Origin of the sequence: Agrobacterium sp. LMR679 (assembly GCF_027157905.1) — a bacterium.
In the GTDB taxonomy this organism is placed as follows: Bacteria; Pseudomonadota; Alphaproteobacteria; order Rhizobiales; family Rhizobiaceae; genus Agrobacterium; species Agrobacterium leguminum.
In genome coordinates, this window is sequence record NZ_JAPVOJ010000002.1 from 1270344 (window position 1) to 1382093 (window position 111750).

Consider the following 111750-nt stretch of genomic DNA (forward strand, 5'->3'; position numbering starts at 1 on the left):
GAGAGGTCGATCGGTGAATTCGGAAAACCGCGCCGAAAGCACCTCGTGCATGGCGGGCTGCTCGCTCTCGTCGATGCGGCCGGTCAGCGTCATGTGAAAACGGAAATCATCCATGACATGCGGATAACCCCAGAGAGACAGATTTTGCCGCTGGCTCTCCGTCAGCATCTGTGGCCGCCGACGGGCAATATCGGTCTCGGACAGGGGTGCGCGAAACCGGTCGAAATGATCGACGATCTCGGCGGCAAAATCCTGCAGCGGCTGATAGGTGCGGTCTGGGACCAGTGCGAAAAAGGGCCCGAGCGCACCGACGACGACACGTGGAATCTCGAAGGCGGATTGGCTTGCCGCGAAATCTTCGAAGGCTGAGAGCAGCTCCGCCTCGCTGTATTTTTTGGCAAGCTCGAAAGGAGCCTTTAGGGTCGCGTGGAAACCGTAACGGCGTGGCTCCTCCGTCATATCGGCATAGTCGTCGTGGTCGTCATGCAGCGTGCCGGAAAATGCGTTGCGGCCCAGCCAGCGTGACGCAGCCTCAGTCAGCGGGTGATCTTTAGCCGGAGAAAAATAGATGGCATAGCGCACGGCAAGCACTCTTCAGTGTCATGGGAGACCAGGGATGAGAAGCTATTTGGCGTGACTCGCCGGCTTCCCGCAAGGTCAGTAGTGCGAGGTAATTGGTTTCCGTGACAGAATGATGATGCCGAAGGAAAAAAGCGCATTGGAAATGCGGCAAGCTTCCGAATGTGCAGAAGACACAGGCAGAGATGATGACGGGATACGGCCGGCATAAATCGGGACTGCGCGAGTGTCCGGCGGAGATGACGAACATCATGGCGACGTTCGCCATTCCATCCCTTCAGACCTAGCGCTGTGTTTTGCCGATCAGGCGTGAACGCAGCGAATTGGAGATGTGGTCGAACAGGAAAACGACGAAGAGGATGAGCAGGACCATATAGGCGACCTTGTCCCAGTCGGCATTGGTGCCCATCGCTTCCAGTAGTTTCAGACCGATGCCGCCGGCGCCCACCGCCCCGATGATGGTGGCGGAGCGGGTGTTGCTTTCCCAGAAATAGAGTGACTGCGAAATGAAGACCGGCAGGACCTGCGGCAGCACACCGAAACGGTTGACCGCAATCGGAGACGCGCCGACCGATTTGACGCCCTCGCGCTGCTTGTCGTCGACATTTTCCAGCGCCTCGGCATAGACCTTGCCGAGCGCGCCGGTGTCGGTGAAGAAGATCGCGGCAATGCCCGGGATTGGTCCGGGCCCGAAGCTGCGGGTGAAGAACAGCGCCCAGATCAGCATGTCGATGGAGCGCAGGAAGTCGAACAGGCGCTTCATGCCCCAGTTCGCAGCCTTGTTGGCGGTGATGTTGCGCGCCGCGATGAAGGCGAGCGGCAGGGCGACGAGCGTGCCGAACAGCGTGCCTACGAAAGCCATGACCAATGTCTGCATCAGCTTGGAGAGAATATCGGCATGCTGCCAGACGCTGTTGTCGAGGAAATCATCGACCATGTGGCCGATATTGGAGCGCTCGGGATCGAGCCTTTCTCCCCACAGCGCCAGCGCAGCGAGTTCGCCATAGCCCTTGCCCCAGAATTCCGATTTGGTGTCGAACAGGAAATTAGCCCATCCGAGGAACCGGCGCTGCACATAGACCTGACTGGTGCGAATCTCCGCCTGACCGGCAAAGCCGTAATGCACGAGAACTTTCTTGCCATCCTGCTGAATTTCGTCGGGCAAGCCCTGCGGTGCGACCGCCGCATCGTCGTTGATGATGACAGGGTAGTTCTTGCCGTCGACATAAACATCCACCCGGGTCGGGGTCACGTCGAGTCGGTTTTCCATGCTTCCATAAATGACGCTATAGCCGCCACCCGGCAGGGGCTGCAGCCAGTCGATCTTTGCATCGACCGGATATTGGCCGCGGCTCGACCATTGCGGCTCAACCTTGCCGTCTTCGAAGCGCAGGCGCGGCTGGGCACGCCAGGAATACCAGTCCTGAATATAGCTCGAGGCGCGATCCCAACGGCCCTGCATGAAGGCTGGACCGACATTGAAGAAGAAAAAGCAGCCGATGAGATAGACAGTGACGGCGAGAAGGCCGACGAGCAGACCATATCGCTGCATGAAACTGCGGTTGAACACTTGCGGATGTGCGGCCGTCAGCCTCTCGCGGGCGGCGGTGTTGAGAATGAAGCTGGACGACATCAGGCCGCTCCCCGTCCGAATTCGAAGGATTGATGGCCGATCAGCCTGCGGCGCAGCCAGCCGGAAAACTGGTCGACGGCGATGATGGTGATCAGCAGAAGGATGATGATGGCATAGGTCTTCGACGCATGATCGTTACCGATCGACAGCCGGAAGACCTCGCCGATACCGCCGCCGCCCACGGCACCGATGATGGTGGAGGCGCGCACGTTGATTTCGGCGCGCAGCAGCGCGTAAGAGACGAAATTGGGCAGAACCTGCGGCACGATGGCGAAGCGCACCCGTTCCAGCCAGTTGGCGCCGGCGGCGCGCAGGCCTTCATCCGGCTTCATGTCGGCATTTTCCACCACTTCGAAGAACAGCTTGCCCAAAGCACCGATCGTGTGGACAGAAATCGCGATAATCGCGGCGATTGGACCGATGGATAGTATGGCGGTCAACAGCCCGGCGACGACGATTTCCGGGAAGGCGCGCAGCACTTCCATGACCCGGCGCACGACCCAGCGCACGATCCCGGCGCCGACGAGATTGGTGGAGGCAAAAAAGCAGAGCACGAAGGCAAAACTGGTGCCGATGATTGTCGAAACCAGCGCGATGTTGAGCGTGATGATCAGCTGATAGATGAAGTGCGGGATGTAGAAGCTGTCAGTGATGTAAACACGATCCGCGACGTAATTATATTTCAGCGAACCGTCCGCATAGGGTGACGGAAGGTCGAACATCGCCCGGAAAATTTCAAGCGGGCTGTCCGGCACGAAGGTTTTCATGAAGTCGAAGAAATAGGGCAGGCGCTCGAAGAATTTGCCTGAATTGGCCGCGTTGGCAAAATTCAGTGAAGCGGCGAGGATGACGAGGAAGATCACAAGCGAAATAACGGTATAAATCCGTCTTGTCGCAAGCTGCTGTTGATAATGACGCATCACCGTCTGGGACGATGCGCTCAATCCCTTGGGGGCGAGGGTGCCATGATGCAGTGTGGTCGTCATGCCGCTTTTCCTTTATTGGCAAAAGCGGCGGCGCCGCAAGGCACCGCCGCTTCCGGGTATGATCGCAGGATCAGCCGCCGATAACGGACTTACGGGCGTCGATGATCGTCTGGTAGAAGGACGGATTGACCTTGATGTAGGCGGTGTTCTTGCCCTGGGTGAAGCCCTGGAAGCAGGCCAGATCCTTCTTCGGCAGTTCCATGAAGAAGTCTTCGACCTTCTGCTTCATCGCATCGCCGAGCTTGTTGGTGACCATCAGCGGGCCGTTCGGGATCAGCGGCGACTTCCAGACTTCGACGATATCGTCCATGTCGAGGTTGCCCTTCTTGACCATCTGGTAGAGGTTGCCGGCGGTGTAGCCTTCTTCCCACTTGCCGACGCCCGAACCGAAGGTGGTGCCGACGTCGAACTTCTTGTCGAGAACGGCGAGAACGAGGTTCTCATGGCCGCCGCCGAAGCCGGTTTCGGAGAAGTATTCCTTGACCGGAACGCCGGTTTCCTTCGGGATAGCCACGTTCGGGACGAGGAAGCCGGAGGTGGAGTCGGGGTCGGCGAAGCCGATCTTCTTACCCTTGGCGTCAGCCAGCGTCTTGATACCGCTGTCCTTGCGGGCAACCATGATCGTGTAATAACCGGTCGAACCGTCAGCGCCGGCTGTGGTCAGGATCGGATCGACGGCCTTCGGATCGGCAAGAGCGATCTTGGCATAGGAGGAAGCGCCCATGGAAGCGATATCGATGGTGCCGCCGAGCAGACCCTGGATAACGCCGTTATAGTCCGGCGACGGGAAAACCTGAACTTCGGAAACGCCGGTCGCGGCCTTCAGGCCATCGGCAACGCACTTGGTGTTGCGGATCTGGTCGGCTTCGTTTTCGGAACCGTCGAGACCGATGCGCAGAACCTTGACGTCCTGAGCCATGGCGGAACCGGCCAGAACGCCAAGGGCGACTGCCGAAAGAAGGACTTTCTTCAACATGGACTTTCTCCTGTTTCCCGGCGAGCCGGAGTTTGTTGTGAAGTATCGGCCCTTGACGCGGGCGCAAACGATGCTGAGCGGTTCCTCAGAGCCCGGCGAGAGCGAGCGGTTCGGGGCCGGCAGATTGCTGCACCGGACGCGCGGGAAGCTGCGCGCCGGGAATGTTGATGCTGGTCGAGGTCATGGTCTCATCGATGCCCGACCCCTGCGAATCGGTTCCATAAATCTCCGTAACGGCCGCAGCCGTCAGCTCAGTAGGGGTTCCATCGAAAACGACGCGGCCCTGAGACATGCCGATGATGCGTTCGCAATAATTGCGCGCCGTATCCAGCGTATGCAGGTTGGTAATAACGGTAATGCCTTCGCGCTCATTGATGTCACGCAATGCGTCCATGACGATCTTGGCGTTCAGCGGATCGAGGGAGGCGATCGGCTCATCGGCCAGCACCATCTTAGGAGACTGCATCAGCGCGCGGGCAATGGCGACGCGCTGCTGCTGACCGCCGGAAAGCGTGCCGGCAGCCTGCATGGCCACATGTTCGATGCCAAGCCTTTCCAGGGCGGCTATCGCCATCAGGCGCTCGTCATTGGTGAAGATGTTGAACAGGCTGAGCGCCGTTGAACGGTGGTTGAGGCGACCGAGCATCACATTGGTGAGAACATCGAGGCGCGGCACCAGATTGAACTGCTGGAAAATCATGGCGCAGTCGCGCTGCCAGCTGCGAAGCGCAGCACCCTTCAGCGCCGAAACTTCCGTGTCGTTGAAATGGATGGAACCAGAGGACGGATCGACGAGGCGGTTGATCATGCGCAGCAGCGTCGATTTTCCCGCACCCGAGCGTCCGATAACGCCAACCATCTGGCCCTGCGGAATTTCGACATTCACGGAATCGACCGCAGTGTGGTTGCCGAAACGGCGCGTGACTTGCTTCAGGTGAAAGCTCATTTCCCCGTCCAATCTTCTTTTTGACGGGGTTCGGCGTAACAGCGGTGCGTGAAGTGTGGATGTCAGTTTGATGAATAAAATATTACAGATTTCAAGGATCTCGCGTCCGCCTGTTTGCCGACAAAGCTTTCGGGAGCAATCTCGGACCGTTCAAATCCGCGTGTCTTTTTTGATCGCATAAACAAAAATCCCGGGTGTGTCCCGGGATTTGCAGGTGTTCGGCAGAGTGAGATTTCATCCGCCATATTTCGCGACGAAATCCTCGGCGTCCAGGCTGCGGAAATCGTCGAGAGCGACGCGCAATGTCGCGTGGTCCCAGTCCCACCACTTCAGATTATCCATTTGCCGGCCAAGTTCCGCCGGGAAGCGCTCCCGGATCAGCCGGGCGGGCACGCCGCCGACGATGGTATAGGGCGCGACGTCTTTTGAGACGACTGCACCCGCCCCGATCACCGCGCCGTTTCCGACCGTGACGCCGGGCAGGATCGTCGCACCATGGCCGATCCACACATCGTGGCCGATGATCACGCGTTTGGCGCGGCGCGCGGCGAAGAAGTCCGTCTCATCCTCCGCATCGTCCCAATAGCTGTGGGCACGATAGGTGAAGTGATGCAGCGTCGCCCGCTGCATCGGGTGATTGGTGGCGTTGATGCGGACGGAGGCGGCGATGTTGACGAATTTGCCGATGGTGGCGCACCAGATCGCACCATCCTGCATGACATAGGAGTAGTCGCCCATCTCGACTTCCTCGATGCGGCAACGTTCCGAAATTTCGGTATAGCGGCCAATCGAGGAATTGCTGACACGGGCGGTCTCATGGATGACGGGTTCCAGGCCGACCTTGACGCTCATGCCGCTGCCTTTCTGGGAGAAAACTGTGAGACGTCCAGAATGCGGTCGGCGACGGCTTCCCGCACCTCCTCGTCATGGAAAATGCCGAGCAGTGCCGTGCCCTTCTGTTTTTTCTCGACGATCATATCGACGACGACACGCCGGTTAAGGGCGTCCAGCGAGGCTGTCGGCTCGTCCAGAAGCAGGATCGCATGGTCGGTGATGAAACCGCGCGCGATATTCACGCGCTGCTGCTCGCCGCCCGAAAAGGTCGCAGGCGGGAGCGACCATAGTTCCCGTGGCAGGTTGAGCTTCGAAAGCAGCATGGCTGCATGTTCGCGGGCTTCATCGGCGGCAACCTTGCGCGCCAGAAGCGGCTCGGCGACGACATCTATGGCAGCGACACGCGGCACGGTGCGCAGGAACTGGCTGACATAACCGATGGTGCGGTGACGGATATCGAGGATCGTGCGTGGCGAAGCGTTGCCGATATCGACGACCTGGCCCTCATGACGGACGAGAATCTGCCCGCTGTCGATGGCGTAATTGCCATAGAGCATTTTCAGGATCGAGCTTTTGCCGATGCCGGAGGGACCGCCGAGCACGACGCATTCGCCGCCGCAAACGAAGAAATTGACATCGCGGACGACGGGCAATTCGATACCGTCGCGAAGATGCATGGTGAAGCTTTTGAAGACTTCCGAAACGATGAGAGGCGTCGGCATGGCGTCAAACCTGCAGAATAGAGGAAACAAGCAATTGCGTGTAGGGCTCGCGCGGATCGTCCAGCACCCGGTCGGTCAGTCCGTGCTCGATGACGTCACCGCCTTTCATCACCATCATGCGATGGGAAAGCAGCCGCGCCACGGCAAGATCATGGGTGACGACGACGACAGCGAGACCGAGATCGTTGACCAGACCGCGGACCAGATCGAGCAGGCGCGCCTGCACGGAAACATCGAGGCCGCCGGTCGGTTCGTCCATGAAGACGAGGCGCGGCGAGGTGACGAGGTTGCGGGCGATCTGCAGGCGCTGCCGCATGCCGCCGGAAAAGGCGCGCGGCTGGTCGTCGATGCGGTCGGTGCCGATTTCCACCCGTTCCAGCCATTCGCTGGCCGATTGCCTGATATTGCCGTAATGTCGGTTGCCGACGGCCATCAGCCGCTCGCCGACATTGGCGCCGGCCGAAACCGCCATGCGCAGCCCGTCCGCCGGGTTCTGGTGCACGAAACCCCAGTCGGTCCGCATCAGGAAACGTCGTTCGGCCTCGCCCATATGATATAGGTCACGCACCGAGCCGTCGCGCATGCGATATTCCACACTGCCCGCCGTCGGCATCAGCCGGGTGGAAATGCAGTTGAGAAGCGTGGTCTTGCCGGAACCGGATTCGCCGACAATGGCCAGCACCTCGCCCGGATAAAGCTCGAAGGAGACGTTGCGGCAGCCGGCGCGGTCGCCATAATATTTAGAAACGTCCCTGACTTTCAGAAGCGGTGCGTCGCTCATTCTGCGGCCTCCTTCACATCCGCCAGCATATGGCCCTTGTGGCCATGGGCGCGGCGGTCTTCGCAATGGTCGGTATCGGAGCAGACGAACATCCGCCCGCCCTTATCATCAAGCACCACCTCGTCCAGATAGACATTCTCCGCACCGCACAGCGCGCAGGGCTTGTCGAAGCGCTGGATTTCGAAGGGATGGTCCTCGAAATCGAGGCTGACGACGTCGGTATAGGGCGGCACGGCATAGATGCGCTTTTCGCGTCCTGCGCCGAAGAGCTGCAGGGCGTCCGAGAGATGCATTTTCGGATTGTCGAATTTAGGGGTAGGCGATGGATCCATCACGTAACGCCCGGCAACCTTCACCGGATAGGCATAGGTGGTGGAGATGCGTCCGTTGCGGGCGATATCCTCGTAAAGCTTGACGTGCATCAGGCCGTATTCCTCCAGCGCGTGCATGACACGCGTTTCGGTCTCGCGCGGTTCGAGGAAGCGCAAGGGCTCGGGAATGGGAACCTGATAGACGAGGACCTGACCCGAATGCAGTTCCTCTTCGGGAATACGATGCCGCGTCTGGATGATGGTTGCATCCCTGGTGCGGGTGGTGACGGCAACATTCGCCACCTTCTGGAAAAAGGCGCGGATAGAAACCGCATTGGTCGTGTCGTCCGCGCCCTGGTCGATAACCTTCAGCACATCCTCTGGACCGAGAATGGAAGCGGTTACCTGCACACCGCCGGTGCCCCAGCCATAGGGCATGGGCATTTCGCGGGAAGCGAAGGGAACCTGATAACCGGGAATGGCGATGGCTTTCAGGATCGCCCGGCGGATCATCCGCTTGGTCTGTTCGTCCAGATAGGCAAAGTTGTAGGCAGCCAGCCCGTCGTCAAATGAAACTTCTTCAAGCATTGCGCGTTAGCCTTGTGAAAAAAGGAGTACAAGCTCATGGAGATTGGAATTCTTGCAGCCGTGTTCTTTGCTGTCTTTGCAGCATCGACCGTCTTTTGCGCTTACTGGTTTGGCGAGCAGCACAGCCGCTGAGCTATTCGGCCGCATCGCCCATCCACTCCGCGCCATCGGCGTTGATCGCCTCGAAATCGGTGCGCATTTTCCTGACCAGACCGAGTTCGGCCTGGAAATCCACGTAGTGCGGCAGTTTCAGATGTTCGACGAAACCCGTCGCCTGAACGTTGTCGGCGTGTGAAATGACGAATTCCTCGTCCTGCGCGGGGGCCACGACGTCCTCGCCGAATTCGCCCGCCCGCAGCGCCCGGTCGACCAGCGACATGGCCATCGCCTTGCGCTCGCTCTGGCCGAACACCAGACCGTAGCCGCGCGTGAATTGCGGCGGCGCCTTGGCAGACCCCTTGAACTGGTTGACCATCTGGCATTCGGTGACCTGTATGTCGCCCAGCGAGACGGCAAAGCCGAGTTCCGGCACCTCCAGTTCCACCTCGACCTCGCCGATGCGGATTTCACCGACGAACGGATGGGTGCGGCCGTAACCGCGCTGCGTCGAATAAGCGAGCGCCAGAAGGAAACCCTCATCACCGCGCGCCAGCGATTGCAGGCGCAGGTCACGCGGCATTGGAAATTCCATCGGCTCCCGCGTCAGGTCGCCGGCAATATGGTCAGCCGGCATATCGCCGTCAGTTTCAATCAGCCCTTCCTGGGCCAGAATATCGGAAACCCGCATGACATGTTCCGGCTCGCCTTCGCGCTGGGTGGCTGTCTCAACGGCCTCGTCCTGGAGAAGCGAAGGATCGAGCAGGCGGTGTGTGTAATCGAAGGTCGGCCCCAGCAGTTGCCCGCCCGGCAAATCCTTGTAGGTCGCGGAAACACGCCGCTGCACCGTCATGTCAGCGGTATCGACCGGAACCGAATAACCGAAGCGCGGCAGCGTCGTGCGATAGGCGCGCAGCAGGAAGATGGCCTCGATCATGTCGCCGCGGGCCTGCTTGACGGCAAGGGCTGCAAGTGACTGATCGTAAAGAGACGCTTCCGCCATCACCCGGTCGACGGCGAGCGAAAGCTGCGAAACGATCTGCGCGACCGTCATGGCGGGCAGGTCGCGGTCTCCGCGCCGCTTGTCGGCCAGAAGCCGGTGGGCATTGGCAATGGCGGTTTCCCCGCCTTTGACAGCAACATACATCTTATGCCTCCACGGATTGAATGCGCGTCGTGCGCGGCAGGCAGACAAATCTGTCGGCGGATGTCAGGATGACGTCGACGCCGCGCGGGAAGATGGCGTTGTTCTCCGCCCACAGCCGCGGGAATATGTCCGGCAGGCCGGTGGGGCTGATGATGTTGACGTGGCGGATACCGGGGCCGGAGAGCAGCAATTCCCGCCCGCCATCCAGATCAGGCAACTCGATGATGAGCGTGGTGGAGCGGTCGGGATACTCCTGACTTCCCTGCGCGAAGAGACCGAAGGAGGCTATTGCGCTGCCCGCTTCGATGACGGCGAAATGTGCCGCACTTTTTTCCTCGGTCGGGACCGCACCGGTATGAAATCCGATCCAGCCGGGGACGGTGGTTTTCCGCAGGGCGCCGCTCAGCCAGACCGGCGTATCGTGATCGCAGAGCGCCAGCAGGACCGCGCCGGTGGCCGGGGCGAGAGGCGATGGCGGGGCGACTGCGGTTTCGATTGTCTGCGGCGTGCCCGGCCGGGCCATGCCATCCATGAGTTTCTTGAAAATCCGTTGGGAATCGAAGACGGCGTCGGAAAAACCGCCCGTCAATGCTTCGGCCTTGACGCTCATCAATCTTCTCCTCGAACCATGGTGAAGAAATCGACCCGTGTTGCAGCGGTTTCTTTTGCTTTCCTGTCCTTCTCCTCGGCCAGTCGTTTCTCGACCGGTGAAAGAAGCTCGGTCTCGACAAAGCTGCGGGTCGGGCTTTCCTGCCAGAGCGCATCGAAAACGGCGGCGTACCAGGCCTTCTTGCGTCCGGTGCCGAGAACATGGGCGTGACCGACGGTGCCTGAGGCAAGCTTGACGGTTGCCCGGGTCACGGTCGTCTCGCCCAGATTGAAGGGTGCGCCGCCGCCGCCGATACGGCCCTTGACCATGACGAGCCCGGTTTCCGGGCCGCGCACATTTTCCGTCCGGGGGCTCTCATCCTGCCGGCTCCAGACGGCTTCGAGCTCGTGCACGGTGGCGCGGGCAAGAAGCGCCGCCACCCGCTTTCTGTCTGCATGCAAATCCGCAGTTTCGCTAATCATCGCTTGACCTCTAATGTCTATTGATATAGACAACTATACAATATAAGTTACATTTAACGTTGATGAATGACAAGCGTGTGACATGGGCCCTTCGGCAGCGATGAAAAGAAAGAACGGCGTGGCGCTCTGGCGGCAGATCGCCGACAGGATCAGAGGCGAGATCGCGGCGGGCGATCACGATGAAACCGGCATGTTGCCGCCGGAAATGACCCTGGCCGAAAAATTCGGCGTCAACCGCCATACCGTCCGAAGCGCCATTGCGGCGCTGGCCAGCGAAGGTATTCTCGAGCCGATGCAGGGGCGCGGGACCATGATCGCCCGCAAGGAGCGCCTGAGTTTTCCGATTTCACGGCGCACGCGATTTACGGAGGGCATCGGCGATCAGGTTAAGGAAATGGAAGCGCTGCTTCTTTCCCACACGACCGAACCGGCCAATGCCGATCTGGCGGCGCGGCTGCAATTGCCGGCGGGTGCGCCGCTCATACGTCTCGAAACGCTCCGCAAGGCCGATAACCGCCCGGTGTCCCGCTCGACCACATGGTTTCCGGCCGATCGTTTCGCCGGAATAGGGGAGGCCTATCAGAAGAGCGGCTCGATAACCGCTGCCTTCAATATGCTGGGCGTGGCGGACTACGTGCGTATTTCCACCGTCATTTCCGCCAGCCATGCGGATACGCAGGATCTGGCCGATCTCGAATTGTCGCCGGGCGCGATCCTGCTTGTTACTCAAGCATTGAACGCCGATATGGATGGCGTACCGGTACAATATGCCATCAGCCGCTTTTCGGCCGATACGGTCGAATTCACGGTGGAGAATTAAGCCGAAAGCTTACTCCGCCTGCGAAAGCCCCAGCACATCCAACATCGAATAGAAGCCCGGCTTCTTGTCGAAGGCCCAGACGGCTGCAGCAATCGCGCCGCGTGCGAAAATGGAGCGGTCGCCGGCATAATGCGAAAGCTCCACGCGCTCGCCCTCTCCGGCGAAGATCACCGAATGTTCGCCGATCACCGAGCCGCCACGCAGCGTGGCAAAACCGATGGTCCCCGCTTCACGCGCACCCGTATGCCCGTCGCGCACGCGAACGGACGATGTGGTGAGATCGACCTTGCGGCCCGCCGCCGCCGCCTCGCCGAGCAGAAGGGCGGTGCCAGAGGGCGCATCCACCTTGTGCTTGTGGTGCATTTCAAGGATTTCGATATCCCAGTTCTGCGCATCCAGCGCCTGCGCCGCCTGCTGTGTAAGAACACTGAGCAGGTTGACGCCGAGGCTCATATTGCCCGACTTGACGATGCGCGCATGACGCGATGCGGCCTTGAATTTTTCCTCGTCCGCCGGTGAGCAGCCCGTGGTGCCGATCACATGCACGATGCGGGCCTGCGCGGCGAGGCCGGCAAAGGTGACGCTGGTTGCCGGCGAAGTGAAATCGATCACCCCTTCTGCGTGGAGAAATGCCTGCAGCGGATCGCTGGTGATCTCGACGCCGATCGGGCCGAGGCCGGCGATCTCGCCGGCATCGCGGCCGACAAAGGCCGAGCCTTCGCGCGCGACGGCGGCATGCAGCTGGACGCCGGGCATCTGGTGAATGAGGCGGATCAGCGCCTGTCCCATGCGGCCCGCCGCGCCGACCACCACCAGTTTCATGCCGCTGCTGCCCATGCTGTCACTCACTTTTCATCTCGGACGGATCGATATCCGCCGGTATCTGTCGTTTGATGTTTTCTACAGCGACGTTAAAGACCGCCCGCCCGCTTCGCAAGCATCACATAAGAACAGGCCGGGCGATCAAGCCCTCCAGCGTCGTCCGTCCAGCGACAGGCCGAAATCGGACGGCGTTCTCGAATAGGTGGCAAGCCCGGAAAGAGCCGCCTGCGGATGGGTGACCACGAAGGTCGGAATGGTCCGCATCAGCGCGCTGTGCGGCGCCTTGTCTTCGAAGGCGGCCCGGAATTCCGGGCTCTTCAGCGCCGGAATGATCTTCTGCGAAATGCCCCCGGCTAGATAGACACCGCCCTTGGCCATGAAGATCAGCGCGAGGTCACCGGCCACGCGGCCGAGATAGGTGCTGAAAAGGGACAGGGTCTCTTTCGCCTGCCGGTTATCGCCCGAAAGCCCCTGCGAGGTAATGTCGGCCGGATCGGAAAAGACAGGCTCGACGCCATCGGCGGTGCAGACCGCCCGGTAAAGATTGACCAGCCCGCGCCCGCACAGGATCTGCTCCCCGGCGACACGGCCCTCGATGGTTTCGATATGCGGGAAAACCGCATAATCACGCGCGCTTCTCGGGCCGATGTCGATATGGCCGCCTTCGCCGGGCACCGGGAACCACATATGACGGGCGTAAACCAGCCCGGCGACGCCAAGCCCCGTGCCCGGTCCAAGAACGGCGCGCGATGCCAGCACATCCTTGCGGCCGGAGCCGATGGATTCCCGGTTGTCGTCGTCAAGTGCTGCAATCGCCAGAGCCTGCGCCTCGAAGTCGTTGATGACGATGACATCCTTCAGGCCGAGATTGGCCAGCATATCCTTCGGCTTGACGACCCAATGGCAGTTGGTGAGCGGAATCTCGTCACCTTCGATCGGGCCGGCGATCGCCAGAATGGTCGAGACAGGCTGCAGCGAGGTCTTGTCCAGAACCGCCTGCTGGATGGCGTCGTCGATGGTCGGATATTCCGCTGTCTTCACGGTGGTGAGGTGCACCGGTTCGGCAAAGGAATCGATCAGAATGGAAAAGCGGGCATTGGTGCCGCCGATGTCGCCAAGAAGGATCGGAAAGGACAGATATTCGGTATCGGACGTCTTCGGCATTGCCTGTTCCATGTTGGGAGGTTCAGTTGGCGACGTGGAAGTCGATGAGATTTTCTGCGGTGGCGCGGTTGAGCGCCATGGGAATATCGTAAACCGTAGCAAGCCGCGTCAGCGCCTTCACATCCACGTCATGGGGCATGGCTGTCAGCGGATCGGTGAAGAAGATCAGCATGTCCACCTCGCCGGTGGCGATCATCGCGCCGATCTGCTGGTCGCCGCCAAGCGGACCGCTTTTGAGGCGAATGACTTCAAGACCCGGACAGGCTTCCTGTACCCGCCCGCCCGTCGTGCCAGTGGCGACGATCCTGAAGTCGGAAAGCGCTTTCTGGTGATGACGGGCGAAATCCGCCATATCGTCCTTTTTCTCGTCATGAGCGATGAGCGCGATACAGCGTTGTCCTTCCATGGTCCCAGCCCGTTCCATCAAGAATTAAATCGATTTGAAGCCTTCTATAACAGCTTGCCGCCATTTGAAAAGGGAAGCTGTTGAATGCCCCATTTCTGTTTCAGTTCAATGTCGGGCGCTGGGTGGGAAGCGGAATATCCGAAGGCGGCTGCAGGGCGGGGGCTGCCTGAATGACCTGTTCCACGCTTTGCTGGCGCGTTGCCGGAGCAGGCGAATAGGCCTGGGCCGCAAGTCCCTCGGGGTTAGTGGAAGGGGCAGCGGCCACGGCGGCGCAGGCCGAGGGCAGATCGGAAACCATGACCGGGCGAGGTTTCACCGGCTTGGCATTGGGGTCCTTTTTCGGCGGCGCCCATGGTTCCTTGCTGAACCACCAGGCAAGCGATTTGTCGCAGCCGTCGCCTTTGCCCACGGCCGCCTGCGGTTTGCAATTGGGCGCGCCGGGCGGGCATTCGAGACGGATGTGGAAATGCTCGTCATGGCCGTAGATCGGCCTGATCTTGCCCATGAAGGTGCGGTCGCCGGTCCATGTCTGGCAGAGTTTCTGCTTGATGGCCGGGTTGACGAAGACCCGCTCCACCTGCGGATAGCTTGCCGCCATCATCACCAGCCGGGCATTGAGCGGTGACCACTTGCGGTCATCGACCGTCAGGAACTTGCTCTTGTCCAGCATGGAGATGAAAGGCACCGTTTCGCGCTGCTCCACGCTCAGCCGCGGGGTCGGCATCGGCCGCCACCAGATGTCCACATCGAGGCCGATCTGGTGCGAAGCATGGCCTGTCAGCATCGGCCCGCCGCGCGGTTGGGAAATATCGCCCAGCAGCAGGCCCGGCCAGCCGATCTTCTGGGCATCCTGCGAAAATTGCTCGAGGAAGGAAATCATCTGCGGCTGGCCCCAGCGCCGGTTGCGGGAAAGGCGCATGGCCTGCCAGCCGGGACCGTCCGTCGGCATGGCGATGGCGCCGGACTGGCAACCCTTGGCATATGAGCCGATCGGCTGCGAGCCCGTGGCGGAAGGCAGCGCCATGTGGCCGAACACTTCTTTCGCGGGCCTGTCCTCGGCCGATGCGGTTTCCATCTGCAACTGCAGCGCGGAGACGACCGAAATCGCCAGCATGGCCGCCTTGAAAACTCTCGATGATCCCGCCGTCATATAGTCGTGCCCGTCCGATCAGATGATTCTCTTCCCCTTAAGATAAACTGGAACGGGATTTTGTTGAAACCATGTTTCGCCCCGCATCTCGCAAAGCGCGAAGATAAAGGCGTCGATAAAGAGCTTGTGAGCCGGCGCATCTGTTTTTTGCCAATCTTTGTTTTATGCTCTCTTCAACAAACGCGAAAACAGGGACATTCCCCCGATGATATTGGCACCACTGAAATCCCGTCTCCTCATTGCTCTTGCGGCATCCGCCCTGCTGATACCGGCGGCGGCCTCCGCACAATCGGCCGATGTGTGGCGAAAGGGGATTTCGACGGTCGGGGAACTGAAACATCCCGATGGCTTCGATCATTTCGACTATGTGAACACCAAGGCGCCGAAAGGCGGCACCCTTCGCCTGTCGACGGCGGGCACCTTCGATACGCTCAATCCGCTGCTTGCCAAGGGCGAGGCGGCGACCGGCCTTTCGCTCGTTTTCGATACATTGATGAAATCGACGGAAGAGGAGCTGTCGGCTTCCTACGGTCTTCTGGCGGAGGGCGTGAGCTACCCGGACGATATTTCGAAAGCCACCTTCCGGCTGCGCGCGGAGGCGAAATGGGCCGATGGCAAGCCGGTGACGCCGGAAGATGTCGTCTTCAGCTTCGAAAAAGCCAAGGATTTGAGTCCGCAGCTTGCGACCTATTACACCCACGTCACCAAGGCGGAGGTGAGCGGCGAAAGGGACATTACCTTCACTTTCGATGAAAAGAACAATCGCGAATTGCCGCAGATTGTCGGGCAATTGCTGATCGTTCCCAAGCACTGGTGGGAAGCCGCCGGCCCGGATGGCAAGCCGCGCGACATATCGCGCGGCACGCTGGAGCCGGTGATGGGTTCCGGCGCCTACAAGATTGCGGCAGTCTCTCCCGGCTCGACAATCACTTACGAGCGCCGCGACGACTACTGGGGCAAGGACGTCAACGTGAATGTGGGGATGAACAATTTCAAAACCATCGCCTACACCTTCTTTGCCGATCAGGATGTGGAATTCCAGGCCTTCAAGTCCGGCACCGTTGATTTCCGCCAGGAAGCCTCCTCCAGCCGCTGGGTCACGGGTTATGATTTTCCGGCCGTCAAGGAAGGCCGCGTCAAGAAGGAAGAACTGCCGAATATCTATCGCTCCGTCGGTATCATGCAGGCCTTCGTGCCGAACATGCGAAGGGAGAAGTTCCAGAACCCGAAACTGCGCAAGGCGCTCAATTACGCCTTCGATTTCGAGGAGCTGAACCGCACGCTGGCTTACGGCCAGTTCCAGCGCATCAACAGCTTCTTCATGGGCAGCGAACTGGCCTCTTCCGGCCTGCCGACCGGTCGCGAGCTGGAAATTCTTCAGGAACTGAAGGATCAGGTTCCGCCGGAGGTCTTCACCACCGAATATCGCAACCCGGTCGCGGGTGATCCGGCCAAGCAGCGTGACAATCTGCGCGAGGCGGTCAGGCTGATGAAGGAAGCCGGTTACGAGCTGCGCGGCAACCGCATGGTCAATGCGAAAACCGGACAGCCGCTCGATATGGAGTTTCTGATCGATTCCGCCGGCATGGAAAGAACCATCCTGCCTTATGTCCAGAATCTGAAGAAGATCGGCATCAACGCGACGATCCGTACCGTCGACGCGTCGCAATATACCAACCGCACCCGCAGCTTCGATTATGACGTGATCGTCAAGCTCTGGGCGACCTCGGCCAACCCCGGAAACGAACAGGCGGATTTCTGGGGCTCGGCGGCCGCCGACCGGCAGGGTTCCAATAATATTGCCGGTATAAAGAATCCGGCCGTTGATGCTTTGGTCAGAAAAGTCATCTTTGCGCCCGACCGGGATGAGCAGGTGGCGGCGGCACGCGCTCTCGACCGGGTGCTTTTGGCAAACAGCTATGTCATCCCGCAATTCTACCGTGGTGAGATGTTCATCGCCTACTGGAACACGCTTATCCGTCCGGAAAACCTGCCCCAATATGGCGTCGGTTTTCCAGACGCATGGTGGTCCAGCCAGGCCGGAAACTGACGCCGGCCTTGCTTTCGTGGCGAAGGCTTGATTCACATAGGGCGAGACAGATCGCTCAAAGCGCAGGCATGCGCTTTCAGGAAAGGACCGGGTTTGACTGAGACGAAAACCGCTGACGTATCGGCCGGGAGCAGAGGCTGATGGGCGCCTATATCCTCAGACGTCTGGCGCTGATGATCCCGACCATCGTCGGCATTATGGGCATTTCGTTTCTCGTCATCCAGTTCGCGCCGGGCGGGCCGGTGGAACAGGTCGTCGCGCAATTGACGGGGCAGGGCGACAGCGCCTCCGACCGGCTTTCAGGCGGCGGCGATCTCATGGGCCAGTCCGGCGGTTTCGATGACAGCGGTTCGAAATATCGTGGTGCGCAGGGTCTCGATCCGGAACTGATCGCCAAGCTCGAAAAGCAGTTCGGCTTCGACAAACCGCCGCTCACCCGCTTTCTCGAAATGATGTGGAATTACATTCGTTTCGATTTCGGCGACAGCTTCTTCCGCAATTCCTCGGTGATCGATCTTATCATCGACAAGCTGCCGGTATCGGCCTCGCTCGGTTTCTGGATCCTGATCATTTCATACATCATCTCCATTCCGCTCGGCATCAAGAAAGCCGTGTCCGACGGCTCGACCTTCGACGTCTGGACCTCCGGCATCATCATCATCGGTTATGCCGTGCCGAGCTTTCTCTTCGGCATTCTGCTCATCGTCCTCTTCGCCGGCGGATCCTTCTTCGACTGGTTCCCGCTGCGCGGCCTTGTGTCGGACAATTTCGCGCAACTGAACTGGTGGCAGAAGATCATCGACTATTTCTGGCACCTGACCCTGCCGCTCATCGCACTGTCGCTCTCGGCCTTCGCGACGACGACGCTGCTGACCAAGAACTCCTTCATCGACGAGATCAAGAAGCAATATGTCATCACCGCCCGCGCCAAGGGCCTCACCGAGCGCAGGGTTCTTTATGGTCATGTCTTCCGCAACGCGATGCTGATCGTGATCGCCGGTTTTCCGGGCGCCTTCATCTCGGCCTTCTTCACCGGCTCGCTGCTGATCGAGAATATCTTCTCGCTCGATGGCCTCGGTCGCCTCGGTTATCTGTCGGTCGTCAACCGCGATTACCCGATCGTGTTCGGCACGCTCTTCATTTTCTCGCTGATGGGCCTCGTGGTCGGCCTCATTTCCGACCTGATCTATACATGGATCGATCCGCGTATCGATTTCGAGCGGAGGGACGTGTGATGACGCTTGCCCATACCGCCGAAACGGAAACGCTGGTAAAACCGAAGCGCCCGTGGTTTTCGCCCACCACCAAGCGCCGCTGGCAGAATTTCAAGGCAAACCGGCGCGGTTACTGGTCCTTCTGGCTGTTCCTGATCCTGTTTTTCCTGAGCCTGATTGCGGAATTCATCGCCAATGACAAACCCATTCTCGCCTCTTACAAGGGCGAGATTCTGGTGCCGGTGATGGTGGATTATCCCGAGGAGAAATTCGGCGGCTTCCTGGCCCAGACCGACTACAAATCCTCCTTCATTCAGGATGAGATCAACGCCAATGGCTGGATGATCTGGCCGCCGATCCGCTATTCCTATCAGACCGTCAATTCCAATATTCCGCATTCTGCGCCGACCGCGCCCTTCTGGCTGATGGATAAAAAGGATCGCTGCTCGGCTTACCCGCAAGGCGATGCCGATCCCGGCTGCACGCTTGGCAATCTCAACTGGCTCGGAACCGACAATCAGGCGCGCGATGTCACTGCGCGGATGATCTACGGATTCCGCATTTCCGTGCTGTTCGGCCTGACGCTGACCATTGCGTCGGCCCTTGTCGGCGTCACCGCCGGCGCCATTCAGGGTTATTTCGGCGGCTGGACGGATTTGCTGTTGCAGCGTTTCATCGAAATCTGGTCGTCCATGCCGGTGCTTTATATCCTGCTCATCATCGCGGCCATCCTGCCTCCAGGCTTCTTCGTACTGCTTGGCATCATGCTGCTCTTTTCATGGGTCGGTTTCGTCGGCATCGTCCGCGCCGAATTCCTGCGGGCCAGAAACTTCGAATATGTCCGCGCCGCCCGCGCACTCGGCGTCGGCAACTGGACGATCATGTTCCGCCACCTTCTGCCCAACGCCATGGTGGCGACGCTGACCTTCCTGCCCTTCATCCTTTCCGGCTCGATCACGACGCTCACCTCGCTCGATTTCCTCGGCTTCGGCATGCCGCCGGGATCGCCGTCGCTGGGTGAGATGATCGCGCAGGGCAAGAACAATCTTCAGGCCCCCTGGCTTGGCCTCACTGCGTTTTTCACCATGTCCATCATGCTCTCACTGTTGATTTTCGTCGGTGAAGCGGTGCGCGACGCCTTCGACCCACGCAAGACGTTCCGGTGATCGCCATGACGGAAACAAAGACCCAACCGCTTCTCTCCGTCCGTGATCTCTCCGTCGCCTTCCATCAGGGCGGCGCGACCAGCATCGCCGTCGATCATGTCTCTTTCGACCTGATGCCGGGCGAAGTCGTTGCCCTCGTTGGCGAATCCGGCTCCGGCAAATCCGTGACCGCGAACTCCATTCTCAAATTGCTGCCCTATCCGGCGGCAAGCCATCCCTCGGGGAAAATCCTGTTTGACGGCAAGGATATGCTGACTTTGCCGGAACGCGCCCTGCGCGCGGTCCGCGGCAACGATGTCACCATGATTTTTCAGGAGCCGATGACCTCGCTCAACCCGCTCCACACCATCGAGCGGCAGATCGGCGAGATTCTGGAACTGCATCAGGCAATCACCGGGTCCGAGGCGCGGGCGCGCACGCTGGAACTGCTGCTGCAGGTGGGTATCCGCGAACCGGAAAAGCGCCTGAAGGCCTATCCGCACGAATTGTCCGGCGGCCAGCGGCAACGCGTGATGATTGCCATGGCGCTTGCCAACCGGCCGAAACTGCTGATCGCCGACGAGCCGACGACGGCGCTCGACGTGACGGTTCAGGCCCAGATTCTCGAGTTGCTCGGCGATCTGAAAAGGCAGCACGGCATGTCCATGCTGTTCATCACCCACGATCTCGGCATCGTTCGCAAGTTTGCCGATCGCGTCTGCGTCATGACCAAGGGAAAGATCGTCGAGACCGGCACCGTGGAGCAGGTGTTTACCGATCCGCAGCACGCCTATACGCGCCATCTTCTGGCGGCGGAGCCGAAAGGCGAGCCGCCGCATTCCGACGCCAGCAAACCGGTGGTCATGCAGGGTGACGATATCAAGGTCTGGTTCCCCATCAAGGCGGGACTGATGCGCCGGGTGGTCGACCATGTGAAGGCGGTGGACGGCATCGATATCACCCTGCGCGCCGGGCAGACGGTTGGTGTGGTTGGCGAATCCGGCTCCGGCAAGACCACGCTCGGTCTGGCCCTCTCGCGGTTGATTGCGTCTGAAGGGCGTATCAGCTTCATCGGCCAGTCGATCGACCACTATTCCTATGAAATGATGAAGCCGCTCAGAAACCGGCTGCAGGTGGTGTTTCAGGATCCTTATGGGTCGCTCAGCCCACGCATGTCGGTCGGCGAGATCGTCGCCGAGGGCCTGAAGGTGCATGAACGGTCTCTGTCTGCCGATGAGCGTGATACGCGTGTCGCCACCGCGCTGGAAGAGGTCGGTCTCGATCCGGCCACCCGCTGGCGGTATCCGCATGAATTTTCCGGTGGCCAGCGCCAGCGCATCGCTATTGCCCGCGCCATGGTGCTTAAACCCCGCTTCGTCATGCTGGATGAGCCGACATCCGCGCTCGACATGAGCGTGCAGGCGCAGGTGGTCGATCTGCTGCGCGATCTGCAGGCGAAACATGAACTCGCGTACCTCTTCATCAGCCACGATCTGAAGGTGGTGAAGGCGCTCGCCAACGACCTGATCGTCATGCGCCACGGCAAGGTGGTGGAGAGCGGCCCGGCGGCGGAAATCTTCGCCAACCCGCAGCAGGACTATACCAAGGCGCTGCTGGCGGCCGCCTTCAATATCGAAGCGATGAAAACGAAGGCGATAAGCCAGTAGGCCGCATTGCTGTTTCTGTTAAGGTGATGATTTTTCTGTTGCTTTGCGGAAAATGCCGACCCATGTTGAGGGGCATGTGACGCGGAAACGGATTGATTGCCATGGCAGCGGATGTGATCGTTTTGGGTGCGGGGATCATCGGGGTCTCCGTCGCCCTGCAGCTGGCCCGCAGGGGTAAGTCGGTGGTGCTGGTCGACCGGCGCGGGCCGGGCGAGGAGACCTCCTTCGGCAATGCCGGGCTGATCCAGAGAGAAGGCGTCGTGCCTTATGCCTTCCCGCAGGATCTCGCCCTGCTGCTGCGCTATTCCCTGAACAACAGCATCGATGCCCGCTATCACCTCTTTGCCCTGCCGAAGATCGCGCCTTTTCTCGGCCGTTACTGGTACAATTCCGCAGCCACGCGCCACGCGGCAATTGCCCGCGCCTATGCGCCGCTGATCGAGCATTCGGTCTCCGAACACAGCATTTTGATCGACGAGGCGAAGGCCGGCGATCTCATCGTCAAGAACGGCTGGATGGAGGCCTACAGAACCGCCGCAAGGCGGGATGCCGATTTTGCTTTCGCCGAGCGTCTGGCGCGCGACCACGGTATTTCCCATACGAAACTCGACGCCGAGGAACTTGCTGCAGCCGAACCGCATCTGAGCCATGATTTCGTCGGTGGCCTGAAATGGAACGATCCCTGGTCGGTGCGCGATCCGCATGCGCTGACGCTCGCTTATGTCCGGCTGTTTGAGAGCCTCGGCGGAAGCTTCGTCAGGGGCGATGCCTCCACCCTCAGCCAGACGGTGAACGGGTGGACGGTGCGCACCGAAACCGGCGCGGTCGAGGCCGAACATGCCGTCGTGGCGCTTGGCCCCTGGGCGGATACCGTCACGGAACGGCTGGGTTACCGCTTTCCACTTGGCGTGAAACGCGGTTACCACATGCACTATGCGCCGCAGGAGGGCACGAAGCTCAATAACTGGCTGATCGACGCCGAGCGCGGTTATTTCCTCGCGCCGATGCGAAAGGGCATTCGCCTGACGACGGGCGCGGAATTTGCCGAACGCGATGCACCGAAATCTCCCGTGCAGATCGAGCGGGCAGAGCAGGTGGCGCGCACCGTCTTTCCTCTCGGCGGCCGGCTGGACGCGGAACCGTGGATGGGTGCGCGGCCCTGCACGCCGGATATGATGCCGATCATCGGCAAAGCGCCGCGCCATAAAACATTGTGGTTTGCTTTCGGCCACGCCCACCATGGCCTCACACTTGGGCCGATCACCGGCCGAGTGCTGGCGGAAACCATGCTGGGCGAAACGCCGGTTATCGCCATCGACGCCTATCGCCCGGAAAGGTTCAATCCCTGATAGCTAAATCCGCTGGCCTTCCGGGGACAGGCCACGTAACATGGTCGCATGCTGGAGCGGGATGGCGAAAAGTGTAAGCGGTTTTCGCCTGAAATCCCGTTCTAACTATATAATTTAGATCATGCAATGATCTAAAGGGGAAAAGGGGCAAAGCGTCATCATGGTGGCGAGGTTTCTCATCTATCAGCAGCAGGACGACTTTCGTTAGCGCAACTCGCTGCGCATGAAACGAGATGGAAACGGCTTGCTGGTGCATGATGGATGATATTGAAAACGCAAAGAAATTTTTCGCCGATAATCCCGATATCGAAATTCTCGAAGCTTTCGTCATAGATGCGAACGGCGTGCCGCGCGGCAAATGGATTCCGCGCGAACGGGCAATCGACGTTCTTGAAAAGGGAATGGCCATTCCCCGTTCGGTGTATGCGCTGGATATCTGGGGCCGGGATGTGCATGCCGCAGGACTTGCGGAAGGCACGGGCGATCCGGACGGGTTTTGTTTCCCCGTTCCAGGCACACTGTCGCGGGTGACATGGCTTGGCCGCCCGACGGCACAGGTTCTGCTGGCAATGAAAAATCCGGATGGAACCGGCTTTTATGGCGATCCGCGCCATGTTCTGGCGCAGGTTCTGGGCGCTTATAAAAAGGCTGGTCTCACGCCGGTGGTGGCTACCGAACTCGAATTTTACCTGATCGATCCCGTTCGCTCCGCGCTCGATCCCGTTCGTCCGCCGCACAGCCGCGAGGGTCGGTGGCATACGGGCCAGACACAGGTTTTGTCGATTTCCGAACTTCAGGATTTCGAGGACGTCTTCCATGATATTGCCACGGCCTGCCGCGCACAGGGCGTGCTTGCCGACACGACGCTGCGGGAAAACGGTCCCGGCCAATATGAGATCAATCTCAACCATGTGCCGGATGCATTGCAGGCGGCCGATTTCGCCGTCTTCCTGAAACGCATCGTCAAGGGCGTGGCGCGGCGGCATGATCTCGACGCCACCTTCATGGCCAAGCCTTATGGGTTGCAGGCAGGCAATGGCATGCACGTGCATTTTTCCGTTCTCGACAGGGATGGCAGGAACATCTACGCCGGAGAGGACGGTCCATCGGATGCCTTGATGCATTCGGTCGGCGGCCTCTTGGAAAACATGGGTGAAAGCATGGCGATCTTCGCCCCCCATGCCAATTCCTATCGCCGCCTGACACCCAGCGAACACGCACCGACCTACGCCTCCTGGGGCATCGACAACCGCTCCGCAGCTGTGCGTGTCATCGTTGCCAGCAAGGCCGCGACGCGTATCGAACACCGGGTCGCCGGCGCCGATACCAATCCCTATCTCGTTGTCGCGATGATCCTGAGCGCCGCATTGGCAGGCATGAAGGAGAAGCGCCAACCGGGCGGCGCGATTGCCGGCGACAGCCACGCGATCAATCACGAGCCGCTGCCCACCAACTGGGACTATGCGTTGCAGCGCTTCACGCGGTCGAGCTTTGCCTATGCAACGCTTGGCCAGAAGTACCGCACGCTGTTTTCCGCCTGCAAACAGCAGGAGCTTTCCGAATTTTCCCTGCGTGTAACCGACGTCGAATATGACGCCTATATCAGGACGGTGTGAAATGGCTGAGGTAACGAATATTCCCAATCCCGGCCACACATCGTCATGGTATGCGGCCTCCGCCAATGTCAAAACCGTGCGGCCGACGCTCGAAGGCGCGCTGGACGCCGATGTCTGCATCATCGGCGGTGGCTTCACCGGTATTTCCGCAGCACTTGAACTCAGTGAACGCGGCTATTCCGTCATCGTTCTGGAAGGCGTCCGCGTCGGCTTCGGCGCTTCGGGCCGCAATGGCGGCCAGATCGTCAACGGCTATAGCCGCGATCTCGAAACCATTGCCGGCCGTTATGGGCATGACAAGGCGGTGAAACTCGGCGAAATGTCGCTTGAAGGCGGCGCGATCATCCGCAACCGCATCGCCAAATACGCCATCGATTGCGATCTCGTCGATGGCGGTTTCTTCGCCGCCTTCACGCCGAAACAAATCCGCGAGATGGAGGCCCATAAGGCCCATTGGGAGAAACACGGCCATGGTGGTCTCGAAATGGTCTCGAAGGCGGATGTCGGCCAATATGTGAAGACCGATCGATATGCCGGCGGCATGATCGACCGCTTCGGCGGGCATATCCACCCGCTCAATCTGGTGCAGGGCGAAGCGGCGGCGGCCGAAAGCCTCGGTGCTCGCATATTCGAAAATTCGCGGGTCATTGCGGTGGAGCAGGGCGCAAACCCCGTGGTGCGCACGGCAACAGGCAGCGTCAAGACGAAATATGTCCTCGTCTGCGGCAACGCCTATCTCGGCAAACTCTTGCCGGAAATCGGCGACCGGATGATGCCGGTCTCAAGCCAGGTCATGGCGACGGAGCCCCTCGATGCCGATCTGATCGAGGCTCTTCTGCCTGCCGATTATTGCGTCGAGGATGCCAACTACATTCTCGATTATTATCGCCGGACCTCCGACAATCGCCTGCTCTATGGCGGCGGCATCGGTTATGGCGGCAGCGATCCGGCCGATCTGACGGGTGTGATCCGCCCGAACATGCTCAAAACCTTCCCGCAACTGGAAAAAACGAAAATCGACTTTGCCTGGAGCGGAAATTTCGCGCTGACCCTGACGCGCATTCCGCATATGGGCAGGCTGTCGGACAATATCTATTTCTCGCATGGCGACAGCGGCCATGGGGTTACGACAACCCATCTGCTCGGCAAGATACTGGGCGAAGCCGTTGCCGGCCACGCCGAACGTTTCGATATCTGGAGCTCGCTGCCGAACTATCCGTTCCCCGGCGGCAAGACCTTCCGGGTGCCGCTGACCGTGCTTGGCGCGTGGTGGTACGGCCTGCGCGACAGGCTCGGATTTTAGAACGTCACCGTCTTCAAACCGGAAAGTGCGTTATTCGCAATATCCTCCGGTGTGGCATCGATGCTGACGGTCACGACGTCCGGTTCGCCGGTCGGCACTTCCAGCGTGGCAAGCTGGGTCTGCAGCAGCGAAAGCGGCATGAAATGGCCCTTGCGTTCGCCCATGCGCCGGCTGAGAAGCTCCAGGCTGCCATCCAGATAGACGAAAGCCAGCGGGCCGCCGGTGGCCTTGCGAAGGCGGTCGCGATAGATTTTCTTGAGCGCCGAGCAGGAAACGACGACACCGTTGCTTTCGCTGCCCTTGCGCAGTTCCGCGCCGATCAGGTCGAGCCAGGGCCAGCGGTCTTCGTCCGTCAGCGGAATACCCTCGGACATTTTATCGACATTGGATTTCGGGTGAAGCTTGTCGCCCTCTATGAAAGCAACGCCCAGTTTCTCCGCCACTGCTTCCGCGACCGTGGACTTGCCGGAGCCGCTCACTCCCATCACGACAATTGCCTGTGTCACCCGAACCTCGAATGTTTCTGTTTCGACGGTCAGCCCCTACCATGTGCGGCAGGTATCGGGAATATAAAAATGCGGGGCTTGCCTGTGTCAGTGCCCGGTTTTGCGCGCCGCACTCTTCTCCAGAGCGGAAAAGGCAGCGTGAATCAGGATCGCCAGCGCCGCAACGATCAGCCCGCCCTGAAGAATGAAGGCGAGATTGTTGGATTGCAGGCCGGCAATGATCACTTCGCCGAGGGTGCGCGCCGCGACGGTCGAGCCGATGGTCGCGGTCGAAAGGCTGATGACCGCCGAAAGCCGGATGCCGGCGAGAATGGCTGGAAGGGCAAGCGGCAACTCCACTTTGACAAGGCGTTGCCAGCCGGTCATGCCGCTGCCTCTCGCGGCATCCATCACCGTGGCGGGCAGGGTCGTAAGACCCGTCAGCGTATTTTCGAATACTGGCAAAAGCGCATAGAGAAACAGCGCAATGAGCGTTGGTTTTTCGCCAAAGCCGATCATCGGTACGGCAAGCGCCAGCACCGCTACCGGCGGAAAGGTCTGGCCGATATTGACGATGCTGCGCGACAACGGCAGGAAATCTGCCCCGAATGGCCGGGTGACGAGAATCGCGAGCGCTCCCGCCGTGAGCGTGGCGAGCCCCGTGGCAATCGCCACGATGGTTAGATGCGACAGCGTGAGGGAAAACAGATTGGCCTGCGTGTAGATCGCAGGTGCATTGGCCTGCACGAGAGGGCGGAACACCGGTGCGAAGACCTGCGGCACGGAAAGGAAGACGATCAGCGCTAGTACCAGTAGCCCGAGAGCAAAGAAGGATAAGACGTTTTTCATGGGGCTCCGGCGGCACGCTGGAGGAGAACGTCACGCCGCACCCGGCCGGCAGGTTGTCCATTGTCCCTGACGACCGGCAGGACATCGCAGCCCGCCCATAACATTGCCGACAGGGCGTCGCGCTGGCTTGTATGCTCGGTGAGCGGTTCGCCCTCTGCGTTTCCCGGCTCCACGACATCGGCAACGGAGAGAACGGAAAGCAGTTTCAGCGCCCGTTCGTTTTCGCCGATCATGGTGCGCACGAAATCCGTCGCCGGTTTCAGCACCAGTTCGGCCGGCGGGCAGTCCTGCACGATGCGGCCCTTGTCCATCACGGCGATACGGTCCGCCAGATGAAAGGCCTCGTCCATATCGTGCGTGACGAGAACGACGGTCACGCCGAGCTTTTTCTGGATATCGAGAAGATCGTTCTGGGCCTTGGCGCGGATCACCGGGTCCAGCGCGCCGAAGGGTTCGTCCATCAGAAGAATGTTCGGCTCGGCGGCCAGCGCACGCGCCACGCCGACACGCTGCTGCTGACCGCCTGAGAGTTCATGCGGGAAACGGTCGGCATAAAGCGCGGGATCGAGCTGGAAGAGATGCATCAGCGCGTCGATCTTCGCCTCGATCCGCTTGCGATCCCAGCCGATCAGCTGCGGAACGGTCGCGATATTTTCGGCCACCGTCCTATGCGGAAACAGGCCATGGCCCTGAATGGCATAGCCGATCTGGCGGCGCAGCTTGAAACCGGGTATCGCGCTGACATCCTCACCGTCGATACGGATCGTGCCGGAGGTTGGCTCCACCAGCCGGTTTATCATGCGTAGCAGGGTGGTTTTTCCCGATCCGGAGGTGCCGACGATGACGGTGACGGTGCGCGGCGGGACGGTTAGCGAAACCTGATCCACGACGGCTGCCTCGCCATATCGTTTTGTGATGGTGTCGATTTCGATCATGCCTTTTGCCTTCCGCCTGCGCTGAAGAGATTGCTGTCGATGAGGGCGTCGAGTGTTATCGCTGCGGCAAAGCCGAGAAGAACCGTCGGCACGGTGCCGAGCAGCACGAGGTCCATCGCCGTCTGCCCGATGCCCTGAAATACGAAAACGCCAAAGCCGCCGCCGCCGATCAGGGCGGCAATCGTCGCAAGGCCGATATTCTGCACCAGCACGATGCGGATGCCGGTGAGGATGACTGGCATGGCCAGCGGAAATTCCACCCGCAGCAGCCGTTGCATCGGCGTCATGCCAAGCCCGCGCGCCGCTTCCCGCACCGCCTGCGAAACGCCGGAAAGACCGACGACCGTGTTGGAAACCACCGGCAGCAGGGAATAGAGAAACAGCGCCACGAAAGCGGGCGCCATGCCGATGCCGGCGATGCCGATTTTCGCGGCACCCGGCACAGTGGCCGCGATCCACCCGAGCGGGGCGATCAAAAGGCCGAAAAGGGCGATGGAGGGAATGGTCTGGACGATATTGAGGCTGTTCAGTACGCCTGCGCGCAACCGCTCGACCTTGTAACAGAGTATCCCCAGGGGAATGCCCACTACGGTCGCCGCGATCAACGAGCCGATGGCAAGTTCCACGTGCCGCAAAGCCTCGGTCCAGAATATATCGGCCCGGCCGGTATATTCCTTGATGATGGAGAGGTCGTTCCAGAGGCCGCTTGTCAGCACGGCCGCGAGCGCGGCGATGGCCACCAGCAGCAACAAAATCCGGACAGCGGGCTTCGGCTCAAGACGCGCAATGCAATCCGTGGCGAGCAGAGCCAGCCCGGCAAATATCAGCCAAAAACCGCTGCCAGGTGAAACGCGGGCAAAACCGTTACCCTCCGGCGTGAGGAAAGAAGCCGCCTGCCCGACGAAAACCGCCAGTGCCGCAAGACCGACCAGCGCGACGGCGAGTTTCAATCGCGTGGGAAAGCGGAAAAAGGCGATGAAGGCCGAAAGAAGAACGATGGTGGCGAGAACAGTTGCAGCCGAACCCGGAAGAGCTTCGAAGACCGTTCGTATCTCGCCCTGAACGATCCGGTTGGCACGGAATGTCATGAAAGGCGACGCAAAAAGCGCATAAAGAAGCAGGCACGAAATCACCACGCCCACTTTGTCAGGCCATTTCGTCAAATCCTGCTCCCCTGTCTTCTGGCCCGTGTACTCTGATTTGGGACGGGACCACGGGAACGCACCGGTTCCCGCAACCCGCTCCGGCGCCGCGAGCGGTTACTTGACGAAGCCGTTCTTTGTCAGAAAGTCGAGCGCCACGGTCTTGGCCTGTTCGCCGCCGACCTGCACGCGGGCGTTCAAATCCTGCAGTGTTGCCAGATCGAGCTTTTCGAACACGGGTTTCAGCAACTCTTCGATATTCGGGTGCTTTTTCAGAACCTCTTCGCGAATGATCGGCGCTGGCTGATAGACCGGCTGCACATGTTTGTCGTCCTCCAGCACCACGAGACCTGAAGGCGCGATGCCGCCATCCGTGCCATAGACCATGGCGGCATTGGCGTTGTTCGTCTGGTTGGCGGCGGCGGCGATGGTGGCCGCGGTGTCGCCGCCGGAAAGCGTGATCAGCTGGTCAGGCTTCATGGTGAAGCCATAGGTGGTCTGAAATGCAGGGAGCGCGGCGGCGGAGTTGACGAATTCGGAAGAAGCGGCAAGGACGACCTCGCCGCCATCGGCAACATATTTGCCGAAATCGGAAAGCGTCTTCAGATTGTTCTTGTCGGCGACATCCTTGCGCAGCGCAATGGCCCAGGTGTTGTTTGCCGGCGATGGCGTCAGCCAGACGATCTTGTTGGCGTCGAAGTCGAGTGTTTTCGCTTCTTCATAGCCCTTGGCTGCATCTTTCCAGAGCGGATCGTCCGCCTTGGAGAAAAAGAACGCGGCGTTGCCGGTATATTCCGGATAGATGTCGATTTCCCCCGCCGTGATCGCTTTTCGCACAACCGGCGTGGCGCCAAGCTGGATGCGATCCGTCGTTTCGATCTTGTTCTGGTTGAGGACGGCGAGGATGATGTTGCCGAGAACACCGCCTTCCGTGTCGATCTTCGACGACACGACCACCTGCGCCTGCGCGATGGAAACAGAAAGGGCAAGCGCAAGTCCGGCGCCCGTCAACGTCATCAAGCGGTTCATGGATGTTCCTCCGGTGGGTCAGCCTGCCGAACAGGCGAAAGATCGCCGCCGCAATTGCGGCCGAATATAAACGGCCGGGAGGAAAAATGGTTGCATGCCATCTGCGTTTTCGCGCCGATGGCTCCGGCTACACGCCGATGGTCAGGTTTCGCCGTCGCGCTTGCGTGCATCCTTGCCCATGACGAGCGGCATGAGAACCGAAAGAAACAAGAGCCTGATGACGTGGTGGGAGCCGACATAGGCGGTATCGGCATGCATCATCACCGCCATCGCCGCCATGGTCTCCAGGCCGCCCGGCGAATAGGCGATCATGACGGCATTGAGCGGAACGCCGGTCACGCCGGAAATCATCCAGGCAATGCTTCCGGCAATCAGCATCACGGCGATGGTGACGACTAAGCCCGCCAGAAAGCCTTTCCGCACGTCCATCAGTGAGACATTCGAAAAGCGCGTGCCGATGAGGCAGCCGATCAGCACATAGACGGGCAGGCTGAGCCAGGTGGGAACGCCGCCTTCGGTAAGGCCGGTAATGTGGGTGCCGATGGAAATGGCGACGCCGCCAAGCAGCAGCGCGGCCGGAAACTTCCAGCGCAGGAAAAGCCAGCCGGTCAGAAGCGATGCGCCGATGGTCAGCGCCAGCGTGAAAAGGCCCATTGGCGGGTTGGCCACAAGCGGTTCCGTGCTGACGAGATCGAAATATTCGACGATCAGCGGCACGGAGAGCGTCAGCGCCAGCACCCGCACGCTTTGCACGATGCTGACGGTCGCAAGATCGCTTTTCGTCTCGGCGCCGAGGCTGATGATATAGCTGAGATGGCCGGGAGAGGCGCCCAGCATCGCCGTTGCCCGGTCGTAACCAAAGCCGTAATGCAGGATCCAGTAGGCGACATAGAGCATGATAACGACAGCGACGAGCACAACGACGAAGCTCACGGGCCAGGTCTTTGCGGCGTCGATCACGGAGGGCGTTACGCTCGTTCCCATGGAAATGCCGACGACGACGAAACAGGCATTGCGGATGAAGGCGGGAACGCCAAGCCTTACACCGGCCAGCCCCGTGATCGTCACGGCAAGCGCCGGGCCGGACAGAAACGGTGCCGGAATATCGATGAGGCTGGCGAGTAGCGCCCCTATGCTGCCGACGAGCGCGGTGAGCGCAAATGTATGGAATTCAGGCTTGATGATCATTGCGACGCTGATTGGTTGCTTGAAAAAGCTCGCGACCAAATGCGCCGCTTCCATTCGCGACGTCAACACGCAGGATCAAAAATATTACATTTCATGCGTATTCTATAAAAGAAAAGCCCGTGGCCTCAAGGACACGGGCTATGGCAATTGCCGATGCGGCAATGGGATGATCAGGCAGCCGGAAGGGCAGCGATCTTCGGCATTTCCGTATCGAGGCCAAGCAGGAAGTTGATCTGGGGCCGCGCCTTGACGAGATCGTCGATCGAATATTCCGCCAAAACGTCGAAAAAGGCATTGAGCGCCTTGCGAAGCGCCGAGTTGAGGCCGCAGCTATCCACAAGCGGACATTCCACAGCACCGTCCTCGAAGCATTCGGCCATGGCGAAGCTGTCTTCGGTCACCTTCACCACGTCGAACAGGCTGATCTTTTCGGCAGGTTTGCCAAGACGCACGCCGCCGTTGCGGCCACGCACGGTTTCCACCAGGCCTGCCTTGTTGAGCGGCTGCAGGATTTTGAACAGGAACAGCTCCGAAACGCCATAAGCCTTGGCGATCTCAGGAATGCGGCTCAGATGGCCTTCATTGGCGGCGCAATACATCAACATGCGAACGGCATAGTTGGTCTGTTTGGTCAAGCGCATGCTGGTCTCCTAACTCTCAATGTGGAGTTATATAGTCTCTTTTTCAGTTTAGAACAATTCCAGAAACTGAAAAAACTGGCACCCATCCGATATTTCTCGAACAGCCTTGTTGACCGTCCGGATGATTCATGAACAAACAAGTCAAGAATCGGAATGTAATGGAGGCATTCATAATGGCAAGCTTGAAATCATACTTTTCCGCTGCCGTTTTTTCAGGCCTGACGATCCTTGTCGCCGCGCCCGTCGCTCTGGCAGAGGGGGAGGTTAACGTCTATTCCTATCGCCAGCCTGAATTGATCCAGCCGCTGCTCGATGCTTTCACGAAGGAAACCGGGATAGAGGCGAATGTGCTTTTTCTCGACAAGGGGCTGGTGGAACGCATTCAGGCCGAAGGCGTCAATTCGCCGGCCGATGTGCTGCTGACGGTCGATATCGCCCGTCTCGTCGAGGCGAAGGAGGGCAAGGTTACCCAGCCGGTCCTCAACGATCCCGTCATCGAAAAGGATATCCCCGCCAATCTGCGCGATCCCGAGGGCGAATGGTTTGGTCTCACCACGCGCGGCCGGGTGGTCTATGCGTCGAAGGAGCGGGTGACCCAGAAGGACATTACCTATGAGGAGCTTGCCGATCCGAAATGGAAGGGCAAGATCTGCATTCGCGACGGCCAGCATTCCTATAATATCGCGCTGATCGCCTCGATGATCGCCCATCACGGCGTCGATTATACCCGTACATGGCTGACCGGCCTGAAGAACAATCTCGCCCGCAAGCCTGACGGAACCGACCGCAGCCAGGCGAAATCGATCTTTTCCGGTGAATGCGATATCGCGCTCGGCAACACCTATTATGTCGGCCTGATGCTGACCAACGATCGCGAGCCGGAAGAAAAGGAATGGGCAGGATCGGTGCGGGTGATCTTCCCCAATGCGGGCGATCGCGGCACGCACGTGAATATCTCCGGCATGGCGCTGACGAAATACGCCCCCAACAAAGACAATGCGCTGAAGCTGATGGAATTCCTGGCCTCGCGCGAGGCGCAGGAAATCTACGCCAAGCAGGTCTTCGAATATCCGGTGCTGCCCGGCGCGGAGCCATCCGATGTCGTGAAGGGTTTCGGTCCCATCAATCCCGACAAGCTGCCGCTGACGGACATAGCCGCCCATCGCAAGCAGGCGTCCGAACTGGTGGATGAAGTGGGCTTCAACGACGGCCCGACCAACTGAGTTTGCTCTTGATCGAGCTCTGAGAGTTGCGATACCGGCGGGTCAGTTACCCGCCGGTTTGTTGTCCAGGGAAGCGTTGTAATCGAGAATGGCCTTGCGCCTTTCCGGCGTTCCGGGATGGGTGGAGACAATGCTGGTGCCGTCCCTGTCGCCCAGCTTTTCCTCCAGCAGCGCAAAGAACCGTTCGATGGCGGTTGGGTCGAGCCCGGCCTTGCGCATCAGTTCGACGGAGCGCTGGTCCGCCTGCCGCTCGGCATCGCGCGAATGCGATAGCGCCAGAAGACCGCCGCCCTGGGTGAGAATATCTTCCATGGCCGAACCGACATCGCCGGCAATCAGCATGACGAGACCGGCAACCCCGGCGGCGCGGTAAAGCTGCCGCAGGCTGTGCTCAAATTCAACATGGCCGATTTCATGGGCGAGAACCCCGGTGATCATCTGCCTGTCGTCGCCCGCGAGTTCCACCAGCTCGTCTGTCAGTACCAGCGTGCCATCGGGAAGCGCAAAGGCATTGGGGCCGATATAACCGCCCTTGCGGAAATTCAGCTTGTAGTCCTCGGGCGAACCTTCCGCATGGGCGGCGATCCGGGCAAATTCCGCACGGATGGCGTCCTGCTCTTCCTGCGGAAGTTCGCTTGGAGAAAATACCGCCTGGTCGAAGGCCTGCATGGTGCTGGCCGACATGACCTGCGGAACGATGGGCGGCGTTACGGCGACCGCCAGTTCCACCAGCGCCGGAAGCGCCAGCTTGTAGGTGCCGTAAGCCAGAAGAACGGCTGCGGCGGTGATGCCGATCAGTCGTGGGCGGAACTGTTCCAGCCAGTGCACGAAACCGGAACGCCTGGTAATGTGCTGGCCAAGCAGCCGGTCCACGCCGTCATTGTCACGGGTTTCGAACAGCGACCCATCGGGAAAATGCAACTCCCGGGGGATGGTGCCGACCCGATGGCTGATCTCGACCGTTTTTATCTCCGCCTGGGTTCTGACGTGGTTGTCCTTCGCGTCGAGCACGAGAAGGACCGTGCCGCCAAGCTTCAGCCTGGCGGCGCTGGAAAGGTTGGAGCGAGCGGCATGCCACTCGCCCGCAACGGTTTCTCCGGTATCAGAAACCAAATTCGAAACCTTCCATATCCATATATTCGGCGCTGACGGCGGCGCCTGTCGCCTCCATCGAGGACAGAACCTCGCCGACATCGCCATTGAAACGGATTGCCGTGCGTTCAACGGTATAACGCGCCTCGCGCACCGCCGCCCATGGCCGCATCAGGCCAAGCGTGAAGACGGTGACTATGAGGTTGGAGATGACGATCCACAGGTAGCGGCCGCGATGAAGATCGCTGTGCAGGTCGTGCTTTCCGTCCAGCAGCATGGAGGAGATGACGACATTGCGAACGCCGGTGCGATAGACGACACCCGCAAGACCATAGACCAGAAACGCGCCGAAAATTCCGACATAAAGGGAAGCCAGCGCCGTGGTCATGGCTGCCGTCTCGTCTTCGAGCATCGCGCTATTGGCCGCAAAGGCGGCAATGCCGAAAAAGCCGACCACGATGCCGCCGATCACGACCATGATCGCGGGAATGATCCAGACCCGGTAGAGCTTGCCGATTCTGGGATCGGCGCTGAAGGGCCGGTCGCCGTAGCGCAGATTGCTGAAAATATAGCGGTTCGCCCAGCGGCTGGACAGCGGCGCCAGAATGCCGAAGGAAAAGAACGCAACGAGGCTGCCAAGCAGGATGGAGACAAAAGCGCCCCATGCCTTTCCGACAAAATCAAAACGCACATTGCGATAGCTCGTCACCCGCGCATTGAAACGAATGCTGCGCGTGATCAGCCATGGAAAGAAGATCATCAGAAGGATTGCCGGCACGAAAACCAGGAACGGATGGATGAGGCCGACGAGCTGCGAGACGACGATGAAGGCAAAGGCGATCAGCCGGCCCTTGAAGATTTGTCCGCCGGTGGCGTGATAACCGAAGGCGCGACCGGCCAGCACGGTATTGCCATTGAAATAACGCTTGCGGCGCACCTTTGCCCAGGCGGAATAGATGCCGATGGTGATGATCGTCAGCAGAATATTGACGATCCAGATTCCGAAATATTCCTTGGCATTTCCGCTGAACGAGCCGCGTTCAAGCGCGCGCTGATCCGCACTCACTGAGATATCACTCATAATAGTCCCTCATGACATGCCCCTCTCCGGGCAGATTGAGTTTGCAGGCTTCCCCGTTATCGTCGGTTTGGCAGCGTCCCCACGCCGCAATGGCTCTCTTACGCCATAACAGCTTTAAGTGGAAATATTTTGAAGGAAAAACTTGATTTTTAAAGTTATCTTTTAATCGAAAAAGCCCCGCCGTGAAAACAGCGAGGCTCTTTGTAATATAGAGGGCTCTGCCCGCTTACTTCATTGTCGGCATCACGAATTCAGCGCCCGACTTGATGCCCGACGGCCAGCGCGAGGTGATCGTCTTGGTCTTCGTCCAGAACTTGATCGAATCCGTCCCGTGCTGGTTGAGGTCGCCGAAGCTCGAAGCCTTCCAGCCGCCGAAGGAGTGATAGGCAAGCGGAACCGGGATCGGAACGTTAACGCCGATCATGCCGATATTGACGCGGCTTGCGAAGTCGCGGGCGGCGTCGCCGTCTCGGGTATAGATCGCGACGCCGTTGCCATATTCATGCTTCATCGGCAGTTCCAGCGCGTCTTCGTAATTCTTGGCGCGAACGACGGAGAGAACGGGTCCGAAGATTTCCGTCTTGTAGATGTCCATGTCAGGGGTCACGTGGTCGAACAGGCAGCCGCCGACGAAATAGCCGTCTTCATAGCCCTGCAGCTTGAAGTCGCGGCCATCGACCAGAAGCTTCGCACCCTGTGCGACGCCGCTGTCGATCAGGCCCTTGACGCGCGTCTGCGCTTCCTTGGTGACGAGCGGACCCATATCGGCCTTGTCGTCGGTATAGGGTCCGATTCTCAGGCTTTCGATCTGCGGAATGAGCTTTTCGACGAGACGGTTTGCCGTCTCCTCACCAACCGGAACCGCAACGGAAACAGCCATGCAGCGCTCGCCGGCCGAACCGTAACCCGCGCCCATCAACGCGTTTACCGCCTGGTCGAGATCGGCATCCGGCATGATGATCATGTGGTTCTTCGCACCGCCGAAGCACTGCGCGCGCTTGCCGTTCATGGCGGCCGTGCCATAGACGTAACGGGCGATCGGCGTCGAGCCGACGAAGGAGACCGCGCCGATATCGGGATCGGTCAGGATGGCGTCGACGGCGCCCTTGTCACCGTTGACGACGTTCAGGATGCCGGCCGGAAGACCGGCTTCAATCATCAGTTCTGCAAGACGGATCGGCAGCGACGGGTCGCGCTCGGAAGGCTTGAGGATGAAGGCGTTGCCGCAGGCGATTGCCGGCGCGAACATCCACATCGGGATCATGCCGGGGAAGTTGAACGGGGTGATGCCCGCGCCGATGCCAACCGGCTGGCGGATCGAATACATATCGATGGCCGGGCCAGCGCCTTCGGTGAACTCACCCTTCTGCAGATGCGGAATGCCGCAGACGAATTCGCAGACTTCGAGACCGCGGACGATATCGCCCTTGGAATCTTCAACGGTCTTGCCGTGCTCGCTCGAGAGCAGCACCGCCAGCTCGTTCATGTCGCGGTTCAGAAGTTCGACGAACTTGAAGAAAACGCGGGCGCGACGCTGAGGGTTGGTGGCGGCCCATTTCGGCTGCGCAGCCTTGGCGCTCTCCACGGCGGCGCGCAGTTCGGCGTCGCTTGCAAGCGCGACAGTTGCCTGAACTTCACCGGTGGCGGGGTTGTAGACATTCGATGTGCGGCCGCTGGTGCCCGGCACATGCTTGCCGTTAATGAAATGACCGATTTCCTTCATGGGTTTTCCTCCAGAATGTGATGGCGCAGCATTACCTTTCGATTTGCACAAATCAATCGCCTGAAATAAGCATCCATTGTGCAAAAATAGACATAAAGAGGGTGCCATGAACTGGGATGATGTGCGTTTGTTTCTAAGCGTGGCGCGAAGCGGCCAGTTTCTTTCGGCGGCCAGAAAGCTTGGCGTCAACCACGCCACCCTCAGCCGGCGCATTTCCGCACTGGAAGCGGCCATCGGCACGCAGCTCTTCCTGCGGAGCACCAATGGCTGCGAGTTGACCGAAGAGGGGCAGCGCCTTCTTGCCGGGGCCGAGCGCATGGAAACGGAAATGCTGAATGCCCAGGCAAATCTCGGCCGCGTCGATACGGCGGTGGCGGGAACGGTGCGCATCGGCGCGCCGGATGGTCTCGGCGTTTCCTTCCTCGCGCCAAGGCTCGGTCGGCTGACGGCGCGTTATCCCGATCTGAAAATCCAGCTCGTGCCGGTGCCGCGCTCTTTCTCACTGTCGCAGCGTGAGGCCGATATAGCCATCACCATCGAAAGGCCGGAGCAGGGCAGGCTGATGTTTTCGAAGCTCACCGATTATTCGCTCGGCCTTTATGCCTCGGCGGATTATCTGGCCGATCATGGAACGCCTGATGATGTCGAGGCGCTGAAGCGCCACCGGCGGATCGGTTATGTGGAGGACCTGATCTTTTCGCCCTCACTGAACTTTACCGGTGAGATCATGCGCGACTGGGACGCCGCCTTCGAAATCTCCAGCGCCACCGGGCAGACCGAGGCGGTGCGTTCCGATGCGGGTATCGGTATCCTGCATAATTACATCGCCGGGCAATACCCCGAACTGCTGCGTATCATGCCGCAACTCACCATCAGCCGGTCCTACTGGACGGCCTATCACGAATCCGCCCGTCAACTGGTCCGCGTCCGCACGGTGGTCGATTTTCTCCAGGAACTCGTAGCCGAAGAACGGCGAATTTTCATCTGACATCCTGCATGCCGATATTATTAGTACTATTAATTGTTCGAGCCCGGCCGTTCGGGGCTTGACAAAGGATGGCGGACTGGACGACCAATGCAGCCATTGGGAGAGATCGGAACTGACATGTCTATGATACGTAAGCTTTCGCCGACTGGCCTCGGCGTGGCCGTCATGCTGCTTGGAATGCTGCTTTTCGCACTGAACGACGCCATGGGAAAATGGCTCGTGGCCACCTATAGCCAGGGTCAGGTGATCCTCATTCGCAGCGCGGCGGCGCTTATTATTCTCGTTCCGATCGTCTGGCGCGCCGGCCTCTCCGGCCTTGTCAGAATTGAGCGTCCCGGCCTTCAGTTTGCGCGCGTCTTCTTTTCCACCGCAGAGCTTTTCTGTTTCTATTTCGCGGTCGCGGCCCTGCCGCTCGCCGATGTCATGACCTATTGGCTGGCCGCCCCCATCTATGTGGCGGCGCTCTCGCCGTTTCTGCTCGGAGAAAAGGTGGGTTGGCGTCGCTGGACGGCCATCGCCATCGGTTTTGTCGGCGTTCTCATCGCGCTCAAACCCAGTTCGGCAAGCCTCACCTCCGCAGCATTGTTTTCGATCCTCGGCAGCGCCGCCTTCGCTTTCATGATGTTATCCGGCCGCCAGCTGCGCAATACGCCGGATACGGTGCTTGCCTTCTGGCAGATCATCGGTGCGGCGCTTGCGGGCATTGTTGCGGTATTCCTCACGCCATCGGGATGGCTGCCGGTTCAGTCCAGTTTCGATCTCGCCTTCCTCGGCCTGCTCGGCGTCGTCGCCATGACGGCGCATGTGCTGGTCAATCGGGCGCTTAAACTCGCCGATGCCGCAACCGTCGCACCGCTGCAATATACGCTGCTGCTCTGGGCGGTGATTTTCGGCTGGCTGTTCTTCGGCGATGTGCCGCAGACGAGTATCGTCGTCGGCGCGGGCCTGATCGTTCTTTCCGGCCTTTATATCTTCTTCCGCGAAAATACTCTCAAGCGACGCCGCGAAACCGCTGAAGACCTGGCCGCGGAGCAGGTTTGATCTTTCTCACAGCCTTGATCACGATCACGGGACTTGACGAAGGCGTGATCTTCGGGGAGTAAGAAAGAGCCCTGCGATGATTTGTCTCGCAACGGCAGAGGAAACAAAGGTGCCGGGCCCCTCTGGCGAGAGTTTTACGGCGCTCTCGCGATGTCGGTACCGCCTGCAAAAATTGGCCGGCGGATTAAAAACTATGAAAAACCTGAATGTGCTTCGCGCGCGTGCTTTCTGCGTGCGGTCTGACGCCCCGCGTCGGTCCGTGAACGCCCTCTCTATGGGAGGCGACCGGACATGAGCGCTGCCCAGAAAAACACCCTTACCTACTTCAAGTGGGCCTTTATCGTCACCGTGGTCGGTTTGATCCTCGGCGGTTATCTCGGTTGGGAAATGACCGGAACGGTGGGCGGCACGGCGACGATCTTCTTCATCTGCGTCGTGCTGGCGGTGCTGGAAATCTCGCTTTCCTTCGACAACGCCATCGTCAACGCCAACAAGCTCAAGGATATGACGCCGGTCTGGCAGCACCGCTTCCTGACCTGGGGTATCCTGATTGCCGTTTTCGGCATGCGTATCGTCTTCCCGCTGCTCATCGTGGTCGTCGCGGCCAATGTCGGCCCGTGGACGGCAATCGTCATGGCGGCCACGCAGCCGGAACGTTACGCGGAAATCATGCGTGACGCCCATCTGCCGATTGCGGCTTTCGGCGGCACCTTCCTGATGATGGTCGGTCTCAACTTCTTCTTCGACCATGAAAAGGACGTACACTGGGTGCGCTGGATCGAGGAAAAGGCTGCAACCTATTCCTCCGTCAAGGGCATCGAGATTGCCTTCGTGCTGGTCGTCATGCTGATCTTTTCCCGCATCATCGGTGCTAGCGACAATCCGGAACTTGGTCCGGTCGCGGCCAACACCTTCTTCCATTCGGCGATCTGGGGTCTTTTGACCTTCCTGCTGGTGGAAGTCGTCGGCGGCATTCTCGACCGCAGCCAGGAGATGCTGGAAGGCGCGGCGAAAGGCGGCTTCGGTGCGTTTCTTTATCTCGAAGTGCTGGATGCCAGCTTCTCCTTCGATGGCGTTATCGGCGCTTTCGCGCTGACGCAGAACCTCTTCATCATCGCCATCGGCCTCGGCATCGGCGCTATGTACGTGCGTTCGATGACCATCATGCTGGTCGAGAAGGGAACCCTGGCCGAATATCGCTATCTGGAGCACGGCGCCTTTTATGCAATCCTCATCCTGTCCGTCATCATGTACGTGCAGACCATGGTGCATATTCCGGAGGTCATCACGGGCCTTGGCGGCGCGGGCCTGATCGGCATCTCGCTCTGGTCGTCGATCCGCTATAACCGGCGACAGAATGCCGATGCGGTCGATGCCGCGCGCGGCGCGGAGATCTGATCCGCGATTACCCATGCCTTCCGCTGTCGTGGCGGAAGGCAGTTTTTAAGCATTGAATTATTTTTTGCCTGTTTTTGTTGCTGTTTATCCTTTGCGAAAAATTTCACCAAAAGGCGCGCTTTTTGCCTTAAGTCGCTGTTTTTACGAATATTTGTGCGCTGCATCAAAACTGGCACGCTTCCTGCATCTCATTCTGCAAGTCCAGAGGGGACATATGGCTCGAAAACGGGTCGGCAAATACCGCCGCGCCGCGCGATCTTTCCGATCTGCGCCGTGCGGCGGTTCTGTTTGTGCGGGATGGTTCTTGAGTTTTCCGTTCGGTTGAATGAAAACGATAAGACAACGACTGGAAGGGTCACGGTTTGCCTGCACAATTGTCGCCCACGGAGGCCCTGGGTCTCTGGCATCGTGTATCCACGGTGCAGGTCATTGACGATCAGCCGGATTTGACCTTGCGTCAAACCGCCATCCTGCTGCAGATTTATCTCGTGCCGCCGCCGCACACCGTGCGGGGCCTCGCCGCCATGCTGGGTGTGACCAAACCGGTTATTACCCGCGCCCTCGACAGTCTGGGTGCTCTCGGACTGGTCGACCGGGTTCGGGATGAGCGGGACAAGCGCAATGTCGTGATAAAACGCACCGTGGCCGGTGCGCTTTATCTGGAAAAATTCGGCGATCTGATTATTGATCAGGCACGCAAGATCTAACCTCTGGATGTGAAACCCATGATGCTCGACCGCCGCCTGAATGTCTTCCGCTCCGATCTCGCCGATGAAAAGCTGCAGGGCGTGGTGCAGGCAGAACGTTTTGTCAGCGGCTCGCCCGCGCAGATCGCGGTGCCGGTTGTTGGCCTGCGGCCGACGCCGGACCTTGCCGCCGGCATCGATACCGAGCTGTTGTCTGGCGAAACCATCCGTGTTTTCGACAGGGCGAACGGCTGGGCCTGGGTGCAGGCGGATGCGGACGGTTATGCCGGCTATGTGCCGGAAACGGCGATTGGCGATGTCGTTGTCGCCACCCATCGGGTGATTGCACCGCGCACTTTTCTCTATCCAGCCGCTGAATTGCGCAAACCGCCGGTCGCAGCGCTGTCCATGGGTAGCCTTATCCAGATCGTAGGCGAGGCGGAGACACGCGGCACCCGTTACCTGCTGACCGAAAAGGGCGAAGGCATCATCGCCGCCCATTGCCGCGCCGTCGATGCGGTGCTTGAAGATGATTATGTGGCGGTGGCGCTGCGCTTTATCGAAACGCCCTATCTGTGGGGCGGGCGTTCCGGTTTCGGCATCGATTGCTCCGGCCTCGTGCAGCTTTCCATGGCCATGACGGGCCGGCGGGTTCTGCGCGATACCGACATGCAGGTGAAGTCGCTCGGTGTGGAAATAGAGCGGGATGAATTGCGCCGCGGCGATCTCGTCTTCTGGAAGGGCCATGTCGGCCTCATGGAAAACGAGGAAACGCTGCTGCATGCCAATGGCCATACGATGAATGTCGCACGCGAAAATCTCGATGCGGCCATCGAGCGCATCGGCTGGCTTTACGAAAAGCCGACGGCTTTCCGCCGCCTGGAAGACTGAAAAGGCGGCTTTCACGAAATTGTGCCTGCCCGGCCCTTTGTGCCAGAGCCGCCGACAGCCTACATCGGTTGGATGATGGTACGGAACCGGCATCAATGAAGACAAGAACGGCGACACGATTGGCAGCGATCCTCACAGCGGTTTTGCTGAGCGCGTCAGCGCAGGCGCAGACTGTTTTCCAGAATGGTTTTGCTCCCGCGCCGGATGCCTATGCAAACCTGCCCGGCGTCAAGGATCCGCGCACGCTGCAGCCAAAGGTCCGTTACAACTGCCATAGCGCACTTGGCTCGACCGGATATTCGCGCGGCCCCTACCGGAATGTTTTCGGCAGCCGTGGACTTCCGGTTCAGGGTTACCGCTGCACCGATGAAAACGGAATTTCCAGCTTCGGCGGCAGAAATCCGGTTTCCAAGGACTGGTATCCCGGCATAAACCCCGTAGACCCGACCTTCTGAAGCGGCATTGTTCCCGCACCGGATCGAAAACCTCATCGCGCCTTTCGGAAAATCGATGCGCGGGCGGTAGCGGCGGGCATTTGCTCGGCCGGTGCTCTGGACTTGTTGTCGCTTTTTCAGATAAATCTTCCGCATGACAGGTTGATACCTGCCGGGGTGCGGAGTGACATCGGCTATTCTGACCTTTGGCCGATATTGGGGAATGCGAGTATGACGAAGACCGATATAGCCACCCGTGTCCATAATCATACCTGGAAACTCGACCCTATCGTCCGCAGCCTGATCGATACGGATTTCTACAAGCTCTTGATGTTGCAGATGATCTGGAAACTCTATCCGGAAGTCGATGCGACGTTTTCCCTGATCAACCGCACGAAGACGGTGCGGCTGGCGGAAGAGATCGACGAGATGGAGCTGCGCGAACAGCTCGATCATGCACGCACCCTGCGTCTTTCCAAGAAGGAAAACATCTGGCTTGCGGGTAACACGTTTTACGGCCGCTCGCAGATTTTCGAGCCGGAATTCCTCTCCTGGCTTTCAAGCTATCAATTGCCGGAATACGAGCTTTTCAAACGCGACGGGCAATATGAGCTGAATTTTCATGGCCGCTGGATGGATACGACGCTCTGGGAAATCCCGGCGCTCGCCATCATCAACGAGTTGCGCTCGCGCAGCGCCATGCGTTCGCTCGGTTATTTCACGCTCGATGTGCTTTATGCCCGCGCAAAGGCCAAGATGTGGGAGAAGGTCGAGCGGCTGCGGGAACTGCCGGGACTGCGCATTTCCGATTTCGGCACCCGCCGCCGGCACAGCTTCCTTTGGCAACGCTGGTGCGTCGAAGCGCTGAAGGAAGGCATCGGGCCCGCCTTTACCGGTACGAGTAACGTCCTGCTCGCCATGGATTCCGATCTCGAAGCCGTGGGAACGAACGCGCATGAACTGCCCATGGTGGTCGCGGCGCTGGCGCAGACAGATGAGGAACTGGCTGCAGCACCCTATCAGGTTCTGAAGGACTGGAACCGGCTTTATGGCGGCAACCTGCTGATCGTGCTGCCGGACGCCTTCGGCACGGCGGCTTTCCTGCGCAACGCGCCGGAATGGGTGGCAGACTGGACGGGTTTCCGTCCCGACAGTGCGCCGCCGATCGAAGGCGGCGAAAAGATCATCGAGTGGTGGCAGAAGATGGGCCGCGATCCGCGAAAGAAGATGTTGATCTTCTCCGACGGTCTGGATGTCGACGCCATCATCGATACCTACAGGCATTTCGAAGGCCGCGTTCGCATGAGCTTCGGCTGGGGTACCAACCTCACCAATGATTTTGCCGGTTGCGCGCCAAAAACCATCGCCAGCCTCAAGCCGATTTCCATCGTCTGCAAGGTGAGCGACGCCAATGGCCGGCCGGCCGTGAAGCTCTCGGACAATCCGCAAAAGGCCACCGGTGACCCGGCCGAAGTGGAGCGTTACCTGAAGTTCTTCGGCGAAGAAGACCACAAGGAACAGAAGGTTCTGGTTTAAAGCCTTTCCAGTAAAAGTGGAGCCCGGTTTTTCGCCCGGAAATGCTCTAAATTGAGAACGGGCGCTCCGGTTGAGGAAGCGCCCGTGGAAGCCCGAACCTATCAGCAGATTACTTCGCGAACTGGTGTGCGATGTAATGGAAGAGTGCGCGGATACCCTGCGCCTCCCCGCCGATCGATGAATGATGCCTCTCGCTCAGAGACCAGCCGTAAATATCGAAATGCGCCCAGCGCCTGGTATTGGTGACGAAACGCTTCAGGAACAGGGCGGCGGTGATCGATCCGCCCATGCCGCCAGAAGGTGCGTTGGTGATATCGGCTGCGCGTGAGCGGATATCCTTGTCGTAGCCCATATAGAGCGGCATGCGCCACAGCGGATCGTCCGTATCGATGCTGGCTTCCGCGATATCATGCGCCAGATCCTCATCATCGGTGTAGAAGGGCGGCAGATCCGGGCCGAGCGCGACGCGTGCGGCACCCGTCAGCGTCGCCATGTCGATCATCAGGTCCGGCGCATCTTCGTCCGCATAGGCCAGCGCATCCGCCAGAACAAGACGGCCTTCAGCGTCGGTATTGTCGATCTGCACCGTCAGCCCCTTGCGGCTGCGGTAGATATCGCCGGGGCGGAAGGCATTGGAGGAGATGGAGTTTTCGACCGCGGGCACGAGAACGCGAAGATCGACCGGCAGCTTCGCATCCATGATCATCAGCGCAAGGCCGAGCACATTGGCCGCGCCTCCCATATCCTTCTTCATCAGCGCCATGGAAGCGGCGGGTTTGATATCGAGGCCGCCGGTATCGAAGCAGACGCCCTTGCCGACAAGGGTGAGGCGCGGATTGCCCTTCTTGCCCCAGTTCATCTCCAGAAGCCGCGGTGCGCTTTCGCTGGCCCGGCCGACAGCATGGATGAGGGGGAAGTTTTCCTTGAGCAGTTCGTCGCCGGTGGTGACCTTCACCTTTGCCTTGTAATGGGCGGCAAGCGCGCGGAAGGCAATCTCAAGCTCATCCGGTCCCATATCGTTGGCCGGAACATTGATGAGGTCGCGCGCAAGGAAAACGCCGGCCAGAACGCGCTTGATCTCGCCGTCTTCCGCATCCTGCGGAATAAGGAGCTTTGCCCCGTTCGTCTTGGTGGTCTTGTATTTGTCGAAGCGATAGCTGCCGAGACCGAAGCCGAGAGCGAGGCGATTGGCCGTCAGGGGTGCGGTCTCGATGTGCCATTCGCCTTCCGGCAGTTCACGGGCGAGTTTCCCGGTGATGAAGGGGATTTCCGAGGGATTGCCGCCGAGGCCGAGAAGCACGCCGCCCAGCGAACCATCGGCGGAAGGAACGAGGAGGATGGCGCCTGCCTCTGCCTTGAACCCCGCCTTCTTCGCCCAATCTAGAGCGACAGGGTCGATGGCGCCTTGTTCGATATGGGCCGGCGTGACGGCGAAAACCGGCAATGTGCTGCCGGCCTTGGAGCCGAAAGGGGTCGGGCGTTCGATGAACTGATAGGGCGCCATTGTATGCTTCCGTAAATGTCGAGAATCGGTGCGATTAACGCTCTGTTAGGGTTAACAGATTATTGCTTAAGCGAAAGTTGCGTCATGTGAGTCTGTCGTGTGTCGGGCGCAAGATCGATCATTCTTGGGCGGGGGCGCTGCCATGACTGCATTTTCTTTGGGCGAGACAGGCCGGACAGGGTTGCTACGGGGAGCATGTCTTGCCGCATTGGTTCTTGCGGTTTCAGGATGCGCGAGCACTAACAAGCCCGATCGCATGTCCACCGGCTCCATTCCCGCCGCCACCCGCTCCTATGATCACATGAATATGGAGCAGCTTCGGCAGGCGGAAGAGAGCGCCGGCAAAGCCTATGAACGCAGCCCCAAGGATAAATCGGTCGGCATGAATTATGCCAGCGTGCTGATGATGACCGGCAAGAACACACAGGCTCTCGCCGTCATGCAGCAGATCGCCATCGCCAATCCGGCGGACCGCGATGTCCTTGCCGCCTATGGCAAATCGCAGGCCGCCGCCGGCCAGCTGGAGCAGGCGCTTTCGACCATCCAGCGGGCACAGACGCCGGATCGACCCGACTGGCGGCTTTATTCCGCAGAGGGCGCCGTGCTCGATCAGCTTGGACGCTCGAACGAGGCGCGTTCCCGCTACAGGCAGGCGCTTGACCTGAAGCCGAACGACCCGAGCGTATTGTCCAACCTCGGCATGTCCTATGTCCTGTCGAGCGATCCGCGCACTGCCGAAACATATCTGCAATCCGCCATCGCCCAGCCGGGAGCCGATAGCCGCGTTCGCCAGAACCTCGCGCTCGTGGTTGGTCTACAGGGCCGCTTTGCCGAAGCAGAGCGCATCGCGGTTCAGGAGCTCTCCGCGCAGCAGGCGCAGGCTAACCTCACCTATCTGCGTGCCATGCTTTCGCAACAGAACTCCTGGCAGCAACTGGCGAAGAAGGACGGTAAGTCGGCTGGCTGATACGCTTTCGGTTGTATCGGCGCGATCCACGCGACATTATGGCTTCTGTTCTGCTCGACCTGCCTGCGCGTGTCTTCGTCAGAACGTATCCATGACGCGAAGGCCGGCCGGCCCAAGAATGACGGCGATGAGTACCGGCAGGAAAAACAGGATCATCGGCACGGTCAGTTTCGGCGGCAAAGCAGCTGCCTTTTTCTCGGCTTCATTCATTCGCTCGTCCCGGCCTTCCTGCGCGAGAACGCGCAGGGCCTGAGCGAGCGGGGTGCCGTACCGCTCCGCCTGGATAAGGGCCTGCACCACGCTTTTGACGCCTTCCAGCTGAGTGCGCATACCGAAATTCTCAAGGGCCATGCGCCTGTCCTGCAGGAAGGATAGTTCCGCTGTCGTCAGGATCATTTCCTCCGCTAGTTCAGGCGACTGTTCACCCATCTCTTCCGCCACGCGGCGCATGGCTGCTTCCATCGATACGCCGGATTCGATGCAGATCAGCATCAGGTCAAGCGCATCCGGCCATGCCCGCTTGATCGACGCCTGTCGCTTGGTCATGCGGTTCGAAACATAGATATTGGGGGCGTAAAAGCCGACATAGCCGAAAAGAAGCACCGCCATCAGCCGAACGACAAAAGCCTGATCAGCCAGGTTTCCGAGAATGAAAACCCAGGCGAATGCCACGGCCAGGAAAATGAACGGCAAGACGAACCGGGCAGCAAGAAATGTATTGAGCGCATTCTGTGAACGGAAACCGGCGGCGCGCAGCTTGTTCATCGTGTTCTTGTCGGCAAGCGCTTCGCGAAGATTGAATTTTTCAACGATGCGCCGTGCGGATTTGTTGTTATTGCTACGAAGGGAGGTTTTACCCTCTCTGGTCGCGGTCGCCAGACGCTCGCGCTCGCGGCTACGAATGAGTTCCCGTTCCGACGAGACGGCTTTCATCCGCTTGGCAAGATCTTTCCGCTCCAGGAAGGGCATGATCAGCGTATAGAGGGTCGCGAAAACTGCCAGTGTGACGAGGATGGCGATAATCGTCTGCGGGTCTGTCAGACGAGAAAGCAGATTTGCTGTCATGGCCGCCCCTCAAATATCGAAATTGATCATTTGGCGCATGATGAAAATCCCGATGAGCATCCACAGTCCGGATGCTCCCAGAATGATGTGGCCCCGCACGTCGGTGAAAAGCACCGAGAGATAGTCCGGCGACGTGAAGTGCACCAGCACCATAACAATAAAAGGCAATGCGCCGATAATCACGGCAGATGCTTTCGCTTCCATGGACAGGGCATTCACTTTGGCGCGCATTTTTCTTCGGTCGCGTAATACCCTTGAAAGGTTGGACAATGCCTCCGAAAGATTACCACCGGCCTGAGCCTGGATATTGATGACGGTGCTGAAGAAGCTGACTTCAAAAAGGGGCATGGTCAGCATCATGCGCTCGATACCCTGTGGGATTCCGATACCCACCTGCTGCGCATCGACAACCCGCTGAAACTCCGTTTTCACAGGTTCCTGACCGTCCGAGGCGATCAGTCGTACCGCGTCGTTCAGCGGCAAACCCGACTTGATCGAGCGGCACATGACATCAAGCGCATTGGGGAACTCCTCGAGGAATTTTTTTTGCCGGCGCTTGAGGAGAAATGCCAATACCCAGCGCGGCAATCCCAAAGCCGCAACGGCTGCTATGAGGAGTGCGGTCAGCAACGACAGACCATAGATAAGTGCAATAAAAGCGGCGCAAGCCGCCGCGCCGACGCTTAAAAGGTGGAATTGTCGAACGGAAATTGCCAGCCCAGCCTGTACGAGTTTATCGCGCAGGCTAACATTTTTTGCTTTTTTCGCCTTTTCATTTTGTTTTTTTTCCATATCCCGCAGGCTGTCCTGCATGGATTTGCGGCGCTTGCTGAGTTCCTGGACCCGATCGCGTGCAGCTTTGATATTTACGCGATCCGTCTCTGCGGCCTGCACCCGCTTGAAACGGCTTGTGGTCTTTTTTTCGACCTCTATCTGCTGGAAAAGAAAGGCGTAGGCGAGCGCTCCCGCCGAGATGGCGACAAGTACGGCCAGTAACACTATTGTCGGGTCCATGGCAGTCGCTTTCCCTTAGGATGTCTTTTCCATTTCATCGAGCGCGGCCGCCAGGCGTTTCTCTTCGCCGTAATAGCGTGCACGATCCCAGAAATTGGGCTTGCTGATGCCGGTCGATACGTGTCTGCCGATCAGCTTGCCGTTCGCATCTTCGCCTTCGATTTCGTATCGCATCAGATCCTGGGTGACGATGACATCGCCTTCCATGCCGACCACCTCCGTAATCTGCGTTATCCGGCGCGAGCCGTCACGCAGACGCGCTGCCTGAATGACGACATCGATCGAGCCTGATATGATCTCGCGCACGGTCTTGGCCGGCAGGGTGAAGCCGCCCATGGCGATCATCGATTCGATACGGCTGAGGCATTCGCGTGGCGTATTGGCGTGCAGCGTTCCCATCGAACCGTCGTGACCGGTGTTCATGGCCTGGAGAAGGTCGAAAACTTCCGGTCCGCGCACTTCGCCGACGATGATGCGTTCGGGCCGCATGCGAAGGCAGTTCTTGACGAGATCGCGCATGGTGATCTCGCCTTCGCCTTCGATATTCGGCGGACGCGTTTCGAGCCTCACCACATGCGGTTGCTGCAGCTGCAGTTCGGCGGTGTCTTCGCAGGTGATGACGCGTTCATCCCTGTCAATGAAGCTCGTCAGGCAGTTAAGAAGCGTCGTCTTGCCCGAGCCGGTGCCGCCCGATATGACGACATTGCAGCGGACGCGACCGATAATCTTGAGCAATGTCGCGCCTTCGGGCGTGATCGCTCCGAAACGCACGAGCTGATCGAGTGTCAGTTTGTCCTTCTTGAATTTTCGGATCGTCAGCGCCGGGCCGTCGATGGCAAGCGGCGGAGCGATGACGTTGACGCGCGATCCATCCGGCAGGCGTGCGTCGCATATCGGGCTCGACTCATCCACGCGTCGGCCGACCTGGCTGACGATGCGCTGGCAGATGGAAAGCAACTGCGCATTGTCACGAAAGCGGATATCGGATTCGATGGTTTTACCGCCGACTTCGATGAAGGTCTGGCCGGAACCGTTGACCATGATATCGGCAATGTCGTCGCGTGCGAGAAGCGGCTCCAGCGGACCGTAGCCAAGAACGTCGTTGCAGATATCTTCGAGCAGCTCTTCCTGCTCGGCAATCGACATGGCGAAATTCTTGATCGTGATAATGTCGTTGACGATATCGCGAATTTCCTCGCGCGCGCTTTCCGCGTCGAGCTTGGCGAGCTGCGAAAGGTCGATCGTATCGATAAGTGCGGAAAATACCTGGCTCTTGGTATTGTAGTAATCTTCCGTGCGTGCGCGTTTTCTCTGCGCGGGCGATGCGCTTGCTGTTGCCTGACGCATTGCCGGTGATTGGCCGGGTTCAAGAGTGTCAATTGCAGCAGAACGAGGCTCAGGCGCTGTCGTCACCTGCATGGGCGCAGGTGCAACAAGATCCGGCTTCGTGCTTCTGGCTGGGCCTTCGGGCCCGCGTTTTCCGAACATCGGCGTTTCCGTCTAAGGACGCAGGCAAAAGACCTACTTGCGCTTGAGAATATTTTTCAGTTTTTCCAGACCGCCGCGCCTGCTTTTGCGCAGCACGGAGCGACCTGTGATGGTATGCGCGATTTGCGAAAAAGTTTCCGCCGTCTGGGATTTTTCATCCATCTCGCTGATCATGCGTCCGCTATTGGCGGCATTTCCGAACAATTGTGCGTCGAACGGAATGATCGCGATCGGCTCGATTTCCAGCGGCTCAAGGAAATCCGCCGGCGCGATTTCCGGACGTTTGGGCATGCCGACCTGATTGAGAACGAGATGCGGCAACTTGTCGTTGGGTCTCAGCTTGATCAGTGCATCGAAGAGGTTCTTCGTATTGCGCAGGTTTGCGAGATCGGGAACCGCCGTTATGACCACCTCATCGGCTTCCGAAAGGACTGCCCGCGTCCAGTCGCACCATTGGTGGGGAAGATCGAGAACCGCAACCGGGGCACTGCGCTGCAAAACCTCGAGGATCGGCAGAAAGGCCTGACGATCGAGATCATAGGTTCTGTCGAGAAGAGACGGCGCTGCCAAAAGCGACAGATGATCGGAACATTTTGTCAAAAGACGGTCGAGAAATACCTCGTCCAGCCGCTCCGGCGAAAAGACCGCTTCAGCCATGCCCTGGGCAGGGTCCTGATCGAAATCGATATTCGCCGTTCCATAGGCAAGGTCCATATCCGCCAGAATGGTTTCCGTGGAGAAAAGGCTAGAGATGCCGAAGGCGCAATTATGCGCGATGGTGGACGAGCCTACGCCACCCTTGGCGCCAATGAAGGCGATGTTGCGGCCCAGCGGCTCCGCTTCCGGATCGACGAAGATCGCGGCGATCGAAGCCAGGAGATCGGCCATATTGACCGGGGCGACGAGATATTCGGAAATGCCGTTGCGGATGAGATCGCGATAGAGCGTTATATCGTTGTGCCGGCCGACGATGATGACACGGGTGGAAGGATCACAAACCTCCGCCAAAGGCGCGAGATCGTCCAGCAGCGAGGCGGGTGAGCTTGCTGTTTCGAGAACGATGAGATTGGGCGTGGGCGACGTGGAAAACATCGTGGCTGCCGCATTGGTATCGCCCTTCGTTACCCGCAGGGTAACCTTGCTCATGCGCCGGTCGCTGGACAATGCGTCCATGACGCCTTGCATGTTGTCGCTGACGCAGAAAGCGTGAACGGAAATACGGGGCAGGGGCCGCAGGCGATCCATATCCGAAGCGCGCACCGACGGTTCGGCTTCTGCGCCGTCGCTAGGCTTGATATCGTATTCTACAGCGCTCATCGTCTTTCCTGCCGTGACAAATGTTGGATTCGCATCAATCTGTTGCCGCGGTCGAAGTCTTACCGCGATAGGTGTCGATGACGACCGCGCGGCGCTCGGCATCGATCGGGCTCATGCCGCGCGGGCCGACCAGATCCATGGGATTGGCGATCTGCGCCGCGAGATTGCTTTGGGAAGCGCACCCGAAATTGTACCAGTTCTTGTTGGCGAAGGTATTATCCGAGAGATCCTCGGGCCACTGGCCGCACTGGCCAGTCATGGCGGTAACGGCGACATAGCTCAGACGGATGGGGGAGGCGTCGCCATTCGGGGAAGCGGCATAACGCGTCTCCATGATCTTGCCGGGCGCCACACCAGCACCGGAAAGCGTCGAGCGGATCTGTTTCGCCATTCGCGATGCGGCCGCCGCGTTGGCCGATCCCGACGGGGTCTGAATATTGATGATCCCGGTCGACATCGACGCATAATTCTGGGCAAAACCGCGGACATTATCCGCCATTGCTGTGGTCAGCCGGCTGTCGCTGGCCGAGACCGGAATATCCAGCGAATGCTCCGCTTCCGACAGGGTAATCGGGTGGCGTGTGCGATAATCGTCGGGAATGGCGTTGGTGGTCATCGGATCGCGTGCGCAGCCCTGCAACAGGCCGGCGGCAAGCGCGGCAACGACGACGAGGCCGGTCCGTCTTCCGGAAAGGTAGTGGGAAAAGGAGGAATAGGGTTCCTTCATGACGTTTCCTGCCCTGACCGGGCTTGCTGTGAAGAGGGGATTTTGTGTGCGTGTCGTCATTTGTAGATGAACCCCACTGACCCCTGATAGGGCGCGGCCTGAACCTGATCCTTGCGGCCATAGACCTTGTTGACGCGGTTCATGAAATACATGGCGGCGTCGTTTTCCGGATTGAAGTTATCGTCTGGCCGGGCGATCTGATTGCGGGCAACGGGCCGCACCAGATAGGGCGTTGCGATGATGACCAGTTCCGTTTCGTTGCGCAGGAAGTCCTTGCTGCGGAAAAGCGTGCCGAAAATCGGAATTTTCGACATGCCCGGAAGGCCGGACATGGCCTGGCGAACATTGTCCTGAACGAGACCTGCGATCACGATCGATCCCCCGAAGGAAGCTCGACCGTTGTAGAGGTTTCGCGCTTTCTGACCGACATGTAGGTCGAACCTGGGATGCCTCGCCCGTAGTTTCCGGTGACGACATTGCCTTCATAAGTCGGTTCGGACACGTTGGTTTCGATCTTGAGACTTATTCTCCCGGGTGAAAGGACTACAGGCTTGAAGTTCAATGTGATTCCGTAGTCGACCGTTTCAACCTCGCGTTTGACAACCGTGGTATTCGTATCCTTGTCGAGCGAAACGTCCTGTTCCGCAGCAATCCGGAAATCTCCCCCGACGTAAAATTTCGCCTGTTCGCCAGAAATCGCCGTCAGGCTCGGTTCCGCCAAAGTGCGCATGACACCTGCCTGCTCCATGGCATTGAGATAGGAGGCGAACCTGAGTGAGCCGGAGCCTATTGCACCACTGGCGATCCTGGATGCGGTGTCGATTGTATTTCCGAGATTGGAAGGATTTGCGAATTCGAAACCATTGTTGCTTGTTGAACTACTGATGGAGCCGTTGAAGCCGAGTTGCTTCAGCACCTGCCTGCTGACTTCGGCGACGGTGACCTTCAGCGTCACCTGATCTTCACCTTCGATCGTCAGCATGTTGACGATTTGCGATACCTGCCGACGCTCGGCAAAAATCGCCGCATCGCCACCATTGTCGCCGCCCGTCAGTGATATATTGCGGGTGGTGGCCTCGCCGCCTTTTAGAAAGGCGTCGGCAAGTTGAACGGCGCGTGCGGAGTCCTGCGGTGTGCGTACCGATCCCGTAAGAACGATGTTGTCCGAAACGATTTCCACCTTGATATCCGACTCTGGAATGAAACGGCGGATATTGGCTTCAAGCCCGGAGATGTCGCGCTCTACCTCCAGATCGATGCTGACGATTTCCCGGCCACCTTCACCAAAAATGAAGATATTGGTCTGTCCCACCGTTTTGCCGAAGAGATAGATACGTCTTGATGTGCGGGTCACGGCATCGGCAAGGCCCGGATCAGCAACAAGAATGTCGTGGGCATCTTCCGGCAGGTCGATGACGAGCGCCTTGTTCAAGCCGAGATTCAAGCGCTTGCGAATGCCTGCACCGCTTTCCGTGATCCGCACGACGCTCGCGCTTTGCGCCTCTGCTTCGCTGACGCGCAGAAACCCGGGGGAATGCTGGCCGGGAACACCTGAAAAGGTCAGGCAGAATGCGAGCCCACCCGCCATCGATGAACGCAGGCGTTGTTTTAGACGGTTCGTCATGAGCTCCCCGGTCATTGTGATGCTCCTTGACCGCTTTTCACGATCGAGCCGGATTTGATCACCTGAATTTCCGGTTGTCCGGAACCTCCATTCAGAAGATAGCCGGCCGAAAGCGTGTCGTTTTCCTGTGCGTCGGCGACGGAGCGCAAGGCGAGTGTGAGACGATCCGCCATCTGTTGCGCCACTGTAATGATCTTTGCCTGTTCAGGGGTCAGTTCGAGGGTAGCGGTTGCGCCAACCACCGCCGACGTTCCGTCCTCGCCTTCCTTGATCTGCTGATCGATCGCCAGGACACGAACATTGTTCAAAACATTTTCGGTCAAAAAGTTATTGTTGTCGCCCTTGCGGACCATGATCACATCGACCCGGTCGTTCGGCAGCACGAAACCGCCTGCGCCTGTCGAGACGGAAATCTCGGTGGCGACCGCACGTTTTCCGGCCGGCAAAAGGGAAGACATGATGCGGGTGCTGGAATCGACCACTTTTTCCGGCCGGATCGGTTCACCTTCAAAGAGAGGCAGACGCACGACCGCGCCGGTGAGTTCGGTGATGGCGTCGGGCCTTTTCGCTTCCGTTATGAAACTGTCGACCACATTGCCCTGCGGCCAGGGTGTCCAGCGTACTGAGCTATCGTTCAAGCGGCTGCCGACAGGCAGATTGACCGAGGAAACGAGAACGTTGACCGTCGGCTCTTTCTGGATGATCGTTTCTGCTTTTTCGATGACCTGTTTTGCGCCGGAAATTTGCATGGCGACAACGCCTGCAAGACCAGCGGCCACCAGAGCAACGGACAGAATGACGATACGCGACGGTTTCATGCTCGATCCTTGAGGGAATCAGATTCTTCTCCCGTCAGGATGGCGCGCGATTGGTATAATTATGGTTAATATTATGCTTGGATTTGTAGTTAACCGATGCTTAACGCTCAAGGTTACTCAAGAAAGGCTTGCAATGGCGGCCTTGACGAGCGGTGTTTCCCCATAGGTTAGAAGACCGGCTATCGCTATGCCGATACCGTAAGGGATTTTTTTGCCACCAGCAGGGAATCGGGCACGGGAATGCCGGCCGCCATGATTTCTCTTGAGCGTGTTCGCAAAAGAAGGATGCCGACCGTCAAAGCACCGCCGATAAAGGTCACCGCAAGTAGAAACTCGATGACGGAGATGTCGAAGCCATACCAGATCGCCGCGGCGGTCAAGAGTTTCGCATCTCCCCCGCCCATGACATTGGCTGCAAAGAGCGCAAAACAGGCGGCAAAAACTGCGGTGCCAGCGGCAAAACTAAGGGCAAAAGTTTGCCAGTCCATGCCTGAAACTGGTGCAACGATTATAAAGGAAAATAACAGGATGAGCGGTATCCTGTTGGGAATCGTCATGGTGAAGAGGTCGTTCAGCGCGGCGAAGCTGAGGCACAATGGAAGAATAAGGAATATCGCCGCTACTGTCATGATTTTTAGATCTACCTATGGTTACGGATTGTGTTGCGCCGACGGAAGCCGGCGCAACACAATCAAATCCAGTCGCAGCCTAAAGTTACGGGCTTTTCGCAACGTTCATGTAGCTGCCCAGGTTCGTGAACTGGGTGCTGAGGCTGGTGCCCAGGGTCTTGGCGCCGCCGATGATGGCGACAGAAATAAGGGCCGCAATCAGGCCATATTCAATTGCCGTGGCACCGGATTCATCCTTGAGGAAACGAGCGAAAATCTTGGTCATAGGGTCTCTCCTAACTTGTGTTGGTTCAGCACGCCGACAACTGTTCTCCGTTGTTCGGTTGGGTTCAAACTACAGCCGAGCGATTTCCAAGCGCTTAAAAAAAACGATTAACTCAAAGTAAACGGCAGGATGAGTTTCTCTTGGTAAATAAAAGCAAAAAGTATTGTCTGCATTTTTATATTTGCTGATAAACAAATATATTCAGGCGCTGACCATTTCTCTCTTTCGACAAAGCTTCCTTTGAAAGAGGCGCAGCTGTTCAGTTTTGGCGCGGGGCGAAGACACGTGAAAATATTAATACATTACGAATGGTTACCATCCTCGTTGCGGATTTCCGCCATTTAACGCTTCATTCACTAAAACCGCGCATTCTGTGGAACAATAAAGTGCGGGTAGTGAGCAAGGGCCAAACGCGTGTCATCCGGAAAACTGGCGAAAATTGTGGTCGGCTTGTCCGTCTTTCTATCGGGTTCGCTGCAGCCCGCTTTTGCTGAGGATGACATATTGCGCGTTTCGATGAATCACGCCCGTGTCCTTCGTCTCGACCGCGCCGTCAGCAAGGTTATCGTCGGCAACTCCAAAGTCGCCGATGCCACGGTTGCCGATGCCACCACGATTGTTCTGACAGGTCGCAGTTTCGGCACGACCAATCTCGTGCTTCTGGATGCCGATGGCAATCCAATCGTGGATGAACGCATTCTCGTCTCCATCGACGAGGGCAATACGGTGCGTGTTTTCCGCCAGACGGAGCGGACCGTTCTGTCCTGTACGCCGAATTGCGAACAGCATTCGCAAAATAGTGGCGACAAAGACGCTCAGCCATAACAGGCAAGGTCAATTGTATTCCAGACAGGACAACAGGCCTTCCGGCAAAAACGGAAGCGGCCTGTTCGCAGCTTTTCTGTAAGTGGAAAAGCCGAAAAAGCAACACGCTTCCCGGCGTTTACCGGTCGGCTATATGTTGCTGTTTTTTCGTCTAAGTTCTTGATCTGGCTAAGATCAAAAATGGAATGGTGCCCAGAAGAGGACTCGAACCTCCACACCCTTGCGAGTACCAGCACCTGAAGCTGGCGCGTCTACCAATTCCGCCATCTGGGCGACGGAGAGCGATGTACGAGGGCAGCCGCCCGGTGTCAACAGACTTTTTGAACTTTTATGACGATCATTGATTTTAAAGGGAAAAAACTTGGTTGGGGCTGTTGAAACATGTCGCCGGGTCAGGTGTCGAGCCCTTCATGCTTCGTTCTGTCCACATGACCGAGGTCGCGCTCCGGGTCGATGATGTCACGGATTCTCTGTTTGAGTTCTTTGGGGCCGGGAAAACCGCCATCGCGTTTGCGTTCCCATATGGTCGTGCCGTCCACGGTGATCTCGAACAGACCGCCGGTTGAGGGAACGAGGCTGACTTCGCCGACATCGGAAGCGAAGGTCTGCAGGATTTCCTGCGCCATCCAGCCTGCCCGAAGCAGCCAGTTGCATTGCGTGCAGTAGCAGATGGTTATGCGGGGTTTGGCCTCGGTCATCTTCAGGTCTCCTTCACCGCCCGGCGGCAATAATGTTCACGATAATGTCAACTATGATACTCATGTTTTTACCGGGCGTACGCTTGTTCTTATCATGCGGCTTTGCGAACAGAGAAGCTGTCGAAGGCTGAAACGTGGAGATCCTATGGCCCAGTTCGAGAATAATCGTCAGCGTCTTTTCGTTCCCGCGGTCGCCCCGCTTTATAATGCGACACACGATCTGGTGGAGACGATCCTGCGCGTCACGGCCGGGCTTCTTCTCGTCACCCATGGGTTCGGCAAGATCGTCAATCCTTTCGGTGCAGTCGGCATGGTGGAGAGCCTCGGCTTTTATCCCGGCGTCTTCTGGTCGCCGCTGCTTGCCGCCACGGAATTTTTCGGCGGCATTCTGGTCGCCATCGGCCTGTTCACACGGCCGGCATCCTTCGCGGCCATGATCGTTCTTTTGGTAACTGTTTATTTTCACGGCATCGTAAAGGCGGAAGGTCTGGGCGGCGCGGAAAAATCGATTCTGTGGGCCGCGATTTTCCTGTTCTTCGCCGTTCGCGGCGGCAACCGGCATTCCGCAGACGCCAAGCTGGCGCGTGAATTCTAAGGCGCATCAGATCAGGTCATCCGCCCGTTGTCGCACTGACGACGCCGTGGCTCTTGAAAATCGATTTTTCTCGTGGTGAAGCTGGATTCGATCGGCACTCTTGGCCGGTTGAATCCATTGTCGTCTCCACGAGGTCCTATGCGCGTCGCAATCATAGAAAACATGGCGGGTACGCCGCACGGGCAGCTCGGCGTAGCGCTGGAAGAAGCGGCGGCGGAAATCCATGTCATCCGCGCCTATGCGGGTGAGCCTCTCCCCACCGATGCCGCCGACCATGATGCGCTCATCGTTCTGGGCGGCGAACAGAACGCGCTCGACGATGCGTTTTATCCCTATCTTGCCGATCTCGCCCTTCTCATGAAAGCCTTTGGCGATGCTGGTAAAGCGGTCATGGGTGTGTGCCTCGGCAGCCAGTTGCTGGCGCGCGCCTATGGGGGAGAGAATATTCTCTCGGGGCCGCCGGAATTCGGCTGGCAGGATGTATCCCTGACGGAAGAGGGCGTGTCCGATCCGCTATTGGCCGGGCTGGAAAAGACATTCCCGATTTTTCAGTGGCATTGCGATACATTTACGCTTCCGCCGGACGCCACGCGCCTTGCGACCAATGGCGCGACACGAAATCAGGCCTTTCGCATCGGCCGTGCGGTCTATGGCACGCAATTCCATTTCGAGGCCTCCACCGCCGTGGTTGACGGCTGGTGTCAGGCGTTTCCTGCTTCCGTCGAAAGAATGTCGCCGGGCTGGCTGGAGAATTATCGTGACCATCGTGGCTTGCGTGCAGAAATGGCCGATGCAGCCGGGCTGGAAATCGCTCGAGCCTGGGTACGGCTCATCCAGATCGGCGATTTTCCGTTGCGAAAGTGATCGAGGCCGAACAGAGTTGCGGCTGAAAGACGACCGCGCGAAAGGAGGCGCAAAGATCATGTACAAATTCGAAATCTATCAGGACAAGGCTGGCGAATACCGTTTCCGCTTCAAGGCATCCAACGGGGAAACAATGTTCTCGTCGGAAGGATACCAGCAGAAGGCGTCGGCTATTCATGCGATCGAATCGATCAAGAGAAATGCCCCCGGTGCCGACACTGTCGATCTGACCGCCATGACGGCCTGAGCCGCGCCGCCGCGCGAGAACTCGAACCGTTTCGCCTGCCAGAAATGACGGGCGCATCGGCGGGTGCCGACGTAAAGATAAGATTCAGTCTTTTTTGATAATCTTCCGTTAGCATTTGTATTTCGAGGTCTCCGGGCGGCATCAGAGTGCCCCCGATTTGTTTTGCGTACGGGTTCTCATGCGTTCATCGGCTGTGCCAGCACTTTTCTTCGGTTGCTTCCTGCTTGGAGGCTGCACGTCCAGTTCCGGGCCGGAAAGCCTGATGGCCGGTTTGCCCTCGAAGGAAACGACGAGTTCGGTCACGCCATCCGCACCGGTGCCGCAGGCAGGCGTCGGCACCCAGGCCATCGCCGCCCAGCCACGGCAGGAAGTTCTGGCATGGGGCGGGCCGGTGCCTGACGAACCCAAGGCCTTTTCCGCCGTCACCCCCAGGGCGTCGTTAACGCAGAATGCACCTGAAATCCGTTTGCCGGTTCCGTCACAGGCGGCGGGAATGGTGCGGCCGGCGGAGCGCCCGACGATCAACCAGATGGAGCGTCCGGTACAGTTGGCCATGGCTGCGGCCCCGGCGGCGAGCGCCGGTGCGCAGATTCGCTCGCGCATTTTCCGCTCCAGCTTCAGCGATGCCAAGCCAATCAATTTCGGCAGGGTTCAGCCGCGTCATTTCCAGGTCCACGGGGTGGATGTATCCCGCTGGCAGGCCAATATAAACTGGCCGCAGCTGCGCACGCGCGGCGCCAATTTCGCCTTCATCAAGGCGACGGATGGCGGCGATCATCTCGATCCGATGTTCCGTACCAACTGGCAGCGCGCCAAGGAAGCGGGCATTCGCCGCGGCGCTTACCACTTCTTCTACTGGTGCCGCAACGCCAGCGAACAGGCGGACTGGTTCATTCGCAATGTACCGCGCGATCCTGACGCGCTGCCGCCGGTGATCGACGTGGAATATAACGGCGAATCGAGCTGCAAGATGCGCCATTCCCGTGAACGCGTTCTGGAAAAGATGCGCGTCTTCATGGACAAGCTCGAACGCCATTATGGCCAGCGGCCGATCATTTATACGGCGCCCGATTTTTACAAGGACAACCTCCAGGGCGAATTCCAGGATTATCCCTTCTGGCTGCGTGCGGTCGCCCAGCATCCGTCGGTGGTTTATCCCGGCCGCAAGTGGCTGTTCTGGCAATATTCCGGTTCCGGCCTGTCACACGGCGTCGATGGCCGCATCGATCTCAATGTCTTCAACGGCAGCGAGGATGCATGGCATCGCTGGGTGGACCGCCGTTCGAGCTGACGATGGCGGCCGTCAGCGCGCGAATTTTCGCGCGCCTGCAACACAGAGCACTACGATAAGCGTAACGGCGATCATGGCCCGGCTCACCTCCTCATGCAGCAGGGTCGCGGCAAGTGCCAGCCCGAAGAAGGGCTGAAGCAGTTGCAGCTGGCCAACGGCTGCGATGCCGCCAAGCGCCAGTCCGCGATACCAGAATATGAAGCCGATCAGCATGCTGAACAGGGAAACATAAGCAAGGCCGGCCCAGGCCCGCGGGTCGATGCCGGCAAGCGTTTCCGGCCCAGTGAAGAAAGCAAGCGGCAGCATGACCGGCAGGGAAAGAACCAGCGCCCAGGAAATGACCTGCCAGCCACCCAGCTTGCGGGAAAGGGCGGCACCCTCCGCATAGCCGAGCCCGCAGACGATGATTGCGCCGAGCATCAGAAGATCGCCGGCAAGCGAGGCCTCGATCCCGGCGGCAAACGAATTCGACAGGGAAAACCCTGCCACAAGCGCGCTTCCAAGACAGGAAAAGAACCAGAACACCGGGCGCGGGCGTTCCCCGCCGCGCAGCACGGCGAAGATTGCTGTTGCGAGCGGTAAGAGCCCCACGAAAACGATGGAATGCGCCGAGGTGACATGCCGCAGGGCGAGCGCGGTCAATAGCGGGAAGCCCACCACGACACCGAGCGAGACGATGAAAAGCGATGTCAGGTCATGGCGCGCCGGGCGCCTTTGCCTGAACAGAAGCAGCAGCGCCAGCGCCAGCAGGCCGGCAATGCTGGCTCGGGCGACGGTCAGGAACACCGGATCGAAACCCGTTACCGCAATGCGTGTCGCGGGCAGCGAACCGCTGAATATCACCACACCTGTCAGGCCGCTCAGCCAGCCGCTCGCCGTCTTGTCCATCGTCAACTCCTGCGTTTTGCCTTTCTTGATCCCGAATGGCTGGCAGGAACAGCGACAATCATATACAATTTCGACAAACTGTTATGGTGTCATAAGCGGGTACAGTTGGAGGAAAATGTGGACGGACAGGTCGCTGCGGGCACGCGCATAGAAAAGGTGATGGCAAGTGTGCGGCAACGCATCGCATCGCGCAGCCTCGTGCCGGGCGCGCGCCTGCCGTCGGTCAGGGCGCTGGCGAAGACCATGCAGGTTTCCACCTCCACCGTCGTCGAGGCCTACGATCGGCTCGTGGCGGATGGTACGATAAGCTCGCGGCCCGGCTCCGGGTTTTTCGTTTCGGGCCCGCTTGCGCCCCTGTCGCTCGCCGATATCGAGCCGCAGCTCGATAGGGCGGTGGATCCCTTATGGGTCTCGCGGCAGGCGCTGGATGAAGGTTCCGTTCTCGCCAAACCCGGCTGCGGCTGGCTTCCCGCATCGTGGATGCCGCAGGAGGTGTTGAGGCGGGCGATGCGCGGGCTTGCCCGCGCCGACGCCGCTCTGCTGACGGATTATGGCAGCCCGATGGGGCTGCTGCCGCTGCGCCAGCTTCTGTCGCGCCGGCTGGCCGAACATGGGGTGCAGGCGGGCGCCAGCCAGATCATGCTCACCGATTCCGGTACGCAGGCGATCGATCTTCTGTGCCGTTTCCTGCTGCAGCCGGGCGATACGGTGATTGTCGATGATCCCTGTTATTTCAATTTCCACGCCCTCTTGCGGGCGCATCGGGTGAAGATCATCGGTGTTCCCTATACGCCGACCGGACCGGATCTGGCACTTTTCGAGCAGGCGCTGAAAGATCATCAGCCCCGGCTTTATATCACCAATTCCGCAATCCATAATCCGACAGGTGCAAGGCTTTCCGCCGTTTCCGCCCATCGCCTGCTGATACTCGCCGAGCAGGTGGGACTGACCATCATCGAGGATGATATTTTTGCCGATTTCGAAACCCAGGCCGCGCCCCGGCTGGCGGCCTTCGATGGTCTGAACCGCGTCGTCCAGATAGGAAGTTTTTCAAAAACACTGTCGGCCTCCGTGCGGTGCGGTTTCATCGCAGCACCCATGGCTTGGGTGGAGGCCCTGACCGATCTCAAGATCGCCACCACTTTTGGCGGAACGCATTTTTCGGCAGCGCTGATCCTCTCGCTTTTGACCGATGGCAGTTACCGCAAGCATGTCGAGGCGCTGAGGCAGCGTCTTGCGGCAACGATGCCAGAGGTCGCGGCGCGTCTGAGGTCGGTCGGATGTGCGCCGTGGATCGAACCGCAGGCGGGCATGTTTTTATGGTGCCGCCTGCCGGATGGGGTTGATGCCGCCGATGTAGCGCGTCGCGCGCTTTCGCGGCAGGTGGTGCTGGCCCCCGGCAATGTGTTCAGTTCCTCGCAGAACGCCTCCGGTTTCATGCGTTTCAATGTGTCGCAAATGGCAGGTCCGCAGGTCATGACGGTGCTGGCGGAGGCGCTTCAGAAAACGCCCGAACCTCGTCGGTTATAAGCGTTCTGGAAGGAATCGGAACAAAATCCCGTGAACGTCGTTTTCTCCGCAGAATGAAGAGGAGGAAACACCATGACTTTCGATCCCAACAACCCGCGTCCGGACCGCGATCTTCGTCCGGAAGTGAATATCAGTAATGAACCGCGTGCCCGCACGTCGTCGTCCTGGGTGCCGTGGTTGGCGATCATCGTCGTCGTATTGGTGGGCGTTTTCGCCTGGTCGCAGATGAGCGGCCCCACCACCGATCCGGCCACGACATCCTCCACCACGCCGCCTGCGGCAACGGATCAGGCACCGGCGCCCATGGCTCCGACCGCTCCGGCAACACCGCCTGCGAACAACACCGCACCGGCAAGCCCGAATACGGGCGGCACGCAGACCCAGCCGTAACTGGCTTACTGATATGATAAAACCGCCTGCCTCCGGGCAGGCGGTTTTTCTTTGCGGCCCTTATCCGCGCCCTAAAGCTGCTCCATCGCGGAAGGGTGGTTGGAAACGCTGGACCAGCGGCTGATGGACTCCTGTGCCAGCTGCGAAAGGGCAATGCTTCCGAAGCGGGACAGCAGAATGTTTTCCGCCTCTTTCATGGCGTCGAAAAGGGCTGCATTGACGGCCTGTTCGATGACACAGTTCGGGTTGTCGCCCGCCAGCCCGATCGAGAACAGTTCCGGCGCGCCAAGCGCCCGGTAAATATCGAGCAGCGTGATCTCGTTGAGCGGCCGCGCCAGCACCCACCCGCCGCCATGGCCTTTTTCCGACGAGACATAACCATGCTCGCGCAAGCCGGCCATTGTCCTGCGCACCACCACCGGGTTGGTCTGAAGCATCGCCGCGATGCTCTCCGATGTCGCCGCAGCCTTATGATTTTCCATATGGATCAAAATATGCAGCACCCGTGAAAGGCGCGTGTCGTGTCTCATTGTCCAAACCCGTCCGTTTACACCGACGCTATCACTTTTGAGGTGATGTAACAATATAAGTTGCGTGACTATTGACTCCGAAAATCACGTAACAATATAAGTATCGTGAAATGAACGGGCACTTCCGCCTCTTTCCTGAAACGATGGGTGCATCATGAAATTCGACGTCATCATTATCGGCGGCAGCTACGCCGGCCTCTCGGCCGCCCTGCAGCTTGGACGCGCCAGAAAAAACATTCTGGTGGTGGACGCCGGTGAACGGAGAAACCGTTTCGCCAGCCACTCCCACGGTTTTCTCGGCCAGGATGGCAAGGCGCCGGGTGAAATTATCGCCGAGGCGCGCCGCCAGATCGAACGTTATCCGACCATAGATTGGGCTGAGGGCAGGGTGACCGATGCCGAAGGCTCTTTCGGCGATTTTGTAATCGAGATCGATGGCAAACGCCGTGAGACAGCGAACCGGCTGATCCTCGCCATGGGCGTCGCCGATGAATTGCCTGCTATTGCCGGGCTGAAAGAGCGTTGGGGCTCTTCGGTCTTCCATTGCCCCTATTGCCATGGTTACGAGCTCAATCAGGGAAAGATAGGCGTCATCGCCGCTTCACCTTTGGCCATTCATCACGCATTGATGCTGCCCGACTGGGGCGAGACGACCTTTTTCACCAATGGCGTATTCGAGCCGGATGGGGATCAGCAAGCATTGTTGTCGGACCGGGGTGTGCGGGTGGAAACAACCCGCATCCGGGAAATTACGGGGCATGCGGATGTCGTTCTGGCGGATGGACGCAGCATCGCATTGGCCGGCCTTTTCACCCAGCCGAAGTTGCGTATCGCCTCGAACTGGCTGGAAAAACTTGGCTGCGCCGTGGAGGAGGGGCCGATGGGATCGACCATCGCGACAGATCCCATGAAACAGACCACCGCCCGCGGCATCTTCGCCTGCGGCGATGCGGCAAGGCCTGCCGGCTCGGTCGCCCTTTCGGTGGGAGACGGCGCCATGGCGGGTGCTGCGGCTCACCGGTCGATCCTGTTTCCGGAATGATCAATGCGAAACAAGGTTGAGCCAGCGGCCCGGCGGCATGCCGAAGGCATTTTTGAAATGTCGGGTAAAATGCGCCTGATCCGCAAAACCGCAGGCAAATGCCGTTTCCGCAAGGCCCGCACCCGCACGCATCATGTCCTTGCATTTTTGCAGTCGGCGCATAATGAGATAACGGTGCGGGCTGGTGCCGAACAGGAAGCGAAAGTGCCGAAAGAGCGTGAAGCGGTCGAGCCCGCTTATCCGTTCCAGCTCTTCAGAGCCGACGGTGTCGGCGCTATTCTCCAGCAGATAGTCCCGGCACCGTAAAACGGCGATACGGTCGATCCGTTTGATGCTTCTGGCGCTTCCGTTTGAATGTTTCCAGAGCAAATCCGCCAGTCTCGACTGCCAGTCGGTGAGAAGCAGATTGTCCGGCTCGCCTTCCAGATTGCCAAGCGCCTCGATGAGGCATTGCCGGAATTCCTCATCTTCTATGACGGGATTCTGGGCGAAGGGCAGCGCATTATATCCCGCCTCAGTCGTTTTTTCGGGCGGAAGATAAAGCATACGGTAGCGCAGGCCTTCATCGGTGCCTGCGCCGCCATCGTGAACTTCGTCCGGATGCAGCACGATTACCTTCCCGGGCGTGCTGAAATGCGATTTCCCCCGATAGGAAAAGGTCTGGACGCCGGAAAGCGTGACACCCAGCGCATAAGTATCATGGCGGTGCGGCGCATAGGCGTTGCCATGAAAGCGCGCTTCGATGCGTTCTATGCCTTCACTGGAGGGCGCCTGCACGATCCCTTCGAATTTGCACGAACGTTCAAGATCGCCGACGCCCCGAGGCGCTAGGATCGCTTCTCTTTCGTAACCACAGCCAGATTGAGTTCGCATGTTTGATACCAAGATCGCCGTCATCCTTCGTGATGACCTTGCCGTGTGGCAAAAACTGAACGTTACCGCATTTCTCATGTCCGGGATCGTCGCCCAGACCAAGGAGATCATTGGAGAACCATACCGCGACGGGGCGGGCAACGTCTATAATCCCCTGTCCATCCAGCCGATTGTCGTCATGGCCACGGATCAGGAGGCGTTGCGCAAAATCCACCAGCGATCCCTCGAGCGCGACGTCACGACATCGCTTTATATCGAGGAAATGTTCGCCACCGGGCACGATGTCGCCAATCGCCAGGTATTTTCGGAGTTTTCACCGGAGAATGCCAAGGTGGTCGGCATGGCGCTGAGGGCCGACAGGAAGATCGTCGACAAGATCACCAAGGGCGCGAAGCTGCACGCGTGACAGAAGCCTAAACGCAAAAGGGAGGCTAGGGGCCTCCCTTCGATAGCGATGGCAATATGATTTTGCCGCTTATTCGTCGTTCATCTTCAGCGCAGCGATGAAGGCTTCCTGCGGAATTTCCACCTTGCCGAACTGGCGCATGCGCTTCTTGCCTTCCTTCTGCTTGTCCAGAAGCTTGCGTTTGCGCGTCGCGTCGCCGCCGTAGCACTTCGCCGTCACGTCCTTGCGCAGCGCGCGCACGGTTTCGCGGGCGATGACCTTGCCGCCAATGGCCGCCTGAATCGGGATCTGGAACATGTGCGGCGGAATGAGTTCCTTCAGCTTTTCGCACATGCCGCGCCCGCGTCGGTCGGCCGCCGAGCGGTGCACCAGCATGGAGAGCGCATCCACCGGATCACCATTAACGAGGATCGACATCTTGACGAGATCGCCTTCGCGGTAATCGATGATGTTGTAATCGAAGGAGGCGTAACCCTTGGAGATGGATTTCAGGCGGTCGTAGAAATCGAACACCACTTCGTTGAGCGGCAACTCATAGGTGATCATCGCACGGTTGCCGACATAGGTCAGCTCCGTCTGCAGGCCGCGCCGGTCCTGACAGAGTTTCAGAATGCCGCCGAGATATTCGTCCGGCGTCATGATCGTCGCCTTGATCCACGGCTCGCGGATTTCCTTGATCTTCACAACGTCGGGCATGTCGGCCGGGTTGTGCAGTTCCTTCTCCGTGCCATCCGTCAGCGTCATTTCATAAACGACCGAAGGTGCGGTGGCGACGAGATCGAGATTGAACTCGCGCTCGAGGCGTTCCTGAATGATTTCGAGATGCAGCAGGCCGAGGAAGCCGCAGCGGAAACCGAAGCCGAGAGCAGCGGAAGATTCCATTTCAAAGGAGAAGGAAGCGTCGTTGAGACGAAGCTTGCCCACCGCCGCGCGCAGGTCTTCGAAGTCGGCCGCATCGACCGGGAACAGGCCGCAGAAAACCACCGGCTGCGCGGGCTTGAAACCGGGCAGGGCCTGCGCCGTCGGGCGCTTGTCGTCGGTGATGGTATCGCCAACACGGGTATCGGCGACTTCCTTGATCGAGGCGGTGATGAAGCCGATCTCGCCGGGGCCGAGGCTGTCGACATTGACCATCTTCGGGGTCAGCACGCCGACGCGCTCGATGCCGTATTTCGCGCCCGAGCCCATCATGCGGATCTGCTGGCCCTTGCTCAGCACGCCATCGATGACGCGCACCAGAACCATGACGCCGAGATAGGTGTCATACCAGCTATCGACCAGCAGCGCCTTCAGCGGTCCGTTTTCGCCGACTTCGCTCTTCGGCGGCGGCAGACGGTGGACGATGGCCTCCAGCACATCGGGAATGCCAAGACCGGTCTTGGCCGAAATCATCACGGCGTCGGAGGCGTCGATGCCGATCACTTCCTCGATCTGTTCCTTGATGCGGTCGGGTTCGGCCGCCGGCAGGTCGATCTTGTTGAGCACCGTCACCAGCTCGTGATTGTTGTCGATGGCCTGATAGACGTTGGCGAGCGTCTGGGCTTCCACGCCCTGCGATGCATCGACCACCAGCAGCGAACCTTCGCAGGCCGAAAGCGAGCGGGACACTTCGTAGGCGAAGTCGACGTGACCGGGCGTGTCGATGAGGTTCAGCACATAGGTCTCGCCGTTATTCGCCTTGTAGTGCAGGCGCACGGTCTGGGCCTTGATGGTGATGCCGCGCTCGCGCTCGATATCCATCGAATCGAGAACCTGCTCCGACATGTCGCGTTCGGCAAGGCCGCCCGTCGACTGGATCAACCGGTCGGCCAGCGTCGATTTGCCGTGATCGATGTGGGCAACGATCGAGAAGTTGCGGATATGGTCCAGGGGCGTGCGGGTCGAATTTGTGCTCATGTCCCGCGCTATAGCAGGGGCTTGTCACACCGCAAAGCGGGAATTTGGTTAAAAGCCCTTTAAAATGGGCTTTTCAGATCGCAAATTGCTCCGGCCAGTCGCGGCGGGTGGCAACCTGTCCTTCGGTGCGGAGCCTTGCGACGGCGGCAAGATCGATATCGGCGATGAGCAGCGAGCTTTGCGTGACCGCATCACGCTCGCTTTCCGCGATGATGCCGGATGCCGGCATGCCGTAGTCCGAAGGCACGTAAAGGGCGGCGCGGCCGCGATTTTCATCGACGGCGGGAGACCAGGGAGCCTCGCCCGCGGTGGGGAGGAGAGGATGGCATATTGGTTTTCCAATGCTCTCGCCTGCGCGCCGATGCGTACGCGGTAAGCACCCGCCAGCGTATCGGTGCAACTCGGCGCGAGCACGAGTTCGACGCCGAGCTCCGCCAGCCTGCGGCCCAGCATCGGGAACTCGTTGTCGTAACAGATCAGGATGCCCAGCCTGCCTATCGGCGTCTCGAAGGCTTTCAGGCCCTCGACGCCGGCATGAATGTTCCATTGCTCCCGCTCGAAGCGGGTCATGATCTGCTTGTCCTGATAACCGATCAGCCCATCCGGGCCGAACAGCCATGCGCGGTTGCGGAACTTGCCGTCCGAATCCTTCACCGGCGCGCTGCCCGGCTGGAAGAGGATTTGATGTTGCCGCGCCAGCTCCTCGCAAAGCTCCACCCAGGAGGGGATCAGCGGCTGTATTTCTTCGATGGAACGGTGCAGATCGGAGCGCATGTCGGGCGGCAATTGCCCGGTCAGCGCCATGGCCGAATATTCAGGAAGCAGCAGCAATTCAGCGCCTTTTTCCTTCGCCTCGCGAACGATGGCGGAGAGATGCGCGGCATAAGCCTCCCATGTTTCGATCAGCTCGATGGCATATTGGCTGGCGGCCAGGCGCGTCATTTGTCTCCGTCTCCGGCAAGAATGGTCTTCATCCAGAAAGACAGGGGTTTCGGGCTCTCGGTGCTCTCGTCGAGGTCCTGCCAGGTGAAGCTGGTGTGCAGTTCAGGGTGATGTCGGTACCCGCGCTTTTCCCAGAACGCGTTCAGCGGCACGTAGTCCGCCGGGCGTCGTGGATGATCTGCGGGTCGCTCCACAGCACAGAAAGTGCACCTGTCGAAACCGTGCCGCTTTGCATGCGCTTCCCGCTCCTCGAAGAAGCGCACGCCGATGCCGTGGCCGCGATAGCCGGGCAGCAGCACGCTTTCACCGAAGTAAAATATGCGGTCCGGATCGTAACCCGCTTTGACGAAGGGCGTCTTGACCTCGTCGGTCTCTGCCGCCATCGGCATGCCCGTGGACATGCCGATCACTTTGCTGTCGTCCAACGCCAGCACGAAGACGGCGCCGTCCGTATCGGCATAGGTCGCGAGATATTTGCGCTCATAGTCCAGCGAGCCGTCATAGAGATAGGGAAAGGCGCGAAACACCTCGATCCGCAGGCGCGCGAGGTCATCGAAATAGGGCGTGGCGTCAATGCCGGAAAGAGACTTGATTTCGACGGTCATGGGCATTTTCACTTTCGGTTGCACTGGTTATACCGTCATGGAAAACCCGCGCAAGCATTGAACGGAGAAGACGATGACCGCTGCCGAGACCATCCGCGCCTATTACGAAGCCTTCAACCGTCAGGACATGGATGCCTTTCTGGCGCTTCTTCACGATGAGGTGGTGCACGACATCAATCAGGGCGAGCGCCAGACCGGCAAGGCCGCCTTCGCCTCCTTCATGGACCACATGAACCGCTGCTATAAGGAAAACCTCACCGATATGGTGATCATGGCGAGCGACGACGGCAAGCGTGCTTCCGCGGAATTCATCGTCAATGGCGAATATCTCAAGACCGATGAGGGATTGCCCGAGGCGAATGGCCAGAAATACGTACTGCCGGCCGGTGCCTTTTTCGACCTGAAGGACGGAAAAGTTAGCCGAGTAACGAACTACTATAATCTGAACGACTGGATTGCGCAGGTCGGCGCCTGAGACGCCCTTTAGCCGCAAAGCGACCAGCGGCAAAGAAGATGATAATTTCCATTATCGTGGATATTGACTCCATCATATGAGAGTGCAATTCTCATATGATGGAAAACGAAGATCATATCCTCGAACGCTCTATCGGCGAGCGGATCAAAACATTACGGGCTGAAAACGGCCTGACGCTGGACCGGCTCGCTTCCGAATCCGGCGTCAGCCGCGCCATGATCTCCCGCATCGAGCGCGGCGAGGCGAGCCCCACGGCCTCGCTGCTGGCCCGTATCTGCGCAGCTCTTGGCCTATCGCTCTCCGGTTTCTTCGCCGAAAACGAAGAAGCTGTTTCCCCGCTGGTGAGAAAACGCGACCAGCAGCTCTGGAAAGATCCGGAGACCGGTTATGTGCGCCGCGCCATTTCCCCGCCGCGTGTGGGATCCGATGTCGATATCGTCGAAGTCGAATTTCCCGCTGGCGCGCGGGTCGGTTTTCCGCCGCATGCGGCAAGCCGGGGAATGACGCAATATGTCTGGCTTTTCGAAGGTGTGCTGGAAATGACGAGCGGTGGAGACGTTCACCGGCTCGAGCCCGGCGATTGCCTTTTCATGCCGGTCGGCGAAGGACATGTTTTCCACAATCCTTCCGAAAAACCTGCCCGCTACGCTGTCGTGCTGGATCGAAGACAGCGCTGATTTTCCCGACAGGAGTTATCATGACCACCATCCGCGTGCTGAACGGGCAAGAGACTATCGATGTCTTGCCCGAACTCTGTGAGGTTCTGGCTGCCTGCGTGAACGGCGGCGCATCCGTCGGCTTCATGTTACCCTTTTCACCGCAGGATGCGCAGCTTTTCTGGCAGGCCGTTGCAGAAGCGGCGGGCGAGGGCAGCACCATTCACGTGGTGGCGGAAGTGGATGGGAAAGTAGTGGGCACCGTTCAGGTCGGCCTTGCCTCCAAACCCAACCAGCCGCATCGCGGCGACCTCATGAAGCTCCTCGTGCATCCGTCCGCGCGAGGCCTCGGGCTTGCCCGCATGCTCATGCAAAAAGGGGAAGAGGAGGCGGCAAAACGCGGCCGTACCCTTTTGGTGCTGGATACGGCCACGGGCAGCGATGCTGAGGCGATTTATCCTCGTCTCGGCTGGGAGCGGGTTGGCGTCATCCCCGATTACGCCCTGTTTCCGGATGGACGCTTTTGCGGCACGACCCTGTTTTACAAGCGAATCGGCTAGGCCTTTCAGACTGCCGCCTTATTGACCCGGCTTCAGCGTACGATTGAAGGCGGCAACGATCATCGTTTCCAATTGTGCGTGAATATCCGCACGGTCCCGCAGCCCCGCCGGTTCGCAGATGGGATCGCGCTCGCCGACGGATTTGAGAAACGCGTCAGCATCCGGTTTGCAAAGCGGCAGGAAGCTGAAATGATTGGCCTCGTCCACCTGCCGATAGCTTGCGCCGGGCACTTCGTCCGCGAGTTTATCCGCAAGCACGGCGGGCGGAATTTTGCCCTTGCTGCCGAGATTGACGAAGGTTAGCGGAATATCGATCTCTTTCAGGCTCTCCGGTTTGAAGGCCAGCGCCAGACCGGGATCGACCAGCACGGCGGACCGAATGCGGGGATCGCGGTTCTGCTGCTCGAAACGGGCCTTGTCGAGGGTTCTGAGATCGAGCTTCGGCACGCTCACCGGCTCGCCATCGAGATAACCGCGGCCGCCGGCGAACCATTGGCAATCCATCATCGTGGCATAATCTTCGCAATAGCGCACATAGGCATCGAGATCGGCGCGCGCACCCGAAATCTCCATCGCCGCACTGCCGCCGAGCGAAAAGCCCAGCACGCCGATCCTTTGTGCGTCGATAGCACTCGACCATTTGCCCTTTGCCGTTAGAACAGTGACAATCGTGGAGAGATCGTCCGTTCGCTCCCAGATTTTCGGCGTATCGGCGGGTGTGGAATCGCCGCTGGTGGTACCGGGGTGGTTGGCGCCGGCAACAATGAAACCTTCGCTCGCAAGTTTCGCGGCGATCCATGCCATGCCGGACACTCGTGAACCCGAGCCGTGGGACAGAAGCACAAGCGGCAGGCGACCCGGCCTCACCGCGCCATCCTTGAACACGGGCGTGCCCTGAAAAATCCTGTCATCGCCGGAAAGCGTCTGCGTGCCCTTTCCGTCGGATGGATACCAGATGGTGACGGCAAGGTCCTTGCCGCGTGCCGGCGAATGGATAGTTGTTTCGCTGACGCCGACAGCCTCGCCTGCAAAAACCGGCTGGGTGACGAGAGCGGAAAACAGGATGGTTGTGATGGTAGTGACAGGGCGCATGAAAACCTCGTGCAGTTGGAAAGAACGGGGTTCAATCTGCGCCGCGACATGTTTTTTGCGTCCTCGATCGTGTTAAAGGTCGTCCCGAAACGCGATCTGGTCCATGAATTGGCGATATAAGCCGTTGTTCCGGGGATATTCATTCGTGCTGTTCATTCCGCTGCCTTTCGTCGTGGCGCTTCTGCTGGGCGTCATGTTCATCGTTTTCTTTCAAGGCGGAGACGATGTGCGAACAAATCGGGCCTTTCTGACGCTGATCGCGCTTTGTGCCCTGCAATCCGTCCTTGTCGGCCTGCGCTGGGGGTATGGCGTCAGCGAAGCGCGTTATGTTTTGCCGATCCTCGCCGCCTGCCTGCCGCCGCTCGTCTACATTGCTTTTCGTGGGCTGATGAGAGTGGCGGCCGAGAGCAGGATGGCGATGCTCGCCAACCTCGCTTTGTCGCCTTTGCTCATCGTCATCATGGAATTCACCTGGCCGATGGCGATCGATCTTGCGCTGATTGTCATCTTCGTCGGCCACGCGATTGCCCTGCTTCTTCTTGGCAGAAAGGGGCCGGACGGGCTGGACGAGGCGCAATTTGCCAGCGTCGCCTCGGCGCACCGGGCGCTTATTATCGCCGCCATTGCCCTGTGCGTTTCTGCCCTGTTCGATCTTCTGGTGTTTTTCGATTTCGAATGGGCGCATGGGCAGAATGTTGCAGTGCTGGTCAGTAACGCCAATCTTTTCGGCCTGCTGTTGATTGGCCTCATGGCCGCGCTGGCCGGCAGGAGCAAGGCACCGCAAACAGGCACAGAACCTGTCGTGGAATTGTCAGCGTCGGCGGAACCATCGGAACAGGACCGGGATATCGTTGCAAGGGTTGATCGACTGATGGAGACACAGGCGCTTTACCGCGACGAGAACCTCAACCTGTCGCGGCTTGCAAGACGCCTCGGCTTGCCGAGCCGGCAGATATCGGGCGCGATCAACCGCTCGCTCGGCGTCAATGTCTCGCAATATGTCAACCAGCTGCGCATCCGCGAAGCCTGCCGGCTGCTGGAGGAGACGGAGCAATCGGTGACCGCGATCATGCTGTCCTCCGGCTTTCAGACCAAGTCCAACTTCAACCGCGAATTTCGTCGTGTCACCGGCATGAGCCCGGTGGACTGGCGGGAGCGTGAAGTGTGGAAGCTGGTCTCGCCAAACAAAACGGCCACCCGGCAGATGCCGGATGACCGTTTGAAGATCGTCGGGAAATGATGGGGATCAGAGCGTGCCGTTGCGCTGCTGGATCATCATGTAGGTGTCATAGGTATATTCGGCGATCTGCGCCCAGAGATAGGCGTCCTTCTTGAAGGCCTGCTGGCTCTCGTAAATCTTCTTGAAGCTTTCGTTCTTGGCCGAAATCTCCGCATAGGTGTCCTGCGCCGCCTTGTGGCAGACATCGAGGATTTCCTGGCTGAAGGGGCGCAGGATGGCGCCCTGCGCCACGAGTTCCTTCAGCGCCTTCGGATTGCGCGCATCGTAACGTTCCAGCATGCTGGCGCTGCCGGCGGCGCAGGCATCCTTCAGGATGCGCTTGTAGTTTTCAGGCAGCTCGTTGAACTTCTGCAGGTTCACGAAGGCATGCACGGCCGGGCCGCCTTCCCACCATGCGGGGTAGTAGTAATATTTCGCGACCTTGTAGAAGCCGAGCTTCTGGTCGTCATAGGGGCCGACGAATTCGGTGGCGTCGATGGTACCCTTTTCCAGAGCCGCATAGACATCGCCGCCGGCGATCTGCTGCGGCGTGACGCCGACCTTCTGCATCACCTGGCCGGTCAGGCCGGCGATGCGCATCTTCAGGCCTTTCAGGTCATCGATGGTGTTGATTTCCTTGCGGAACCAGCCGCCCATCTGGGCGCCGGTATTGCCGAGCAGGATCGAGTAGATATTGTGCTGGGCAAGGAATTCATTGAGCAGCTCATTGCCACCGGCCTGATTGAACCAGGCATTGGTCTGGCGGGCATTGAGGCCGAAGGGAACCGACGTTCCGAGCGCGAAGGTCGGATCCTTGCCGACGTAATAATAGGAGCAGGTATGCGCCATTTCGACGGTGCCGGCCGTCACCGCATCCGCCGCCTGCAGCGCCGGCACGATTTCGCCGCCGGCAAAATGCTGAATGACGAAGTTGCCGCCAGAGGCTTCCTTGACATGGTCGGCGACGATCTGGCCCGCGCCGAAAAGAATGTCGAGGCCCTTGGTGAAGGACGATGTCATGCGCCAGGTGATCTTGGGGTTTTCCTGTGCGATGGCCGGAGCGGCAAGCGCCGTTGCGGTAACACCGGCGCCGAGAGCGCCCGCCTTGCGGATAAATGATCTGCGATCCATGTCGATAAGCCCTGCTATGTCTGCACATTATAGGCGAACCGCACGGTACGCCTCCCGCCGGCTACTAAACATTTATCCCTCCGGCCATCAAGAGGGAATGTTTGAAACTTGCGTGATCTGACGCACGGCTTGGCAATTGTTGCTTGTATCGGCCTTTCGCTGTTCGGTGCGGCTGTCGCTAAGGCGCGCTGCGCTTTAATGCCGGGTCATCCAGCGCAGGATTGTAAAACAGCGAAAGCGTCAGGCTTCTGGCGATGCGTTGTGCCGTTTCCATGAACCAGTCGTGGGCCTCTTTGCTTGGCGCAATATCATCAAGCGTAGCGGAAAACAGCGTGAGCCACTGCGGAAAAAGCTCCGCCGACATGCCTTTTACCCCGAGATGGGCCTGCACGGGCTTGCCGCCATAACCGCCATTCTTGAAGGCGACAGCCGCCCAGAACTGTTTCATCCTGGCCATATGCTCCGGCCAGCGCCCGGCGAGCCGCGCATCGAAAACCGGGCCAAGCGTGGGGTGTTCAAGAACGCGGCCGTAAAATGTTTCCACCAGCAGGTTGATGAAACCGGCATCGACGCCGATCTCCGCCATGGCTTTTTCCGCCGTGTCCTGAATTTCCGCGCTGTGGGCGGCTCTGGCCGCAATGTCGTCCTGCATGGTGGTTCCTTTTCTGCGAATTTACCCCGCTGCGATGCGGCCTGCAATGCGACCCTTTGCCTTATTAGAATTATTCTAATATGGCTTGATCCTGCTGAAGCATGGATGTATTTAGAATTATTCTAAAAAGGTTTCAGCCATGTTTCGTAGTCTTTTTTCCCTGTCCAAACGTCCCTTTTCCTCCCTCGGCGAACAGGAAATCCTCGCGCTCGCCATTTCGTCTGAAGAAGACGATTCCCGCATCTATCGCTCTTATGCCGACCATCTGCGTGCGCAATATCCGCAATCGGCGAAAGTCTTCGACGATATGGCGGAGGTCGAGCAGCAGCATCGAAATATCCTGATCGACATGCATCGCCGTCGTTTCGGAGAAACCATCCCGCTGATCCGCCGCGAACATGTGCGTGGTTTTTACGAGCGCACCCCGGACTGGCTGGTGAAGAACCTGTCGCTCGAAAAAATCCGCGCCCAGGCCGAATTGATGGAAGCCCAGGCGATCCGTTTTTACGACGAGGCCGTCAAGCGCACCAGCGATGCCTCGACGCGCAAGCTGCTCGGCGATCTGGCCGAGGCGGAGCGGGGTCACGAAGACATCGCGCAGATGCTGGAAGAAAAACACCTCGATGAAGATGACAAGACCGAAGAGGCGGAAACCGCAAGGCGGCAATTTCTTCTGACCTATGTGCAGCCGGGTCTTGCGGGATTGATGGATGGTTCCGTCTCGACGCTCGCGCCAATTTTCGCGGCCGCCTTTGCCACTCAGGATACCTGGCAGACCTTCCTCATCGGCCTCTCGGCCTCCGTCGGTGCGGGTATTTCCATGGGTTTCACCGAGGCCGCCCACGATGACGGCAAGCTTTCGGGCCGCGGCTCTCCGGTAAAGCGCGGTCTGGCCTCGGGCATCATGACGGCCATAGGCGGTCTCGGCCACGCATTGCCTTATCTCATTCCGCATTTCTGGACGGCAACCGCGATTGCCGCCGTCGTCGTTTTCGTGGAACTCTGGGCCATCGCCTTCATTCAGAACCGCTTCATGGAAACGCCGTTCCTGCGGGCGGTGTTTCAGGTGGTCCTCGGCGGCTCACTGGTGCTGGCGGCCGGCATTATTATCGGCAATGGGTGAAAAAGAAAGAGCCCGCAACAGCGGGCTCTTAATTCCATCAAACGTGGAACCAGGCGTTAGCGCAATGCGCCGACAAGCACGTCGCGGCCGTCTTCGATCGAGACCCAGCGGCCCGTATTGAAGGACGCCTGCCGCTTCAGGTAGGTGTAGTTGGTATCGGTCCACAGCTTCACGTCGTCGGTGAGATTATCGAGAATATAATCGCCGTCGGTGGTGCGAAGGGTCAGCACGGCATGGCCCTCGCCATCCGGCTTGCGCACGACGGTGATCAGAAGATCAGCCACGGAAAAACCGCGCTCAACCAGCTTCTTGCGCTTCAGCAGCACGAAATCTTCGCAGTCGCCGGCGGTCGTCGGATATTCCCAGACTTCGTCCTTGCCGTAGATTTCCTGGTCGGTCATCGCCACGATGGTGGTGTTGACGGACGTATTGACCTCGCGAATGACATCCCAGCCATAATCCGTGACGCGCGGCGGCGGCGTCGCCTTGCTGCGAATATTGCATTCGTCGGCATATTTCTGACAGAACTCATAATGGCCGATCGGCTGGGACGTAATACCGCCCGTCACCATGGAAGGGCTTCCCTTGGTTTCCGCCGTGGCGGAGGCAGCAGTCATTAGCCCGGCGGCAACTGCAAACAGCAGCGCACGCGCCAGCGGTGCGTTCATCATGAAACCCGTCCCTTAATTCTTAACGAAAAGTTAAGAGGGATAGGGGGCTTGAGTCAATCGCTAGCAATCGGCGGCGCGCAAGACTCGTCGAATATGGTTAAGAGCGTTGCGCAAATGCCTATATTGCAAGGGCTTTGACCGCGGCGAGCATCCGCTCGATATCCTGCGTCCGGGAAAGCCGATGGTCGCCGTCGCGGATCAGCGTCAGCACGACGTCGTCGGACGGAAGATGTTCGAGAAGCTTCAGCGCATGCTGATAGGGAACATCGGGATCGCGCATGCCCTGCAGGATGTGAACGGGGCAGCCGGTGGTGATGATACCCTGCAGCACGCGGTTCTGCTTCCCGTCCTCCATCAGCGCGCGGGTGAAGATGTTGGGCTCGGGGCTATATTCCGAATGTTCCTCGAAATAGCCCTTTTCCGCCAGAGAGGTTTTTTCCGCATCCGAAAGGCTGGGCTCTATCAGCTCCTGCGTGAAATCCGGCGCTGGCGCAATGAGGACGAGACCGGCGACCGATGGTGCGCCACCGGCCTTGCGCAGCTCCTCGACCATGCGCAGCGCAATCCATCCGCCCATGGAGGAGCCGATGAGAACGACGCGCGACGGCGCCTTTGCGCGCACCACGGCAAGCGCCTCTTCCAGCCAGCGGGAAATCGTGCCCTTCCTGAAGTCGCCGCCGGAAGCGCCATGGCCGGAATAGTCGAGCCGCAGGCAGGCAAGACCGTTTTCAGCGGCGAAGCGATCGAGTTCAACCGCCTTGGTTCCGGTCATGTCGGAACGATAGCCGCCGAGCCATACCAGCATCGGCATATTCTCGCCCGAAGCCGCCGGGCGATGAAGGAAAGCGATGTCGCGCGTGTCGTTGTCGGGGCCTACACGCAGGAATTCAGCGGCTTGTTCGGTCATGTATATGCAATTCTCCTGATTTTGGTGCAACAACGGCGGCGTATTTGCAAAAACCGTGACAACAGGTGATCTTTTCGGGCAGATATGCTATTGACTTCGCCACGGCAATAACGACATTTCCGCCGCTTGTACCAAACAAGCTGTTTTTTGCTGACGTGATCCAGAAACAGATCAGGAGAATACGACCATTCGCAGACCTTTCAAAGCCGATGCCCCCGTCAAGGAGGGGCCGCGCTCCAACCGGGAAATTCGGGTTCCCAGAGTTCAGCTTATTGATGAAGAGGGCCAGAACCTCGGTAGCATGCCGACGGATCAGGCTTTGAAACTGGCGGAGGAGGCCGGTCTCGATCTCGTTGAGATTTCGCCGAACGCGGAACCGCCGGTATGCAAGATCCTCGATCTCGGCAAGCTGAAGTACTCGACCCAGAAAAAGGCCGCTGAAGCGCGCAAGAAACAGAAGATCGTCGAAGTTAAAGAAATCAAGATGCGCCCCAACATCGACACGCATGACTATGACGTGAAGATGAAGGCGATGGGACGTTTCTTTGATGATGGCGACAAGGTGAAGGTAACGCTGAAGTTCCGCGGCCGCGAAATGGCCCACCAGGAACTCGGCATGAAGCTTCTCCTCCAGGTGAAGGAAGACACCCAGGCGATTGCCAAGGTGGAAGCCGAGCCGAAGCTGGAAGGCCGTCAGATGATGATGGTTCTCGCCCCGAAATAATCTTTTTACGCGTTCACATCACCGGCGCGTATCCCACCGCAAGGGGAAATTTTCATTCCCCGTTGCGCTTTTAGCCGACTGCGGTTATAAGCGCGCGTCCGAACGGTCCGGCAGGGCATGCCGAGGCCGTTCCTGAATAGCTTGAAATAGGCCTCGTCTGCCTGTTTCGATACAAAAACGGAGTAGCAAAATGCCCAAGATGAAGACGAAGTCCGCTGCAAAGAAGCGGTTCAAGATCACCGCAACCGGCAAGGTTGTTGCAGCCGCCGCCGGCAAGCGCCACGGCATGATCAAGCGTACCAACAAGTTCATTCGCGACGCGCGTGGAACCATGGTTCTCGCCGAAGCTGACGGCAAGAAGGTCGTCAAGAACTACCTGCCGAACGGTCTCTGAGACTTTTCCGCACTTTTGGACACTTTAAGGAGATCATGACATGGCACGCGTAAAACGTGGCGTAACTTCCCGCGCCAAGCACACCAAGACACTCAAGGCAGCCAAGGGCTTCTACGGCCGCCGCAAGAACACCATCCGCGCAGCAAAGGCTGCCGTGGATCGTTCCAAGCAGTACGCTTACCGCGACCGCAAGGTCAACAAGCGCAACTTCCGCGCTCTGTGGATCCAGCGTATCAACGCTGCTGTTCGCGAATTCGGCCTGACCTACGGCCGCTTCATCGACGGCCTGAACAAGGCTGGCATCGAAGTCGACCGCAAGGTTCTGTCCGACATGGCTATCCATGAGCCGGCAGCATTCGGCGCGCTCGTCGAAGCAGCGAAGAAGGCTCTTGAGTACCTCAAGGATGCTGGTACGGCCAACGAGTTTGAAACCGCTGTAAAGTAATTACGGCGCGGACAATCTGTTGTTCATTTGAAACCCGCGCCGGTTCTCCGGCGCGGGTTTTCGCTTTTTGGAATTCACGGCAGTTTCGGCAAAGGCGTGGAACGCTTTTGCGCCGAGGTTGCCAAAAGGGTGGGGCATCCGGCTCTCGGTCGGCAGGTTCCATTGGGGGCGGAAAATGCTGGTTGCCGCAAGCGAGGCGGAAAAGGCGAAGGGTTTCCACGTCCATCTCGAAGATGGCGATATCGCAGCCTTGATGCGGGCTTTGCTTAAGAGCGAGCGCCGCGTGCAGAAACTCGAGCTTTCCACGACAACCGTCTGGATCAAGCGCCAGGGCACGGAAACGCCATCCTGGTGGATAAAGCTGCAGACCTTTCTCGCAAAGCTGCTTCCCTACACTTTCATGCGCCCATCGCCGCCGCTCGATGGCGCAGGCCTGATGCGCCGTGAACTCGAAACATTGCAGGTCTTCAAGGCCCGCGGGTTTCCCGTTCCGCCCATCATCTATTCTTCGTTGACGGCCGTTGTCCTGGGGGATGTCGGCCCCACCATCATGGAGCGTATGGACGCGATTAAGTCCGCGAGGCCGGCGGAACATGATGCCCTGCTGGTAAAATCTGCCGAGGCACTCGGCGAATTGCATGCGGCAGGCCTTTGCCACGGGCGCCCGCATGTGCGCGACTTTTTTCTCGAACACGGCCGCGTCGGTTTCATGGATTTCGAGGAGCGCCCGCAGGAAGTCATGCCGCTCGAGACGGCGCAGGCCCGCGATATCTGGCTGCTGTTTCTGCAGGTCGCGACACGCGCCTGCGATGCGCGGAAAACCTGCGATGCCGCCTTCGCCCGCTGGTGCGAAAACGCCCCGCCCCGGGCGCTGGAAGAATTGTGCCGTCTGACCGGCATTCTGGGGCGTTTTTTACCGGTTGCCCGGTTGATCGGGCGCGTGCGGATGGGTAGTGATCTGCGACGCTTTATCATGGCGACCGACTATCTGATGAATGCTGTGAACCCCGAAGCCGCTGTTAAAAAGACCGGCAAGGCAGGAAAAGATGACTGAACTTGATACCTTGAAATCGCAATTGATGTCGGAGATCGCCACGGCTGCCGATGAGCCGGCCATCGAAGCCGTGCGCGTTTCCGCGCTGGGCAAGAAGGGCTCGGTTTCGGAGCTTCTGAAGACGCTTGGCAGCATGACGCCGGAAGAGCGCCAGACCCGCGGCGCCGCCATCAACCAGCTCAAGACCGAAATCACCGACCTCATCGGTGAGCGCAAGAACGCGCTGAAGGACGCCGCCATTACTGCCCGGCTGAAAGCGGAAACGGTGGATGTCAGCCTGCCGGTCCGCCAGTCTCCGGCCGAGCGCGGCCGCATTCATCCGATCAGCCAGATCGTCGATGAAATCACCGCCATCTTCGCGGATATGGGTTTCTCGATCGCCGAAGGTCCGGATATCGAAACCGACTACTACAACTTCACGGCGCTGAATTTCCCCGAAGGCCATCCGGCCCGCGAAATGCACGACACCTTCTTCTTCCAGCCGGATGAAAACGGTGAGCGCAAGGTGCTGCGCACTCACACCTCGCCGGTGCAGATCCGCACCATGGAAAGCCAGAAGCCGCCGATCCGCATCGTCATTCCCGGCAAGACCTATCGCCAGGATTCCGACGCCACCCATTCGCCGATGTTCCATCAGGTCGAAGGCCTTGTCATCGACAAGAAGGCGCATGTCGGCAATCTGCGCTGGATTCTGGAAGAATTCTGCAAGACCTTCTTCGAGGTCGACAGCGTCGTCATGCGCTTCCGCCCGTCCTTCTTCCCCTTCACGGAGCCGAGCTTCGAAGTGGATATCCAGTGCGACCGTTCCGGCCCCATCGTCAAGTTCGGTGAAGGCAAGGACTGGATGGAGATCCTCGGCTGCGGCATGGTGCACCCGAACGTGCTGCGTGCTGGTGGGCTGGACCCGGACGAATATCAGGGCTTTGCCTGGGGCATGGGCCTCGACCGCATCGCCATGCTGAAATACGGCATGCCGGACCTGCGCGATTTCTTCAACGCCGATGTTCGCTGGATGAACCATTACGGCTTCCGCCCGCTCGACATGCCGACGCTGTTCGGCGGTTTGAGCGTTTAATCCGGTTAGCCAAGGAGCAAAGACATGAAATTCACTCTTTCCTGGCTGAAAGAGCATCTGGATACCGATGCGACGCTGGACGAGATTTGCGAGCGGCTGACGGCAATTGGCCTCGAAGTCGAGGACGTTGACGACAAGGCGGCCTACAAGCCTTTCGTCATTGCCAAGGTGGTTTCCGCTGAAAAACATCCTGAGGCCGACCGCCTCAAGGTGCTGATGGTCGATGCCGGTGATGGCAAGCCGGTGCAGATCGTCTGCGGTGCGCCGAATGCACGCGCCGGCCTTGTCGGTGCGCTGGCGCGTCCGGGCGTGTATGTCCCGGGTATCGATGTCACCCTTGCTGTCGGCAAAATTCGCGGCGTCGAAAGCCACGGCATGATGTGCTCCGAAAAGGAGCTCAACATTTCCGACGATCATGACGGTATCATCGATCTGCCGCAGGATGCCCCTATCGGCACGTCCTTCGCCACCTATGCCGGCCTGGACGATCCGATGATCGAAATCAACCTGACGCCGAACCGCCCGGATTGCACCTCGATCTACGGCATTGCCCGTGATCTTGCGGCTTCCGGTCTCGGCAAGCTGAAGATGAGGCCTGCGCCGTCCTTCAGGGTGGAAGGCGCAACGCCCGTCGATGTGAAGCTGGAACTGGACGATGCGGCGCTCTGCCCCGGCTTTTCGCTGCGCATCGTGCGTGGCGTGAAGAACGGCCCCAGCCCGAAATGGATGCAGCAGCGCCTGATGGCAATCGGCCTGCGCCCCATCAACGCGCTTGTCGACATCACCAACTACATGACCTTCGATCAGGGTCGGCCGATGCACGTCTTCGACGCCGCCAAGGTCAAGGGCGATCTTACGGTTCGTCGTGCGAAAGAGGGTGAGACCATCCTCGCACTCGACCAGCGGGAATATAAGCTCGGCCCGAACAATGTCGTCATCGCCGACGAAAAGGGCCTAGAGTCCATCGGCGGCGTGATGGGCGGCGAACATTCCGGCTGCGACGAAAACACTGTCGACGTGCTGATCGAGTCCGCACTCTGGGATCCGATCAACATCGCCAAGACCGGCCGTTCGCTCGGCATCATCACCGATGCGCGTTATCGTTTCGAGCGCGGCGTTGATCCGGAATACATGGTTCCGGGTCTGGAGCGCACCACCGAACTGGTTCTGGAACTCTGCGGCGGCGTCGCTGGCGAAGCCCGGGTCGTGGGCTATAAGGGCCATCAGCCAAAGGTCGTGGATTTTCCGCTCGCGGAAGTGAAGCGCCTGACAGGTCTGGAAGTCTCGGCGGAAGAGAGCCTCGCCATTCTCAAAGGCCTTGGTTTCAGTGTCGAGGGAACGGGCGAGCGCGTTTCCGTCACCGTCCCGTCCTGGCGTCCTGATGTCGACGGCAAGGCCGATCTGGTGGAAGAGGTCATGCGCATCCATGGCGTCGACAATATCAAGCCGGAGCCGCTGGAAAGTTTCGGGGCCGTCAACGGCCGTATCCTGACCACGCTGCAGATCCGTACCCGCACCGCGCGCCGCGCGCTGGCAAGCCGCGGCATGCTCGAGGCCGTCACCTGGTCCTTCATCCCGGCAGCGCAGGCAAAGCTTTTCGGCGGCGGTTCACCCGCGCTGAAACTCGCCAACCCCATCGCAGCGGATATGTCGGACATGCGGCCTTCGCTGCTGCCCGGTCTTCTGACCGCCGCGCAGCGCAATGCCGATAAAGGGCATAGTGATGTCGCGATCTTCGAGGTCTCCGGCACCTATGAGGGCGATACGCCTGAGAAGCAGCGCCGCGTTGCCGGCGGTGTCCGCCGCGGCACGGCCTCGCTCGCAGGCAGCGGCCGCATGTGGTCCAATGCTTTGAAGGGTGGCGGCAAGCCGGTGGATGTCTATGACGCCAAGGCCGATGCGCTGGCGGTGCTGGAAGCCTGCGGCCTGCCCATGGCCAATGTGCAGATCGAAGCCGGCGGCCCCGGCTGGTATCACCCCGGCCGCTCCGGCACCATCAAGATGGGGCCGAAGGTCGTGCTCGGTTATTTCGGCGAGTTCCATCCAAAGACGCTGTCCGAACTGGATGTCTCCGGCGCCTATTGCGGTTTCGAGATTTATCTCGACGCCATGCAGGAGCCGAAGAAGAAGGCGACCCGCACCAAGCCTGCGCTCGAGCTTTCGCCCTTCCAGGCGGTGAAGCGCGACTTCGCCTTCGTGGTCGACAAGTCGGTCGAGGCGGGGGCCATCATCAAGGCTGCAACGAGCGCCGACCGGAAGCTGATCACCGGCGTCAATGTCTTCGATATTTTCGAAGGCGCGTCGCTCGGTGAAAACCGCAAGTCAGTCGCCATCGAAGTACAGATCCAGCCGGTCGACAAGACGCTGACCGATGAGGATTTCGAGGCCCTGACGGCCAAGATCGTCGGTAATGTCGAGAAAACGACGGGCGGCGTCCTGCGCGCCTGAGGCTGAAGGTATCTGTCGGAATGAAAAAAGCCGCGGCAACTGCCGCGGCTTTTTGTTTTTAGCGATTGGCCATCCGTGACATCTGTTCCGGGTAACGCGCGCCGGCGACTTTTGCGGGCGAAAGCAGCGCGCCGAGGCTGGCGGCTTCTTCCGCTGTCAGCGACACCTCCGCTGCGGCAACGTTCTTCTCCAGATTGGCGATTTTTGTCGTGCCGGGAATCGGAACGATGAAGTCGCCCTGTGCCAGAACCCAGGCCAGCGCCAGTTGCCCGGCGGTTACGCCCTTCTCGGTCGCCATGTCCTCCAGAAGCTTGATGAGCGCCAGATTGGCGTCGAAGTTTTCGCTCTGGAACCGTGGCAGGCCGCGGCGGAAGTCGTCGGATGCAAGGCCGTCGAGTGACTTCAGTGCACCCGTCAGAGCGCCGCGTCCAAGTGGGCTGAAGGGGACGAAACCGATGCCCAGTTCACGGCAGGTTTCCAGCACGCCGTTCTCCTCCACATCGCGGGTCCACAGCGAATATTCGCTCTGAATTGCCGCAATCGGATGAACGGCGTGCGCTTTGCGAAGTGTTTCGGCGCTTGCTTCCGACAGGCCGAGATGCTTCACCTTGCCCTGCTTTACCAGCTCGGCCATGGCGCCCACCGTATCCTCGATCGGAACATTCGGATCGACGCGATGCTGGTAGAACAGGTCGATCTCATCGACGCCAAGGCGTTTGAGAGAGGCTTCGGCGACGGCGCGCACATTTTCCGGGCGGCTGTCGGTGCCCACCATCATCTGGCCAGCGGGTTTGCTGGTGTCGATTTTGAAGCCGAATTTGGTGGCGATGACCACCTTGTCGCGATAGGGCTTCAAACCCTTGCCGACAAGAATCTCGTTATTGTAAGGCCCGTAAACCTCCGCCGTATCGAAAAAGGTGACGCCGAGTTCGACGGCGCGTTCCAGCGTTGCAATTGCGCTGCTCTCATCGCCGGTCGGGCTGTAGGCATGGGTCATTCCCATGCAGCCGAGGCCAAGCGCCGAAACGGAAAGGTTGTTTCCAAGGGTTCTTTGTTTCATCTGTTCGTCCTTCCATAAGGAATCGCCCATCGCTAAGGGCGTGATGAGAAAATAGCGTCTCACGGCGGTAAAAATAATCGCTGCAAATCCGCTTGGGTTGTTCTATTATTTAGAACAATGAACCGTGTGCAACTCTCCCAGCTGGCTGTTCTCGCGGCCGTTGCCGAAGGCCGCAGCTTTCGCAAGGCCGCCGCCGAACTTGCCATTGCCCCTTCCGCCGTCAGCCATGCGGTGTCATCGCTGGAGGCGAGCCTTGGGCTGCGCCTGCTTCATCGTACCACCCGCAGCGTTTCTCCGACAGAGGAGGGCAAGCGGCTTCTCGAGACGCTTGGTCCTGCACTTGCCGATATAGATGCGGTCATCGAGACGCTTGCCGAGCAGGGCGGAAGACCCGCTGGCCCCCTGCGCATCACCCTGCCGCGACTTGCCGCTGAGGACCTCATCGTGCCCCGGCTGGGTGAATTCCTGCAGCTCTACCCCGATATTTCACTCGAAATCTCAACCGACGACCGCTTCGAGGATATTGTCGCGAAAGGTTTCGATGCGGGTCTGCGGCTTGGCGAGCACCTCGATGCGGATATGATTGCGGTGAAAGCGAGCGGCGCATGGCGCGGCGCGATTGTTGGCGCGCCCCCTTATTTCTTAGAAAATCCACCACCGCAGGATCCAAGGGATCTCATCCGGCATCGCTGCATTCGCCGGCGTTTCGCCAGCGGCCTTATCTATCGCTGGGAACTGGAGAAGAATGGCAAGCCATTGGTGGTCGATGTGCAGGGGCCGCTGATCCTGTCGGACCAGAGCCTCATTCGAAGGGCAGCGATTGACGGCGCAGGGCTTGCCTTCGTGTTCGAACAGCGTGTCGAGGACGATATCAGGGAGGGAAGGCTGATCCGGGTGCTGGAGGACTGGTGCGCGCCCTTTGACGGTTTTTACATTTATTATCCCTCGCGCCGGCAGATGCGGCCGGCGCTGAGAGCCTTTGTGGATTTCTTCCGTTTCCGGGGATGATCAGAGGGTGATGCGATAGCGGATATGGCCGTCGCTTTTCACGTAGCTGTCGTAGAGCTTCTGGGCGCGGTGGTTATCCTCGCCGGTGTTCCAGTAAAGCCGTGACCAGCCCTTTTCCTTGCAGATGGCGATAAGATCGTCCATCAGCGCCCGACCTGTCCCCTTGCCACGGATTTCGCCATCGACGAACAGGTCTTCCAGATAGCAGTCTGGCGTCTTCACCCAGGTGGAATCATGGAAGTGGTGAATGGCGAAACCGGCCATGCGGTCGCCGAGCATGGCCACGCGCATGGAGACGCGGGATGCGGGGTCGAGAATGCGTGCCCAGGTATGCTCGGTTACCTCATCGGCAAGATTAACATCATAAAAGGCGAGGTAGTCGTTCCATAGGCGCAGCCATTCCGCCCGGTCAGCGGGCTGCGCGTCGCGAATTCTAAGCTCCATGTTACGCACCCGCTTTGTCGAGAAGTGTCATCATCTCATCCGTCAGCTTTAATTCGACGGCGCGTTTGAAACTTTCGAGCTGGGACAGGCTGGTGGCGCTGGCGATTGGCGCGGTTATCGCCTTCTTTCGCAACAGCCAGGCCAGGGCAATATCGGCGAGCTTGGCCCCGGTTTCCACTGCCACCGCATCCATCGCGCCCAGAATGGCAAGACCGCGCGTATTGACATATTCGCCTACACGGTAGCTGCGGGCGACGCCTTCCGTATCGGCCTTGGCGCGATATTTCCCGGTCAGGAAACCGGCGGCGAGGCTGTAATAATTAATGACGCCGATCTCTTCCTTCTGGCAAAGCTCGGCAAGCGGACCTTCGAAATCCGCGCGGTTATAGAGATTGTACTCCGGCTGCAGCACGTCATAACGGGGAAGATTGTTTTTCTCAGCCGTGTCCAGCGCGTCCTGAAGCTGGCTGGCGGAATAATTGGAGCAGCCGATGGCGCGGATTTTTCCCTGCTCCTTCAGCTTGCCGAAAGCGGCGAGCGTTTCCTCCAGCGGCACATCCGCGTCTGGCTTATGGGCGAGGTAAAGGTCGATATAGTCGGTTTGCAGCCGCTTCAGCGAGGCGTCGACAGCTTCCGCGATCCATTTGGCGCTGAGGCCTGTCTTCTGGCCGCGATTGTCAAAACCGACCTTGGTGACGATTACCGCATCTTCACGCTTCACGCTCGATTGCTTCAGCCATTTGCCGATGATCGTCTCGGACTCGCCGCCCACATGCCCGTCCACCCAGGCGGAATAGACATCCGCCGTGTCGATGGCGTTGAACCCGGCGTCGAAAAAGGCGTCGAGCAGGGCAAAGGAAGTTTTCTCATCCGCTGTCCAGCCGAACACGTTTCCGCCGAAGACGATTGGGGCGATGGAGAGGCCGGTGCGGCCGAGGCTTCGTTTTTCCACGGGGAATGCTCCTGTTGCTGTCTTGGTAGCAAGGTAGCAACTGCTCATCCGCATAACCATTCAATTCCTTTGATGGCATTCATCAGGCAGCGGCAGGATCTGAGATTATCAGGCCTGAAAACCGCGATAATGGCTGGGCGGGTGACGATTATGCTGCTGCCAGACGCGCCGCAGGTGCCGGGCGGAGGCAAAACCCGCCCGTTCGGCAATGGCTTCCATATCCAGGCGGCTGTTGGCGAGAATGTCGCGGGCAAGATTGACCCGCATCAGGTTGACGTAGTCGATGACGCTGATGCCGGTATGCTCGCGAAACAGACGCGAAAGGTGCCTTTCGCTGAGCGCGGCGATATCGGCCAGCCGCTCCAGCGACCAGTCTTGCGCCGGCTCGGCCATCACACGGTCCTGAACCCGGTGAATGGCGGGGTGGATGTGGTTGCGGCCGGTCATCCAGGGAGAGATTTGCGGATCGCTGCCGCTGCGCCTGAGATAAACCACCATGGTTTTGGCAATACGCGCCGCGACCGCAGGCGATGTCAGCCGGGAAACCACATGTAGCATCAGGTCGATGCCGGTGGAAATACCGGCGCTTGAGAAGCGGTTGCCATCCTCGACGAAAAGGCGGTTTTCGGCCACCTGGGACAGCGGCGCGATGCGGCGCAGCCCCTCAACGCAGTCGGCATGGGTCGTGCAGTTGCGGCCGTCGAAAAGCCCGGCTTCGCCCGCCAGCAGCGCGCCTGAGCAGATGGAAATGACTGTCGTATCGAGGCGCACCGCGCGGCGCAGCCATGCCGCCAGCGCCTGCCGCTCTCGCCGTGTCTCCGGATCGTTGTCGAGGCGCGATGTGCTGCCCGAGATCAGCAGGAAAGCATTTTCCGGCAGGGTCTCAGGCAAGCTCTCCAGCCCTGAAAGCGCAAGGCCGATGGAAGATTGTTGTTTGTCAGTCGCGGCAATGTAGCGGCAGTCGAAATGAATGTCCCGCTGTTCCCCGTTGGCATAGCGGATCACTTCGAGCGGACCGGCAATATCGAGCAACAGCGCATGTGGCGGCACAAGCGTATAAAAGGGAATGAAGCGTGTGCCGCCTTTATCCATCAGGCGGCCTCTTTGACGGCGGCAAGTGCGTCGTCGACGGTCACGATGCGCGCGAAGCGGCCGGCCAGCACCAGTTCGGTCCGCTTGCGGATATCGTCCGGGCTGAAGACGGTGCCGGAAGCATGTGTCATCGGGAAAGTCAGCGTCGCTTCGGTGACGTAATCGACGCTATAGCCAAGATCGGAAGCATGCCGGGTGGTGGTTTCACAGCATTGTTCGGTGCGGATACCGGAGACGATCAGCCGGTTGATGCCCTTCTGCGTCAGCCAGATTTCGAGGCCGGTGCCGGCAAAAGCCGAATGGCGGTTCTTGTGAAAGGTGACATCTGGGGCAATCCGCACACCCTCCAGCGCCCGGATATAGCCGCTGTCTTTTGAGAAGGCCCTGTCGCCATCGACATGGAAGATTTGCACGACGGGAATGCCCGCAGCCCTTGCACCGTCGATCAGTGCCTGCTGCTTTTCCAGATAGGCGGCAAGCTCGCTTTCTTCGAAGTAAGGGGCGTGCCGAAAGGATTCCTGAACGTCGATAACAAGCAGTGCTGTGTGGGAAGAGGACATTTCATGTTTCTCCATTGGGTTCATGCATAGCATAATTCCTCTAAGCAAACTCGGAGAAAAGCAGGCATTCCGACAAAGACAGGACAAATTCAGCCATACCTTGCTCTGTCATGCATCTGCGGCTTGCCAGACCGTGTGACGATGGTAAGTTTTCGACGGATGGCAGAGCGGGAGAATGGAATGCTGCGCTTCGGAATAATCTCAACGGCGAAAATCGCTCAGGATCACGTCATTCCGGCGATACAGGATGCGCAAAACTGCGTGGTCGGCGCCATCGCCAGCCGTGACCATGCCAGGGCCCGCGCGGTGGCGGATCGTTTTTCCGTGCCATACGCCTTCGGCTCCTATGAGGAGATGCTGGCCTCGGATGTGATCGACGCCGTCTATATTCCGCTTCCGACCTCGCAGCATGTAGAATGGACCATCAAGGCCGCCGATGCCGGCAAGCATGTTCTGTGCGAAAAGCCGATTGCATTGAAGGCAGAGGAGATCGACACCCTCATCGCCGCGCGTGACCGCAACCGTGTTGTCATTTCGGAAGCTTTCATGGTCACCTATGCGCCCGTCTGGGCGAAGGTGAAGGAATTGCTGGCATCCGGCGCGATCGGCACACTGAAGCATGTTCAGGGCGCTTTCAGCTATTTCAACCGCGATCCCGGCAATATGCGCAATATTCCCGAACTGGGAGGCGGCGCCTTGCCGGATATCGGTGTTTACCCAACCATCGTTACCCGCTTCGCTACGGGTGCGGAGCCCCGGCGCGTACAGGCCACCGTCGAGCGCGACAAGGAATTCGGCACGGATATCTATTCCAGCGTCAGGGCCGATTTCGGCGATTTCGAACTGAGTTTTTATCTGGCCACACAGCTTGCCGCCCGTCAGCTCATGGTTTTCCATGGCACTGAGGGCTACATTGAGGTCAAATCTCCCTTCAATGCCAATCGCTGGGGTGCGGAAGAGATCGAACTGACCAATCAGGCCCATAACCAGTCGCAAATCTTCCGGTTTCAGGATAGCCGCCAATATAAGCTGGAGGCGGAGGCCTTTGCCCGTGCGGCGAAGGGCGAGGGCGACGTTGTGACGCTGGAAAGCTCGAGAAAGAACCAGGTTTTCATCGACGCTATCTACCGGGCGGCGGAAAAGGATGGCTGGGAGACGGTTTAGTCCTGATCTTGCCGTTGCTTTTGAAGCCGCCAGTAGCCGTAAAGCGCCAGCGCCAGTGCTGCGATTATTGAAAAGGCAAGCGGGACGAGCGGCTGTACAAGCGGGTTGCGCCATTGCAGGAGGGCAAACAGGCCGACACTCACGATACGTGAGGTGAGCGTGACGGCATTCATCAGAAAGCTGCTCAGCCTGGCTGATGCCTCACCATTTTCACGGTTCAGCCGCCAGCTTGTTGCAAGCCCCGTTGCTGCGCCCGGCAAACGGGCGGCCAGCGGATCGACGCCGAGATAGAAAATAAGCAGACAGGTAACGGCAAGGTCGGCGGCCAGTCCGCATGTCTCGGTCAACGCAAAGTGCGGAAGCCTCAAGATCGTGGGCTTTTAGAGGGTTGGCTGGGTGGAACGCGGGCGCTGCAGCACCAGAAGGCCGAGGACGACACCCACGACACCGAAATTATAACCGGCGAGTGCCAGAAGCAGCGACATCAAGGGCACGGCCGTGGAAGAAAGTGCAATCGCCACGCCATAGGCACCGATAATCATCATGCAGATGAAAACGATGCTGAAAACCGAACGGAGCGCAACTGCGGTTACGCCGAGCGCCGTGGCGGTAAGAAAAATCATGATGCCGCCTCCTCTTTGGTTGTCGGGCCTGGGGCAAGACGTACCGCCGTTTTCCCTAACGAACCCTTGTTTCCTCCTCCAATCCCCATTTTCCTAACTCGTTAGTTGAGGATATGGTTTCATCGCCGTTAAAATGAGGCTGGCCGGCGCCGGCATTTCCGAATCGACGGGTTTTGGTTACAAACGGGCATGAGCGATATCTTCTCCCACGCAGCATTGAGCAATCTTGCCGAGTTCTCGGTTTCCGAACTGTCGGGTTCCATCAAGCGCACGGTGGAGACGGCTTTCGAGCAGGTGCGGGTGCGCGGCGAAATTTCCGGCTATCGTGGGCCGCATTCGTCAGGACACGCCTATTTCTCGTTGAAGGACGACCGCGCCCGTATCGATGCGGTGATCTGGAAAGGCACCTTTTCACGGCTGAAGTTCCGCCCGGAAGAGGGCATGGAAGTCATCGCCACCGGCAAGGTCACAACCTTTCCCGGCTCGTCGAAATACCAGATCGTCATAGAAAGCCTTGAGCCTGCCGGTGCGGGTGCACTGATGGCGCTTCTCGAAGATCGCCGCCGGCGTCTGGCGGCGGAAGGGCTGTTCGATGCGACCCGCAAGCGCCGGCTGCCCTTCATGCCGCATGTCATCGGCGTCGTCACTTCGCCCACCGGCGCGGTTATTCGCGATATTCTTCACCGCATTTCGGATCGCTTTCCGGTCCATGTGATCGTCTGGCCGGTCAAGGTGCAGGGCGAAGGTTCGGGCGAAGAAGTGGCGAACGCCATTCGCGGTTTCAACGCGTTTCAGCCCGGTGGTGAGATTGCGCGGCCGGATGTGCTGATTGTCGCGCGCGGCGGCGGCAGTCTGGAGGACCTCTGGAGCTTCAACGACGAAATCGTCGTACGCGCCGCAGCCGAAAGCGAAATCCCGCTGATTTCCGCCGTCGGGCATGAAACCGATACGACCTTGATCGACTACGCTGCCGATGTGCGTGCGCCGACCCCGACGGGGGCCGCCGAAATGGCCGTGCCGGTGCGTGCGGAACTGGAAGCGCAGCTCTCCGGCCTTGCCGCGCGACTTTCCGGCTCGGTATCGCGGCAGATGGACAATCGCCGTCAGGGCGTGCGGGCGCTGGTGCGCGCGCTGCCGTCGCTCGATCAGCTTCTGGCCCTGCCGCGCCGCCGGTTTGATGAGGCCGCGAGCGGTCTCGGTCGAGGATTGGAAGTGACAACGCTCAACAAGCGCCGTGCTTTTGAGCGGTCCGCCTCCGGTCTCAGGCCGGAAACTCTGCTGAACGGTCTCAAACAGCACAGGCAACGGATTACCGAGCGCATGCACCGGGCCGAGACCCTGGTGGAGCGCCGTCTGCTGCAGGGAAAAGGCCGTGTCGATGCCTTCGATTCCGCGCTGCGTTCGCTTCCCGCCCGCCTGCTCGGCCAGCTGGAGCGGCAGAAGGAGCGGGTCGTCACCGGCGCGCGCCGGGCCGATACCGCAGTGTTGCACCGCATGGCGCAGAACCGTGCGGGCCTTGCCGCCCATGACCGCATCCTGCAATCGCTCTCTTATAAAAACGTGCTGAAACGCGGTTATGCCGTGATCCGCGATGAGGAGAACCGGCCGCTGACCCGCGCTGCCGCTGTCGCTTCAGGTACTGTGATCTCGATGGAATTTGCCGATGGCCGCGTCTCGGCCATCACGACGGGGGAGGGCGCGCCGTCCCCTGATAACCCTGTAGTGCCCAAAAAGAAGCCGGCGAAACCGGCTTCTTCCGATCCGGGCAATCAGGGCAGCCTGTTCTGATCAGATCGACGCCGCATCCGAAAAACGGCGGCTGACGGTGAAGGTCTTTTCGATATCGGGATGCAGTTCCATGCCAAGGCCGGCGCCCGGCGGCACGGTGATCATGCCGTTCTTCACCTCAGGCAATGCGGTGACGAGATCGCGATACCAGGTCTTGTAGAAGGCGCGTACGCTTTCCTGCACCAGCGCGTTCGGCGCGTTGAGCGACAGATGGGTGGAGGCGCAGAGCACCACCGGCCCGGTGCAATCATGCGGGGCGACGGGCAGATGCCAGGCTTCCGCCATCGAAGCGATCTTGCGCGCCTCCGAAAGCCCGCCGCACCAGCTGATATCAAGCATCACCACGCCAGCTGCACCCGTTTCCAGCAGGTCGCGGAAGGCCCAGCGGGAGCCGAGCGTTTCGGAGGCGGAAATCGGCGCGGGCGACACGGCGGCATAACGCGTCAGGCTGGAAAGGCTGTCCATCTTGATCGGGTCTTCATGCCAGAAGGTCTGGTAGGGGGTGAGCGCCTTGGCGATCTGCATGGCGGGCAGAAGCTGCCACATGGAGTGAAACTCCACCATGATATCCATCTTGTCACCCACCGCCTTGCGGATTTTTTCGAAGGGCTCGAGCGCGCTTTTCAGGTCCGGCATCGAGATGTATTGCCCGCGCGTCTTTTCCGCCGCCGCATCGAAGGGCCAGATCTTCATGGCGGTGATGCCGTCTTCCAGCAGCGAATGGGCAAGCTCGTCCGCCCGGTGCAGGAAGCCGTTCAGATCGTCATAGTCCTTGCCGCCGGAAAGGCCGTAATTGGCCGTCTGCTGCCCGGTGGCCTTCTTGATATATTCGGTGCCCGCGCAGGTATTGTAGGTGCGGATTTCCTTGCGGCTGAAACCGCCGAGAAGCTGGGCGATGGGCTGGTTTGTGGCCTTGCCGAAAATATCCCACAGCGCGATATCGAAAGCGGAGTTGCCGCGCACTTCCGCGCCCGATGAACGGAAGCCGAGATAACCGACGAGATCCTGCGCCAGAAGGTCGATCTGCAGCGGATCGCGGCCGATCACCCGGGGCGCGATATATTCGTGCACATAGGTTTCCACCGTTTCGGCGCCATAAAAGGTTTCGCCAAGCCCGGTAATGCCCTCATCGGTATGGACCAGAACCCAGAGCAGGTTTGCCCGTTCCGCCACACGGACGGTCTCGAGTTTCGTGATTTTCATGAAAGTGTCTCCTCCAGAGATTTTCGTCTGGGATTGCGTTGAAAAAAATCAGGCGATGCCGGCGGCCAGGAGCGCATGCACGCTTTCATCGAAATGCCGCGCCATCAGCGTTGAGGCCGTTTGCGGATCGCCGGCGGCAATGGCCTGCCCGATGGCGATGTGAAGTTCGCCGGCTGCATGGCGCTGCGCATCGGATGTGCGGCTTTTCCAGCCGATTGGCCATGTCTGGCGCGTCACATTCTGGAAAGCGCCGAGAATGAGCTCGAAAACCGGGTTCTTGGAGGCCCGGGCGACGGCGAGGTGAAAGGCAAGGTCGTGTTCCATGACCTTGTCATTGTCACCGAAATCCCGCTCCATGTTGTTGGCATGGTCGAGAATGGTGAGCGCTTCCGCATCCGTGCGCCTTAGCGCCGCGAGCGTCACGGTTCTGACTTCGATTGTGCGGCGCACATCGTAGATCTGCTGGATGTTGATCTGTTCGGTGTGAATGCCATGTTCGAACATCAATGACATCGCACCATGATCCAGCGTCGCCACCGTGGCGCGCTTGCCGGCGTTGACATCGATCAGCCGCATGGCCGAGAGGGACCGGAAGGCCTCACGAACGACGGTGCGCGAAACACCGAGCTGCTGTGAGAGCGAGAGCTCGCTGGGGAGTTTCGCCCCGGGTGCAAGTTCGTTTTCCCTGATATGGCGGGTGATCGCTCCGATCGTGCTGCTGACGAGACCGGATTCATGCGAAATGGCAGTTAACATTTTTCCTCCAACCTGTAGTACAGGTTTACGGAAAATTGCTTACAGGATTTTTTGGAGCGAAACAAGCGCCATCATGGAACCATTGCGTGTTTGTCGGGCCGAAAAGCCTATTCTTCAAAATCCCGCAAAAACCGTTTCAGCAGCCGGTTCAGCGTCGCACGCTCTTCTTCGCTGAGGCCGGCGACCAGGCGGTGCTGGTTTTCGACGTGAGCGCCTGCCGCTTCCTCGACAATGGCAAACCCCCGTTCCGTCAACGATATCAGGACGCTGCGCCGGTCGTTCGGGTTATGGATGCGCTCCACCAGCCCGGCTTTCTCGAGCTGGTCGATGCGGTTGGTCATGGTGCCGGAACTCACCATCGTCATGGCTAAAAGATCGCCGGGGGAAAGCCGGTATGGTGAGCCGGAGCGCCGCAATGTCGCCAGCACATCGAAAGCGGAAGAGGAAAGCCCGTGCTTCAGCAGCACCGCCTCCACCTCCCGGCCGAGATGGGTAGCGAGACGGTTCAGGCGCCCGAGCAGCCCCATGGGGCCGACATCGAGATCGGGTCGCTCCCTGCGCCATTGCGCCAGAATGTGATCGACGTGGTCCAGCGGTTCTTTGCTCATCACCAAGGCATAACAATTGATGTCTTGACGTCAAGATAAAATCGACTAGACTGTATTTATCTTGATGTAGAGATTCTTGAAATGAAGAAAAATACGACCTACGCCGCCGATGTGCTGGTGACCGCCCTTGCCCCGGCCATCTGGGGAACCACCTATTTCGTGACGACCGAATTTTTGCCGCACGGTTATCCCTTTCATGTCGCGATGCTGCGCGCATTGCCCGCCGGCGTGCTTTTGCTGCTTTTCGTGAGAAAGCTGCCGCACGGCATCTGGTGGCCGCGCAGCTTCATTCTCGGAGCGCTGAATTTCTCGTTCTTCTGGGCGATGCTTTTCGTGTCGGCCTATCGGCTGCCGGGCGGCGTCGCGGCAACGGTGGGCGCAGTCCAGCCACTGATCGTAATTGGCCTTTCCCGCCTGTTTCTCGCGGCGCCCGTCCGGCCGCTGGCCATCGCGGCCGGTTTTCTCGGCATTGTCGGGGTTGCGCTTCTGGTTCTGGCGCCGGGCGCTGCGCTGGATGGTATCGGTGTGGCGGCAGGTCTTGCCGGCGCCGTCTCCATGGCTTTTGGAACGGTGCTGACCCGTAAATGGCGGCCGCCGGTGTCGAACCTCACGTTTACCGCCTGGCAATTGACGGCGGGCGGTCTTCTGTTGCTGCCCGTCGCCTATTTCCTGGAACCGGCCCTGCCGACGCCGACAGCGGCCAATATTCTCGGCATGGCCTATCTGGGACTTATCGGTGCCGCCCTGACCTATTTTCTATGGTTTCGCGGGCTTGCCCGCATCGAACCTTCCGCCGCCGCATCGCTCGGTTTTCTAAGCCCGGTCGTTGCAACCCTGCTTGGCTGGCTGGCGCTCGGCCAAAGCCTCACGCCAGCGCAGATCGTCGGTTTCGTTGCGGTGCTTTTCAGCATCTGGCTCAGTCAGCGCAGCCAGTTGCCGAGATAGGCGTCGTCAGGCCCATTCGCCCTTGCGCATCACCGGAACCGTGGAGCCGTCCGGCTTCACACCGTCAATATCCACCTTGTCGGAGCCGATCATCCAGTCGATATGGATCAGGCTTGAGTTGCCGCCCTGCGCCTTGATCTCATCCTGCGACAGCGAAGCGCCGTCGAGGAAGCATTTCGAATAGCATTGGCCAAGCGCGATGTGGCAGGAGGCGTTTTCATCGAAAAGCGTATTGTAGAACAGGATGCCGCTTGCCGAGATCGGCGAGGAATGCGGCACCAGCGCCACTTCGCCGAGACGCCGCGCGCCCTCGTCGGTGTCGAGTACCTTGTTCAGCACCGCTTCGCCCTTCGAAGCCTTGGCTTGGACGATACGGCCGGCTTCGAACTTCACCTGTATGTCGTCGATCAGCGTTCCCTGATGCGACAGCGGCTTGGTGCTGGAGACGTAACCGTCGACACGCAGCGCATGCGGGGTGGTGAAGACTTCTTCCGTCGGGATATTCGGGTTGCAGGTCACGCCATTCTTGGCGGTGGAGGCGCCGCCATGCCATTCATGGCCGTCGGCGAGGCCGATCTTCACATCCGTACCGGGGCCGGTGAAATGCAAGGAGGAGAAGCGCTCGCCGTTCAGCCATGCCGAACGTTTGGCGAGATTGGCATTGTGCTGCACCCAGGCTGCCACCGGATCGGCCAGATCCACCCGCGATGCGGCGAAGATGGCGTCCGCGAGCTTGCGAACAGCTTCGTCTTCCGTCACATCCGGAAAGACCTGCTTTGCCCAGGAGGGATTCGGATAGGAGATGATGTTCCAGTTGATGTCGAAATTGGAAATCTTCTCCAGCGCCGGCTTGTAGGCCGTGGAGTTTGCCTTGTTGGCGCGGGCCACCTTGGCGGGGTCCTGTTCAGCCAGCAGCATGGGGTTGTCGCCGGCAATCGCCAGCCGTGCCGCGCCATTGGCATAGGCCTTCGCCATGCCTTCATAAAGCCAGCCGGAAGCCCGGTCGAAATTGGCGTCGCTGGCGTGGCGATAGCGGGCAAGCGTGGTTTCTTCGTCGGAATAGAAGGTGGTGACCAGCCCGCCACCCGCCATATAGGCGTGTTTGGTCAAAAATCGCACCAGCGGCAGCGCCGCCAGCGGTGCGGTAATCACCAGATCCTGATCCTTCTGCAATTGCAGGCCGACCTTAACGGCGACTTCGGCCAGTTTTTCGAGTTTGACGGGATCGATGGGGGAAACGGTCATGATCTGCCTTCGTCTATTTCAATAGGAGGCGCCGACCATAGCCCATTCCTTCCGAAAGCCAAATGTTTTCAGGCGCGTCCCTTACGCTTCAATCGGCGACCAGCGGCGCGGCAATGGCCTTCAGCGCGCTTTGGGCATCGCGGGGCGAAAGCCTCACCTGCAGGCCGCGTTGCCCGCCATTCATGTAGACATAATCATGCGCCATGGCCCCGGCCTCGATGGCCGTCGGCACCTGTTTCTTCTGCCCGAAAGGGCTGATGCCGCCGACATGATAACCGGTGGCCCGTTCCGCATCGGCAGGCTTCATCATGCTGGCGGATTTGCCACCGAAGGCGGCGGCCAGCTTCTTCATGCTAACCTCGCGATCCGAAGGGACGACGACGCAGACCGGTTTGCCATCGAGTTCCGCCATCAGCGTTTTTAGGACGAGATGCGGTGGCTCACCGATCGCCTCGGCCGCCTGCAGGCCGATGCGGTCGGCATTCGGATCATAGTCATAGGTGACGGTGGTGAAGGCAACACCGGCCTTGGTCAGCATCTGGGTGGCACGGGTTGTTTTGGACATGGCGGGCTGCGTTCACGCAAAAAGGGTCTGGTAGGTTTCAGGCTTGAAACCGACGGTTATCCTGTCCTTCGCTTCCAGCACGGGACGCTTGATCATGGAGGGCTGTTCCAGCATCAGCTCGATGGCCTTCTCACGGGTGAGATCGGCCTTCTGGCCGTCGTCGAGTTTTTTGAAGGTCGTGCCGGCCCGGTTGAGAACCGTTTCCCAGCCCGCGGCATCGCACCATGTTTCCAGATGGGCACGGTCGATGCCGGCCGCCTTATAGTCATGGAAAGAATAGTCGACGCCGTTGGCTTCCAGCCAGCTTCTGGCCTTCTTCATCGTGTCGCAGTTCTTGATGCCGTAAATCGTGACCGTCATGCCTTCTGCCTCTTTGTCTCTAAAAGCACTTCCGGCATAACAAAATATCCGTCTTATTCAACCCGCCTGCTGAAGTGCCCTGCGGATATATCCGGTCCTGACGCTTAAGCCATGCAAAATCGCAATGGCTGATATCCAAACGAGCGCGAGCAAAGCTGCATGGCTTCCCTGCTACATCATGAGTTGTAGAGCGGGCCGGAAATGCCCATTATCTGGGCATCAAAGATGGAGAGAAAAATGCGTCAGGTTGCAAAGACATCGCGTAACTTCTTCGGTGAAACTTTCGCCGTTCTCGGTGCAGCGCTCTCGGTTTCGGCCGCTGTTCGCGCACATCGCAAGCCCGCCCGCGCCGATCTCGAAGCCCTCGGCATCGACGGCAAGGCTTTCGACAAGGTACAGCTCTAAGCTGGTCATTATCCGTTGCGAGGCGATATCGCCTCGCTTGCGCTCAGGATCGATAACCGGATCGGTTTTCGGCCGGCGCGGTGGATGTGCGGCTGGCGCGAAACGCGTCGGATTCGCACAACAAGGTTCCGTATAGTTCTCAATGGAGAATGCGGAAAAATTGTCGGTATCAGAGCGCTATGCCGCTTCAGGTGCATGTTATCGCACCGATGCCCTTTGTGTCGGCCGTTTCAAAGGTCCGATCACTTTTTCCGGCAAATGTAGCTGGCTTTCAGGCCGTTCATAACGCTCCGCTTTCGGCGAGAGTGCGAAGCGCCCGAGCAGCTCATGCCGTGTTTCGCCATTGTGGCTGAAAACGAGTTCGAAGCTCCCCGCCAGCCAGCTATAGGGTTTATCAGCCGGCATCAGCTCAATTTTCCCGCAGCCGTAGATCACTGTGAGATGTGGCGTAAACGACGATGCGGCGACATAGGGCAGGTTTGCCCGCCGCAGGGCGCGCTGCACGATTTTCGCCAGAGCCTTAAGTTCCTGCATCTCGCGGCTGCTGCGTAGCGCCAGACTGTTGCGATTGCCGAAAAGCGATGTTCCATCGAATGTGATCGGCACGGGCCGCGCCTTGATCTCCCCCAGTGCTGCCTTCAGCCTCTTTACCAGCCCTTGAGGCACGGTCTCGAAACCTCCGATACAGAGCAGGCTTATATGCAGAAGCTCCGGCGGATAAGCCTCACGCTTCGTCCGCCCTGCGGCATGGCGCGACGCATCGGCAAAAATTCGTTCCGCCAGGGCCGCCGGCGGTTTCACCGTAATCAAGAGCTTGCTGCTAAATCGCGGATTGAAACGCCGTATTTTCTCCGGCTCCCATCCTTCGAAGAAAAGCTGCCTTAAACCTCCTTCATCTGCCAACCCGAAACCCATAGCGATGCTCCACGGCCTTTGCCCGGGCCGGGATATTATCACCAATGGCAATAATTTAAAGAACAAAAAGAGAACGATTGTCTTGCGGCGCTTACCAGATACCGGGAAATAGGCGGTAGCGCCTTTCACGGGCATAATCAGCATAACCGAGCAACTCGGCCTGGAGCAGACGATCTTCCCAGCCGGTGCGCAGGATCAGCAGGGCGATGGCCAAGGCGGCGGGGAGCAGAGCCACCCAGGAACCCAATGCGGGCGGTATGCCAGTGAACATGGCGATTGCTGCCGTGTAACCGGGGTGGCGCACGATAGCGTATGGGCCCGACGTGATCACCCGCTGTCCGCGCTCGCTTTGGATGCGGACACCCGGCTCGAAGAACGGATTGACAGCCTGAGCCCACGCCGTAACCGCAATGCCGCCGACAAGCAGGATATACCCGAGCAGAATGGCCCAAAGCGGCACGGTGGACCATCCCATCCGGCCGGCATCGAGTGCCGCAACCGGGATTTCAGCGGCAAAAGCGAGAAGGATGCCGGTGACGAGGAACAGGTCCCATGTCTTGGTGCCCGGCTGGAACCGGCTGCGCGCGCGGAAAATGGCCGGGTTCACACGCGCCAATACCAGCGCGGAAAGGCCAAAAGCGGCGACGACGACCGCGAGGAAAACCCAGCCCGGACACCAGTCGATCCGGCCCGCAGGCAGAAAGATCAGGGCCAGCAGGCTGAGCGGCGAAATAATGGCGTAGAGGATCGCGGCGGCGCGTGACATTGGCTTCGGATCGACATCGTGTGTCATCGATGGGCTCCTCCCCTTGCCCTTCGCAGGCGAATGTAGCTTCTCCTAGCGGACTGCATGACACTGGCTAAAGCCGTGCCGGACCGAGAGTACTCTGCGAAGGACAGTCGAAATACTGGCGAAAAAGGGCACAAAGTCAAACGTGCAAGCGGCGTCGTGGCTCGTCAGCCGCATGACACGAGCTTCTCGACCCGGAACGATGCGGCCTCGGTTGGGGGAGTGGATCAGCTGCCACCGGCTTTGGAGGAGTCCCGTCATATCCGTCACGCGCACTCGGTCTCCGGCAAGCTCTTGGCAGCGGTCATAGGTTAAAACCGCTTGGCGTTGACATTCTATCTACTAGTTGGTAGGTAACTTCCATGAAAAATCCACAGACCAAAGCTGATGAAATCCTCCGTTGCGCACGCTCCCTGATCATAAAGGGCGGCTATAACAGTTTCAGCTACGCCGACATTTCCGCCGTGGTCGGCATTCGCAATGCGAGCATTCACCACCATTTTCCCAGCAAGTCCGATCTGGTCCAAAGGCTTGTTGCCCAATACAGGCAGGAGGCGGAAGTCGGTATCGCCGAACTGGAGCGAAACATTTCCGACCCGCTCGAACAGCTCCGCGCCTATATCGGCTATTGGGAGGGCTGTATCGCCGAGGCTACTCATCCCTTCTGCGTCTGCGCTCTGCTTGCCAGTGAAATTCCGGTTCTCCCTGAAACGGTCGCTCTTGAAGTGCGCGCGCATTTTCGAAATCTCTCCGACTGGCTCACCGCCGTTCTGGAACGTGGCGTTGCCCAGGGGCGCCTCGCGCTGAAGGGAACCGCCAAAGCCAATGCTGAAATCTTCATGGCCACCGTGCACGGCGCGATGCTTTCCGCCCGTGCCCATGGTGATGCGACGACTTTTGGCGCAATAACCCGCCCCATGCTGGAGCGCATGACCTGAGCGGCACGCCACCGAAAAAATAGACCGCATTAAGCTGGCAGATTTGTCGATGACAGTCTGCTTCCCGGACCACCACGTCCTTCTGGACGAGAAAGGCAATCTCCCATGTTCGGAATTTCTCCGCTCGGCTGGATCCATACGCTTGGAAGCCTGCCGGCCATTCCCGCCGCCATTTACATGTTTGCCCGCCATGGTCGAATCGTTCCCCGATCAGCGCCGGGCGCCCTCTATCTTGTCTCCATGCTGATCGGCGCTGCGACGGTCTTCCTCGTGGCGCATCAGCCGGTCAGTTACGGCGTTGGCGTCCTGACCATCCTTTTCCTGCTCGCAGGTTACGGCATCGAAGGCGTTCTGGGTTCAACGCGCACGGCCAGATATATTGAAACCATCTGTCTCAGCATCAGTGCATTTCTTTTGATGGTTCCGACGGTGAGCGAAATCCTGCGCCGTGTTCCAGACGGTCACCCTCTGGTTACGGACCTGAAATCGCCGCTGCTTCTCGGCGCTCAGGCAGGGTTGCTGGCGATCCTTGTGGTCGGCCTGACCGCCCAGATCATCTATCTCGCACGACAAAACAGAAGCGCCGCGAACTAGTCGCGGCGTCATCTTTACAGGATCGTTTCGAGTATAGTCCTTATTCCCACTCGATCGTGCCGGGCGGCTTGCTCGTCACGTCATAGACGACGCGATTGATGCCGCGCACCTCGTTGATGATGCGGGTTGCCGCGCGGCCAAGGAAATTCATGTCATAGGGATAGAAATCCGCCGTCATGCCATCCACCGAGGTCACGGCGCGAAGCGCGCAGACGAAGTCATAGGTACGGTAATCGCCCATGACGCCGACGGTCTGCACCGGCAGCAGCACGGCGAAAGCCTGCCAGATGGTGTCGTAGAGACCGGCCTTGCGGATTTCATCGAGATAGATCGCATCCGCCTTGCGCAGAATATCGAGCTTCTCACGGGTAATCGCACCGGGGCAGCGGATTGCCAGGCCCGGACCGGGGAAGGGGTGGCGGCCGATGAAGCTGTCCGGCAGGCCGAGTTCACGGCCGAGCGCGCGTACTTCATCCTTGAAGAGTTCGCGCAGCGGCTCGACGAGCTGCATGTTCATCCGCTCGGGAAGACCGCCGACATTGTGGTGGCTCTTGATGGTGACCGAGGGGCCGCCGGAGAAGGAGACGCTTTCGATGACGTCAGGGTAAAGCGTGCCCTGCGCCAGGAAATTCGGTGCGCCCTTGCCATCGGCGGCAATCTTGGCCGCTTCGGCCTCGAAGACCTCAATGAACAGGCGTCCGATGGTCTTGCGCTTCACTTCCGGATCGGAAACGCCCGACAGTTCGCCGAGGAACAGGTCGGCGGCATCCACATGCACCAGCGGAATATTGTAGTGGTCGCGGAACATGCCGACGACCTGCTCGCTTTCGCCAAGCCGCATCAGGCCGTGGTCGACGTAAACGCAGGTGAGCTGGTCGCCGATCGCCTCATGGATAAGGATGGCCGCAACCGAGGAATCGACGCCGCCGGAAAGCGCGCAGAGCACGCGGCCGGTGCCGACCTGTTCGCGGATCTTGCGGATCATTTCGGCGCGATAGGCCGCCATCGTCCAATCGGATTTGAGCCCCACGATCTTGTGCACGAAGTTGGAGAGCAGCTTGCCGCCGTCGGGCGTATGCACCACTTCCGGGTGGAACATGGTGGAGTAGTAGTGACGCTTCTCGTCCGCGGCGATGGCGAAAGGTGCGTTCTCGGAGGTCGCGATGACCTCGAAACCTTCCGGCAGCTTCGTTACGCGGTCGCCATGGCTCATCCAGACGGGATAGCTCTTGCCCTGTTCCCAGAAGCCTTCGAAAAGCGGGCTCGCCTTCTTGATGTCGATATCGGCGCGGCCGAATTCCGCCGCATGGCCACCCTCGACCACACCGCCGAGCTGCGTGCAGAGCGTCTGTTGGCCGTAGCAGATGCCGAGGATCGGAACCTTGCTGTCGAACACCGCCTGCGGTGCGCGCGGGCTTCCTTCCGCCGTGACAGATGCGGGGCCGCCGGAGAAGATCACGCCCTTGGGCTGAAGCTTCTCGAACGCCTCTGCGGCATTCTGGAACGGATGGATTTCGCAATAGACCCCGGCTTCGCGGATGCGGCGCGCAATCAGCTGCGTCACCTGGCTGCCGAAATCGATGATGAGAATGCTGTCGGGATGGGCTATCTGGGTCATGGCGAGCCTTTAAAGAAAATGGCGGCTTTAGGCAACCCGGAAGCGGGCGTCAAACAGCGGAAATTTGCGAAAATCGCAAGGTTCTAAAGGGCAATCACGCCGTCCTCGATGGCGCGGCAAAGCCGATGGACGGCATCCGCCAGCTTTTCATCGATGATGTGCAGGTACTCCGTCCAGTCGTCCACATGGTTCACATCCACCTTGCCATCGGAAATGCCGCGCAGACTGACGAGCGGTACGCCGAAGCGCTGGCAGGCTCTCAAAACCGCAAAGGTTTCCATTTCCACCATATCGGCGTCGATCAGCCCGTAGGCCTCGCCCGATACGACATTGGCGCCCGTGGAAAGCCGCGCCTCGGCAATTTCGGGTATTCGCAAAGGCAAGGCCACTTCGGCGGGCAGATCGAGCAGCGGCGTGCAGCCCTTTTCGAAACCGAAGGCGGAGGCGTCCATGTCACGATAGGAAACCGAAATCGCCTGATAGATGCCGGTTTGCTCCAGCGTCCGCGAACCGGCGGACCCAAGCGAAACGATGAGGTCGGGCAGGTGATCGGCCGCATCGAGACCGGCAAGAACGGCCGTGACGGCAATCGCCGCCTCGACCGGGCCGATACCGGTCATCAGCGGCGCAATGCGTGCCTGAAGATGGGGACCGTATTCGGGGGAAGCCGCCATGACGAAGAGGACGGATTTATCCGCAACATGCAAAAGCCGGTAGCTCATCCGGTAATATCCTCGCGCCCCTTCACCACCATCATCGTGCCCGTCATGGAGGCGATCAGCTTCGCCGGTCCGTCGGATAGCGCATAGGCGCGGCCATCGGCGACGATCAGGTTGTTCCCCGGCTTGATGATTTCGCCGCGAAACAGGAACCGCTCGCCGCGCCCGGGCGACATGAGGTTGACCTTGAACTCGATGGTCAGCAGCGAGGCTTCCGGCTCGATGATCGTATAAGCGGCGTAGGTGCAGGCCGTATCCAGACCGGCGGCGATGACGCCCGCATGCAATATGCCGTGCTGCTGCGTCAGCTTTTCATGAAAAGGGAGTTCGATTTCCACCAGCCGGTGTTCGATACGGCTGATCTCGGCGTTAATCGCCTGCACCACGCCCTGCCGCGCAAAGCTTCTTTCTATCCGCTGACGAAAATCGCCGGGATCCGTGATCTCCATGGCCTACCTGCCTGCTTCTGCCTCATCGCAAACTGACATGGCGCGTGGCGGCAGACAAGGCAAGTGCGGTGCGGGGATTTAGTTCAACATGCCGATGCTTGCATTCAGCACCGTGGCAAAGGCGACCCATACGGCATAGGGTACGAAAAGCCACATGGATATGCGGTCACGGCGGTAGGCGAGCGCCACGAAGGCCACGATGCAGATCAGCATCGGAATGATGACGATGAGTGCGCCCGCCGGGCTCTGCATTCCGAAAAAAATCGGAGACCACAGGAAGTTCAGCACCATCTGCGTGAACCAGAGCCGCATGCGCGTTCCCATCGGCTTGCGGATCCATGTCCGTGCGCCGGCAATGCCGATCAGCACGTAAAGCGCGGTCCAGACAGGCCCGAAAATCCAGTTGGGCGGATTGAAGAAGGGCTTCTGCAGCGATTGATACCATTCGCCGGGCACATTGTTGACGCCGATCAGCGCCCCCACGGCAACAACAGCAACCACAAAAACGACATAGACGGCAAGGTTTCTCATGATCCGTCCAATGCGCCGGCCGGGCTTTTGTTCCCCTGTCTTTTCAGTATTTTAGCTGGACAGACGCACGATGTGCTGGTCCCACGCCACGTCGCTGCGCCGGGTCTCAAAAAATCCGTCATAGGAAGAAACCGCAATGCCTCTCGCGGCGGGCGCGACGCCTGCCGCTTCCCGCACGGTCGTCTCGGAAACGACGCGGCCGGTTTTTGCATCCAGCGTCACGGCGGCGTTGCCGTTGGGCGATGTCAGGCCCACCAGCCCATCGCGCCGGTTGACGGCAATGGCACCGACATAATTGGCAAGGCGCACCGTCGTTTCTTCCGGCAGATCGACGAAGGTGAGAGCCTCGCCCCTGGAGAAATGGCCGACAAGCGGCGGGAGATCGTTGCGCGGTCCCTCATATTGGCAGGCGAACCAGATACGCCCGTCATCGCCGAGATCGACATGGCGGGTGGAAAGCTGCCGCAGATGCGCCGGCATGGCGTGTTTCTGGATCACTTGCCCGGTCGAGGCGTCCAGAAGCACGAGCGACGGCTGCATATTGTCGACATTGAGCTTGGTTCGGCCGAAATCCGGATGGGTCTCGATGCCGCCATTGGCGATCACGATCAGCCGGCCGTCATCGCTCACCGTCATGTCATGTGTGCCGATGCCATGCGCATCATATTCGCCGATGCGGGCAAAGCCGTTACGGGCGTCATAGAGCCCGATAACGCCGCGATTGCCGTCGAAGTCGTTTTCGCTGGCATAGAGGATTGCCCCGTCAGGGGAAAATTGCCCATGGCCGTAGAAGTGGCGGTTTTCCGGCGTGTGCATCACGATGGGTTCGCCGCGCCGCGCGGGGTCGAAGGCCATGAAGAAGGTGCCGGGCCGGCGCGCAAAGGCCACGGTCATGCCGGTCGCGTGGCTCGTCGCCATTCCATGCGCGCGGGCAGGAAGCGCGACGCGGTCGATGATCTCGCCGCGTTCGCTCACCGTCGCAATGCCGTAGGACCCGTCACGGGCGCGGAAGGCGGAAGCAAAGACCGCGTCTGTCCGCTCCAGCGCATAAAGTGAGCGGGGAGCCAGCCCGGCGAGGAAGGGAGTTCCCGCCGCTTTGATGAAGCTGCGCCGATCTATCAGCATCCGTTTGGCGCCGGAGATCATCGGCTCAGTCCCCATCGGCGAAGGAGAAGCCGGAGCTGAGGCCGATGGCGCCGCCATATTGATCGTTCAAGCGGTAGATCAGGTCTTTGCCGTTGAGCAGCAGATAATCCACCTTGGCGCGCTGATCGCCCTGATCCAGCGCCTTTTGCACATCCGTATCGATTGTCCCGGCAACGCGGATCATCGATTTGGCGATGAAATCGATGGAGTTGACGATGGAGCGCTGATCGGGCGGTACGAGTTCCACCATATCTGCCGTGTGCAGCAGCGTCTGAACCGCCTTGATATTGGTAGAAATGCTCTGCCATGTCAGGCCGGAGCGCCAATAAATGGCGGTGCGGGGAAATCTTGCCTTGTCCGGCCCCTTGTAGAAGGTTTCGATCCGCTGGTCGCGAATGGCTTCGGAGCCATGGACGAGAATGCCGAGCAGGGCAACAAGCGCCTCGCGCTCGTCACGAAAGACGGGGTTGTCCGCTCCGGGCTGCGTCCAGTTTTTCAAGGCACCGTCAGGCGCATTCCAGCTGTCGGAAAGTTCTGCCGCCACATTGGCGATATTACCGGCGATGGCCGCACCGTAACGGCAGCGGAAATCACCCTTCCTGTCTAGCAGTTCTTCCGCCCCGGTTCCGTAAAGCACGAACTCAAGAGCGCCGAGCCCCTGCGCCGCAACGCTCTTGCCGCTCAGACCATCCGCACTCGTGACGCTTTCATCCTTTTCGGTGAGATAACGCTGCACCTGTTTCAGCCCGAGACCCTTCTTGTCGGGATAATAAAGCACACGTTCGAAACGGTTCTTCTCGATGACGGGGCCGACACGCACGATCTCGATGGTCGACCAGCTTGATACCGTATCGACAAAGGCAGCCTTGGCCGCCGCTGCCGTCGTTTCGGAGGGAGCGGTGCAGAAAGCTTTCATGCGGCCTTCCAGCGTCTCCGCCGACTGCCGGAAGCGGTCATAACCGGGGCGGATGAAACCGTTCACCGCCTTTTCCATCACGCCCCGCACCTGAACCGGGTCGAGCGGCGGCGGCGGCATCAGCTCCACATCCTGCGCCCTTGCCGGCGGCGTGGTCAGAAGCAGCAGCACGGACATGACGCCGGAAATTTTTCGCATGGCATTTTTCATCAAAGGGACTCCAGAAAGGCCAGCAAAGCCTGCCGGTCGGATTTTTGCAAGGCGGCAAAGGCGTCGCGCGCTTTTTGCCCTTCGCCGCCGTGCCACAATATCGCTTCCTGCAGGCTGCGCGCCCGGCCGTCATGCAGGTAAAAACCGTTGCCATTGACCTTTTGCGTCAGGCCTATGCCCCAGAGCGGCTGGGTTCGCCACTGTCTGCCATTTGCTTCTCCTACCTGCTGGCCATCGGCAAGTCCTTCGCCCATGTCATGCAGCAGAAAATCGGAATAGGGCCAGATCAGCTGAAAAGAATGCATGGGGTCGGCAACGTCGCGGCGTGTGACGAATTTCGGGGTGTGGCAGGCCGTACAGCCGGAGGCGTAGAAAAGCTGCTTTCCCTGCAGGACCGTCGGATCATCGACATTGCGGCGGCGCGGCACGGCGAGATTTTCGGTGTAGAAGGTCACGAGATCGAGAACCGGATCGGGCGCCTCCACCGGCCCGAGCCTCAGCTGCACGCCGGTCGGCATGGCAAGACAGTCTTTCTGGACCTCCGTGCAGTCGCCATAGGCATTCGGCGCATCCGGTGTGGAAATGCCGATATCGTGGGAGAAGGCGCTGGCGCTCTGGTCTCGCACGCTCGCATTCTGCGCTTTCCAGCCAAACCGCCCGAGTTTCACCTCGCCGGTCCGATGGTCTTTGACCCATGCGGGACGCCCGGCAATGCCGTCGCCATCATTGTCGTCCGGGTCGGCCCTGGCTAGAATATCGGCCTCGACAATGGCCTCGATCAGGCCAAGACCGAGGGTGGGTATGGCAATGCGCGCCGAAAGCGTCGTGTCGGCGCCAAGCGGACCATATTGCAGGTTCGCCACGGCATAGTCGGGTTTGCGCAGCATCACCACCTCGCCATCCGCCAGCTGAACCGGTTCTTCCGTATAGGCGATGACCGGCTTGCCTTCGGCGGCGAGGCCGGGAATGGCCAGGTTCTGAAGCTGCCGGCCATAGGTCTCATCGGGAAAATTTAAGGTCTGGTGGCTGGCAATGGCCTGTCGTTCGGCCTCATTGCGCGCCGGTCGCGCCAGCCGCAGAAACAGCGAGACGGCGTCTTCTCCGGCAAGAGGCGGTCGACCCCTGCCATCCTTCACATGGCAGGTCTGGCAGGATCGAGCGTTAAACAGCGGCCCGAGCCCGTCCGAGGCCTGTGTGGAAGAGGGGGAGGAGACCCAGAGCTTCTGGAACAGTGCATTGCCGAGCTTGAAATCCTGCTTCCGCTCGAGCGGCATGGTGGCGGAAGGATGCGAAAACGCGCCGCTGTCGGCCTTGCTGGCGCTGGTCGTCGCTCCACCGGCCATGGCCTCGAAGGGTTCCGGCCTGGTAAAATCCGTCGTTGGCGCAGTCACGGCCAGCACGCGGCTTCGATCTTTTTCCGTCAGATCGTTGCGCAGCGGTTCGGCAAGCGCCATCGACGCCACAAGGCAGGCTGCCCCGGCGAAGAAAAATGGCTTGCGGATCGGCGGCAGCAAAAATTGCATGACAATAAGGGCGGGCGAAAGTGACGGGCCGCAGCGATCTGCGGCCCGTTTTACCGCTTATTTGAAGACGGCGTTGGGATTGTCGAGGCTGTCGGAGCCTTCAAGCTCGATCTTGCCGAGATCGAGCGCCGCGATGACGCGTTCGACGGTCTTCGTCTGGTCGAGAAGGCCGTCGATGGCCGTCTGAACCACGGCGTTTCCTTCCTTGTTGCCTTCGCCGATCATCTGGTCATAGGCCTCGACGGTCTGCGCGCGCTTTTCCATGGCATGCATGGCGTCGAGCGTCTTGTTCAGCTTCGCCAGCATCTCGTCGTTCAGCGCCTTGTCCTTGGCGCCGACCAGTTCCGACAGCGAGGCGCCCGTCATCTTCGTTCCGTCCACACGGGTATAGTCGCCGGTATAGGCCGAGGCGATGCCGATCGCGTCGTAAAGATGCGAATTGTAGGTGTTGTCGGAGAAGCAATCATGCTCCTCTTCCGGATCGTGCAGCAGAAGGCCGAGCTTCATGCGTTCGCCCGCCAGCTCGCCATAGGAGAGCGAACCCATGCCGGTGAGAATGGCGGTCAGGCCCGCTTTCGGATCGGCTTCCACCGTTTTCGTGGCTTCGCCTTCCGGCGCCCAGGCATCCACCATCTCCTGAAGATCCTTGATCAGCAGGGTCGAGGCGGATTTCAGGTAGTCGGCGCGGCGGTCGCAATTGCCGTTCGTGCATTTCGCCTTGTCGTAATCGGTGTAGGGGCGGTTGCCGGCGCCCGGTCCGGTGCCGTTCAGATCCTGACCCCAGAGCAGGAATTCGATGGCGTGGTAACCGGTCGTCACATTGGCTTCGACATCGCCCGCCTCGTGCAGGCTTTCGATCAGCTCGGGGGTGATCTTGGAGGCGTCGACCTCTTCACCGCTGATCTTGATCTTCGGATTGGCGATGATGTTGGCAACGTAAAGCTCGTTCTCGTCGCTTTCCGTGCCATAAGAACCGTCGACATAGTCGATCAGGCCTTCATCCAGCGGCCAGGCATTCACCTTGCCTTCCCAATCGTCGACGATCGGGTTGCCGAAACGATAGACTTCCGACTGCTGATAGGGAACGCGGGCCTTGATCCATGCTTCCCGGGCGGCCTTCAGGGTTTCTTCGCTCGGCGTTGCGATCAGCGCATCGATGGCCTTGTCCAGCGCCTTCGCCGTGGTCAGCGAATCCTCATATTTCGCATGCGCGACATCGGCATAATGCTTGACGACGGCGGCCGCGTCGGTGGCGGCCCGGGCGGGAAGCGCGGTGAAAGCCGCAGAAGCGGCAAGAAGCGCAAAAGAAGCGCTGAGAATGGTTTTGCGGATCATGATCCCTCTCCTTCGGCAGGCGCGAAATGACTTCGCGCCGCGGCAAGCGAGTTCTGACCCAATCACAAACTTGTGTCAAACATTCTAGTTTAGAATTCTTTGAAACAAGACCTGGTGTTGTTTTCCAAGTAAAATCAGTGCTTGCAAAGACGGTGTTATGCTTTGCGTTTCATCAAGCAGAAGAAGAAGCCATCCGTATCTGTGGTTGCAGGCGTCAGCGTCACTGTCTTGCCGTCGGAAGAATGCGGTTTATTTGCGTTGCCGCCGAAAGTCGTCTGCCAGCGTTCCAGTGCGGAGCCGATGGAAAATTCCGGATTTTCCGCGCAGAAACGCCTTACCTGCTGTTCGTTTTCTTCAGGCAAAACCGAACAGGTGACATAAAGCAGCTCTCCGCCCGGGCGTACGAACCCCTTGGCCTGCGAAAGCGCCTCGCCCTGCTGCTGCACGCGCTCTTCCAGATTGCGGGCCGTCAGCCGCCATTTGGTGTCGGGCCGGCGACGCCATGTCCCGGTGCCGGTGCAGGGCGCGTCCACCAGAACGCGGTCGAATTTTTCCTGGAACGGCGTCAGGCCGGAGGCGCGGTCGTGTACCTGCACATTGCGCGTGCCGGCCCGCTTCAGCCGTTCGATGATCGGCGCAAGGCGCTTGCGGTCAGCGTCAAAGGCGTGGACCTGGCCCTTATTGTTCATGCTGGCCGCCATGGCCAGCGTCTTGCCGCCGCCGCCCGCGCAATAATCGAGGATCTGTTCGCCTTCATGCGCACCGGCAAGATCGGCAACGATCTGCGAGCCCTCGTCCTGTACTTCAAACCAGCCCTTCTGGAAGGACAGTTCGGCGGTGACGTTCGGCAGGCGGGAAGGGCCTTCGCCGGCGGGAATGCGCACGCCCTGCCGGGCGATATGCGTGGCTTCCGCACCGCTCTCCTCCAGAGCCTTCAGCACCTTGTCACGCGTCGCTTTCAAGGTGTTGGCTCGCAGATCAAGCGTGGGCCGCTCGTTCAGCGCCTGCGCCTCGGCAAGCCAGCGCTCTCCAAAGGCGGTTTCGAAGGAGGATTGCACCCATTCGGGTATGTCGCCCTGAATATGGGCCGGTGCCTCACCGAGGGAACGGGACAGAAAGGCCTGCTGCCTTTGTTCATCCGGTGCGGCGGGGGCGAATTTGTCGCCGTCGAATTCCGCCGAAAGATCCGAAAAGCTCTTGCCCCATTGACGCAGCAGCACGGCATAACCAAGCGAGGCGGCGCTGTCGTCATCCATCAGCCAGGCGTGCGACAGTTTCATGCGCAGCGCGTCATAGACAATGTTGCCGATTGCGGCCCTGTCGCCGGAACCGGCGAAACGATGGGCAAGGCCCCAATCTTTCAGAGCATCGGCGACGGGACGCCTGCGTCCCTCAATATCCGCCAATACTTCGATTGCTCCGGCCAAACGCCCGCCTAAACGCATTGTCTACCTCGTTCTTGTGCTAAGCCCGGTTGGTAGACGCGAATGGCGGCGAGGGCAAGGCTCAATCGGCCTTGACGACCTCGTAGCAGACCTTGGCGGTGCCGGAGTTGATCATGCCGATGTTCTTGGCGGCTGCCTTGGAAAGATCGAGAACGCGGCCCTTGATGAACGGCCCACGGTCATTGATGCGCACCACAACGGCCTTGCCATTGCGCGCATTGGTCACCTTGACCTTGGTGCCGAACCGCAGCGAGCGGTGGGCGGCGGTCAGGTTGGCGGCGTTCATGCGCTCGCCCGAAGCAGTCTTGGAGGTCAACGCATACCACGATGCGCCTCCACAACCATTTGCCGCACTCGCCTGAAGAGGCGCAATGATGGAACAGGCGGCGATAGTTGCAGCGGTGAAAGTTATACGACGGATATTCAACAAACTGTGCTT

At 59.4% G+C, this 111750-nt stretch carries 114 protein-coding genes, 1 tRNA gene and 3 pseudogenes (1 of these 118 cut by a window edge); 44 read left to right on the forward strand and 74 right to left on the reverse strand.

The window, feature by feature from the left end; genetic code table 11:
* The 12 genes from O3W47_RS16805 to phnG all read right to left on the reverse strand — a co-directional run.
* Positions 1 to 591, reverse strand: the 5' portion of a protein-coding gene (locus tag O3W47_RS16805; RefSeq protein ID WP_269314190.1) for a DUF1045 domain-containing protein. The gene continues 108 nt to the left of window position 1, outside the view; only the first 591 of its 699 coding nucleotides appear in the window; it begins with the start codon at positions 589 to 591; the stop codon falls past the left edge of the window.
* A gap of 271 nt (positions 592 to 862) precedes the next feature.
* Positions 863 to 2212: a phosphonate ABC transporter, permease protein PhnE gene (gene phnE, locus O3W47_RS16810; RefSeq protein WP_269314191.1), complete on the reverse strand. Its 1350-nt coding sequence runs from the start codon at positions 2210 to 2212 to the stop codon at positions 863 to 865.
* On the reverse strand, positions 2212 to 3198 hold the full coding sequence (gene phnE / locus O3W47_RS16815) for a phosphonate ABC transporter, permease protein PhnE (RefSeq protein WP_269314192.1): 987 nt from the start codon (positions 3196 to 3198) through the stop codon (positions 2212 to 2214). The genes phnE (O3W47_RS16810) and phnE (O3W47_RS16815) overlap by 1 nt, the downstream gene beginning before the upstream one ends.
* Before the next feature lie 70 nt (positions 3199 to 3268).
* Positions 3269 to 4174, reverse strand: coding sequence for a phosphonate ABC transporter substrate-binding protein (gene phnD, locus O3W47_RS16820; RefSeq protein WP_269314193.1), 906 nt, complete (start codon positions 4172 to 4174; stop codon positions 3269 to 3271).
* Positions 4175 to 4259: 85 nt separating this feature from the next.
* On the reverse strand, positions 4260 to 5120 hold the full coding sequence (gene phnC, locus O3W47_RS16825; protein ID WP_035264410.1) for a phosphonate ABC transporter ATP-binding protein: 861 nt from the start codon (positions 5118 to 5120) through the stop codon (positions 4260 to 4262).
* 234 nt (positions 5121 to 5354) lie between these two features.
* On the reverse strand, positions 5355 to 5972 hold the full coding sequence (locus O3W47_RS16830; protein WP_137004203.1) for a transferase hexapeptide repeat family protein: 618 nt from the start codon (positions 5970 to 5972) through the stop codon (positions 5355 to 5357).
* Entirely contained in the window at positions 5969 to 6676 is a 708-nt protein-coding gene (gene phnL, locus O3W47_RS16835) for a phosphonate C-P lyase system protein PhnL (RefSeq protein WP_137452515.1), read from the reverse strand. The genes O3W47_RS16830 and phnL overlap by 4 nt, the downstream gene beginning before the upstream one ends.
* Before the next feature lie 4 nt (positions 6677 to 6680).
* Positions 6681 to 7457, reverse strand: coding sequence for a phosphonate C-P lyase system protein PhnK (phnK, locus tag O3W47_RS16840; RefSeq protein WP_003524419.1), 777 nt, complete (start codon positions 7455 to 7457; stop codon positions 6681 to 6683).
* Positions 7454 to 8356: an alpha-D-ribose 1-methylphosphonate 5-phosphate C-P-lyase PhnJ gene (locus tag O3W47_RS16845; RefSeq protein ID WP_137452514.1), complete on the reverse strand. Its 903-nt coding sequence runs from the start codon at positions 8354 to 8356 to the stop codon at positions 7454 to 7456. The genes phnK and O3W47_RS16845 overlap by 4 nt, the downstream gene beginning before the upstream one ends.
* Before the next feature lie 133 nt (positions 8357 to 8489).
* Entirely contained in the window at positions 8490 to 9599 is a 1110-nt protein-coding gene (locus tag O3W47_RS16850) for a carbon-phosphorus lyase complex subunit PhnI (protein WP_137452513.1), read from the reverse strand.
* 1 nt (position 9600) lies between these two features.
* Positions 9601 to 10209 (reverse strand): phosphonate C-P lyase system protein PhnH, encoded by a 609-nt coding sequence (gene phnH, locus O3W47_RS16855; protein WP_170985793.1) that lies wholly within the window; start codon positions 10207 to 10209, stop codon positions 9601 to 9603.
* Positions 10209 to 10670 carry a phosphonate C-P lyase system protein PhnG gene (gene phnG, locus O3W47_RS16860; RefSeq protein ID WP_269314195.1) on the reverse strand — a complete coding sequence of 154 codons (462 nt, stop codon included), beginning with the start codon at positions 10668 to 10670 and terminating at the stop codon, positions 10209 to 10211. Before phnG ends, phnH begins: the two co-directional genes overlap by 1 nt.
* 82 nt (positions 10671 to 10752) lie before the next feature.
* Here phnG and phnF point away from each other — a divergent pair, with 82 nt between their 5' ends.
* A complete protein-coding gene (phnF, locus tag O3W47_RS16865; protein ID WP_080818329.1) occupies positions 10753 to 11490 on the forward strand; it encodes a phosphonate metabolism transcriptional regulator PhnF in 738 nt (245 codons plus the stop codon).
* 9 nt (positions 11491 to 11499) lie between these two features.
* Here the strand turns inward: phnF and dapB are convergent, their stop codons facing one another.
* The 4 genes from dapB to mepA all read right to left on the reverse strand — a co-directional run bounded on the left by dapB (position 11500) and on the right by mepA (position 15032).
* A complete protein-coding gene (gene dapB, locus O3W47_RS16870) occupies positions 11500 to 12327 on the reverse strand; it encodes a 4-hydroxy-tetrahydrodipicolinate reductase (RefSeq protein WP_269314853.1) in 828 nt (275 codons plus the stop codon).
* Positions 12328 to 12453: 126 nt separating this feature from the next.
* Positions 12454 to 13476 carry a glucokinase gene (locus tag O3W47_RS16875; RefSeq protein ID WP_269314196.1) on the reverse strand — a complete coding sequence of 341 codons (1023 nt, stop codon included), beginning with the start codon at positions 13474 to 13476 and terminating at the stop codon, positions 12454 to 12456.
* Between the two features lie 22 nt (positions 13477 to 13498).
* Complete coding sequence (locus O3W47_RS16880) at positions 13499 to 13882, reverse strand: methylglyoxal synthase (protein WP_269314197.1); 384 nt, start codon at positions 13880 to 13882, stop codon at positions 13499 to 13501.
* 100 nt (positions 13883 to 13982) lie between these two features.
* The gene (gene mepA / locus O3W47_RS16885) at positions 13983 to 15032 is read right to left on the reverse strand and encodes a penicillin-insensitive murein endopeptidase (protein ID WP_137452510.1); all 1050 of its coding nucleotides are present in this window, start codon (positions 15030 to 15032) and stop codon (positions 13983 to 13985) included.
* Positions 15033 to 15237: 205 nt separating this feature from the next.
* Here mepA and O3W47_RS16890 point away from each other — a divergent pair, with 205 nt between their 5' ends.
* The 7 genes from O3W47_RS16890 to O3W47_RS16920 all read left to right on the forward strand — a co-directional run bounded on the left by O3W47_RS16890 (position 15238) and on the right by O3W47_RS16920 (position 25376).
* A complete protein-coding gene (locus O3W47_RS16890; RefSeq protein WP_269314198.1) occupies positions 15238 to 17082 on the forward strand; it encodes an extracellular solute-binding protein in 1845 nt (614 codons plus the stop codon).
* A 140-nt stretch (positions 17083 to 17222) separates the two neighbouring features.
* On the forward strand, positions 17223 to 18317 hold the full coding sequence (locus O3W47_RS16895; RefSeq protein WP_080818317.1) for a microcin C ABC transporter permease YejB: 1095 nt from the start codon (positions 17223 to 17225) through the stop codon (positions 18315 to 18317).
* The gene (locus O3W47_RS16900; protein WP_080818314.1) at positions 18317 to 19462 is read left to right on the forward strand and encodes an ABC transporter permease; all 1146 of its coding nucleotides are present in this window, start codon (positions 18317 to 18319) and stop codon (positions 19460 to 19462) included. The genes O3W47_RS16895 and O3W47_RS16900 overlap by 1 nt, the downstream gene beginning before the upstream one ends.
* A gap of 5 nt (positions 19463 to 19467) precedes the next feature.
* Positions 19468 to 21108 carry an ABC transporter ATP-binding protein gene (locus O3W47_RS16905; RefSeq protein ID WP_137452508.1) on the forward strand — a complete coding sequence of 547 codons (1641 nt, stop codon included), beginning with the start codon at positions 19468 to 19470 and terminating at the stop codon, positions 21106 to 21108.
* Between the two features lie 101 nt (positions 21109 to 21209).
* Complete coding sequence (locus O3W47_RS16910) at positions 21210 to 22457, forward strand: NAD(P)/FAD-dependent oxidoreductase (RefSeq protein WP_269314199.1); 1248 nt, start codon at positions 21210 to 21212, stop codon at positions 22455 to 22457.
* A gap of 254 nt (positions 22458 to 22711) precedes the next feature.
* Positions 22712 to 24073, forward strand: a complete 1362-nt coding sequence (locus O3W47_RS16915) for a glutamine synthetase family protein (RefSeq protein WP_003524441.1) — start codon at positions 22712 to 22714, stop codon at positions 24071 to 24073.
* A 1-nt stretch (position 24074) separates the two neighbouring features.
* The gene (locus tag O3W47_RS16920) at positions 24075 to 25376 is read left to right on the forward strand and encodes an NAD(P)/FAD-dependent oxidoreductase (RefSeq protein WP_269314200.1); all 1302 of its coding nucleotides are present in this window, start codon (positions 24075 to 24077) and stop codon (positions 25374 to 25376) included.
* On the opposite strand, the gene O3W47_RS16925 is transcribed toward O3W47_RS16920, so the two are convergent.
* The 7 genes from O3W47_RS16925 to rirA all read right to left on the reverse strand — a co-directional run bounded on the left by O3W47_RS16925 (position 25373) and on the right by rirA (position 31645).
* Positions 25373 to 25861: a gluconokinase gene (locus O3W47_RS16925; protein WP_269314854.1), complete on the reverse strand. Its 489-nt coding sequence runs from the start codon at positions 25859 to 25861 to the stop codon at positions 25373 to 25375. The genes O3W47_RS16920 and O3W47_RS16925 overlap by 4 nt on opposite strands.
* A 108-nt stretch (positions 25862 to 25969) precedes the next feature.
* On the reverse strand, positions 25970 to 26710 hold the full coding sequence (locus tag O3W47_RS16930; protein ID WP_137452505.1) for an ABC transporter permease: 741 nt from the start codon (positions 26708 to 26710) through the stop codon (positions 25970 to 25972).
* Positions 26707 to 27645, reverse strand: a complete 939-nt coding sequence (locus tag O3W47_RS16935) for an ABC transporter ATP-binding protein (protein WP_269314201.1) — start codon at positions 27643 to 27645, stop codon at positions 26707 to 26709. Before O3W47_RS16935 ends, O3W47_RS16930 begins: the two co-directional genes overlap by 4 nt.
* Positions 27642 to 28808, reverse strand: coding sequence for an ABC transporter permease (locus O3W47_RS16940; protein WP_269314202.1), 1167 nt, complete (start codon positions 28806 to 28808; stop codon positions 27642 to 27644). Before O3W47_RS16940 ends, O3W47_RS16935 begins: the two co-directional genes overlap by 4 nt.
* 96 nt (positions 28809 to 28904) lie before the next feature.
* Complete coding sequence (gene osmF / locus O3W47_RS16945) at positions 28905 to 29816, reverse strand: glycine betaine ABC transporter substrate-binding protein OsmF (protein WP_003524447.1); 912 nt, start codon at positions 29814 to 29816, stop codon at positions 28905 to 28907.
* A 141-nt stretch (positions 29817 to 29957) separates the two neighbouring features.
* Entirely contained in the window at positions 29958 to 31004 is a 1047-nt protein-coding gene (locus O3W47_RS16950) for an AbrB family transcriptional regulator (protein ID WP_269314203.1), read from the reverse strand.
* 170 nt (positions 31005 to 31174) lie between these two features.
* Positions 31175 to 31645, reverse strand: coding sequence for an iron-responsive transcriptional regulator RirA (gene rirA, locus O3W47_RS16955; RefSeq protein WP_059759126.1), 471 nt, complete (start codon positions 31643 to 31645; stop codon positions 31175 to 31177).
* Positions 31646 to 31818: 173 nt separating this feature from the next.
* Between rirA and O3W47_RS16960 the strand changes: the two genes are divergently transcribed.
* Positions 31819 to 32868: a Fe(3+) ABC transporter substrate-binding protein gene (locus tag O3W47_RS16960; RefSeq protein ID WP_035264601.1), complete on the forward strand. Its 1050-nt coding sequence runs from the start codon at positions 31819 to 31821 to the stop codon at positions 32866 to 32868.
* A gap of 42 nt (positions 32869 to 32910) precedes the next feature.
* Here O3W47_RS16960 and O3W47_RS16965 read toward each other — a convergent pair whose 3' ends face one another.
* The 3 genes from O3W47_RS16965 to O3W47_RS16975 all read right to left on the reverse strand — a co-directional run bounded on the left by O3W47_RS16965 (position 32911) and on the right by O3W47_RS16975 (position 36764).
* Positions 32911 to 33981: a M48 family metallopeptidase gene (locus tag O3W47_RS16965; protein WP_269314204.1), complete on the reverse strand. Its 1071-nt coding sequence runs from the start codon at positions 33979 to 33981 to the stop codon at positions 32911 to 32913.
* Entirely contained in the window at positions 33971 to 35041 is a 1071-nt protein-coding gene (locus tag O3W47_RS16970; protein WP_269314206.1) for a YjgN family protein, read from the reverse strand. Before O3W47_RS16970 ends, O3W47_RS16965 begins: the two co-directional genes overlap by 11 nt.
* A gap of 226 nt (positions 35042 to 35267) precedes the next feature.
* Positions 35268 to 36764 (reverse strand): CoA-acylating methylmalonate-semialdehyde dehydrogenase, encoded by a 1497-nt coding sequence (locus tag O3W47_RS16975; RefSeq protein WP_003524451.1) that lies wholly within the window; start codon positions 36762 to 36764, stop codon positions 35268 to 35270.
* 106 nt (positions 36765 to 36870) lie between these two features.
* Here O3W47_RS16975 and O3W47_RS16980 point away from each other — a divergent pair, with 106 nt between their 5' ends.
* The 7 genes from O3W47_RS16980 (at position 36871) to pncB (ending at position 43738) form a co-directional block, all read left to right on the forward strand.
* Positions 36871 to 37752 (forward strand): LysR family transcriptional regulator, encoded by an 882-nt coding sequence (locus tag O3W47_RS16980; RefSeq protein ID WP_269314207.1) that lies wholly within the window; start codon positions 36871 to 36873, stop codon positions 37750 to 37752.
* Between the two features lie 123 nt (positions 37753 to 37875).
* A complete protein-coding gene (locus tag O3W47_RS16985) occupies positions 37876 to 38793 on the forward strand; it encodes a DMT family transporter (RefSeq protein WP_121490394.1) in 918 nt (305 codons plus the stop codon).
* A gap of 291 nt (positions 38794 to 39084) precedes the next feature.
* Positions 39085 to 40191 (forward strand): DUF475 domain-containing protein, encoded by a 1107-nt coding sequence (locus O3W47_RS16990; protein WP_080818286.1) that lies wholly within the window; start codon positions 39085 to 39087, stop codon positions 40189 to 40191.
* Positions 40192 to 40553: 362 nt separating this feature from the next.
* Positions 40554 to 40898, forward strand: a complete 345-nt coding sequence (locus tag O3W47_RS16995; protein ID WP_080818284.1) for a MarR family winged helix-turn-helix transcriptional regulator — start codon at positions 40554 to 40556, stop codon at positions 40896 to 40898.
* A gap of 18 nt (positions 40899 to 40916) precedes the next feature.
* Positions 40917 to 41768 carry a C40 family peptidase gene (locus tag O3W47_RS17000; protein WP_269314208.1) on the forward strand — a complete coding sequence of 284 codons (852 nt, stop codon included), beginning with the start codon at positions 40917 to 40919 and terminating at the stop codon, positions 41766 to 41768.
* Between the two features lie 95 nt (positions 41769 to 41863).
* Positions 41864 to 42223 carry a hypothetical protein gene (locus O3W47_RS17005; RefSeq protein WP_031233696.1) on the forward strand — a complete coding sequence of 120 codons (360 nt, stop codon included), beginning with the start codon at positions 41864 to 41866 and terminating at the stop codon, positions 42221 to 42223.
* Between the two features lie 210 nt (positions 42224 to 42433).
* A complete protein-coding gene (gene pncB / locus O3W47_RS17010; protein WP_065654709.1) occupies positions 42434 to 43738 on the forward strand; it encodes a nicotinate phosphoribosyltransferase in 1305 nt (434 codons plus the stop codon).
* Between the two features lie 109 nt (positions 43739 to 43847).
* Here the strand turns inward: pncB and O3W47_RS17015 are convergent, their stop codons facing one another.
* Positions 43848 to 45242, reverse strand: a complete 1395-nt coding sequence (locus O3W47_RS17015; protein ID WP_269314209.1) for a leucyl aminopeptidase family protein — start codon at positions 45240 to 45242, stop codon at positions 43848 to 43850.
* Between the two features lie 256 nt (positions 45243 to 45498).
* Between O3W47_RS17015 and O3W47_RS17020 the strand changes: the two genes are divergently transcribed.
* A complete protein-coding gene (locus tag O3W47_RS17020) occupies positions 45499 to 46209 on the forward strand; it encodes a tetratricopeptide repeat protein (RefSeq protein ID WP_174024227.1) in 711 nt (236 codons plus the stop codon).
* Positions 46210 to 46287: 78 nt separating this feature from the next.
* On the opposite strand, the gene O3W47_RS17025 is transcribed toward O3W47_RS17020, so the two are convergent.
* From O3W47_RS17025 to O3W47_RS17065, 9 genes and pseudogenes are all read right to left on the reverse strand, one after another.
* Positions 46288 to 47274: a type II secretion system F family protein gene (locus O3W47_RS17025; RefSeq protein WP_127756698.1), complete on the reverse strand. Its 987-nt coding sequence runs from the start codon at positions 47272 to 47274 to the stop codon at positions 46288 to 46290.
* A gap of 9 nt (positions 47275 to 47283) precedes the next feature.
* The gene (locus O3W47_RS17030) at positions 47284 to 48288 is read right to left on the reverse strand and encodes a type II secretion system F family protein (RefSeq protein ID WP_127756699.1); all 1005 of its coding nucleotides are present in this window, start codon (positions 48286 to 48288) and stop codon (positions 47284 to 47286) included.
* Between the two features lie 15 nt (positions 48289 to 48303).
* Entirely contained in the window at positions 48304 to 49776 is a 1473-nt protein-coding gene (locus tag O3W47_RS17035; protein WP_127756700.1) for a CpaF family protein, read from the reverse strand.
* Positions 49777 to 49809: 33 nt separating this feature from the next.
* Positions 49810 to 51093, reverse strand: coding sequence for an AAA family ATPase (locus O3W47_RS17040; RefSeq protein ID WP_127756701.1), 1284 nt, complete (start codon positions 51091 to 51093; stop codon positions 49810 to 49812).
* A 34-nt stretch (positions 51094 to 51127) separates the two neighbouring features.
* Complete coding sequence (locus O3W47_RS17045; RefSeq protein ID WP_127756702.1) at positions 51128 to 51820, reverse strand: CpaD family pilus assembly protein; 693 nt, start codon at positions 51818 to 51820, stop codon at positions 51128 to 51130.
* Positions 51821 to 51876: 56 nt separating this feature from the next.
* Positions 51877 to 53459 (reverse strand): annotated as a pseudogene (locus tag O3W47_RS17050) (type II and III secretion system protein family protein).
* Positions 53456 to 54262 (reverse strand): Flp pilus assembly protein CpaB, encoded by an 807-nt coding sequence (cpaB, locus tag O3W47_RS17055; protein WP_127756704.1) that lies wholly within the window; start codon positions 54260 to 54262, stop codon positions 53456 to 53458. The pseudogene O3W47_RS17050 and the gene cpaB overlap by 4 nt, the downstream one beginning before the upstream one ends.
* A gap of 117 nt (positions 54263 to 54379) precedes the next feature.
* Positions 54380 to 54891 (reverse strand): annotated as a pseudogene (locus O3W47_RS17060) (A24 family peptidase).
* 85 nt (positions 54892 to 54976) lie between these two features.
* Positions 54977 to 55156 (reverse strand): Flp family type IVb pilin, encoded by a 180-nt coding sequence (locus O3W47_RS17065; protein ID WP_127756706.1) that lies wholly within the window; start codon positions 55154 to 55156, stop codon positions 54977 to 54979.
* A gap of 414 nt (positions 55157 to 55570) precedes the next feature.
* Between O3W47_RS17065 and O3W47_RS17070 the strand changes: the two genes are divergently transcribed.
* Entirely contained in the window at positions 55571 to 55981 is a 411-nt protein-coding gene (locus O3W47_RS17070; protein WP_020812471.1) for a pilus assembly protein N-terminal domain-containing protein, read from the forward strand.
* Between the two features lie 186 nt (positions 55982 to 56167).
* Here the strand turns inward: O3W47_RS17070 and O3W47_RS17075 are convergent.
* Both O3W47_RS17075 and O3W47_RS17080 read right to left on the reverse strand, forming a co-directional pair.
* Positions 56168 to 56254: transfer RNA gene (locus O3W47_RS17075), tRNA-Leu, on the reverse strand.
* A 119-nt stretch (positions 56255 to 56373) separates the two neighbouring features.
* Positions 56374 to 56679 carry a SelT/SelW/SelH family protein gene (locus tag O3W47_RS17080; protein ID WP_137452494.1) on the reverse strand — a complete coding sequence of 102 codons (306 nt, stop codon included), beginning with the start codon at positions 56677 to 56679 and terminating at the stop codon, positions 56374 to 56376.
* A 145-nt stretch (positions 56680 to 56824) separates the two neighbouring features.
* On the opposite strand from O3W47_RS17080, the gene O3W47_RS17085 reads away from it, so the two are divergent.
* The 4 genes from O3W47_RS17085 (at position 56825) to O3W47_RS17100 (ending at position 59676) form a co-directional block, all read left to right on the forward strand.
* Positions 56825 to 57274, forward strand: coding sequence for a DoxX family protein (locus O3W47_RS17085; RefSeq protein ID WP_003524478.1), 450 nt, complete (start codon positions 56825 to 56827; stop codon positions 57272 to 57274).
* 138 nt (positions 57275 to 57412) lie between these two features.
* Positions 57413 to 58138: a type 1 glutamine amidotransferase gene (locus O3W47_RS17090; protein ID WP_170985789.1), complete on the forward strand. Its 726-nt coding sequence runs from the start codon at positions 57413 to 57415 to the stop codon at positions 58136 to 58138.
* A 58-nt stretch (positions 58139 to 58196) separates the two neighbouring features.
* On the forward strand, positions 58197 to 58385 hold the full coding sequence (locus tag O3W47_RS17095; RefSeq protein ID WP_080818849.1) for a YegP family protein: 189 nt from the start codon (positions 58197 to 58199) through the stop codon (positions 58383 to 58385).
* Positions 58386 to 58563: 178 nt separating this feature from the next.
* Positions 58564 to 59676: a glycoside hydrolase family 25 protein gene (locus tag O3W47_RS17100; protein WP_035240397.1), complete on the forward strand. Its 1113-nt coding sequence runs from the start codon at positions 58564 to 58566 to the stop codon at positions 59674 to 59676.
* 12 nt (positions 59677 to 59688) lie between these two features.
* Here O3W47_RS17100 and O3W47_RS17105 read toward each other — a convergent pair whose 3' ends face one another.
* Entirely contained in the window at positions 59689 to 60564 is an 876-nt protein-coding gene (locus O3W47_RS17105) for a DMT family transporter (protein ID WP_269314212.1), read from the reverse strand.
* A 117-nt stretch (positions 60565 to 60681) separates the two neighbouring features.
* Here O3W47_RS17105 and O3W47_RS17110 point away from each other — a divergent pair, with 117 nt between their 5' ends.
* Together O3W47_RS17110 and O3W47_RS17115 are read left to right on the forward strand one after the other, a co-directional pair.
* Positions 60682 to 62094, forward strand: a complete 1413-nt coding sequence (locus O3W47_RS17110; protein WP_269314213.1) for an aminotransferase-like domain-containing protein — start codon at positions 60682 to 60684, stop codon at positions 62092 to 62094.
* 72 nt (positions 62095 to 62166) lie between these two features.
* Complete coding sequence (locus O3W47_RS17115) at positions 62167 to 62484, forward strand: hypothetical protein (protein ID WP_003524488.1); 318 nt, start codon at positions 62167 to 62169, stop codon at positions 62482 to 62484.
* Between the two features lie 71 nt (positions 62485 to 62555).
* On the opposite strand, the gene O3W47_RS17120 is transcribed toward O3W47_RS17115, so the two are convergent.
* Positions 62556 to 63014 (reverse strand): Rrf2 family transcriptional regulator, encoded by a 459-nt coding sequence (locus O3W47_RS17120; RefSeq protein WP_137452491.1) that lies wholly within the window; start codon positions 63012 to 63014, stop codon positions 62556 to 62558.
* A 154-nt stretch (positions 63015 to 63168) separates the two neighbouring features.
* Between O3W47_RS17120 and O3W47_RS17125 the strand changes: the two genes are divergently transcribed.
* Positions 63169 to 64056, forward strand: coding sequence for an NAD(P)/FAD-dependent oxidoreductase (locus O3W47_RS17125; protein ID WP_080818235.1), 888 nt, complete (start codon positions 63169 to 63171; stop codon positions 64054 to 64056).
* On the opposite strand, the gene O3W47_RS17130 is transcribed toward O3W47_RS17125, so the two are convergent.
* Positions 64057 to 64833 carry an AraC family transcriptional regulator gene (locus O3W47_RS17130; protein ID WP_269314214.1) on the reverse strand — a complete coding sequence of 259 codons (777 nt, stop codon included), beginning with the start codon at positions 64831 to 64833 and terminating at the stop codon, positions 64057 to 64059. It lies immediately after the preceding gene.
* A 94-nt stretch (positions 64834 to 64927) separates the two neighbouring features.
* Between O3W47_RS17130 and O3W47_RS17135 the strand changes: the two genes are divergently transcribed.
* Positions 64928 to 65335: a DUF2000 family protein gene (locus O3W47_RS17135; RefSeq protein WP_078051400.1), complete on the forward strand. Its 408-nt coding sequence runs from the start codon at positions 64928 to 64930 to the stop codon at positions 65333 to 65335.
* 69 nt (positions 65336 to 65404) lie between these two features.
* Here O3W47_RS17135 and lepA read toward each other — a convergent pair whose 3' ends face one another.
* From lepA to O3W47_RS17150, 3 genes and pseudogenes are all read right to left on the reverse strand, one after another.
* On the reverse strand, positions 65405 to 67243 hold the full coding sequence (gene lepA, locus O3W47_RS17140; RefSeq protein ID WP_035240402.1) for a translation elongation factor 4: 1839 nt from the start codon (positions 67241 to 67243) through the stop codon (positions 65405 to 65407).
* A gap of 61 nt (positions 67244 to 67304) precedes the next feature.
* Positions 67305 to 68173 (reverse strand): annotated as a pseudogene (locus tag O3W47_RS17145) (carbon-nitrogen hydrolase family protein).
* A complete protein-coding gene (locus O3W47_RS17150) occupies positions 68170 to 68778 on the reverse strand; it encodes a GNAT family N-acetyltransferase (protein ID WP_170985787.1) in 609 nt (202 codons plus the stop codon). The pseudogene O3W47_RS17145 and the gene O3W47_RS17150 overlap by 4 nt, the downstream one beginning before the upstream one ends.
* Before the next feature lie 73 nt (positions 68779 to 68851).
* Here O3W47_RS17150 and O3W47_RS17155 point away from each other — a divergent pair, with 73 nt between their 5' ends.
* The 3 genes from O3W47_RS17155 (at position 68852) to O3W47_RS17165 (ending at position 70469) form a co-directional block, all read left to right on the forward strand.
* Positions 68852 to 69253 (forward strand): ketosteroid isomerase-related protein, encoded by a 402-nt coding sequence (locus O3W47_RS17155; protein ID WP_269314216.1) that lies wholly within the window; start codon positions 68852 to 68854, stop codon positions 69251 to 69253.
* Between the two features lie 95 nt (positions 69254 to 69348).
* A complete protein-coding gene (locus tag O3W47_RS17160) occupies positions 69349 to 69930 on the forward strand; it encodes a helix-turn-helix domain-containing protein (protein ID WP_080791622.1) in 582 nt (193 codons plus the stop codon).
* A 20-nt stretch (positions 69931 to 69950) separates the two neighbouring features.
* On the forward strand, positions 69951 to 70469 hold the full coding sequence (locus O3W47_RS17165; protein WP_269314217.1) for a GNAT family N-acetyltransferase: 519 nt from the start codon (positions 69951 to 69953) through the stop codon (positions 70467 to 70469).
* Positions 70470 to 70487: 18 nt separating this feature from the next.
* Here O3W47_RS17165 and O3W47_RS17170 read toward each other — a convergent pair whose 3' ends face one another.
* Positions 70488 to 71561, reverse strand: coding sequence for an alpha/beta hydrolase family protein (locus O3W47_RS17170; protein WP_269314219.1), 1074 nt, complete (start codon positions 71559 to 71561; stop codon positions 70488 to 70490).
* A gap of 145 nt (positions 71562 to 71706) precedes the next feature.
* Between O3W47_RS17170 and O3W47_RS17175 the strand changes: the two genes are divergently transcribed.
* Positions 71707 to 72801 (forward strand): helix-turn-helix domain-containing protein, encoded by a 1095-nt coding sequence (locus O3W47_RS17175; RefSeq protein WP_269314221.1) that lies wholly within the window; start codon positions 71707 to 71709, stop codon positions 72799 to 72801.
* Positions 72802 to 72807: 6 nt separating this feature from the next.
* Here O3W47_RS17175 and O3W47_RS17180 read toward each other — a convergent pair whose 3' ends face one another.
* Entirely contained in the window at positions 72808 to 73911 is a 1104-nt protein-coding gene (locus O3W47_RS17180; protein ID WP_065654685.1) for a TRAP transporter substrate-binding protein, read from the reverse strand.
* A gap of 178 nt (positions 73912 to 74089) precedes the next feature.
* A complete protein-coding gene (locus O3W47_RS17185; RefSeq protein ID WP_137452484.1) occupies positions 74090 to 74563 on the reverse strand; it encodes a group III truncated hemoglobin in 474 nt (157 codons plus the stop codon).
* Positions 74564 to 74702: 139 nt separating this feature from the next.
* On the opposite strand from O3W47_RS17185, the gene mbfA reads away from it, so the two are divergent.
* Positions 74703 to 75686, forward strand: a complete 984-nt coding sequence (mbfA, locus tag O3W47_RS17190; protein WP_127756720.1) for an iron exporter MbfA — start codon at positions 74703 to 74705, stop codon at positions 75684 to 75686.
* Positions 75687 to 75742: 56 nt separating this feature from the next.
* Here mbfA and O3W47_RS17195 read toward each other — a convergent pair whose 3' ends face one another.
* Positions 75743 to 76357 carry a transglutaminase-like cysteine peptidase gene (locus O3W47_RS17195; protein WP_003524508.1) on the reverse strand — a complete coding sequence of 205 codons (615 nt, stop codon included), beginning with the start codon at positions 76355 to 76357 and terminating at the stop codon, positions 75743 to 75745.
* Positions 76358 to 76475: 118 nt separating this feature from the next.
* A complete protein-coding gene (locus O3W47_RS17200; RefSeq protein WP_137004240.1) occupies positions 76476 to 77264 on the reverse strand; it encodes an alpha/beta hydrolase in 789 nt (262 codons plus the stop codon).
* A 187-nt stretch (positions 77265 to 77451) separates the two neighbouring features.
* On the opposite strand from O3W47_RS17200, the gene infC reads away from it, so the two are divergent.
* The 6 genes from infC (at position 77452) to pheT (ending at position 83404) form a co-directional block, all read left to right on the forward strand.
* The gene (infC, locus tag O3W47_RS17205) at positions 77452 to 77988 is read left to right on the forward strand and encodes a translation initiation factor IF-3 (protein WP_078051391.1); all 537 of its coding nucleotides are present in this window, start codon (positions 77452 to 77454) and stop codon (positions 77986 to 77988) included.
* 190 nt (positions 77989 to 78178) lie between these two features.
* Positions 78179 to 78382, forward strand: a complete 204-nt coding sequence (gene rpmI, locus O3W47_RS17210) for a 50S ribosomal protein L35 (RefSeq protein WP_003493355.1) — start codon at positions 78179 to 78181, stop codon at positions 78380 to 78382.
* A 40-nt stretch (positions 78383 to 78422) separates the two neighbouring features.
* On the forward strand, positions 78423 to 78827 hold the full coding sequence (gene rplT, locus O3W47_RS17215; RefSeq protein WP_003493358.1) for a 50S ribosomal protein L20: 405 nt from the start codon (positions 78423 to 78425) through the stop codon (positions 78825 to 78827).
* Positions 78828 to 79002: 175 nt separating this feature from the next.
* On the forward strand, positions 79003 to 79881 hold the full coding sequence (locus tag O3W47_RS17220; protein ID WP_269314230.1) for a phosphotransferase: 879 nt from the start codon (positions 79003 to 79005) through the stop codon (positions 79879 to 79881).
* The gene (gene pheS / locus O3W47_RS17225) at positions 79874 to 80956 is read left to right on the forward strand and encodes a phenylalanine--tRNA ligase subunit alpha (protein ID WP_003507467.1); all 1083 of its coding nucleotides are present in this window, start codon (positions 79874 to 79876) and stop codon (positions 80954 to 80956) included. Before O3W47_RS17220 ends, pheS begins: the two co-directional genes overlap by 8 nt.
* A gap of 24 nt (positions 80957 to 80980) precedes the next feature.
* Positions 80981 to 83404 (forward strand): phenylalanine--tRNA ligase subunit beta, encoded by a 2424-nt coding sequence (pheT, locus tag O3W47_RS17230; RefSeq protein WP_269314231.1) that lies wholly within the window; start codon positions 80981 to 80983, stop codon positions 83402 to 83404.
* A 58-nt stretch (positions 83405 to 83462) separates the two neighbouring features.
* Here the strand turns inward: pheT and O3W47_RS17235 are convergent, their stop codons facing one another.
* A complete protein-coding gene (locus tag O3W47_RS17235) occupies positions 83463 to 84464 on the reverse strand; it encodes an aldo/keto reductase (protein WP_137452481.1) in 1002 nt (333 codons plus the stop codon).
* A 117-nt stretch (positions 84465 to 84581) separates the two neighbouring features.
* Between O3W47_RS17235 and O3W47_RS17240 the strand changes: the two genes are divergently transcribed.
* Entirely contained in the window at positions 84582 to 85472 is an 891-nt protein-coding gene (locus O3W47_RS17240) for a LysR family transcriptional regulator (RefSeq protein WP_269314234.1), read from the forward strand.
* Here the strand turns inward: O3W47_RS17240 and O3W47_RS17245 are convergent, their stop codons facing one another.
* The 4 genes from O3W47_RS17245 to O3W47_RS17260 all read right to left on the reverse strand — a co-directional run bounded on the left by O3W47_RS17245 (position 85473) and on the right by O3W47_RS17260 (position 88520).
* Positions 85473 to 85916, reverse strand: a complete 444-nt coding sequence (locus O3W47_RS17245; protein ID WP_262534634.1) for a GNAT family N-acetyltransferase — start codon at positions 85914 to 85916, stop codon at positions 85473 to 85475.
* Between the two features lies 1 nt (position 85917).
* Positions 85918 to 86868 (reverse strand): aldo/keto reductase, encoded by a 951-nt coding sequence (locus O3W47_RS17250; RefSeq protein ID WP_127756727.1) that lies wholly within the window; start codon positions 86866 to 86868, stop codon positions 85918 to 85920.
* A gap of 108 nt (positions 86869 to 86976) precedes the next feature.
* Complete coding sequence (locus tag O3W47_RS17255; RefSeq protein WP_137452477.1) at positions 86977 to 87960, reverse strand: GlxA family transcriptional regulator; 984 nt, start codon at positions 87958 to 87960, stop codon at positions 86977 to 86979.
* The gene (locus tag O3W47_RS17260; protein ID WP_269314237.1) at positions 87960 to 88520 is read right to left on the reverse strand and encodes a cysteine hydrolase family protein; all 561 of its coding nucleotides are present in this window, start codon (positions 88518 to 88520) and stop codon (positions 87960 to 87962) included. The genes O3W47_RS17255 and O3W47_RS17260 overlap by 1 nt, the downstream gene beginning before the upstream one ends.
* A gap of 180 nt (positions 88521 to 88700) precedes the next feature.
* On the opposite strand from O3W47_RS17260, the gene O3W47_RS17265 reads away from it, so the two are divergent.
* Entirely contained in the window at positions 88701 to 89684 is a 984-nt protein-coding gene (locus O3W47_RS17265) for a Gfo/Idh/MocA family protein (RefSeq protein ID WP_269314239.1), read from the forward strand.
* Here the strand turns inward: O3W47_RS17265 and O3W47_RS17270 are convergent.
* Together O3W47_RS17270 and O3W47_RS17275 are read right to left on the reverse strand one after the other, a co-directional pair.
* Entirely contained in the window at positions 89681 to 90052 is a 372-nt protein-coding gene (locus tag O3W47_RS17270; protein WP_269314240.1) for a hypothetical protein, read from the reverse strand. The genes O3W47_RS17265 and O3W47_RS17270 overlap by 4 nt on opposite strands.
* Positions 90053 to 90064: 12 nt before the next feature.
* Positions 90065 to 90307 (reverse strand): hypothetical protein, encoded by a 243-nt coding sequence (locus O3W47_RS17275; protein ID WP_020812414.1) that lies wholly within the window; start codon positions 90305 to 90307, stop codon positions 90065 to 90067.
* 189 nt (positions 90308 to 90496) lie between these two features.
* On the opposite strand from O3W47_RS17275, the gene xseA reads away from it, so the two are divergent.
* Complete coding sequence (gene xseA, locus O3W47_RS17280) at positions 90497 to 92095, forward strand: exodeoxyribonuclease VII large subunit (protein WP_269314242.1); 1599 nt, start codon at positions 90497 to 90499, stop codon at positions 92093 to 92095.
* Here xseA and O3W47_RS17285 read toward each other — a convergent pair whose 3' ends face one another.
* The 3 genes from O3W47_RS17285 to O3W47_RS17295 form a co-directional block, all read right to left on the reverse strand.
* On the reverse strand, positions 92096 to 93298 hold the full coding sequence (locus O3W47_RS17285) for a mandelate racemase/muconate lactonizing enzyme family protein (RefSeq protein WP_020011125.1): 1203 nt from the start codon (positions 93296 to 93298) through the stop codon (positions 92096 to 92098). It lies immediately after the preceding gene.
* 48 nt (positions 93299 to 93346) lie between these two features.
* Positions 93347 to 94054 carry a FadR/GntR family transcriptional regulator gene (locus O3W47_RS17290; RefSeq protein ID WP_269314244.1) on the reverse strand — a complete coding sequence of 236 codons (708 nt, stop codon included), beginning with the start codon at positions 94052 to 94054 and terminating at the stop codon, positions 93347 to 93349.
* Positions 94055 to 94161: 107 nt separating this feature from the next.
* Positions 94162 to 94662, reverse strand: a complete 501-nt coding sequence (locus O3W47_RS17295) for a MarR family winged helix-turn-helix transcriptional regulator (protein WP_174024128.1) — start codon at positions 94660 to 94662, stop codon at positions 94162 to 94164.
* Between the two features lie 81 nt (positions 94663 to 94743).
* Here O3W47_RS17295 and pecM point away from each other — a divergent pair, with 81 nt between their 5' ends.
* Positions 94744 to 95607, forward strand: a complete 864-nt coding sequence (gene pecM / locus O3W47_RS17300; RefSeq protein ID WP_269314248.1) for a 4-hydroxybenzaldehyde efflux transporter PecM — start codon at positions 94744 to 94746, stop codon at positions 95605 to 95607.
* 6 nt (positions 95608 to 95613) lie between these two features.
* Here the strand turns inward: pecM and O3W47_RS17305 are convergent, their stop codons facing one another.
* From O3W47_RS17305 to O3W47_RS17315, 3 genes are all read right to left on the reverse strand, one after another.
* Positions 95614 to 96852, reverse strand: a complete 1239-nt coding sequence (locus O3W47_RS17305; protein ID WP_269314249.1) for an aminopeptidase — start codon at positions 96850 to 96852, stop codon at positions 95614 to 95616.
* Between the two features lie 88 nt (positions 96853 to 96940).
* The gene (gene ybaK, locus O3W47_RS17310) at positions 96941 to 97417 is read right to left on the reverse strand and encodes a Cys-tRNA(Pro) deacylase (RefSeq protein WP_020812408.1); all 477 of its coding nucleotides are present in this window, start codon (positions 97415 to 97417) and stop codon (positions 96941 to 96943) included.
* A 12-nt stretch (positions 97418 to 97429) separates the two neighbouring features.
* Complete coding sequence (locus O3W47_RS17315; RefSeq protein WP_269314250.1) at positions 97430 to 97777, reverse strand: ArsC family reductase; 348 nt, start codon at positions 97775 to 97777, stop codon at positions 97430 to 97432.
* A gap of 237 nt (positions 97778 to 98014) precedes the next feature.
* Here O3W47_RS17315 and O3W47_RS17320 point away from each other — a divergent pair, with 237 nt between their 5' ends.
* The gene (locus tag O3W47_RS17320) at positions 98015 to 98182 is read left to right on the forward strand and encodes a hypothetical protein (protein WP_003503889.1); all 168 of its coding nucleotides are present in this window, start codon (positions 98015 to 98017) and stop codon (positions 98180 to 98182) included.
* Positions 98183 to 98380: 198 nt separating this feature from the next.
* Here the strand turns inward: O3W47_RS17320 and O3W47_RS17325 are convergent, their stop codons facing one another.
* Both O3W47_RS17325 and O3W47_RS17330 read right to left on the reverse strand, forming a co-directional pair.
* Positions 98381 to 99097, reverse strand: a complete 717-nt coding sequence (locus O3W47_RS17325) for a 2'-5' RNA ligase family protein (RefSeq protein ID WP_331283567.1) — start codon at positions 99095 to 99097, stop codon at positions 98381 to 98383.
* Positions 99098 to 99188: 91 nt separating this feature from the next.
* Positions 99189 to 99890, reverse strand: a complete 702-nt coding sequence (locus tag O3W47_RS17330; RefSeq protein WP_269314252.1) for a methyltransferase family protein — start codon at positions 99888 to 99890, stop codon at positions 99189 to 99191.
* 359 nt (positions 99891 to 100249) lie between these two features.
* Between O3W47_RS17330 and O3W47_RS17335 the strand changes: the two genes are divergently transcribed.
* On the forward strand, positions 100250 to 100825 hold the full coding sequence (locus O3W47_RS17335) for a TetR/AcrR family transcriptional regulator (protein WP_137452472.1): 576 nt from the start codon (positions 100250 to 100252) through the stop codon (positions 100823 to 100825).
* A 105-nt stretch (positions 100826 to 100930) separates the two neighbouring features.
* Entirely contained in the window at positions 100931 to 101419 is a 489-nt protein-coding gene (locus O3W47_RS17340; protein WP_137452471.1) for a hypothetical protein, read from the forward strand.
* Between the two features lie 40 nt (positions 101420 to 101459).
* Here the strand turns inward: O3W47_RS17340 and guaA are convergent, their stop codons facing one another.
* The 10 genes from guaA to O3W47_RS17390 all read right to left on the reverse strand — a co-directional run bounded on the left by guaA (position 101460) and on the right by O3W47_RS17390 (position 111741).
* Positions 101460 to 103037 carry a glutamine-hydrolyzing GMP synthase gene (gene guaA / locus O3W47_RS17345; protein ID WP_003520133.1) on the reverse strand — a complete coding sequence of 526 codons (1578 nt, stop codon included), beginning with the start codon at positions 103035 to 103037 and terminating at the stop codon, positions 101460 to 101462.
* Positions 103038 to 103120: 83 nt separating this feature from the next.
* Complete coding sequence (locus tag O3W47_RS17350) at positions 103121 to 103759, reverse strand: 5'-methylthioadenosine/S-adenosylhomocysteine nucleosidase (protein ID WP_269314253.1); 639 nt, start codon at positions 103757 to 103759, stop codon at positions 103121 to 103123.
* Positions 103756 to 104205, reverse strand: coding sequence for a PaaI family thioesterase (locus O3W47_RS17355; protein ID WP_003520131.1), 450 nt, complete (start codon positions 104203 to 104205; stop codon positions 103756 to 103758). The genes O3W47_RS17350 and O3W47_RS17355 overlap by 4 nt, the downstream gene beginning before the upstream one ends.
* A gap of 78 nt (positions 104206 to 104283) precedes the next feature.
* On the reverse strand, positions 104284 to 104736 hold the full coding sequence (locus tag O3W47_RS17360) for a TspO/MBR family protein (RefSeq protein ID WP_137004256.1): 453 nt from the start codon (positions 104734 to 104736) through the stop codon (positions 104284 to 104286).
* 51 nt (positions 104737 to 104787) lie between these two features.
* Positions 104788 to 105882, reverse strand: a complete 1095-nt coding sequence (locus O3W47_RS17365; RefSeq protein WP_269314254.1) for a DUF1513 domain-containing protein — start codon at positions 105880 to 105882, stop codon at positions 104788 to 104790.
* A 4-nt stretch (positions 105883 to 105886) separates the two neighbouring features.
* Positions 105887 to 107008, reverse strand: coding sequence for an imelysin family protein (locus tag O3W47_RS17370; RefSeq protein WP_127756744.1), 1122 nt, complete (start codon positions 107006 to 107008; stop codon positions 105887 to 105889).
* Entirely contained in the window at positions 107008 to 108531 is a 1524-nt protein-coding gene (locus O3W47_RS17375) for a di-heme oxidoreductase family protein (protein WP_269314255.1), read from the reverse strand. Before O3W47_RS17375 ends, O3W47_RS17370 begins: the two co-directional genes overlap by 1 nt.
* A 57-nt stretch (positions 108532 to 108588) precedes the next feature.
* Positions 108589 to 109866 carry an imelysin family protein gene (locus tag O3W47_RS17380; RefSeq protein WP_020812392.1) on the reverse strand — a complete coding sequence of 426 codons (1278 nt, stop codon included), beginning with the start codon at positions 109864 to 109866 and terminating at the stop codon, positions 108589 to 108591.
* Positions 109867 to 110021: 155 nt separating this feature from the next.
* A complete protein-coding gene (locus O3W47_RS17385; RefSeq protein ID WP_137004261.1) occupies positions 110022 to 111311 on the reverse strand; it encodes an RsmB/NOP family class I SAM-dependent RNA methyltransferase in 1290 nt (429 codons plus the stop codon).
* Between the two features lie 61 nt (positions 111312 to 111372).
* A complete protein-coding gene (locus tag O3W47_RS17390; protein ID WP_269314256.1) occupies positions 111373 to 111741 on the reverse strand; it encodes a septal ring lytic transglycosylase RlpA family protein in 369 nt (122 codons plus the stop codon).
* Positions 111742 to 111750 lie beyond the last annotated feature (9 nt).

Bases quoted from the DNA above. Each gene is read 5' to 3' on its own strand.
- phnE (WP_269314191.1), bottom strand. From the start codon at position 2,212: ATGTCGTCCAGCTTCATTCTCAACACCGCCGCCCGCGAGAGGCTGACG.
- phnE (WP_269314192.1), bottom strand. From the start codon at position 3,198: ATGACGACCACACTGCATCATGGCACCCTCGCCCCCAAGGGATTGAGC.
- phnD (WP_269314193.1), bottom strand. From the start codon at position 4,174: ATGTTGAAGAAAGTCCTTCTTTCGGCAGTCGCCCTTGGCGTTCTGGCC.
- phnC (WP_035264410.1), bottom strand. From the start codon at position 5,120: ATGAGCTTTCACCTGAAGCAAGTCACGCGCCGTTTCGGCAACCACACT.
- O3W47_RS16830 (WP_137004203.1), bottom strand. From the start codon at position 5,972: ATGAGCGTCAAGGTCGGCCTGGAACCCGTCATCCATGAGACCGCCCGT.
- phnL (WP_137452515.1), bottom strand. From the start codon at position 6,676: ATGCCGACGCCTCTCATCGTTTCGGAAGTCTTCAAAAGCTTCACCATG.
- phnK (WP_003524419.1), bottom strand. From the start codon at position 7,457: ATGAGCGACGCACCGCTTCTGAAAGTCAGGGACGTTTCTAAATATTAT.
- O3W47_RS16845 (WP_137452514.1), bottom strand. From the start codon at position 8,356: ATGCTTGAAGAAGTTTCATTTGACGACGGGCTGGCTGCCTACAACTTT.
- O3W47_RS16850 (WP_137452513.1), bottom strand. From the start codon at position 9,599: ATGTATGTTGCTGTCAAAGGCGGGGAAACCGCCATTGCCAATGCCCAC.
- phnH (WP_170985793.1), bottom strand. From the start codon at position 10,209: ATGAGCGTCAAGGCCGAAGCATTGACGGGCGGTTTTTCCGACGCCGTC.
- phnG (WP_269314195.1), bottom strand. From the start codon at position 10,670: ATGATTAGCGAAACTGCGGATTTGCATGCAGACAGAAAGCGGGTGGCG.
- phnF (WP_080818329.1), top strand. From the start codon at position 10,753: ATGGGCCCTTCGGCAGCGATGAAAAGAAAGAACGGCGTGGCGCTCTGG.
- dapB (WP_269314853.1), bottom strand. From the start codon at position 12,327: ATGGGCAGCAGCGGCATGAAACTGGTGGTGGTCGGCGCGGCGGGCCGC.
- O3W47_RS16875 (WP_269314196.1), bottom strand. From the start codon at position 13,476: ATGCCGAAGACGTCCGATACCGAATATCTGTCCTTTCCGATCCTTCTT.
- O3W47_RS16880 (WP_269314197.1), bottom strand. From the start codon at position 13,882: ATGGAAGGACAACGCTGTATCGCGCTCATCGCTCATGACGAGAAAAAG.
- mepA (WP_137452510.1), bottom strand. From the start codon at position 15,032: ATGACGGCGGGATCATCGAGAGTTTTCAAGGCGGCCATGCTGGCGATT.
- O3W47_RS16890 (WP_269314198.1), top strand. From the start codon at position 15,238: ATGATATTGGCACCACTGAAATCCCGTCTCCTCATTGCTCTTGCGGCA.
- O3W47_RS16895 (WP_080818317.1), top strand. From the start codon at position 17,223: ATGGGCGCCTATATCCTCAGACGTCTGGCGCTGATGATCCCGACCATC.
- O3W47_RS16900 (WP_080818314.1), top strand. From the start codon at position 18,317: ATGACGCTTGCCCATACCGCCGAAACGGAAACGCTGGTAAAACCGAAG.
- O3W47_RS16905 (WP_137452508.1), top strand. From the start codon at position 19,468: ATGACGGAAACAAAGACCCAACCGCTTCTCTCCGTCCGTGATCTCTCC.
- O3W47_RS16910 (WP_269314199.1), top strand. From the start codon at position 21,210: ATGGCAGCGGATGTGATCGTTTTGGGTGCGGGGATCATCGGGGTCTCC.
- O3W47_RS16915 (WP_003524441.1), top strand. From the start codon at position 22,712: ATGATGGATGATATTGAAAACGCAAAGAAATTTTTCGCCGATAATCCC.
- O3W47_RS16920 (WP_269314200.1), top strand. From the start codon at position 24,075: ATGGCTGAGGTAACGAATATTCCCAATCCCGGCCACACATCGTCATGG.
- O3W47_RS16925 (WP_269314854.1), bottom strand. From the start codon at position 25,861: ATGGGAGTGAGCGGCTCCGGCAAGTCCACGGTCGCGGAAGCAGTGGCG.
- O3W47_RS16930 (WP_137452505.1), bottom strand. From the start codon at position 26,710: ATGAAAAACGTCTTATCCTTCTTTGCTCTCGGGCTACTGGTACTAGCG.
- O3W47_RS16935 (WP_269314201.1), bottom strand. From the start codon at position 27,645: ATGATCGAAATCGACACCATCACAAAACGATATGGCGAGGCAGCCGTC.
- osmF (WP_003524447.1), bottom strand. From the start codon at position 29,816: ATGAACCGCTTGATGACGTTGACGGGCGCCGGACTTGCGCTTGCCCTT.
- O3W47_RS16950 (WP_269314203.1), bottom strand. From the start codon at position 31,004: ATGATCATCAAGCCTGAATTCCATACATTTGCGCTCACCGCGCTCGTC.
- rirA (WP_059759126.1), bottom strand. From the start codon at position 31,645: ATGCGCTTGACCAAACAGACCAACTATGCCGTTCGCATGTTGATGTAT.
- O3W47_RS16960 (WP_035264601.1), top strand. From the start codon at position 31,819: ATGGCAAGCTTGAAATCATACTTTTCCGCTGCCGTTTTTTCAGGCCTG.
- O3W47_RS16970 (WP_269314206.1), bottom strand. From the start codon at position 35,041: ATGAGTGATATCTCAGTGAGTGCGGATCAGCGCGCGCTTGAACGCGGC.
- O3W47_RS16975 (WP_003524451.1), bottom strand. From the start codon at position 36,764: ATGAAGGAAATCGGTCATTTCATTAACGGCAAGCATGTGCCGGGCACC.
- O3W47_RS16980 (WP_269314207.1), top strand. From the start codon at position 36,871: ATGAACTGGGATGATGTGCGTTTGTTTCTAAGCGTGGCGCGAAGCGGC.
- O3W47_RS16985 (WP_121490394.1), top strand. From the start codon at position 37,876: ATGATACGTAAGCTTTCGCCGACTGGCCTCGGCGTGGCCGTCATGCTG.
- O3W47_RS16990 (WP_080818286.1), top strand. From the start codon at position 39,085: ATGAGCGCTGCCCAGAAAAACACCCTTACCTACTTCAAGTGGGCCTTT.
- O3W47_RS17000 (WP_269314208.1), top strand. From the start codon at position 40,917: ATGATGCTCGACCGCCGCCTGAATGTCTTCCGCTCCGATCTCGCCGAT.
- O3W47_RS17005 (WP_031233696.1), top strand. From the start codon at position 41,864: ATGAAGACAAGAACGGCGACACGATTGGCAGCGATCCTCACAGCGGTT.
- pncB (WP_065654709.1), top strand. From the start codon at position 42,434: ATGACGAAGACCGATATAGCCACCCGTGTCCATAATCATACCTGGAAA.
- O3W47_RS17015 (WP_269314209.1), bottom strand. From the start codon at position 45,242: ATGGCGCCCTATCAGTTCATCGAACGCCCGACCCCTTTCGGCTCCAAG.
- O3W47_RS17020 (WP_174024227.1), top strand. From the start codon at position 45,499: ATGTCCACCGGCTCCATTCCCGCCGCCACCCGCTCCTATGATCACATG.
- O3W47_RS17025 (WP_127756698.1), bottom strand. From the start codon at position 47,274: ATGACAGCAAATCTGCTTTCTCGTCTGACAGACCCGCAGACGATTATC.
- O3W47_RS17030 (WP_127756699.1), bottom strand. From the start codon at position 48,288: ATGGACCCGACAATAGTGTTACTGGCCGTACTTGTCGCCATCTCGGCG.
- O3W47_RS17035 (WP_127756700.1), bottom strand. From the start codon at position 49,776: ATGTTCGGAAAACGCGGGCCCGAAGGCCCAGCCAGAAGCACGAAGCCG.
- O3W47_RS17040 (WP_127756701.1), bottom strand. From the start codon at position 51,093: ATGAGCGCTGTAGAATACGATATCAAGCCTAGCGACGGCGCAGAAGCC.
- O3W47_RS17045 (WP_127756702.1), bottom strand. From the start codon at position 51,820: ATGAAGGAACCCTATTCCTCCTTTTCCCACTACCTTTCCGGAAGACGG.
- cpaB (WP_127756704.1), bottom strand. From the start codon at position 54,262: ATGAAACCGTCGCGTATCGTCATTCTGTCCGTTGCTCTGGTGGCCGCT.
- O3W47_RS17065 (WP_127756706.1), bottom strand. From the start codon at position 55,156: ATGACCAAGATTTTCGCTCGTTTCCTCAAGGATGAATCCGGTGCCACG.
- O3W47_RS17080 (WP_137452494.1), bottom strand. From the start codon at position 56,679: ATGACCGAGGCCAAACCCCGCATAACCATCTGCTACTGCACGCAATGC.
- O3W47_RS17085 (WP_003524478.1), top strand. From the start codon at position 56,825: ATGGCCCAGTTCGAGAATAATCGTCAGCGTCTTTTCGTTCCCGCGGTC.
- O3W47_RS17090 (WP_170985789.1), top strand. From the start codon at position 57,413: ATGCGCGTCGCAATCATAGAAAACATGGCGGGTACGCCGCACGGGCAG.
- O3W47_RS17095 (WP_080818849.1), top strand. From the start codon at position 58,197: ATGTACAAATTCGAAATCTATCAGGACAAGGCTGGCGAATACCGTTTC.
- O3W47_RS17100 (WP_035240397.1), top strand. From the start codon at position 58,564: ATGCGTTCATCGGCTGTGCCAGCACTTTTCTTCGGTTGCTTCCTGCTT.
- O3W47_RS17105 (WP_269314212.1), bottom strand. From the start codon at position 60,564: ATGGACAAGACGGCGAGCGGCTGGCTGAGCGGCCTGACAGGTGTGGTG.
- O3W47_RS17115 (WP_003524488.1), top strand. From the start codon at position 62,167: ATGACTTTCGATCCCAACAACCCGCGTCCGGACCGCGATCTTCGTCCG.
- O3W47_RS17120 (WP_137452491.1), bottom strand. From the start codon at position 63,014: ATGAGACACGACACGCGCCTTTCACGGGTGCTGCATATTTTGATCCAT.
- O3W47_RS17125 (WP_080818235.1), top strand. From the start codon at position 63,169: ATGAAATTCGACGTCATCATTATCGGCGGCAGCTACGCCGGCCTCTCG.
- O3W47_RS17135 (WP_078051400.1), top strand. From the start codon at position 64,928: ATGTTTGATACCAAGATCGCCGTCATCCTTCGTGATGACCTTGCCGTG.
- O3W47_RS17150 (WP_170985787.1), bottom strand. From the start codon at position 68,778: ATGACCGTCGAAATCAAGTCTCTTTCCGGCATTGACGCCACGCCCTAT.
- O3W47_RS17155 (WP_269314216.1), top strand. From the start codon at position 68,852: ATGACCGCTGCCGAGACCATCCGCGCCTATTACGAAGCCTTCAACCGT.
- O3W47_RS17160 (WP_080791622.1), top strand. From the start codon at position 69,349: ATGATGGAAAACGAAGATCATATCCTCGAACGCTCTATCGGCGAGCGG.
- O3W47_RS17165 (WP_269314217.1), top strand. From the start codon at position 69,951: ATGACCACCATCCGCGTGCTGAACGGGCAAGAGACTATCGATGTCTTG.
- O3W47_RS17170 (WP_269314219.1), bottom strand. From the start codon at position 71,561: ATGCGCCCTGTCACTACCATCACAACCATCCTGTTTTCCGCTCTCGTC.
- O3W47_RS17180 (WP_065654685.1), bottom strand. From the start codon at position 73,911: ATGGATCGCAGATCATTTATCCGCAAGGCGGGCGCTCTCGGCGCCGGT.
- O3W47_RS17185 (WP_137452484.1), bottom strand. From the start codon at position 74,563: ATGCAGGACGACATTGCGGCCAGAGCCGCCCACAGCGCGGAAATTCAG.
- mbfA (WP_127756720.1), top strand. From the start codon at position 74,703: ATGTTTCGTAGTCTTTTTTCCCTGTCCAAACGTCCCTTTTCCTCCCTC.
- O3W47_RS17195 (WP_003524508.1), bottom strand. From the start codon at position 76,357: ATGATGAACGCACCGCTGGCGCGTGCGCTGCTGTTTGCAGTTGCCGCC.
- O3W47_RS17200 (WP_137004240.1), bottom strand. From the start codon at position 77,264: ATGACCGAACAAGCCGCTGAATTCCTGCGTGTAGGCCCCGACAACGAC.
- rpmI (WP_003493355.1), top strand. From the start codon at position 78,179: ATGCCCAAGATGAAGACGAAGTCCGCTGCAAAGAAGCGGTTCAAGATC.
- rplT (WP_003493358.1), top strand. From the start codon at position 78,423: ATGGCACGCGTAAAACGTGGCGTAACTTCCCGCGCCAAGCACACCAAG.
- O3W47_RS17220 (WP_269314230.1), top strand. From the start codon at position 79,003: ATGCTGGTTGCCGCAAGCGAGGCGGAAAAGGCGAAGGGTTTCCACGTC.
- pheS (WP_003507467.1), top strand. From the start codon at position 79,874: ATGACTGAACTTGATACCTTGAAATCGCAATTGATGTCGGAGATCGCC.
- pheT (WP_269314231.1), top strand. From the start codon at position 80,981: ATGAAATTCACTCTTTCCTGGCTGAAAGAGCATCTGGATACCGATGCG.
- O3W47_RS17235 (WP_137452481.1), bottom strand. From the start codon at position 84,464: ATGAAACAAAGAACCCTTGGAAACAACCTTTCCGTTTCGGCGCTTGGC.
- O3W47_RS17240 (WP_269314234.1), top strand. From the start codon at position 84,582: ATGAACCGTGTGCAACTCTCCCAGCTGGCTGTTCTCGCGGCCGTTGCC.
- O3W47_RS17245 (WP_262534634.1), bottom strand. From the start codon at position 85,916: ATGGAGCTTAGAATTCGCGACGCGCAGCCCGCTGACCGGGCGGAATGG.
- O3W47_RS17255 (WP_137452477.1), bottom strand. From the start codon at position 87,960: ATGGATAAAGGCGGCACACGCTTCATTCCCTTTTATACGCTTGTGCCG.
- O3W47_RS17260 (WP_269314237.1), bottom strand. From the start codon at position 88,520: ATGTCCTCTTCCCACACAGCACTGCTTGTTATCGACGTTCAGGAATCC.
- O3W47_RS17265 (WP_269314239.1), top strand. From the start codon at position 88,701: ATGCTGCGCTTCGGAATAATCTCAACGGCGAAAATCGCTCAGGATCAC.
- O3W47_RS17275 (WP_020812414.1), bottom strand. From the start codon at position 90,307: ATGATTTTTCTTACCGCCACGGCGCTCGGCGTAACCGCAGTTGCGCTC.
- xseA (WP_269314242.1), top strand. From the start codon at position 90,497: ATGAGCGATATCTTCTCCCACGCAGCATTGAGCAATCTTGCCGAGTTC.
- O3W47_RS17285 (WP_020011125.1), bottom strand. From the start codon at position 93,298: ATGAAAATCACGAAACTCGAGACCGTCCGTGTGGCGGAACGGGCAAAC.
- O3W47_RS17290 (WP_269314244.1), bottom strand. From the start codon at position 94,054: ATGTTAACTGCCATTTCGCATGAATCCGGTCTCGTCAGCAGCACGATC.
- O3W47_RS17295 (WP_174024128.1), bottom strand. From the start codon at position 94,662: ATGAGCAAAGAACCGCTGGACCACGTCGATCACATTCTGGCGCAATGG.
- pecM (WP_269314248.1), top strand. From the start codon at position 94,744: ATGAAGAAAAATACGACCTACGCCGCCGATGTGCTGGTGACCGCCCTT.
- O3W47_RS17305 (WP_269314249.1), bottom strand. From the start codon at position 96,852: ATGACCGTTTCCCCCATCGATCCCGTCAAACTCGAAAAACTGGCCGAA.
- ybaK (WP_020812408.1), bottom strand. From the start codon at position 97,417: ATGTCCAAAACAACCCGTGCCACCCAGATGCTGACCAAGGCCGGTGTT.
- O3W47_RS17315 (WP_269314250.1), bottom strand. From the start codon at position 97,777: ATGACGGTCACGATTTACGGCATCAAGAACTGCGACACGATGAAGAAG.
- O3W47_RS17320 (WP_003503889.1), top strand. From the start codon at position 98,015: ATGCGTCAGGTTGCAAAGACATCGCGTAACTTCTTCGGTGAAACTTTC.
- O3W47_RS17325 (WP_331283567.1), bottom strand. From the start codon at position 99,097: ATGGGTTTCGGGTTGGCAGATGAAGGAGGTTTAAGGCAGCTTTTCTTC.
- O3W47_RS17330 (WP_269314252.1), bottom strand. From the start codon at position 99,890: ATGACACACGATGTCGATCCGAAGCCAATGTCACGCGCCGCCGCGATC.
- O3W47_RS17335 (WP_137452472.1), top strand. From the start codon at position 100,250: ATGAAAAATCCACAGACCAAAGCTGATGAAATCCTCCGTTGCGCACGC.
- O3W47_RS17340 (WP_137452471.1), top strand. From the start codon at position 100,931: ATGTTCGGAATTTCTCCGCTCGGCTGGATCCATACGCTTGGAAGCCTG.
- guaA (WP_003520133.1), bottom strand. From the start codon at position 103,037: ATGACCCAGATAGCCCATCCCGACAGCATTCTCATCATCGATTTCGGC.
- O3W47_RS17350 (WP_269314253.1), bottom strand. From the start codon at position 103,759: ATGAGCTACCGGCTTTTGCATGTTGCGGATAAATCCGTCCTCTTCGTC.
- O3W47_RS17355 (WP_003520131.1), bottom strand. From the start codon at position 104,205: ATGGAGATCACGGATCCCGGCGATTTTCGTCAGCGGATAGAAAGAAGC.
- O3W47_RS17360 (WP_137004256.1), bottom strand. From the start codon at position 104,736: ATGAGAAACCTTGCCGTCTATGTCGTTTTTGTGGTTGCTGTTGTTGCC.
- O3W47_RS17365 (WP_269314254.1), bottom strand. From the start codon at position 105,882: ATGATCTCCGGCGCCAAACGGATGCTGATAGATCGGCGCAGCTTCATC.
- O3W47_RS17370 (WP_127756744.1), bottom strand. From the start codon at position 107,008: ATGAAAAATGCCATGCGAAAAATTTCCGGCGTCATGTCCGTGCTGCTG.
- O3W47_RS17375 (WP_269314255.1), bottom strand. From the start codon at position 108,531: ATGCAATTTTTGCTGCCGCCGATCCGCAAGCCATTTTTCTTCGCCGGG.
- O3W47_RS17380 (WP_020812392.1), bottom strand. From the start codon at position 109,866: ATGATCCGCAAAACCATTCTCAGCGCTTCTTTTGCGCTTCTTGCCGCT.
- O3W47_RS17385 (WP_137004261.1), bottom strand. From the start codon at position 111,311: ATGCGTTTAGGCGGGCGTTTGGCCGGAGCAATCGAAGTATTGGCGGAT.